Genomic DNA, 112030 nt, shown 5'->3' with positions numbered 1-112030 from the left:
ACGTCGTGGCGCGCTGGGCCGGGACGCGGCCCGCCTTGCGGATGAGGTCGATGATCTCGAGCCGGTTGGAGCGGTGCTTGGCGCCCGCCGAGGAGACCACGTTCTCCTCCAGCATGATCGAGCCGAGGTCGTCCGCGCCGTAGTGCAGGGAGAGCTGGCCGACCTCCTTGCCGGTGGTCAGCCACGAGCCCTGGATGTGCCGGACGTTGTCCAGGAAGAGCCGCGCGATGGCGATCATCCGCAGGTACTCGAAGAGAGTGGCCTGGGTGCGGCCCTTCAGGTGGTTGTTCTCGGGCTGGTAGGTGTACGGGATGAAGGCGCGGAAGCCGCCCGTGCGGTCCTGCACGTCACGGATCATGCGCAGGTGCTCGATGCGCTCGGCATTGGTCTCGCCCGTGCCCATGAGCATGGTGGACGTCGACTCCACGCCCAGCCCGTGCGCGATCTCCATGATCTCCAGCCAGCGCTCGCCGCTCTCCTTCAGCGGGGCGATGGCCTTGCGCGGCCGCTCGGGCAGGAGTTCGGCGCCGGCGCCCGCGAAGGAGTCCAGGCCCGCCTCGTGGATCCGGCTGATGGCCTCCTCCACCGGGACCCCGCTGATCCGGGCCATGTGCTCGACCTCGGAGGCGCCCAGCGAGTGGATCACGAGCTGGGGAAAGGCGTCCTTGATGGCCTTGAAGTGCTTCTCGTAGTACTCGACGCCGTAGTCCGGGTGGTGGCCGCCCTGGAACATGATCTGGGTGCCGCCCAGCTCCACGGTCTCCGCGCAGCGGCGCAGGATGTCGTCGAGGTCGCGGGTCCAGCCCTTGTCGGTGTCCTTGGGAGCCGCGTAGAAGGCGCAGAACCTGCACGCCGTGACGCACACGTTCGTGTAGTTGATGTTGCGCTCGATGATGTACGTGGCGATGTGCTCGATGCCCGCGTACTCGCGGCGGCGTACGGCGTCGGCGGCGGCGCCCAGCGCGTGCAGCGGGGCGTCGCGGTAGAGGACGAGCGCCTCTTCGGGGGTGATCCGCCCACCGGCGGCGGCACGGTCGAGGACGGACTGGAGGTCGGTCTTCTCGGACACCGGGGTCCCTTTCGTCAGGGCTTGTGGGCGGACCGGACCAGCCTACGCCAGCACCTTCGGCCGTCCGCTGTCAGGCCGCGTAGGCGCCGATCAGCAGTCCGGTGAAGGCGCCGGCGATGAGGAACGGCCCGAAGGGGACGGCCGTCTTGCGGCCCGCCCGCCGGGCGACGACGAGCGCTCCGCCGTAGAGCGCGCCGAACAGGAAGCCGGCGAAGGTGCCGAGCAGCAGGGTCGGCCAGCCGTACCAGCCGAGCACGGCGCCCATGCCGAGCGCGAGCTTCACGTCTCCGAAGCCCATGCCCGACGGGTTGATCAGGAACAGCGCCAGGTAGCCGCCGCCGAGCGCGAGCGTGCCGTACAGCGCGGTGAGCCAGTCACCGGCGTGTTCCGGCAACAGGGCGACGAGGGCGAGCAGACCGGGCCCGGCCGCCGCGAGCGGCAGGGTCAGCGGGTCGGGCAGCCGCCGCACCCGTACGTCCACGGCGGCCAGCAGCACCCACACGGGCGCGAGCAGCAGCCAGACACCCAGCTCGGGCCGGGTGCCGGTGGCGACGGCGAGGGCGGCGCAGACGAGGGCGGTGACGACGGCGAGGAGCGCGGCGGACGGCGCGTACGGTGCCTGCGCCGCTTCCTGCGCCCCTGCCCGCACGGCTCCTTGTCCCCGAACCGCCTCCTGGGCGCACCGCCCGCACCGCGTCCGCCCGAGCCAGCCGCGGATCGGGTGACCCCGCCCGCACCGCTCCCGCCAGGGCTCGACGGCCGGGACCGCGAAGCGGTAGGCGGCCCTGGGCAGCAGCGCCCCGGCCACCGCGCCCCACAGCGCGGCGGCGAGGACCAGCGCCTCCGTGCTCACCCCTGCGGCACTCATCCGCCCCTCCCCTTCCGGCGCGTGACCCCGTGCGCCTCAGTCGGCCTTCGACATCCGGGCCACCGGATCGCCCTCGGCCGCGCTCTGCGAGGTGTAACGAAGGTCGTCGCCGACCGGCGTCAACTCCACGGGATGCGGCGCCGGATCGCAGCCGGCGTGGTTGGACTTCGCGCCGGTCGAGGTCGCCACGATCCGGGACGGCGTCACCTGCTTCAGGGTCAGGATGTCGACGCAGACCCCGCCGAGCTGGTCGGTCTGCCGCAGCCGGCCCAGTTCCTTGCCGACGGCCGCCTCGTGCACGGTGAGCCGGAAGGTGCCCATGGGCAGGCTGCCGCCGAGTCCGCTGGCCTGGCCCTCCCAGGTGCCGAGGTAGCGGGCCGGGATCGCGCCCCGCGTTCCGCCGCTCGCGTCGGGCGCCCCGGTGGCCGAGTGGGAGCCCCGCGGTGCGCTGCCCGCCGTGTCGTGGTCGCCGCCGGCCCACGGCCGGAGCAGCGCCCCGAGCCCCACCGCCGCCGCGGCCGCCGCTGCGGCCACGGCCAGCGCGACGGTGCAGCTCACCCGGCGTCCGCGCCCCTTCCCGCCCGGTGTCGACGTCGCCGCCACGCTCACGGTGACCCTGCCGGGAGCCGGTCGCTCGTCCCGCGGCCCGGATCCGGTGGACGGCTCTGCGTCCCCGGAGCCCGGCCGCGCGACGGGAGTTCCCGGGGAGTCGTACGGAGTCCCGGACGGCGGAGCCGGGACAGCGGGCGGCGGGGGCGGGGTCATCGACGGGGCCGGCCCGAACACGCCCGCGACGGGGACCGGGCGGCCCCCGGACGGCGCCTGTCCGGGCTGCTCCGCCCGGTCCGTCCCCCGCGTGAGGTGCGCGGCGTCCGAAGTCCCGGCCACCGAGGGGCTGCTGAAGCCCACCGGGCCGGACGGGGCGGTCTCGGCCGTCTCCAGGTTGAGCAGGCTCACCGCGCTCCGGCTGACCTGTTCCACCAGCGCGCCGGGCAGCCAGCCGCCGGCGACCAGGCGGGCGGTGCCCTCGGGGGCGAGCCGGCGGGCCAGTTCCGCGGGGGCCGGGCGGGCCGTCGGGTCCTTCGCCAGACAGGCGGCCGCCGCCTCGCGCAACTCGCCGGTCAGACCGTCGAGTTCGGGTTCCTCGTGGACGACCTTGTACAGCAGGGCGGCCGAGGAGTCGCCCGGGAACGGGGGCTCACCGGTCGCCGCGTAGGCCAGCACCGCGCCGAGGGAGAAGACGTCGGCCGCTGCGGTGACGCCCTTGCCGAGGATCTGCTCGGGGGACATGTAGCCGGGCGAGCCGACGGAGACGCCGGTCGAGGTGAGGGACGCGGTGCCGTCCGTGGCGCGGGCGATGCCGAAGTCGATGAGCAGCGGGCCGTCCAGGGTGAGCAGCACGTTGGACGGCTTCACGTCCCGGTGCACCAGGCCCAGTTCGTGGACGGCGGTGAGCGCCTCGGCGAGGCCCGCGCCCAGGGCCCGTACGGTCCGCGCGGGCAGCGGACCGCCGTCCGTGACGGCCGCGGCGAGGGAGGGGCCCGCCGCGTAGGCGGTGGCGACCCAGGGCACGGCGGCCTCCGGGTCCGCGTCCAGGACGGGCGCGGTCCAGGCGCCGCCCACCCGGCGGGCGGCGTCGACCTCCCGCCGGAAGCGGGCCCGGAACTCCTCGTCCAGCGCGAAGTGCGGGTGCACGATCTTCACCGCGACCGTGCGGCCGCCCGCGCTGCGGCCCAGGTAGACCCGGCCCATGCCGCCGGAACCGAGTCGGCCGAGCAGCCGGTAGGGCCCGACGGCGGCCGGTTCGTCGGCTCCGAGCGGCTGCATGGTGTGCACCTTTCCCCCGTAACGCCTCTCCCCCGGGCGCCTCACTGCCCGCAGCGTAGTGCCGTGGCGATTACGGCTGAAGCAGATCCACCTTCACGTCCGCCTGGAATCCGGTCGTCGGGCCGACCCGGCGGGCGAACTCGGCGACCGCCTTCAGCTGCGGTCCGCCGAAGCTGAAGTCGAGGGTGGTGAAGTACTGCTCCAGGGTGGCCTCGTCGAAGGACTCCCAGCGGGCGGCCTGTTCGGCGACCTTGCCGACCTCCTCCAGCGAGAGGTTGCGGGAGGCGAGGAAGGCCTCGTGCACCTTGCGGGTGATGAACGGCTCGCGCTCGGCGTAGTCGCGGCGGGCCGCCCAGACCGCGAAGACGAACGGCAGCCCGGTCCACTCCTTCCACAGCGCGCCCAGGTCGTGCACCTCCAGGCCGAAGCGGGGGCCGTCGATCAGGTTGGCGCGCAGGGCGGCGTCGCCGATCAGGACGGCGGCGTCCGCCTCCTGCATCATCAGGCTGAGGTCGGGCGGGCAGGTGTAGTAGTCCGGCTGGACGCCGAAGCGTTCCGCCAGCAGCAGCTGGGCCAGCCTGACCGACGTGCGCGAGGTCGAACCGAGGGCGACCCGGGCGCCGTCCAGCCGGTCGAGCGGGACCTGCGAGACGATCACGCAGGACATCACCGGGCCGTCGCAGCCGACGGCGATGTCCGGGAAGGCCACGAGGTCGTCCGCGTTGCGCAGGAACTCCACGAGGGTGACCGGCCCGATGTCGAGGTCACCGCGCACGATCTGCTCGCTGAGCTTTTCCGGGGTGTCCTTCGTCAGCTCGAAATCGAGGAGCGTGCCGGTTCTCGCGAGCCCCCAGTAGAGGGGCAGGCAGTTCAGGAACTGGATGTGGCCGACGCGCGGCCGGGTGCGAGAATTGTCCACATCGCGAGACTAGACCCCTTGCGGTACCGTGCTGAGACCGGCCCCACTGTCAACCCACCCGAGTGGACGTTCAAACATTCGGGTGAAGTGATCTTGACCTCTATTGCTTCCGGCTGCCTGCGTGCTAGGCTCGCCGCAAGTTGCAGTTTGGTTTCCCTTGCAGTACAGAGCCTGCGGAGCATGTGACCGCGGGCTCTCGTCGTTTTCAGACGAATGCAGTTGTGCAGCACCGTTTCGCACGTGCAGGTTCTGGAGCAGGGCAACCCTTTTGAGCCCAAGGAGGGCTTATGGCTACCGGAACCGTTAAGTGGTTCAACGCCGAAAAGGGCTTTGGCTTCATCGCCCAGGAGGGCGGCGGCCCCGACGTCTTCGTTCACTACTCCGCGATCAACGCGCAGGGCTTCCGCTCGCTCGAGGAGAACCAGCAGGTCTCCTTCGACGTGACGCAGGGCCCGAAGGGTCCGCAGGCGGAGAACGTCACCCCCGTCTGATCACTACCTGATCGCAGAACCTGAGTGCAGTACCCAAGGAGCCCCACGCCGTACGGCGACGGGGCTCCTGCCTTTTCCCGGCCGGCGCTTTCCTGAATTCCCGGCGAATTCCCGGTGCGTCCGCCCCTCGTGTGCGCCTCGCCCCGGGATACGCCCCCGCCGGGCGGGCACCGAGGGGAACGGGTCGTTTGACCGGTATCGCGGGCCTGTCAGTGGTCCCGGCTACGTTCCCGGGCCATGACGGACGCCCAGGATTTCCTCACCGCCACCCGCGCCTTCTACGACACCATCGCCGCCGACCACGCCGGCCACTTCCAGGACTCGCTCGCCGACCGACCGCTGGACCGGGCCCTGCTCGCCGCCTACGCCGAGACGATCCCCGCCGGCGGCACGGTGGCCGACCTCGGCTGCGGCCCGGGCCTCGACACCGGATACCACCTCGCGCACGGTGCGCGAACCGGAGGAGCGCCCCTCGGTGAATCGGTGTCGCAGGCCCTCCCCCCCGCCCGGAAGTCCGCCCAGGTCACTACGCATGGTCGAGGGTGACTCGGGGGCCCCGTGAGCGGTTGAAACCGGGAGTACCGGGAGCGCGACCTGTGCCGGTAACCGGCGGGGACGGCATGGGGATCGGCTCACCCCAGCATCGGTTGCGGCGCCGGGGAGAGAGACCGGCGGCCGGATCCCGATCCGTATACCCAGGGGGAGTCACGACATGCGCACCATCGCACTGCGTACGAAGACGGTTCTGGCCACGCTCACCGGCGCCGGTGTCCTCGCACTCGGTACCGCCGCGGCCGTTCCGGCGACCGGTGTGCAGGACGCCCTGGTGCACGTCGCCGCCGGCTTCACGGGCCACCAGGCGGACGCCCCGGCCCTGGCCAACGGACACGGCCCCGGCTTCACCCAGGGCTGACCCCCACCGCGCCCCGCGGCGCACACCCCAACAGCGAACGGCACCGGCCGGGCCCCACCCCACCGGTGCCGTTTCACATGAACGGCCCCCGCGGTGGCCACTGCCCGGCCACCGGGCCTACCGGCCGGGTCCGGGTCGCCGGCCGGGTCCGGGTGGCCGACGGGCCGCGAGCCACCGGCGGGTGTCGAGGCCGGCCGGCCACCGCGGGGTCCATCGGTACCGCGGAGCCGATCGGCCGCCCCGTGACCACCGGCGAACCGCGGGGCCGGCCGGCCGCGGGGCCACCGACGGACCACGAGGCCGGACGATCAACCGCGGGGTTGGCCGCGCAGGGGCCGCCGGGCAGCCGCGGGGTCGGCCGGGGGCCGGGGCGGCGGTTCGGCGGCAGGCGCCCGGTCGGCCACCGGCCCGCTGTCCGGCCGTGCGGCCACGGCTACAGCCGACGGCCCTCCCGGGTCACGCCCATCGCGTCGTAGAGGTCCTCCGCCGCCTGCTGGTGGGTGCGGGCCGTCGGGTCGTCGCCCAGTTCGTGGGCGGCTTCCGCGAGGCCGAGCAGGGCGCGGGCCATCTCGATGCGGTAGCCGAGGCGGGACGCCAGCTCGTAGGCGTGGCGGTGCAGTTCCATCGCCCGCTCGGGCGCGCCGCGCCGCAGGTGAACCAGTGCGACAACGTTGACCACGGACGCCTGACGCAGCGCCGTGCCCTCGGCGGAGACCAGTTCCAGGGCCCGCTCGGCGTGTTCGGCGGCCGAGCGCACCTCGCCGAGCCGCTGGCAGACCTGCGCCCAGTGGGCCAGGACGACGGCCACGTTGGCGGGCTTGCGGGACTCGTCGCACAGTTCGAGGGCCTGGGCGAGACAGGCGCGGGCCCGCTCGTCCTCGTCGGTGCCCAGGTGGGCCAGGGCCAGCCAGGTGAGCGAGGCGATCTCGTTGCTGCGGTCGCCGAGGCTGCGGTTCAGCTCGGTGGCCCGGGCCGCGTACCGGGCGCCCTCGGCGTAGTGGCCCGACCAGGTCTCCACCGTGCTGAGGTTGTCCAGGGCCTGCGCCTCCATCCGGGCCGAGCCCAGCTCCTGGTGCAGGGCGATGCCCTGGACGAGGTAGGTGCGGGCCTCGTCGAAGTTGCCGAGCGCCCCGTGCAGCAGGCCAAGGACGTCGATGCACATCGCCTCGCCCCGCCGGTCGTCGGCGGAGGCCAGCTCCAGGGCCTCCTGGGCGGTGGTGATGCCGTCCTGGAAGTCGCCGAGCCACCAGTGGCCCACGGCCAGGTTGCCCAGGCTGATGCTGAGCAGCGCCGGGTCGTCGAGCTGCCGGCAGGCGCCGACGCCGATGCGGCCGACCACCCGGAACTCCTCGTAGTCACCGCGCAGATCGAGGTAGAAGAGCAGGTTGCGGGCGAGCAGCGCCGCATAGCGGTGCAGCCCCCGGGTGCCCGCCTGGGTGGCGACCGCGAGCAGTGCGTCGTACTCGCGGTCGAACCAGCGCAGCGCCCCCTCGTCACCGTCCAGCCGGGGCAGCTCGGGGCCGCCGGAGGCGGGCGGGTCGCCGTAGCGGCTGCGGCCGGGGAAGAGCGTCTCGCAGGCCACGTCGGTGGCGAGCGTGTAGTACGACACCAGCCGCTCGACCGAGGCCTCCTCGTCGTCCTCGGCCTCCCGCACACTCATCGCGTAGGTGCGCACCAGGTCGTGGAAGCCGTACAGCCCCGCCTCGTGCTGCTCCAGCAGATGCGCGTCGAGCAGCAGTTCGAGGGCGTCCTCCGCGTCATGGACGCCGGTGCCGAGCAGCGCGGCGGCGGAGTGGACGTCGATGGTGCTGCCCGGATGCAGCCCGAGCAGCCGGAACGCGACGCGCTGGTCCTCCTCCATCGCCTGGTACGACAGCCTGAGCGTGGCCTCGACGCTGCGTTCCCCGGCACTCAGCTCGCGCAGCCGCCGGGTCTCGTCGGCGAGCCGGTCGACCAGGTACCGGACGGTCCAGCGGGGCCGGTTGCGCAGCCGGGCGGTGGTGATGCGCAGGGCGAGGGGCAGACCGCCGCACAGGTCGGCCAGCAGGGCGACGGCGTCGGGTTCGGCGGCGGTGCGCTCGTCGCCGAGCATCCGGTTGAGCAGCGTGGTGCTGTCGTCGGCGGAGAGCTGCCCGAGGGAGAGCCACTCGGCGGCGTCGAGGTCGAGCATGCGCACCCGGCCGGTGAGGATCGCCAGGGAGTCCTCGGAGGCGGGCAGCAGTGGCCGGATCTGTGCGGCGTCGGCGGCGTTGTCCAGCAGGAGCAGCAGCTTCCGCTGTGCGGAAACGCTTCGCCAGAGGGCGGTGCGTCTCTCCAGGTCGTCGGGAATGCGGTCGTCCGGTACGCCGAGGGTGCGCAGCAGCGAGTGCAGCACGGTGCCCGGCTCCTGGGCCTTCTCGCCGGGGCTGAATCCGCGCAGGTCGATGAAGAGCTGGCCGTCGGGGTAGTCGGCGGCGAGCTGGTGGGCGGCGTGCACCGCGAGCGCGGTCTTGCCGCTGCCGCCCATGCCGTCCACACCGACGATCCGGGTGCGTTCGGCGGCCGAGGCCCGGCCCACCTTCAGCAGCCGGGCCAGCTCCTCGTCCCGGCCGGTGAAGTCCGGCAGGTCGTAGGGCAGGGTGCAGGGCGCCGGCTCGGACCCGGACGGCTGGGCGGGCGGGGCCGGTACGAGCAGGGCGGCGCGGTCGGCCACCGACTGGGGCACCCGGGGGGCCACTTCGGGGCTGTCGCGCAGGATGGCCTCGTACAGCCGGGTCAGTTCGGCGCCCGGGTCGATGCCCAGCTCCTCCACGAGGAGTTCGCGCATCCGGCCGAACTCCTCCAGCGCCTCAGCCTGCCGCCCTGCCCGGTACAGGGCGAGCATCAGCCGTCCGCGCAGGGTCTCCCGGAGCGGGTGCGCGGTGACCAGCTCGCGCAGCGGCCCGACGAGGTCGCCGGACTCGCCGAGTTCGAGCTGCAGCTCGAAGTACTGCTCGGCGACCGCCATGTGCCGTTCCTCGAGGGCGGCGGAGGCCGCGGAGATCACCGGGCCGCCCGCGCCCGCCATGACCGGGCCGCGCCACAGGTCCAGGCAGGCCCGCAGATGACCGACCGCCTCGGCGGGCCGTCCGGCGGCCACCGCCTGCCGCGCCTCGCGCGCGCGCCGGCCGAACTCGTGCAGGTCCAGTTGCTCCTCTTCGAGCACGGCCCGGTACCCGGCGCCGTCGGTGACGATCAGCGAGGAGCCACCGGGGATGCGGGTGCGGAGCGCGGCGACGGCCTTGCGGATCTGGTGGCCGGCGGTCTGCGGCGGCTCGTCCTCCCAGGCGGCGGTCACCAGCCGGGGCATGGGCACCATGCGTCCCGGCTCCAGTAACAGCGTGACCAGCACCCGTTCCTGGGTGGGGCTGCCGAGCCTCAGCCGCCGGTCGCCGTGCCACCCTTCCAGCGAACCGAGGATGTTGAAGCGCACGAGAGGCAGACCGGATGCCGCCGACTCCACGTAACCCGTCCCCCCACCCCGTTGTACTGCTCAGCCCCCGCATGTTCGGGACAATCCTAGGTTGTACCCCGAACCTGTCACGCCGGAAGACGACTTCACGTTACAAGGGTTATCCCTTGGTTTGCGCCAAAAGCCAGGCCATCTTCAGGCGAGCTGCGGGATAACGGTCCGCGTATCGCCGGCCAACGCCGGGTCGTGGCACAGGATGGCGCTCTCCACCTGGCGCAGGGCGGGCGACGGCTGGATGCCGAGTTCGTCGTCGAGGTGGCGGCGCATGCGGCGGAAGACGTCGAGGGCGTCGGCCTGCCGTCCCGAGCAGTACAGGGCGATCATGAGCTGTTCACAGAACCGCTCCCGCAGCGGGTGGTTGGTGTGCGCCTCGGTCAGCTCGGCGAGGACCGCCGCGTGCCGGCCGAGCCGCAGCTCGGCGTCGAAGCGCAGTTCCATGGCGCGCATCCGGTACTCGTCGTAGCGGGCGCCCGCCAGCTGGCACAGGGTGCCGCAGGCGAACCCGCCGAAGACCGGGCCGCGCCACAGCGCGAGCGCGTCGCCGAGCAGCCGGGCGGTGTACGCCGGGTCGCCCCCGCGGGACGACTCGGCGTGCCGTACGGCCCGGACGAACTCGGCGGCGTCCAGCTCGCCGTCCCCCACGACGAGCCGGTAGCCCGAGGGGTGGATGGTCACCCTGGAACCCCCCCGGCCGGGCTCCAGGCCGCGCAGCTTGCGGCGCAGCCGGCTGACGTGCGCCTGCAGGGCGTTGGCCTGGTTGTCGGGTACCGCGTCCCCCCACATCTCCTCGACCAGGCTCTCCCCGGAAACCGGCTGGCCCTCGCTGATCAGCAGGGTCTGCACCAGGGTGCGCTGCAGGTCGCCGGAGATCTCCGCGGGGCCGGACACGGTACGGATCTGCAGGGCCCCGAGGATCGAGAACTTCAGCATCCTGACTCCGCCTCCCGTTGATGTCGCTGGCGTCGTCGTCCTTCTTCCGGCGACGTATCAACAGTGCGCGGCGCGGCTACCGGATCGTTACCGGTCCGTTCCCGGCCGGGTGTCGTCACCGACGACCAGCGCCCGTAGTGAGGCCACCCGCCGGGCCGCCACATCGGGCGAGTCGGCGCCGACGACGAGGTGACCGGGGTGCGGCGCCGCGGGCGGTGAGACGTAGCGGACGTGCGGCAGGCCGCCCACCTCCGCCTCCGCCAGCCGCCACGGCGGGCTGATCAGCGCGGCGGCGGCGAAGCGGTTGGGCCGCACCGCGTCGACCAGCCGCCCGGCCAGCACCTCCACCGCCCCGGCCGCCAGGTCCAGCCCGCCGGCCGCCTTGACCAGTTCCGGCACCGGGTCGTCGCCGAGACCCGCCCGGCAGCCGGTGATCACCGGGCCGCGCGGGGTGAGGACGACGCTGGAGTGGGCCGGACCGAACTGGTATCCGGTCAGGTCCAGCAGCGCGGTGACCACCGCGCGTACCTCGGCGGCGGTGTCGGCCGTGAGGGGCGCGGGGTGGAGCAGGCCGTAGGGCGTGCGGGCGACGATCGCGGCGGCCTGGTGCATGCCGTGCACGCTCAGCGTCTCCACGGTCAGCCGCAGGTCGCCGGGGGCCACCTCGGTGCCGCCGGGCGAGAGCCGGTTGTCGCGGACGAGGCGCTGCACGGCGGCCGGGTCGGACAGCATGACGAGGGCACGGGCCGGGTTGACGCACAGCCCGGCCTCGGCGGCCTCGGCGAGGGGTGCGCGCAGCGCGGCCTCGTCCGTGGCGTCGGCCCGTATGGAGCGCACTTGGACTCCCGCGCGCGCGGCCTGGCGGACGAGGCGCTGGTCCGGGTTCAGCAGGAAGATCCGGCGTACGTCGTTGTGTTCTTTCATGCCTCTGCTCGGGGGGACGGAGTAGGCGGGGGTGGAAAGGCAGGCTACGAGCGGCCGATACCGATCCGGTCCCGGCCGGTTCCCGAGGTGGTGCGAGTGCCCGGAACGGGTACTTCTGAGGGGGGTTGACGAACCGTGGGCACCACAGGACCCGCCTTGTACGCTACCGGTTCCCGGGCACTTGCCGGGGGCGGTTTCCCGGCAAGGACAGAGCAGCCGGTTAGCGCCTCTGTCCGGCCGTTTCCCCGCTTCGCGCGCCGAACGCGTCAGCGTGCGTAGAGGCCCTCGACCTCCTGGGCGAAGTCCTGCATGATCCGTTCCCTGCGCAGCTTCATCGAGGGTGTCAGCTGACCCGCCTCCTCGGTGAAGTCCACGGGCAGCACGGCGAACCTGCGGATCGACTCGGGGCGGGACACCAGCTTGTTGGCCTCGTCCAGGGCCCGCTGCAGGACGGCTTCCAGCTCGGCGTCGCCGACCAGGAGTTCCGGCGGCACCGGATGCCTGCCGTTCATCTGGCGCCAGTGGGTGATGCCGTCGGGGTCGAGGGTGATGAGCGCGGCGACGTACGGCCGGCCGTCGCCGACGAGCATGACCTGGGAGATCAGCGGGTGCTGGCGCAGCCAGTTCTCCAGCGGCGCCGGGGCCACCGACTTGCCGCCGGCCGTGATCAGCAGTTCCTTCTTGCGGCCGGTGATGGTCAGGTAGCCCTCGTCGTCCAGCTCGCCTATGTCGCCGGTGGGCAGCCAGCCGTCCCGGGTGGCGGGAACGACTCCGCCGGCCTGCGGGTCCCAGTAGCCGCGCAGCACGTGGTCGCCGGCGAGCAGGATCTCCCCGTCCGCCGCTATCCGCACCCGGGTGCCGGGCAGCGGCCAGCCGACCGTGCCCAGCCGGGGCTTGAGCGGCGGGGTGACCGTGGAGGCGCCGGCGGTCTCGGTCAGGCCGTATCCCTCGAAGACCTCGATCCCGGCGCCGGCGTAGAACGCGGCCAGACGCCGGCCGAGCGGTGAGCCGCCGCAGATGACGAACTTGACCCGGCCGCCCATGGCGTTGCGGATGCGCCGGTAGACGAGCGGGTCGTAGAAGGAACGGGTCGTGCGCAGCGCCCGGTTGGGGCCGCTTCCGGTGCCGGTCTGCCGGGCCTCGAGCGCCTCGCCGTACCGCACGGCCACCGTGGTCGCCCGGTCGAAGGCGGCGGCCCGGCCGCCCTCCTCCGCCTTGGCCCGCGCGGAGTTGAAGATCTTCTCCAGCATGTACGGGATGGTCAGCAGGCAGGTCGGCCGGAAGGCGGCGAGGTCGGGCAGCAGGTCCTCGGCCTTCAGGCTCGGCGCGTGCCCGAGCCTGACCCGGGCGCGTACGCAGGCGATCGCCACCATCCGCCCGAAGACGTGGGACATCGGCAGGAACAGCAGGACCGACGCCTCCTCGGCCGAGCCGGTCCGGAAGACCGGGTGGAGGAGCTGGACGGCGTTGTCGACCTCGGCGAAGAAGTTGCCGTGCGAGAGGGCGCAGCCCTTGGGACGGCCGGTGGTGCCGGAGGTGTAGATGAGCGTGGCGAGGGTTTCGGGGCTCAGCATGCCCCGCCGTACGGCCACTTCGCCGTCCGGTACCTCGGCGCCCAGCTCCGCGAGCCGGTCCACGTGCCCCTGCTCCATCACCCACACGTGCCCGAGGTCCGGCAGCCGCTCCAGTTCGGGGCCCATCGCTGAGGCCTGGGCGCCGGTCTCGGTGACCAGGGCGACCGCGCCGGAGTCGTGCAGGATCCAGCGGGTCTGGAAGACGGAGGACGTGGGGTAGACCGGGACCGTGACCAGGCCGGCCGCCCAGGCGGCGAAGTCGAGCAGCGTCCACTCGTACCGGGTCCGGGCCATCACGGCGATCCGGTCGCCCGGTGTCAGCCCCGACGCGATCAGGCCCTTGGCCACCGCGAGCACCTGCGCGGCGAACTGCGCCGCCGTCACGTCCGTCCAGCGGCCGCCGTCCGTCCTGCGGCTGAGCACAACGGCGCCGGGGTCGGCCTCGGCGTTCTCGAACGGCAGTTCCGCGAGCGAGCCGTGCCGCACCGGCGGCGCGAACGGTGGGACGTACGCCTCCCGTACGACACCGTCCAGCCGCCGGGTCTCGGGTTCCACCAGGACCGGCAGGCCGTCGTAGTCGGTGGCCTGGACGGGGGCGCCGGAGGAGACCGGGGCGCTCGGGTACGGGGTGGACACGGGGCGGCTCCTCGGGCGTGCAGCGGAGAACTGCTTGCTGCCTGACGTACGTGCCTCGGGCGGCGAGGCGTTCACCGGTGGCTGTCCCGCAGTAAGGAGTTACCGGCGGTCAGGCTGGTGATCGTACGGGTCGGCTGTGGGGGGATTGTGCGAGTTCGGGAATGGTCCGGGAACGGGGGTGTGCATCCTCGGAGATCATGTGAGAGGCGTTCATGTTCCCTGGCTCACACTCGTCGTCCCACCCCATCGACCGGTGATTTCACGGGCGTTCCAGGATCGCGGTCACGCCCTGGCCGCCCGCCGCGCAGACCGAGATCAGGCCCCTGCCGGGACCGTCCCGCTCCGCGAGCAGCTTCGCCAGGGTCGCGACGATCCTCGCCCCGGTCGCCGCGAACGGATGCCCGGTGGCCAGCGACGACCCGGCCACGTTCAGCCGGGCCCGGTCCACCGCGGGCAGCCCCCGCTTCTCCCAGGCGGCGAGCGTGGCCAGCACCTGGGAGGCGAAGGCCTCGTGGACCTCGATCAGGTCGAAGTCGTCCAGGCCGAGACCGGTGCGCTCCAGCAGGCGCGGCACCGCGTACGCCGGGGCCATCAGCAGGCCGTCCTCGCCGCCCGCCACGTCACCGTGCGCGAAGTCGACGGCGGCCGTCTCGTGCGCGGTGAGGAAGGCGAGGGGCTGGAAGCCGCGCGCCTCGGCCCACTCCTCGCTCGCCAGCAGGACGAGCGCCGCGCCGTCGGTGAGCGGGGTCGAGTTGCCGGCGGTCATGGTGGGCCCGGGGTCGTTCAGGCCGAACACCGGCTTCAGAGCGGCGAGTTTCTCCGGGGTGGAGCCCGGACGCAGGTTCTGGTCGCGGTCCAGGCCGCGGAAGGGAACGACCAGGTCGTCGAAGAAGCCCCGGTCGTACGCCGCCGCCAGCCGCCGGTGACTGGTGGCGGCCAGTTCGTCCTGCGCCTCCCGGGTGATGCCGAAGGCGCGTGCGGTCACCGCCGCGTGTTCGCCCATCGAGAGCCCGGTGCGCGGCTCGGCGTTGCGCGGGATGTCGGGGACCAGGTGTCCCGGGCGGATCCCGGCGAGGGCTCTCAGCCGGGCGCCCGCGGTCCTCGCCCGGCGGGCCTCCAGCAGGATGCGGCGCAGCCGGTCGTTGACGCCGAGGGGCGCGTCGCTCGCGGTGTCGGCGCCGCCCGCGACCGCCGACTCGGTCTGGCCGAGGGCGATCTTGTTGGCGGCGGCGACGACGGCCTGGAGTCCGGTGCCGCAGGCCTGCTGGATGTCGTAGGCGGGGGTGCGCGGGTCCAGCCGGGAGCCGAGCACGGTCTCGCGGGCCAGGTTGAAGTCCCGGCTGTGCTTGAGGACGGCGCCGGCCACGAACTCGCCCACGCCGCCCGGCCGGTCGAGGCCGTACCGCTCGGCCAGCCCGTCGAGGGCCGCGGTGAGCATCCGCTGGTTGGAGGCGGTGGCGTAGGGCCCGTCGGAGCGGGCGAAGGGCAGGCGGGTGCCGCCGATCACCGCGACGCGTCGCGCCCGGGGCTGTTCGGACGGGGTTGCGAGGGGACTCATCTCGACCTGCTCCTCAGCCGTGACGTAGGCTTACCTCCGGTAACCTTACTCCAGAGTAAGCATTTCTGACCGAGTCCCACGGGAGTTGGACATGGCCGACCGCTACCTGAGCTTCACCGGCACGGCGCCGGGCCGCTTCCTCACCCGGCGCCTGGGTCTGCCCCAGCCGGCCGAGCTGCGCCGCTGGTCGGCCGAACACCCGTCACTGGACGGCCCGTTGCTGCATCTCACGGCCGGGGACTCCGACCTCGACCCGGCCCCCGTCCTCGCCCGCACCGGCCTCACCGCCGGTGACCGGGACCCGGCCGCCGTCGTCCTGGACGCCACCGGCGTACGGGACGTCGGGACGCTCGCCGAGGTGCACGCGGCCCTGCATCCCGTCGTACGGTCCGTCGCGCCGAGCGGCCGGGTCCTGGTCCTCGGCGCCCCGCTCGACCCCGCCGACCACCACCAGGCCGCCGCCCAGCAGGCGCTGGAGGGTCTCACCCGCTCGCTCGGCAAGGAGATCGGCCGGGGCAGGACCGTCAACCTGGTCCGGCTGACCGACGCGGCCGCCGCCGAGTCCACCCTGCGCTTCCTGCTCTCCCCCAAGTCGGCCTACGTCAGCGGCCAGGTGGTCGAGGTCGGCGCCGGGCCGGCCACCGCCCCGGCCGACTGGGCGATGCCGCTCGCCGGGCGGACCGCGCTGGTCACCGGCGCCGCGCGCGGGATCGGCGAGGCCGTCGCCGGGACGCTGGCCCGGGACGGCGCCCATGTCGTCGTGCTCGACGTGCCCGCCGCCGAGGCGGACGCCCGCCGGGTCGCCGAGCGGCTCGGCGGCACCGCCCTCACCCTCGACATCACCGCCGACGACGCGGGCGAGCGCATCGCGGACGCCCTCCCCGGCGGACTGGACGCCCTGATCCACAACGCGGGCATCACCCGGGACCGCCGGCTGGTCAACATGCCTGCGGACCGCTGGAGTTCGGTACTGGAGGTGAACCTGGCCGGCGTACTGCGCACCACCGACGCCCTGCTCGCCAAGGGCGCGCTGCGCTCCGACGGCCGGATCGTGGCCACCGCCTCCATCGCCGGGCTCGCGGGCAACGCCGGGCAGACCAACTACGGCGCGAGCAAGGCGGGTGTCGTGGGCCTCGTACGGTCCCTCGCGCCGCGCGCGCTCGCGGAGCACGGGGTGACCGTGAACGCGGTCGCGCCCGGGTTCGTCGAGACCCGGATGACGGCCGCGATCCCGCTGTTCATCCGGGAGGCCGGCCGCCGGATGAACTCCCTAGCGCAGGGGGGCCTGCCGGCCGACGTCGCCGAGACCATCGCCTGGCTCGCCCACCCGGCCTCCGGCGCGGTCAACGGCCAGGTCGTCCGCGTGTGCGGCCAGAGCCTGCTGGGAGCCTGAGATGACCGCCGTGACCCTGTCCGCCGCCCCCGCGCTGGCCCCGCTGCTCGCCCGCGGCGCGCTGCGCTCGCCCTTCAAACGCCCGTCCCCGGAGGCGGACTTCCCGCGCGACCGGCTGGTCCTGCCCGGCCTGCGCGTCGACCTGGCCCGGCTGGCCGCCTACGAACGGGTCTGCGGCTTCGCGCCCGGCGCCGACGACGCGGACGCGCTGCCCGTCACCTACCCGCACGTCCTCGGCTTCCCGCTGGCCATGCGCCTGATGAGCGGCCGGGACTTCCCGCTGCCGCTGCTCGGCCTGGTGCACACCTCGATCGGGATCGTCCGCCGCACCGGCCTGCCGGCCACCGGGGAGTACGAACTCGCCGTCCACATCGCCGGTCTCGCCCCGCACCGGCGCGGCACCGAGGCCACGGTGGTCACCGAGCTGCGGGCCGGCGGGGACGCCGTATGGGAGTCGCGGAGCACCTACCTCGCCCGGCACCGGGCCGGCGCCGGGGCCGGTGCGGCGCCGGGGCCCGACGAGGAGCGGCGGCCACCGCTTCCGGCGGCCGCCGAGTGGCGGCTCCCCGACGACCTCGGCCGCCGGTACGGCGCCGCCTCCGGGGACCGCAACCCCATCCATCTGCACCCGCTGACCGCGCGCCTCTTCGGCTTCCCGCGCGCCATCGCGCACGGCATGTGGACGGTGGCCCGCTGCCTGGCCGCCCACGGCACGCCCGAGGCGGCCCGGATCGAGGCCAGCTTCCGGGCGCCGGTGCCGCTGCCGGGAACGGTGACCTACGGCACGGACGGCACCGGCCGTTTCGAACTGCGCGGGGCCGGGGACCGCCCGCACCTGACCGGCGAGGTACGGGCGCTGACGCCACAACTGGAGCCGTAGGGCCCGCCGTCCGGGCTCAGTGCCTCAGTCCTCGAAGCGCGGCGGGCTCCAGGGCCGGCCCTGCATCAGGTCGCCCAGGCCCGCCCAGGCGAAGTTCATCAGGGTGGCCGCCGCCTGCCGTGCCGTGGTGCCCGGGGTGGCGTTGGCCCAGGCGGCGAGGGACTCGGCGGCGCCGACCAGGGCTTCGGCGAGCCCGGCGACCTCACGCTCGGCGAGGTCCGGATCACGGTGGGCCTCACGGGCCGCGACGGCGATCAGCCGGGTCACGAACGCGACGATCTCCTCGCGCATCGCGGTGACCTCGGCGGCGAACAGCTCGCCGTGGGTACGGGCCTGCAGGTGCAGCACGGCCCAGCCGTCGGGGTGCTCGGCGGTGTGCGCGAAGAACGCCCGGAGCCCGTCCCAGAGCCGGCGGTCGGCGGGCAGATCAGCGCGCACGCCGGTGCGGACCGCCTCCGACAGGGCCCGGGCCTCCCGGCGGATGCACGCCGTGAAGAGGTCTTCCTTGGAGTTCAGATAGAGGTACACCAGCGGCTTCGAGACGCCCGCCAGTTCGGCGATCTCGTCCATCGACGCGGCCATGTACCCGCGCCGGCCGAAGATCCGTACGGCGGCGTCGAGCATCTGCTGCTCCCGCACCGCACGCGGCATCCGCTTGGTCTTCACGGCACCCATGGGGAGAAGCCTAGTTGTGCCGCCGGGGCGGCCGGCGCGTATCGGCCGGCCGAGGGGGTCAGGAGGCCTGGCTCCGCGCCCGGGAGATGTCGTCCGCCCCGTCCTCCTGGTTGCGGTTGGAGTCCAGGTTGGCCTTCATCCGGTCCACCCGGTCCACGATCCGCACCGAGGCCCGCTCCCGCTCCCGGCGCAGCACCACCCAGCTGATCGGCGCCGACAGCACCAGCGCGAGCAGCAGCACCCACAGGAAGTTCGAGTTGCCGAAGCCGCGCGGGAAGATGCCGGAGTAGACGGCTCCCCAGACGACCACGAGGCAGCCGGCGAAGATGCCGAGGCGCATCAGCGTGTAGCGGAGCATCTCAATCCACTCTTCCGTGTCGTACGGTCCGAAATCCCATCGGGTGCATCGTCCAGTGAAGCACGCCCGACGGGCGATCTTCGCGGGGGGTCGCGGGGGCCACCGGCGCCTCAGGTCAGCGGGAGCAGCATGGTGATGTCGTCGCGGTGGTCGCCGGGGGCGACGCGGATGGCGCCGGGCACCCGGCCGACCTCCTTGTAGCCGCAGGAGGCGTAGAAGTGCTCCAGGCCGTGGCCGCCCCGGCAGCCGAGCCGGATCGCGTCGATGCCGCCGAAGCCGCGGACCGCGCCCTCGGCGGCCGCCATCAGCTCGCGGCCGTACCCCTTGCCCTGGTGTGCCGGGTGGACCATCACCGTGTAGAGCCAGACCCAGTGCGTCTGCAGCCGGTGCGTGTTGAAGGAGACGAAGGCGGTGGCGGCCACCTCGCCCGCCTCGTCGTGCCCGACGAGCAGCCGCATGCCGCCGCCGGCCAGCGCCGCGAGCTGCTTGACCAGTACCGGGCGTATGTCCTCCCGTGTCACCGGGGGCACGAACCCGACGGCCCCGCCCGCGTTGGTCACGTCCGTCCACAGCGTGAGGACGCCCTGGTGGAGGGCAGGGGTGATCGCCGGGTCGAGCGTGAAGGTAAGGGGCATGGGGCGAGTGTATCTATTACCCGAGTACGTGTGCGGCGATTCCCAGATCGGCCACCAGGCCCTCGTACGCCGCCTCGCGGTCCTCGTCCCGCGCCCGCAGCACCGACGACGGATGCACCGTCGGGACCAGCCGTTCCGACCGCCCGTGGATCTCCCGCTCCAGCACGGTGCCGCGCACCTCGCCCACCCGGAACGACGATCCGAGCAGCGCCTTGCCGGCCGTGGCGCCGAGCACCACGATCAGCTCGGGCCGTACGAGGGCCAGCTCGGCCGCGAGCCACGGCCAGCACGCCGTCGTCTCCCGCAGGCTGGGCGCCTTGTGGATCCGCCGCTTGCGCGGTTCGGCCCGGGTGAACTTGAAGTGCTTGACGGCGTTGGTGACGTAGGCGTCCGCCGGGTCGAGGCCGGCTTCCGCCAGCGCGCGGTCCAGCAGCCGGCCGGCGGGCCCGACGAACGGCCTGCCCTCCCGGTCCTCCTGGTCGCCCGGCTGCTCCCCGACGAGCATCACCCGGGCATCGGCACTGCCGGCCCCGAAGACGGTCCGGGTGGCGTCCCGGTGCAGGGGGCAGCCTCGGCAGTCGGCCGCGGCCCGGCGCAGCCCGTCGAGGCCGGCCCCCGCCGGGACGAAGGGGGCGGCGGTGTAGCGGTCCTCGGGGCCGCTGCCGCTCGGGCTCATGGCCCCCGGGTACCCCGGGGGCCGGAGGTGCTTCAGACCCGCATCGGCTGCGGGGACTCCCGGCGCAGGGGGTCGGGGCCGTCGTACTCGCGGATGATCTCGTAGCGGGTGTTGCGCTCCACCGGGCGGAAGCCGGCGTCCCGGATCAGGTCCAGCAGGTCCTCGCGGGTCAGCTTGTTCGGGGTGCCGTAGTTGTCGGCGTCGTGGGTGATCTTGTACTCGACCACCGAGCCGTCCATGTCGTCGGCGCCGTGCTGGAGGGCGAGTTGGGCGGTCTGCACCCCGTGCATCACCCAGAACACCTTCACGTGCGGGACGTTGTCGAACAGCAGCCGGGAGACGGCGAACGTCTTCAGCGCCTCGGCGCCGGTCGCCATCTGCGTGCGCGCCTGGAGCCGGTTGCGGACCTTGCCGTCCTTCATGTCCACGAAGTCGTGCTGGTAGCGCAGCGGGATGAAGACCTGGAACCCGGCGGTCTCGTCCTGCAGTTCACGCAGCCGCAGCACGTGGTCGACGCGGTGCCGGGGCTCCTCGATGTGGCCGTAGAGCATGGTGCACGGGGTCTTCAGGCCCTTCTCGTGCGCCAGCCGGTGGATGCGGGACCAGTCCTCCCAGTGGGTGCGGTGGTCCACGATGTGCTGCCGGACCTCCCAGTCGAAGATCTCGGCGCCGCCGCCGGTGAGGGACTCCAGGCCGGCGTCGATCAGCTCGTCGAGGATCTCGGAGGCGCTCAGCCCGGAGATGGTCTCGAAGTGGTGGATCTCCGTCGCCGTGAAGGCCTTCAGCGACACGTCCGGCAGGGCGGCCTTCAGCTCGCGCAGCGAACGCGGGTAGTACCGCCACGGCAGGTTCGGGTGCAGGCCGTTGACGATGTGCAGCTCGGTGAGGTTCTCCGACTCCATCGCCTTGGCGAGCTTGACGGCCTCCTCGATGCGCATCGTGTACGCGTCCTTCTCCCCCGGCTTGCGCTGGAAGGAGCAGTAGGCGCAGGAGGCCGTGCACACGTTGGTCATGTTGAGGTGCCGGTTGACGTTGAAGTGGACCACGTCACCGTTCTTGCGGGTGCGCACCTCGTGCGCGAGCCCGCCCAGCCAGGCCAGGTCGTCCGACTCGTACAGCGCGATGCCGTCCTCGCGGGACAGGCGGACGCCCGCCCTCACCTTCTCCTCCAGCTCGCGCTTGAGCCCGACGTCCATGCCAACACCTTTCTCCGACAGCCCGACCAACGGTATCCCTAGACCTCTTCGGGCAGCTCCCCGACCCGGTTCTCCCACTTCGTGGACAGCACGACCGTGGTACGGGTCCGGGAGACGCCCTTGGTGCCGCTCAGCCGCCGGATCGTCTTCTCCAGGCCGTCCACGTCCGTGGAGCGCACCTTGAGCATGAACGAGTCGTCGCCGGCGATGAACCAGCAGTCCTCGATCTCCGTCAGGTCCCGCAGCCGCTGGGCCACGTCCTCGTGGTCGGCGGCGTCGGACAGCGAGATGCCGATCAGCGCGATCACGCCGAGGCCGAGGGAGGCCGAGTCCACGGTGGCGCGGTACCCGGTGATGACACCGGCCGCCTCCAGCCGGTTGATGCGGTCGGTGACGCTGGGTCCCGACAGGCCGACGAGGCGCCCCAGCTCCGCGTAGGAGGCCCGGCCGTTCTCCCTCAGGGCCTGGATGAGCTGCCTGTCCACCGCGTCCATGCGATCGAAGCCTTCCGCTGAAGATTTCCCGAAGTGATGAGAGGTACTGCGACTTGCTCCGCTACCGGCCCGCTGCGCCGCCGCCCAGTTCGCCCTTCCAGCGCCGGTACAGGCCGTGCCCGACGCCCGCCGCGTCCAGCACCCGCCCGGCGACGAAGTCCACCAGATCCTGGATGTGGGTGGCGCCCGCGTAGAAGGCGGGCGAGGCCGGCACCACGCTCGCGCCGGCGTCGTCCAGCGCGACCATGTGCCGCAGGGTCTGGCCGTTCAGCGGGGTCTCCCGTACGGCCACGACGAGCGGCCTGCGCTCCTTCAGTGTGACGCTCGCCGCGCGCTGCAGCAGGTCCTTGGAGAGGCCGAGGGCGACACCGGCGACACAGGCCGTGGACGCCGGGACGATCAGCATCCCCCGCGCGGGGTACGACCCCGAGGACGGTCCCGCCGCGAGGTCCCCCGCGCCCCAGTACCGCACCCCGCTGACGTCCACCTCGAACGTCCCGGGCTTGCCGTCGGCTCCCCTGGCCAGCCATTCCCGCAGGTCCTCCTGCCAGTGCGCGTCCCGGAACGAGATCCCCGTCTCGTCCAGCAGCGTCAGCCGCGAGGCCCGGCTGACCACCAGGTCGACCGCCTCGCCGGCGGCGAGCAGCGCCCGCAGCACGGCTGCCGCATACGGCGTACCGGAAGCACCGGACACCCCCACGATCCAAGGCGCGCGCTGCGTTTCTCCTGCGTTCACACCTTGAGCGTACCGGCGGACCGAACCGCGTTCAGGACGGGTCGGCCCGACCGCGGCGACGCCCCCCGCTCAGACCGTCAGACCCCGCACCAGCAGGTCCAGCAGCGCGCACACGAACAGAGCGATCCCGATGAAACCGTTGACGCTGAAGAACGCCCTGTTCACGCGGGACAGGTCGTGCGGGCGGACGATGGTGTGCTCGTAACCGAAGGCTCCCGCGACGACGACCAGGCCCAGCCAGAAGAACGCGCCGGCGTGGGTGGCGAGGGCGTACCAGACGAACAGGGCCGTGGTGACGGTGTGGCAGATACGGGCGCCCCAGATGGCGGCCGGGATGCCGAAACGGGCCGGGACCGACCTGACGCCGATCCGGCGGTCGGTCTCGACGTCCTGGCAGGCGTAGATCAGGTCGAAGCCGCCGATCCAGATGCCGACGGCGAGGCCGAGGATCACCGCGTTCCAGGACCACTCGCCGGTGATCGCCAGCCAGCCGCCGACCGGGCCCATCGCCTGGGCCAGGCCCAGGATGGCCTGCGGGAAGTTCGTGAACCGCTTGCCGTAGGGGTAGACCACCATCGGGATCACCGCGATGGGGGCCAGGGCCAGGCACAGCGGGTTCAGCAGGGCCGCGGCGCCCAGGAAGACCACGAGCGCGACCAGCGCGCCGGTCCAGGCGTGCCGCACCGACATCGCGCCGGTGACCAGCTCGCGCTGGGCCGTGCGCGGGTTGCGGGCGTCGATCTCGCGGTCGATGATCCGGTTGACCGCCATCGCGAAGGTGCGCAGGCCCACCATGCAGACCGTGACGAGCAGGAGCCGGACCCAGTGGACGTTCCGGTCGAGCTGGAACATCGCGGTGAGGGCCGCGATGTAGGCGAAGGGGAGCGCGAAGACCGAGTGCTCGATCATCACCAGGCGCAGGAACGCCTTGGTACGTCCCGGCCGCGGTAGTGCCGCGGAGGCGCTGCTCACAGGCCGTACTCCTTCCAGCGGCGGTCCACCAGGGCCGCCGTATCCGGGTCCGACAGGACCATCTCCGGCCATCCGCCGTCCCTCGTGTAACCCTCCTCGGGCCATTTCCTCGTCGCGTCGATGCCCGCCTTGCCGCCCCAGAACTGCTGGTAGGAGGCGTGGTCCAGGTGGTCGACGGGGCCCTCCACGACGGTGAGGTCGCGGGCGTAGTCCGTGTTGCCGAGGGCGCGCCAGGCGACCTCGTGCAGGTCGTGCACGTCGCAGTCGGCGTCCACGACCACGATCAGTTTGGTCAGGGACATCATGTGTGCCCCCCAGACCGCGTGCATCACCTTCTGCGCGTGCTTGGGGTACTTCTTGTCGATCGAGACGATCGCGCAGTTGTGGAAGCCGCCGGCCTCGGGCAGGTGGTAGTCCACGATGTCCGGGACGATGATCTTCAGCAGCGGCAGGAAGAAGCGTTCCGTGGCGCGGCCGAGGGGGCCGTCCTCGGTGGGCGGCCTGCCGACCACGATCGACTGCAGCAGTGGCCGCTTGCGCATCGTCACGCAGTCGATGGTCAGCGCCGGGAACGGCTCCTGCGGGGTGTAGAAGCCGGTGTGGTCGCCGAAGGGGCCCTCCGGGAGCATCTCGCCGGGCTCCAGCCAGCCCTCCAGCACGACCTCGGCATTGGCGGGGACCTGGAGCGGGACCGTCTTGCAGTCGACCATCTCGATCCGCTTGCCCGCGACGAACCCGGCGAACAGGTACTCGTCGATGTCGCCGGGCAGCGGCGCCGTCGAGGCGTAGGTCACGGCGGGCGGGCAGCCGAAGGCGATGGCGACGGGCAGCCGTTCGCCGCGCCGGGCCGCCACCTGGTAGTGGTTCCGGCTGTCCTTGTGGATCTGCCAGTGCATGCCGATGGTGCGCTTGTCGTGCCGCTGCAGGCGGTACAGGCCGAGGTTGCGGATGCCGCTCTCGGGGTCCTTGGTGTGGGTCAGGCCCAGGTTGAAGAAGGACCCGCCGTCCTCGGGCCAGGTGAACAGCGCCGGGAGCCGGTCGAGGTCCACCTCGTCGCCGTGCAGCACGACCTCCTGCACCGGCGCGTGGTCGGGCTTCACCTTCTTCGGCGGCACGTGCGCCATGGCGCCGAGCTTCCCGAACGCCTCGCGCACGCCCACGAACCCGTGCGGCAGCTCGGGCCGCAGCAGCCCGCCGATCTTCTCGGAGATCTCCCCGTACGACTTCAGGCCGAGCGCCTTCAGCAGCCGCCGGTCGGTGCCGAAGACGTTCATCGCGAGGGGCATCGCGGAGCCCTTCACGTTCTCGAACAGCAGCGCGGGGCCGCCCGCCTTCTGGACCCGGTCGACGATCTCCCCGACCTCCAGGTACGGGTCGACCTCGGCCTTGATGCGCTTGAGGTCTCCCTCGCGCTCCAGCGCCCTGAGCAGGGAGCGAAGATCGTCGTAAGCCATGCCTCTCAGTATCCGTCACCCGATAACCTGGGCTCGTCACCGGGGCCGTCCCACACCTTCGGGAGATCGCACGACATGCTCAGGTATCTGCCCGTCCTGCTGGTGCTGGCGCTGTGGATCTACGCCTTCGTCGACTGCCTCAACACCCCCGAGGAAGAGGTGCGCCACCTGCCGAAGGGCGTGTGGCTGCTCATCGTCCTGGTCTTCGGCTGGGTGCTGGTGGGCCCGGTCGCCTGGCTGATCACCGGCAGGGTCCGGCAGCCGGCCGCCGCGAACAGCGGCACGCCCGCCGAGCGGCACCCGGGCTCGGGCTGGGTCGCGCCCGACGACAACCCCGAGTTCCTGAAGTCCCTCGAGCGGGACGACCCCGGGAACGACTGATCCCGTGGAACTGAGGCTGCTCGTCACCTTCGAGAAGGTCGCCACCGTCCTGAGCTTCACGCGGGCCGCGGCCGAGCTGTCGTACGCGCAGTCCAGTGTGACCAGTCAGATCCGGGCCCTGGAGTCCTCGCTGGGTACCGAGCTCTTCGACCGGCTCGGCGGCCGGATCCGGCTCACCGAGGCGGGCGAGCGGCTGCTGCCCTACGCCCGGCGCATCGCCGAACTGGCGGAGGAGGCACGGGCCGCGGTCACCGGCGCCGGGGAGCCGGCCGGCACCCTCACCGTCGGCACCATGGAGTCCCTGACCTCCTACCGGCTGCCCCCGCTGCTGGAGTTCTTCCACCACCGCCACCCCGCGGTTCGGCTCGCGCTGCGCACCACCATCGGCGACGAGACCCGGCAGGCGCTGCGTCAGGGCACCTACGACGTCGGGTTCCTGATGGAGGCGGAGACCGAACACCCGGGCCTTCAGAGCACGGTGCTGGCGGTGGAGCCGCTGGCGCTGGTGGCGGCACCGGGGCACGAACTGGCCGGGAAGCCCGTCGCGACCGCCGACCTCACCGGCCGACCGCTGCTGGCCACCGAGCCGGGCTGCGCCTACCGGGACCTGTTCGAGCGGGAGCTGGCGGCGCTGGGGCCGGTGGAGTTCATGGAGTTCGGCACCATCGAGGCCACCAAGCGCGCGGCGGCGGCCGGCCTCGGGACGGCGCTGCTGCCCGAGGTGACGGTCGCCGCCGAACTCGCGGCGGGCACGCTTGTGCGGCTGGCCTGGGAGCCGCCGTTCACGCTTCGCACGCAGCTGGCGTGGCGGTCCGGGAAGCGGCTTCCGGCGCATGCCCGGCTGTTCGTGGAGCAGGCGCGGAGGCTGGTTTCCGAGCAAGGGTGACCTTGAGGCTCGCGGTGACGATGAGCGGGACGCCGAGGGCCTGCACCAGTCCGATGTGGTGGCCGTACACCGCCCAGTCCATGACCATCGCGACGGCCGGGTAGACGAAGGCGAGTACGGCGATCTTGGCCGTGGGCAGCTTGGCGTAGGCGGCGTACATGAGGACGTACATCACACCGGTGTGCAGCAGTCCGAGGCCGGCCAGCCAGCCCCAGTCCCAGCCGGTGCCCCGCATGGCGCCGAAGTCGGCGAAGGGCAGCAGCAGGGGGATGCCGACCAGGACCTGGACGAGGGCGATCAGGTGCGGGCGCACGCCGGTGATCCGCTTGGTGACCAGGGTGGACAGCCCGTACAGCAGGGCGGCGAGCAGGGCCTGGCCGATACCGGTGAGGTACGCGCCGCCGCCGGTGAAGTCGGCGGGGGTCACCCCGGAGACGAGGACGAGTCCGGCGAAGGCGGCGCCGATCCAGCCGACCCGGGCGGCGGTGAGCCGCTCGCGGAACAGCAGGGCGCCGAGCAGCACCACGTAGAAGGGCTGCGTGTGGTAGACCACGGTGGCCACCGAGATGGACGTGTTCTCGTACGACTGGAACAGCAGCACCCAGTTGAAGACGATGAACACGCCGCCGAGGACCGCGAGGCCGAGGGTGCGCGGGGTGAAGCCGTGGCCGCGCAGCCATCCGCGGGCCAGCACGTAGCCGCCGAGGGCCAGGGCGCCGAACAGGACGCGGAAGAAGACGACGTCGAAGGGCGGGGCACCGGACTCGACGACGAAGACGCCGAGGGTGCCGGACAGCATCATCGCGGTGGTCAGCTGGGCCGTGCCCGTGTGCTCTGAGGTCATGGCGCCGACGCTACGGACGGCCGCCGGGACCGGTCCACGAGCCGCTGGGGCGTCCTGCCGATGGGGCCATCGGCACCGCCGATGCGCGCAGGCCGCCGGGGGTGCGGCGGTCAGTCGCCGCGGAGCACCAGGCCGAGCAGTCCGGGGAAGCGGGCGTCGAACTCCGTCCGCCGCAGCCGGTTCACCCGCTTCGGGCCCTCGTCTCGCTGCTCCACCAGACCGGCGCCGCGCAGCACCGTGAAGTGGTGGCTCAGGGCCGCCTTGCCGACCGGTACGTCGAAACTGCCGCAACTGCGGGACCAGTCGGCGGAGCCGGCCAGTTCCCGGACGAGCGTGAGGCGCACCGGGTCGGCCAGCGCGGCGAGCGCGGTGAGCACGGGCACCTCGTCGGGGTGGGTGTGCTCCGGGGCGGCCCGGTGACTGCTCGTGGCCATGCCGTCCTCCTCGCCGCGGTGCCGGCCCGCGCTGATCCCGCTTGCCGAGTGTTCGATGAAAACCATACACTCACGAGTGTTCGCTTTTCATTGAACACTGAGCCGAACGGGGAGTCCGGCATGCGTGCGATCGAGTTCCAGCGGTACGGCGGTCCCGAGGTGCTGACGGCGGTGACGGCCGAGGCGCCCGAGCCGGGGCCCGGGCAGGTGAGCGTCGACGTGGCCTGGGCGGGCGTCAACTTCGCCGATCTGAAGGCGCGTTCGGAGGGCTATCGGGTACCGCGGCTGCCGTGCGTCCCCGGCCTCGAGGTCTCGGGCCGGATCCGGGCGCTCGGCGCGGGTGCCACGGGTCTGGCCGTCGGCCAGGAGGTGGCGGCCCTGACCGAGCACGGGGCGTACGCGGAGGTGGCGGTGGCCGAGGCGGCGACCGTCTTCCCGCTCCCGGCCGGCGTGGACCTGCGCACGGCGGCGGCCCTCCCTACGGTCGTGCCGACGGCCTACGCCCTGCTGCACTCCGTGGGCCGGCTCCAGCCCGGCGAGACGGTGCTCGTCCAGGGCGCGGCCGGCGGAGTCGGCACGGCGGTGGGGCAGTTGGCGCGGGCGGCGGGCGCCGGCGCGGTGTACGGGGTGGTGTCCTCGGCGGCGAAGGCGGCCCACGCCCGGGCGCACGGCTACGACGAGGTGTTCACCGGCGACTTCCGGCAGCGGGTGCGGGAGGCGACCGGCGGCCGGGGCGCCGACCTGGTGCTGGACCCGGTCGGCGGTGACACCCTGCGCGAGGGCCTGGCCTCCCTGGCCGTCTTCGGCCGGCTGGTCTCCTTCGGCAACGCGAGTTCGGCCGAGCCGTGGTCCGTCGGCCGGCCCGAGCTGTACCCGCTCGGCGTCTCCGTCTCCGGGTTCTCGATCCTGAGCCTCGCGAGCACGGCCCCGGCCGAACTGCGCAGCCTGACCGAAGCGGCCTTCGCGAAGGTGGCCGACGGCACGGTGTCCCTGCCGGTGACGGCCGAATTCGCACTGGAGGACGCGGCGGACGCGCACCGCCTGATGGGCACCCGCACGAGCACGGGCAAGCTGCTGCTGCGCGTGGGGGCGTAACCGGGCGCAGACGCGGCCGGGCGCCGGTCCGGGCGCCCGGCGGTGTCAGGTGTACTGCCCCGGAAGCGGCTCCGACGCCTCCTGATCGGGCGGCGGGGACGGGGAACCCAGATTCTCGATCAACCGTTCGAACCTGGTGCGCCAGGCCGTCTCCGACTCGCCCTCGCCCTGGAACTCGTGGGTGAAGCGCAGCACGCACCCGCCCTGCCGTTCACGCTCCAGATGGAACCGCATCCGGCCGTCCGCCACGGCGTACTCGGCGACCCGGTCCACGTCCCAGGCGGTGACCCGGCCGGCGCCCAGGTCCCGGAAGGCGACCTGGCCGTCGAGTCTGGGCTCGAGAACGTCGACGGCGGTGAACCAGCCCGCGAGTCCCGCGGGCGTGGCCACCGCCGTCCAGACCTCTTCCATGGTTCTCGGGAGCCGCACCAGGAAGTGGAGTATGTGCGTGTTCCCGTGCGTCTGGCTGATGCCCTCTTCGATGGAACCGCTCATGGCACCAGTGTCACCGACCGGGCGGTCACACGCCCGCGTACGAGTGCTTGCCGGTGACGAAGATGTTGACGCCGTAATAGTTGAACAGCCAGCAGCCGAACGCGATCAGCGCCAGGTAGGCGGCCTTGCGGCCCTTCCAGCCGGCCGTGGCCCGCGCGTGCAGGTAGCAGGCGTAGGCGATCCAGGTGATGAAGGACCAGGTCTCCTTGGGGTCCCAGTTCCAGTAGCGGCCCCAGGCGTCGCCCGCCCAGATCGCGCCCGCGATGATCGTGAACGTCCACAACGGGAAGACGGCCGCGTTGACGCGGTAGGCGAACTTGTCCAGCGAGGCCGAGGCGGGCAGCCGCTCCAGCACCGAGCGCGCGAAGCCGCCGGGCTTGCCGCCGGACTCCAGCTTGTTCTCGTAGGAGTCCTTGAACAGGTAGAGGATCGTGGCGACCGCGCCGACGTAGAACACCGCGCCGCAGAAGATCGCGGTGGAGACGTGGATGTACAGCCAGTACGAGTGCAGTGCCGGTACGAGCTGGTCGCTGGCGGTGTAGAGCACGGTCACGGCCAGACCGAGGTCGAGCAGGACCGTGGTGACCAGGAACAGGCCGAGCCAGCGCACGTTCTTCCGCAGCGCCAGCAGCGCGAGGTACACGCCGACGGCGACCGTGGAGAAGGTGATGTTGAACTCGTACATGTTGCCCCACGGCGCCCGCTCAACGGAGGCCGCGCGCGCGACGACGCCGGCGAGCTCCACGAGGAAGGCGAGCACGGTGAGCGAGATGGCGATCCGGCCGTACATGTCGCCCTGCTCGTCACCGCCGTGCGCGCCGGGGCCGTCCGGCACGTCCCGTGCGCCGGACGCGGAGCGCACGACGACCTTCGGCCGCTCCAGTACGGCGGTCCCGCCGGCGCTCTTGACCGTGACGGCGGGCGCGCCCGCCCGGCTCTCGGCGCCGGCGGTCAGCGCGGCGGCCGTACGGCCGACCTTGCTGCGGCTGCCGAACAGCCACTCGGCGATGTACGCGAAGAAGGCCAGCGTGTAGACGGCCATGGACGAGTAGATCAGCGTGTTGCTGATGCTCGCCAGGTGTTCGTTGGTCGCGGCGGCGAGCTCGGTTGCGGCGGCGAGAGTCACTTCTCGGCCCCTTCGGCAGGTCCAGCGGGGGATGGGGTGGAGTCGTCGTCGGGGTCGGGTGCCCCCGGCGCCTGGTCGTAGAGGGTCGCGGCGAGGTCACCCAGCTCCTCGGGCACCTTGGCCGATTCGCTGCGGCCGAGCCCGGCCATCTCGACCACGGTGACACCGTCGGCGCCGCGCACCGCGCGCACCCAGACGCGGCGGCGCTGGATGAACAGGGAGGCGGCCAGGCCGAAGATCGCGCCGAGCGCGCCGACGAGCGCCCAGCCCCCGCCCGGCTCCTGGACGATCTCGAAGCCGGCCCATTCCTTGATGTCCTTCTCGAGCGTGATCGAGCCGGCGCCGTCCGGGAGCTTCAGGGTCTGCCCCGGCTTGAGGTTCCCCCTGAGCTGCTGCCCCTTGGTGTCCTTGAAGCCCTTCATGTGGGTCTTGTCGAGCTGGTACACGCTCTGCGGGATGCCCGAGTCGACGCCGAGGTCGCCGTGGTACGGCTCCAGGTTCAGCACGGGGTTCAGCAGCGCCGGGAACTGGGAGAGCACCGAAGAGCCGCCGCCGTAGGTCGGCAGGAAGAAGGCCCGGACGCCGAGCTGGTCCTTGCCCCCCTTGGCGTCGCGGTAACCGTCCATCACCTTGATCACGCCCTGTGAGGTGACGTTGCCGTCGAGCGGCAGCAGCGGCACGGCGTCCTGGTAGACGACCTTGCCCTTGCCGTCGCGGACGGTGATGACGGGCGCGTAGCCGTGGCTGACGAGGTAGACCTTGGCGTCGCCGATCTTCAGCGGCTCGTTGACCTTGATGTCGGTCGTCCGGTCCTTGCCGTCCGCGCCCTCGCTGTAGGTGACCTTCGCCTGGTAGGTGCGCGGGGTGCCGCGGTTGGGGCCGGTCAGCTCGTAGGTGCCCGTGAAGTCCTTCAGGTCGAAGCTGAACGGCGACAGGTCGTCGGTGGTGAACATGCTGCCGGACTTGAAGTCGTCGTACATCGGCAGGGCGTTGGAGAAGCCGTCGCCCTCGACCATCAGCTTGGTGCCGTCCGACTTGTACATCTGGCCGGAGGCGAAGGCGACCAGCAGCACGATCAGCGCGATGTGGAAGACCAGGTTGCCCACCTCGCGCGTATAGCCCTTCTCGGCGGCGACGGCGTCACCGGCGGCGTGGGCCCGGAAGCGGCGGCCGCGCATGAGCGCGAGCGCGGCCTCGCGGACCTGCTCGGGCTCGGCCTCGGTGCGCCAGGTGGTGTAGGCGGGCAGCCGGTCCAGACGCCTGGGCGCGCCCGGCGGACGGCCGCGGAGCTGGCCGACGAACTGCCAGGTGCGCGGGACGATGCAGCCGATGAGGGAGACGAACAGCAGGATGTAGATCGCGGAGAACCACACCGAGCTGTAGACGTGGAAGAGGCCGAGCCTGTCGTAGACCGGCGCGAGTGTGGTGTGGGCCGCGCGGAAGTCGTCGACCTTGGTGGCGTCGGCGCCGGTCTGCGGGATCAGCGAACCGGGGATCGCGCCGAGCGAGAGCAGCAGGAGCAGCAGCAGCGCCACCCGCATGGAGGTGAGCTGCCGCCAGAACCAGCGGGCCCAGCCGATGACGCCGAGGCCCGGCAGGCTCACGGCCTCTTCCTGCGGGGCGGTGGACAGCCGGGAGCCGGCGGCTCCCAGCTCGTCCTGCTCGCGGCCCTTGTCGGTTTCGGTTGCGCTCATCGATCAGATCCCCACAGTGAAGCCGTCGGACCAGCTCTGCATCTCGTTCACCAGGTGGTCCCAGGCCCCGGTCAGCAGCAGCACACCGGTCACGATCATCATCGTGCCGCCGGCGCGCATCACCCAGACATAGTGGCGCTTGACCCAGCCGAAGGCACCGAGCGCCTTGCGGAAGGCGACCGCGGTGAGGACGAAGGGAACACCGAGGCCCAGGCAGTAGGCGATCATCAGCACCGCCCCGCGTCCGGCGCTCGACTCGTGCCAGGAGAGGAAGTTCACCGCGGCGAGGGTCGGCCCGATGCAGGGCGTCCAGCCGACACCGAACAGGGCGCCCAGCAGGGGCGCGCCGACCAGGCCCGCGGTCGGCCGCCGGTGGAAGCGGAACTCGCGCTGGGTGAACCAGGGCATCAGCCCCATGAAGAAGACGCCCAGCAGGATCATGAGCACGCCGAGCACGCGGGACAGGGTGCCCTTGTTGTCCTGGAGGGTCCAGCCGAAGTAGCCGAACAGCGCCCCGCTGGAGATGAACACGGCGCTGAAGCCGAGGACGAACAGCGAGGCACCGGCGACCATGCGGCCCCGTCTGGCCTCGGCGAGGTCGGTGCCGGCGATCCCGGTGACGTAGGAGAGGTAGCCGGGGACGAGCGGCAGCACGCAGGGCGAGAAGAAGGACACGAGGCCGCCGAGCAGGGCGATCGGCAGGGCGACCAGCAGGGCGCCGTTCAGCACGGTGTCGTTCGGGCCCGTTCCGGCGGCCGCCAGCAGGAGAGTCGCGCTCACGTCACTTCTCCGCGAGGACGGGCTTGAGCATCTTCAGCAGCGCCGTGTCGTCGAGCGCCTCCAGCGCTCGCGCGGCGACCCTGCCGTCCTTGTCGATGACGAGCGTGGAGGGGATCAGCTGCGGGTTGAGCGTGCCCTTCTTGAAGCGGAGCATCAGCTTGCCCGTCGGGTCGTACAGGCTCGGGTAGCCGATCCCGTGCTCCTCCTCGAAGGCGAGCGCGGGGGTGGTGCTGGTGTCCCGGGTGTTGATGCCGACGAACTGCACGCCCTTGCCCTCGTACGCCTTGGAGACCTTGGCGAAGTACTGGGCCTCCTCCCGGCACGGCCCGCACCAGGAGCCCCAGACGTTGACGACCACGACCTTGCCCTTGTAGTCGGCGATGTCGAGGCTCTTGCCGTCGATGGTCCTGCCGGACAGGTCGGGCGCGGCGGCGCGCTCGCCCTTGGCGGCGGTGTCGATGCCGTTGTTGCCGGTGACGAAGTTGGTGTTGCCGCCTCCGCCGGAGGTGCCGCCGTTGCCGCACGCGGACAGGGTCAGGGCCGTGACGGCGGCCATGGCGCTGAGCAGGACGGCGCGGCTACGGGTACTCATGTGAAAAGTTTCGCATGCCTGTTCCGACGATCTCGCGCACCCCCCTGGCGGGCGGAAAACCGCATTTCAGGAGCTATTTACACGGGACATTCCGGGCAGATCCTCACGTGGTGCTCACGCGGCGTTCCCCGCGGCCGACTTGGCGTCCCGCAGGAACTCCTTCCAGCCCCCGGCCGGCCGCTGCCCCACCTCCAGGGTGCGCAGCCGGGCGAGCACCTCGGGCTTCTGCGCGTCCATCCAGTCCACGAACTGCCGGAACGAGACCAGCCGCACGTCCCCGCCCTTCTCCTTCTCGCGCGCCATGTGCTTGAAGGCCTGCTCGACGGCGTCCATGTAGATGCCGCCGTTCCACTGCTCGAAGTGGTTGCCGATGAAGAAGGGCGCCCGGTTCGTCTCGTAGGCCCGCTGGAATCCCTGGATGTAGGCCTGGGCGGACTGGGTCCGCCAGGCCGGGTGGTGGTAGGCGGGCGCGTTGGTCGAGTTGACGGACTGGTTGGCCAGCATGTTGTAGTCCATGGACAGGACCTCGAAGGAACGTCCGGGGAAAGGTATCTGCTGGAGCGGCAGGTCCCAGATCCCCATCCGCTTCAGCGGCCACACCTGGCGGCCGCCCGGCGAGGAGGCGTCGTAGCGCCAGCCCAGCTCGCGGGCGGTGGGCAGCAGGTTGTTCTGGCCGAGCAGACAGGGGGTGCGGCCGCCGACCAGTTCCTTGTCGTAGTCGAACGGCAGCGACGGCAGGTCGGTCCAGCCGGTGTTGGTCCGCCACTCCTTCACGAAGGCCTTGGCCTGCCGTATCTCGCTGCGCCACTGCTGCGGGGTCCAGTTGCCGACCGAGCCGGAACCGGCGCAGAAGTGCCCGTTGAAGTGGGTGCCGATCTCGTGCCCCTCCAGCCAGGCCCGGCGCACGTTGGCCAGGGTCGACCTGACGTGGGGGTCGCTGAGGTAGCCGATGTCGGAGGCGCCGCGCGGGTTGTTCGGGGGCTCGTACAGCCGCTTCTTCGACTCGGGCAGCAGATACAGCCCCGAGAGGAAGAAGGTCATGCTCGCGCCGTGCTCCTCGGCCAGGTCGAGGAAGCGTGGGAAGAGGCCGTTGCCGACCTCGCCGGCGCCGTCCCAGGAGAAGATCACGAACTGCGGAGGGGTCTGGCCCGGCTCCAGCGGCTCGGGCTTCGCGGGCTGGTGCGGCTGCCGGCCGGTGAACGAGGTGGAGCCGTCCCCGATGGGCCGGGCCGGACGCGCCGTGCCCCCGTCCTTGCCCGCCCCGCCCTTACCGCCGTCCGCGTGGCCGGAACCGGACGGGCGCCCGCTCTCGTCCGAGGACTTGAGGGTCCCGCAGCCGGCGAGCGAGGCGGCGGCGGCCGCCCCCGCGCCGAGGCCCAGCGCTCCCCTGCGGGAGAGCATCCGGTCGGTCCGGGAGAAGGTGCGCATGGATATCCCCGATTCATCGCGCCTGCTGGTGGTCACCCACTCAGAGGGCGTGACGATCGGGGAGGTTCCGATACTTCTTTATGCTTTACGTAACAGGCCAGGCAAAAGGGTGGATCAGGCTCCGAAGGCCTTGCCCTGAGCCGTTCCCTTGCCCTTCTGGGGCTTGGCGCCGGCCCGGAGATGGACCGGGACCAGGTCGATGGCGGGCTCGGAGTAGCCGACGGAGACGATCCCGTCGCCCTGGAAGGTGAAGGTCGTCAGTGAGGCGAGCGTGCACTGCCGCTTGCGCGGGTCGTGCCACAGCCGCCGCCTCTCGACGTACGACCGCAGCGTCCAGATCGGGAGCTGGTGGCTGACCAGCACCGCCTCGTGCCCGCGCGCCCGGTCCCTGGCCGCGTACAGCGCGCCCATCATGCGCACGACCTGGTCGATGTACGGCTCGCCCCAGGACGGCCGGAACGGGTTGAAGAGGTGCTTCCAGTTGTCGGGCTTGCGCAGCGCGCCGTCCCCGACCCCGAAGGTCTTGCCCTGGAAGACGTTGCCGGCCTCGATGAGTCGTGCGTCGGTGGCCAGGTCGAGACCGTGCGCCTTGGCGATCGGGGTGGCGGTCTCCTGCGCGCGCTCCAGCGGGGAGGCGCAGACGTGGGTGACGTCCCGGGTGGAGAGGTGCTCGGCGACCCGGTCGGCCATCTTCCGGCCCAGCTCGGACAGGTGGTAGCCGGGCAGCCGCCCGTAGAGGATGCCGTCCGGGTTCTCGACCTCGCCGTGCCGCATGACGTGGACGACGGTGATGTCCTTCTCGCTGCCGTTGCTGCTCATGCTGCCGTGGCCTCCGCGGCCGCTCGGGCCGCCGCCGGGAGGGCGTCGGCGATCTTCTGGATGGCCCGCTCGTCGTGGGCCGTGGACACGAACCAGGACTCGAAGGACGACGGCGGCAGGTAGACGCCGTTCGACAGCAGCGAGTGGAAGAAGGCGGTGAAGCGGAACGATTCCTGCCGCTTGGCGTCCTCGTAGTCCCGCACCTGCCGGTCGGTGAAGAACACGGAGAACATGTTGGAGGCGGTCTGCAGCCGGTGCGCGACGCCCTCCTTGCTCAGCGCCTCGGTGACGAGGTTCTGGATCTGCGTGGAGACCGCGTCGACCGTCTCGTACGCCGCGTCGTCGAGCAGCCGGAGCTGGGCGAGCCCGGCGGCGGTGGCGACGGGGTTACCGGAGAGGGTGCCGGCCTGGTAGACGGGCCCGGCGGGCGCGAGGTGGGCCATGACGTCGGCCCGGCCGCCGAACGCGGCGGCGGGGAAGCCGCCGCCCATGACCTTTCCGAAGGTCATCAGGTCGGGCTTGACCCCGTCGACGCCGTACCACCCGGCGCGGCTGGTCCGGAAGCCCGTCATCACCTCGTCGGAGATGTAGAGGGCGCCGTTCTTCCGGCAGGCGTCCTTGAGTCCCTGGTTGAAGCCGGGGGCCGGCGGGACGACGCCCATGTTGCCCGGCGAGGCCTCGGTGATGACACAGGCGATCTCGCCCGGGTGGCGGTGGAAGGCCTCCTGCACGGCCTCCAGGTCGTTGTACGGCAGCACGATCGTGTCGCCGGCCTGGGCGCCGGTGACACCGGGCGTGTCGGGCAGCGCGAAGGTGGCGACACCGGACCCGGCGGCGGCCAGCAGGGAGTCCACGTGGCCGTGGTAGCAGCCGGCGAACTTGATGACCTTGGCGCGCTGGGTGAAGCCCCGGGCGAGCCGGATCGCCGACATGGTCGCCTCGGTGCCGCTGCTGACCAGCCGCACCTCCTCCACGGGCTCCACCCGCGCGACGATCTCCTCGGCGAGGGCGACCTCGCCCTCGCCCGGGGTGCCGAACGACGTGCCGCGGGCGACGGCCTCCTGCACGGCGGCGATCACCTCGGGGTGCGAGTGGCCGAGGATCATCGGCCCCCAGGAGCACACCAGGTCGACGTACTCCCGCCCGTCGGCGTCGGTCAGGTACGGCCCCTTGCCGGAGACCATGAACCGGGGCGTGCCGCCCACGGCGCGGAAGGCGCGCACCGGGGAGTTCACGCCGCCCGGCGTGACGGCCGACGCACGGTCGAAGAGCGCCTGCGACGCGGGCGCTTCGTAGGGATAGGGCAGTTCGCTCATGGCACTCATGACGTGCGGCTTCTCCGGCCTCTCGGACTCCGGTTCGGGTGGTGACCACCTCAGGGTAGGCCGCGACCCGGGCATCGAGCGGCCGACCTCCGGGTCACGGCCGCGCCATCTGCGAGACTGAGAGCTGATACACACAGCTCATACGGCACGTAGTGATCAGTGACCGGGTTGATCCCGCGGACTGGTGTTTCACCGCACGTTTCGGCGGGCGGCCGTGGGGGAGGTCACTGACACGATGATCGGGTTGCGCGGCGGGGGCCACGCGTCCTAGAAAAGCAGTCGGGTGGAGATATGCATCGCGGTGGCGGACTGGGCGAGGGGACTGACGACCTGGGTCCTCGGCGCGCCCGGCGGGGAAGGCACCGGCGCGAGGTGGAGGAGACGACCGAGGCACGTCAGGCCGACGCACGTCAGACACAGGATGTTCCGGGTGAGTCCGAGCGGAACGACCGGCGGATCGACCGGTCGCGGGCGGGAAGCAGAAATGGTGGTCGGGTGGGGGTGACGTACAAATACTTCGGCGCGCCGGACGGCGCGACGGCGGCCCGCGTCCCCATCTCGATGCGTCCCGAGGAACTCGGCGGCGACGAGCTGGGCATGAACGGCATGTTCACCAAGATCAAGCCGGAGACGATGGCCGCCATGGTGCTGACCGGCATCGAGGGCGTCCCCCTGCACAAGGTGCCGCCGCTGGAGCTGGTCGTCCTGCACCCCGACTACGCCGTCGTCAAGCTCCCCATGACGGTCGTCGACCCGCTCCGCGGCATCGGCGAGGAGGCGGTGGGCGCGGCGGCGTTCATCTGGTCGACGGTCCCGGACCGCGGCGGCCCCCGGGACGCGTTCAACGTGTACCAGCTGCTGCACGAATGGCAGGACTTCTCGCACCGGTTGCACGAGGCGGGGCACCAGCCGTACTGCCTGGTCTGGCCCTGAGCCGGCGTCTCACTGTTCCTGGTTCTCTCCTTGGCGGGGTCTTCCGACCCCGCCTTCGTCGTTCCTGGCCCGGGGGAACGATCCGCGCCGCACGGTCGTCTACAGTACCGTAGACAGTCTACGGAATTGTAGACGGCTGGGGTGCCGTGCGCCCGGAGAGGACTCATGCCGATGACCACACCCGTGGTTCTGTCGTCGCAGCTCGCGGTGAATCCGCTCGACGCGCAGTCGCTGCTGGCCGCTTTCGGCGTACTGGGGGTCGGCGTGGTGATGTTCGCCGAGACCGGCCTGCTGATCGGCTTCTTCCTGCCGGGCGACTCCCTGCTGTTCACGGCCGGCCTGCTGTGCACCGGCTCCGGGCGGCACGGCGTACACCTGTCGCTGGGGCCGCTGCTGGCCGCCGCGGCGTTCGGCGCGCTGGCAGGCGCCCAGTGCGGCTACCTGATCGGGCGCCGGGCGGGAGGTGCCCTGCTGGCGCGCAGCCGCTCGGCGCGGCTGCGTGAGGGCGCGGAGCGGGCGGAGGAGCTGCTCGGGCGCTACGGGCACGCCAAGGCCATCTTCCTGGCGAGATTCGTGCCGGTGGTGCGGACCGTGCTCAACCCGCTGGCGGGCGCGCTGGAGGTGCCCGCCCGGACGTTCGCCGTGTGGCAGGTGGCCGGCGGCCTGGTGTGGAGCCTCGGCCTGACCCTGGCGGGCTACGCGCTGGGCTCCTCGATCCCGAACGTTGACCGCTATCTGCTCCCGCTGGTCGCGCTGATCGTCGTGGTGTCGCTGATCCCGCTCGCCGCCGAGCTGTACCGCGGCCGCGGGCGTGCCGGGGAGAAGGAGGTCCGCGGATGATCCTGGCATTCGGCGGGGCGTCGATCGACGGCTCCGCCTACCGGGACGTGACGGATCTCGCGCGGCACTCGCCGGGCTGGCTGGACACCGCGGTGACGGTGTGGTCGGACTACGGGCTCGCGGTGTTCGCCCTGCTCATGCTCCTCGCCTGGTGGCGGGCCCGGCGGTCCGGGGCGGCCGCGGCGGTCACCGCGCTGGCCGTTCCGGTGGTCGTGGTCCTGGCGTACGGCGTCAACGCCGCGCTGAAGTCGGCCGTGCACGAGGACCGGCCGTGCCGGAGCCTGCCGGTGAGAACCCTGGAGGCGTGTCCGCCGCACGGTGACTGGTCCTTCCCCAGCAATCACGCGGCGATCGCGGCGGCCGCCGCGATGGCGCTGCTGTTCGTCTCCCGGCGGCCGGGCGCCGTCGCCTGCGGGGCGGCGGTCGCCATGGCGGTCTCCCGGGTCTGGATCGGCGTGCACTATCCGCACGACGTCGTGACCGGGCTGGTGGTCGGCGGGCTCGTCGCGCTCGCCGCGATGCCCCTGGTCCGGCGCCGGTCCGAGGCGCTGGCCCGGCTGATGGCCTCGGCGGCTCCGCTCCGTCCCCTGCTGTCGGTCTCGTGAACCGCGAGGACACCGCCGAACTGGCCGGCAGCGCCGGCCTCGGCGCGTGGGTGGCGTTCGCCGTGCTGACCATGGTCGTCGTCGGCCGGGGCGGTTCACCGCTGTGGCTGGACGACGGCTTCCTCACCTGGGCGGTGGGCCACCGCCCCGAGGTGGCCGTGGCGGTGGCACGGGGCGTGACCAGCACCGGTACGGGTGTCGTTCCCTACGTCCTCGCGGCCGTGGCCGGCGCCGTGGCGGGACGCACCGCGCGGCAGCGGCTGCTCGCGGCCGCCCTCTGCCTGGGCTGCCTCGGACTGGGGCAGACTCTGCGGTACGGCGTGATGGAGCTGGTCCACCGGCCCCGCCCGCCGTACGGGGACTGGGCGACGCACGCGAGCGGCTGGGCGTTCCCGTCCGGGCACAGCACCACGGCCGCTCTCACCGCCGGAATACTGATCGTCGCGCTGACCCTGCGGGCCCCGCGCGGGGGCACGGCACTGCGGATCGCCGTCGGCTGCTGGGGCCTGCTCGTGGGACTGACCCGCTGCTTTCTCGGCGTGCACTGGCTCACCGACGTCATGGGCGGCTGGCTGTTCGCCGCCGGCTGGCTGGGGGCGTGCCTGTGCGCGGCCGCCCACCTGCTGCCCGCCTCCTTCCTCACCCGCCCGACCGACCCGGCCGCGAGGCCCACGGAGGACCATGCGCCCCAGGATCCTGGTGGTCGAGGACGATCACGCCCTGCGTGACGTCCTGCGCCGCGGCCTGTACGAGGAGGACTTCGACCCGGTCCCGGCCGCCGACGGCGCGACCGCCCTTCGGCTGGCCACCACCGGTATCGCGGCGGCCGTCCTGGACGTCGGCCTGCCGGACGCGGACGGACGGGACGTGTGCCAGGCGATGCGGGCCAACGGCTGCCTCGCGCCCGTGATCTTCCTGACCGCCCGTCACCGGCTCACCGATCGCCTGGCGGGTTTCTCCGCGGGAGGCGACGACTACCTGCCCAAGCCCTTCCACCTCGCCGAACTCGCCGCCCGGCTGAGAGCGGTTCTCAAAAGGGTCCCCGCGCGGGAGCCGGCCCCGGCCGGTGACCTGGTCCTCGACGCGGTGAATCACCTGGTGATCGTGCGCGGTACCCGTATCGCCCTGTCCCCCACCGAGTTCCGGCTGCTGGCCACGCTCGTCGCGGCGGACGGCGCCCTCGTACGCCGCCGTGACCTGGTGCGGACCGGCTGGCCCGAGGGCGCGCAGGTCAGCGACAACACCCTGGACCAGTACGTGAGCCGGCTGCGCCGCAAACTGCGGGAGGCCGGCAGCGGCCGGACGATCGGCACGGCACGCGGCATCGGGCACCGCCTGTCATGAACCGTGCCTCGCGTGTCCTGCGGCGCCTCGCCTCGCGCACTCTCCGCGGCCGCCTCTCACTGGTGGCGCTGACCACCGCCGCCCTGCTGATGACGATCCTGACCGTGCTGTTCAACGCCGTGATGGACCGGCACCTGCGGCACCAGGCGGACGACGAACTGCGCAACCGGGCGGCGGCCGTCGCCACCACCGTCGACACCAGCGGACGCCGGGTACGCGTCCTGGAAACCGTCAACGACCGCCTTCTCGACACGAACGTGTGGATCTACGCCGGCACCCGTCTGCTGGAGAAGCCGCCGTCCGCCACCGCGGGCAGCCCGCCGGCCCGGGCCGCCGGCCGGCTGGCCGCCCGGGGCGGGGACGGTTGCGCGACCGTCCGGGACCACGGCCGCCGGCCCGTCCGGCTGTGCTCCCGGTCCGTCCCCGGCCGTCGCGCCGGCGCCACCGTCGTCACCGCCCTGGACCTGACCCCGTACCGCAGTTCGGCCGACACCCTGCTGGTGGGGTCGCTCCTGCTGGACGTGGTGATGCTGGGCTGCACGTACGTGCTCACCCGCCTGTCCGTCGGCCGGGCCCTGCGCCCGGTGCGGACGATGACCGACCAGGCCGCGCAGTGGAGCGCGGTGGGCTCGGACGAACGCTTCGGCACGGCGGACCACCCGGCCGAACTCGCCCGCCTGGGTGCCTCCCTGGACGCGCTCCTGGACCGCATACGTACCGTCCTGCGCCACGAACGGCAGCTCACCGGAGAGCTGTCCCACGAACTGCGCACACCGCTCACCCGCATCGTCATGGAACTCGACTGGTGGCGGGCGCGCCCCCGCACGGAGGCAGAGACCAGCGCCGCCCAGGAGACGATCGCCGAGGCCGCCCGGTCCATGCGCACGATCTGCGACACGCTCCTGGACGACGCCCGCGAGAACGCGCTGACCCCCGCGACGGCCCCCGGAACGACCGACGTCGTGCCCGTACTGGACGGCCTGCTCCGGCGCCTCGGCACACCGGGCCGGGTGAGACCGGCGCTGGAGACGCGTACGCCGGTGCTGGAGGCGGGAGTCGCCCCCGCCCTGCTCGAACGCATCCTCAGCCCGCTGCTCAGCAACGCCGCCCGCTACGCCCGCTCGCGGGTGACCGTGTCCGCGTGGGGCGTCCCCGGTGGCGTGCGGATCGACGTCGTCGACGACGGTCCCGGTGTGCCGGAGACGTTCGGGGACGAGCTGTTCCAGCCCGGCCGGCGCGCCGACCCCGGCGACGGGCACGACGGCGCGGGCCTGGGGCTGCCGCTCGCGCGGCGCCTGGCCCGCGCCGTCGGCGGTGAGGTGTCCCACGACCCCGGGCACCGGCCCGGGGCCAGGTTCACGGTCAGCCTGCCCGCCGGGTGACCGGCTCCCGCTCTTCTCCCGCCGACCGGGCGGCGGAGCGGCGTTCACGCGTATGGGCGTACGCCATCAGCGCGAACAGCATGGCGAGGAGAACGGCGGAGGAGCCCGCCGTGCCCAGGTCGAGGCCGCCCTTGGCGACCGGCTTGGTGAGGAAGTCGCCCGCGGTGGCGCCCAGCGGGCGGGTGAGGACGAAGGCGATCCAGAACAGCAGGACGTTCGGCACCGCGGGCACCTTCATCAGCGCCAGGAGCACGCCGAGCAGCCCGGTCACGAGCAGTGCGCCACCGGCGTAGCCGAGGCCGGAGCTGTCCGAGAGGAAGTCGCCCATGGAGGTGCCGAGGGTGTTCGACACGAGGATCGCCGACCAGAACAGGGCCTCGCCCCGGAAGGTGACGATGTCGCGGATCCGGAACGTCATCCCGCTCAGCTTCCAGACGGCGAAGATCGCCAGCAGGATCGAGATCAGGATGGCGGCCCCGGCGGGGTAGCCCAGACCGAGACCCTGGGGGCCCCGGCCGAGTTCGGTCGCGCCGGCCGAGAGGTACTTGGCGCTGGCGTCGCGGTTCATGAAGTCGGACATCGTGGTGCCGGCCATGCTGGTCGACAGGATCACGGCCCAGTAGAAGAACGGGTTGTAGCGGCTGGACTTGAGCTGGACCACCAGCGTCACCACGAAGACCAGGAACAGCGCGATCGTCGTGAGGAAGTAGCCCAGCTTCAGGGTCTGTGCGAAGAGGTCGCCCGCCGTCTCGCCCAGGGTCGTCGCGGCGATCTTCATGATCCAGAACGCCAGGGTGACCTCGGGCAGCTTCTTCATCACCGACCTGGTCGTGTTCGGCGCGCTCGCCGCGCCGAGGTCGGTGAGGACCTCCGGTTGCTCCAATTCAGCTCTCCTGTCCGGTCGAAACGACAGGGCGCTCGCCCCGGGAAACGGGACGAGCGCCCTGTGAGATCGAGCCGGCCGCCGGCGGCGGCCGTCGTCCCCGACCGTGGCACGGAGGACCTGAACGCATCCTGAACGCCTGCCGCGCGGCAGCTCAGGCCACGTGCCGGGTGGCGTGACCCGGCTCGGTGACGTCCTTGCGCGTCACGCCCAGATACACGACCAGGCCGAGGATCACCGCCAGGAACAGCACGCTGGTGATCACCGTGCCCAGACCGAGGCCGCCGTCCCCGGCGGGCTGGGCGAGGTAGTCGCCGACCGAGGCGCCGAGGGGGCGGGTGAGTATGTAGGCGATCCAGAAGCTCCACACCGCGTCCAGCCCCAGCGCGAAGCGGGCGACGGCGACGGCGGCGATGGCCGCGGCGAACAGGGCGGCGGACAGCCAGTAGCCGAGATCCATGCGTTCGGAGACCAGGTCGCCGGCCGCGGTCCCCAGGGCGAACGTGAACAGCACCGCGAGCCAGTAGAAGGACTCGCGGCCGGTGGTGTCGACGCTGTGGATGGACAGCGTCCCCTCACGCCGGTACCAGACGACGAACACGACGGCGAGGACGACGGCGAACACGGCCGTGCTCGTCTCCAGCGGCACGCCCATGTTGTCGGTGAGGTTGTCGCTGATCAGGGTGCCGACGACGCTGATCAGGGCCACGGCGAGCCAGTACACGCCGGCCCGGTACGCCGCCGTGCGCAACTGCGCCACCAGGACCACGGCGAGCAGTGCGCTCATCAGCACCGACACACCGGTCAGGCCCAGGCCGGCCTTCTCGTTCAGCAGATCGGCCGCGGTCTCCCCGACCGTCGTGCACAGCACCTTGATGATCCAGAAGTAGGCGGTGACCTCGGGCACCTTGTTCCGGCGCGGCCGGTGCCGCCCGGGAGCGGCGGGCCCGCCGGGCCGGGAGAGCGCGGATGTCTCGGACGTTTCGTGGGTCATGGCCACCGACCGTGCCACCGGACGCCTGAACGCATCCTGACCGCGCACCGCGCCTCCCCCCCCGTCGCTCCACGCGCCACACCGCCGGGTCGTAGTACCGCGGTACCACCCGTCGCACGGGCTTCGGTCCCCGGTACCACGGAATCCGGACATGTCGGTCCTAGCGTTGCGGAGGAGGCGTCGGGCCGGCCTGACGCCCCGGCCTCCGAACGAGGGAGAACGCGAATGATCGACGCAGAGCAGCTCACCAAGAGGTACGGGGAGAAGACGGCCGTCGACGGGCTGGGCTTCACCGTGCGACCGGGGACGGTCACCGGCTTCCTGGGGCCCAACGGCGCGGGCAAGTCCACGACGATGCGCATGGTCGTCGGGCTCGACGCGCCGACGAGCGGGTCCGTCACGGTGAACGGACGGCGCTACGCCCGCCACCGGGCACCGCTGCAGGAGGTCGGGGCGCTGCTGGAGGCGAAGTCGGTCCATCCGGGGCGCTCGGCCCGCGGCCATCTCAGGGCCCTCGCGCTCACCCATGGCATTCCGCGCCGCCGGGTCGACGAGGTCGTCGAACTGGCCGGTCTCGGCAGCGTCGCGAAGAAGCGGGCCGGCGCCTTCTCCCTCGGCATGGGACAGCGGCTGGGCATCGCCGCCGCGCTGCTGGGCGACCCGCAGACGGTGATGCTGGACGAGCCCGTCAACGGGCTGGACCCCGAGGGTGTGCGCTGGATCCGGAACCTGCTCACCTCCCTCGCGGCCGAGGGGCGCACCGTCTTCGTCTCCTCGCACCTGATGAGCGAGGTGTCGCTGGTGGCGGACCACCTGATCATCGTCGGCCGCGGCCGGCTGCTGGCCGACACGACCGTGCGGGACCTGGTCCGCGCGGCGGGCGGCGACAGCGTGCAGGTCGCGACGGGCGACCCCACCCGGCTGCGGGACGTGCTGGCCGGCCCCGGCGTGGAGATCACCGGCCGCATCGGCTCCGAGGAACTTCAGGTGACCGGGGTGTCCGCGCGCGAGATCGGGCTGAAGGCGGCCGAGCACGGGATCCCCCTGTTCGAACTGACCTCGAAGGCGGTGTCGCTGGAGGAGGCGTTCATGGAACTGACCCGGGACGCCGTGGAGTACCACGGCGCCACGACCGGCACCGAGACGTCCGGGAGCCCGGCATGAGCACCCTCACGGCGACACCCGGGACACCCGAGACCCCCGGGACACCCGGGTCCCGGGGGACGGCACCGGCCGCCCAGGGCCGGCCCGCCTACCGGGTGACCGGCCGGCGCGTGCTGTCCTCCGAGTGGGCCAAGCTCTGGTCCCTGCGCTCCACCTGGATCACCCTCGGCCTGGGCCTGCTGTTCCTCGTCGCCTTCGGCGTCATCGCCGCGAGCCACTACAGGTCGGGGCTCGGCTCGGGCCGGCCCGCGGAACGCGACTTCGCCGACGCGACGGCCGTCAGCCTGTCGCTGTTCGGCACGAACTTCGCCCAGTTGGCCCTCGGCGTGCTCGGCGTGCTGGTCACGGCGGGCGAGTACTCCACCGGGATGATCCGCTCGACCATGGCCGCGGTGCCGCGCAGGCTGCCCGTGCTGTGGTCCAAGGCGGCGGTGTACGGACTGGTCGCACTGGTGGTCGCGACCGTGGGCGCGTTCGCCGCCTTCCTCGTCGACGGCCGGATCGTCTCCGGCACGCCGGCCGCCGTGAGCCTCGGCCACGCCGGTGTCGTACGCAGTCTGCTGGGCGCCGGGCTCTACCTCGGCCTGGTCGGCGTGATCGGCACCGCCCTGGGCGCGCTGCTGCGGTCGGTGGCGGGCGGCATCTCGGTGCTCGTGGCCGCCTTCCTGCTCGTCCCCGGACTGGTCTCCCTGCTGCCCAGCTCGTGGCAGGGCGACATCAACCCCTGTCTGCCGAGCCACGCCGGCCAGTCGCTGTTCGCCCTGACCCACGACTCGACCACCCTGTCGCCGGGCGCCGGACTGCTGGTCTTCCTCGGCTGGACGGTCCTGGCGCTGGCCGGAGCGGCGTACCGGCTGTTGCGCAGCGACGTGTGAGCGGCGGCCGGCCGCATCATGGGCCGATGACCTCCGTGACCGCCGAGGACCTCAGCGGGATGGGGCCGCTGGTCGCCCGGCTCGGCCGGGCCGGCCAGCGGCTCCGGCACGCCGACCGGGCCCGTCCGTGGGTGCTGGACGCCGCCGTGGTGTGCCTGGTGCTCTCGCTGTTCTGCCTGCCGGACCTGCTGCACGCGATCGGCGGGGACGGCGACGGACCGCGCCGGTTCCGCCTTGCTTTCACCCGGCTGCCCGTGGCGGGCATGGCCGCTCTGCAGGCCGGGCTCGTGCTGCCGCTGCTGTGGCGACGCCGGGCACCCGCCGTCGCCTTCGGCGCCGTCACGGCCGTGTTCGTCCTCCAGTGGTCGCTCGGCGCCGCGCTCCGTGCGGACGTCGCGCTGTTCGTCGCCCTGTACAGCCTGGCCCTGCACGGGCGGCTGCGGCAGCTGCCCTGGGCGTGTGCGGTCCTGGCGGGTGCGCTGGGCCTGGTCGCGGCGCGGGTCTCGGCGGCGGTGCCGGTCTCGGACGCGCTCTTCTTCCTGCTCAGCACGGCCACCGCGGCCCTCGCGCTGGGCCTGATGATCCGCATCCGGCGGGCCCAGCTGGCCGGGCTGCGGGACCGCGCGACCCGGCTGGAGACCGAACGCGACCAGCGCGGCAGGCTGGCCGTCGCGGCCGAACGGGCGCGGGTGGCCCGAGAGATGCACGACATCGTCGGCCACAACCTGTCCGTCATCATCACACTCGCCGACGCGGGTGCCTACGCCACCGCCGCCGCCCCGGAGCGGGGGGAGGAGGCCCTGCGCCTCATCGGTGACACCGGCCGCCAGGCCCTGAGCGAACTGCGCCGGGTGCTCGGCGTGCTGCGCGAGGGGGACGGCCCGCGGGCCGGGCCCGAGCTGAGCCCGCAGCCGGGTCTCGCGGACATCGACGCGCTGTGCCAGGGGGTACGCGCCGCGGGCCTGGAGGTCGTCTACCGTACGGCCGGTGACGTCGACGCCCTGGACAGCGGGGTGCAGCTCACGGTCTACCGCATCGTGCAGGAGGCCCTGACGAACACCCTGAAGCACGCCGGGGCCGGTGCCCGCGCGCATCTGGCGATCGCCGTGGAGGACGCGCGGCTGACGATCGCCGTCCAGGACTCCGGCCCGCCCGCCGCGGCCGGCCGTCCCGGCGCGGCGAACGAGGAGGGACACGGACTGGTGGGCATGCGGGAACGGGCGGCTCTCTACGGCGGACACGTCAGCGCGGGTCCGCTGGGCACGGGCTGGGCGGTGCGCGCCGCCCTCGACCTCGCTCCCCAGGGTGGTGCCGCCGGGTGACCACCGTGCTCGTCGTGGACGACCAGCCGCTCCAGCGGTACGGCTTCCGGATGCTGCTGGACTCCGTGCCCGGGACGGAGGTGGTCGGCGAGGCCGCGCACGGGACCGAGGCCGTGCGCAAGGCCGCCGAACTGCGCCCGGACGTGGTCCTGATGGACGTACGCATGCCGGGCATGGACGGCATCGAGGCCACGCGCCGTATCGTCGCCACGGGCGGCCGGTCCCGGGTCCTCGTCCTGACCACCTTCGATCTCGACGAGTACGTCCACGCGGCCCTGCGCGCCGGGGCCAGCGGCTTCCTGCTCAAGGACGCCCGTCCCGAGGAACTCCTCGCGGGCATCCGTGCCGTGGCCGCCGGCGACGCGGTGATCGCGCCCGCGCTGACCCGCCGCCTGCTGCACGAGTTCGCCCGTCTCGTGCCACCCGGCGGCGACGGCTCCGACGGGGATCCGCGCCTCGGTGCCCTCACCGACCGCGAGCGCGAGATCCTCGTCGCCATCGGCCAGGGCTGGACCAACAGTGAGATCGCGGCGCGTTTCGTGCTGTCGGAGTCCACGGTGAAGACGCACGTCGGCCGTGTCCTGTCCAAGATCGGCGCCCGGGACCGCATCCAGGCGGTGATCTTCGCCTACGACCACGGCCTGGCCCGGCCTCAGGCCGGCTAGCGCCCGTCCGGCGGGGCGGCCGCGCCCAGCGCGGCAAGACCGTCGAGATCGTCGGTCTGAACGAGCCCGGTTCCCGGATCCACGAGACGCTCAGCGGGGAACTCGCCGGCAGCCACTGGCCGGCACCGGCCGGACGGAGGACCTCACCGGCTCACCCGTCCGGGGTACCCGCCGCCGCGCCCGCGTGTGTCCGCGACCGGCGGCGGCTGAGTGTGCGCACCGTGGGACCCACGGAACTGGGATCACGGTGAGGACAGATGATCGTATCGGTGGTGTCGATGCCCGGAGGGGCCACCACGCGTACGGGCCTGGCGGAGGCACGTGAGCTCCTGGCCGCCTCCGCCTTCCTGCTGGTCGACGTCCAGCTCACGGACGAGCCGGCGGCCGAGGGCGCCGGGGTCGTCGGCGGGCTCGGCCTGGAGTCCGAGTGCCCGCCCTGGTTCGGCAGGGCGGACGAGCCGGTGCGGGCCCAGTTCCTCGGCGACCGGGCCGGCCTCGTCGTACCCGTCGTCCAGGGCGGCCGGGTCGTCCACGTCCATGTCATGGCCACCGAACGGCACCTGGTCACCCTGCACCGGGGACCGGCCCGGACGGTGGAGACCCTTCTCGCGCGGCTCGGCGAGGAGAACCCGCCCGACACCGTGGCCGTGCTGTTCCTGCTGCTCGAGGAGGCCCTGGACACGTTCCGCCGGGCCGCGGTGGCGGACCTGCTGGTGGTGGAGGACCTCGAGGACGAGATGTTCGACCGGCGGCGCCCGGACCAGGTCTACCGGCTGGCACGGCTGCGGCGGCGCGCCGCGCTCCTGCACCACTTCCTGCTGCCCTACCTCCAGACGACGGACGAGGTGATCATGCGCAGGATGCTCAGCCGCGACTTCCCCGAGGAGCGCCGGCATCTCGCCCGGGAGTTCCAGCACACCGGCCGGCTGGTGCTCACCGACATCGAGTCCCTGCAGGAGGCCACCCGGCGCGCCTTCGCCAGCTACTCCTCGCTGGTGTCGGGCGAGCAGAACGGGGTGATCAACCGGCTCGCCATCGTGTCCACGATCTTCCTGCCGCTGACGTTCCTGACCGGCTACTTCGGGATGAACTTCAGCTACCTCACGGACGAGATGGAGAGCCGGGCCGTGTTCTGGCTGCTCGCCGTGGCCCTGCAGGTGGCGGTGCTGGGCGGAGCGCTGTACGTGCTGCACCGCACCCACATCTGGCGCAGGCTGCGGGACGACGAGGGGATGCGGGACCGATGAACGCGGTGTGCCGGGTACGCCCGGGCGCCGGCCGGGGTCACTCGGGGGCGAAGGAGAAGCTGCGCCACGGCCCGGTGGACCTGACCACCACGTCCGAGCCCTGCATGTTCAGGTAGATGCTCTCCTTGCCCTTCGGCGTGGTGCAGTCGGGCGTCTTGTACAGCAGGATGCTGTTCTGCGTGAAGTTGTCGACACGGGTGACGTCCGCCCTGAAACGGTGGCACCCCTCGATCGACGGGTTCGTGAAGGACTGCACCGGTCTGACGCCGTTGTGCGCCGTGATCGTGCCGGCCGCCTGATCCTGGCAGGCTGCCAGCCCCACTCCGGACAACGCGACGCAGGCGAGCGCGGCCAGCGGACGTGAAACACGCATCGGTCCTCCAGTGTGTACGGAGAGCGTGTACGGAGAGCCGGCTGGAATGTGGTCCCGCCCCACCACCACTATCCGCCAGAGCGGGCGGGCCCGCCCGGCGAGTGCGGCGGTGCCGGACGTGGGGCCGCTCGGGGGCGCGCACGCGGCACTTCGACCGGTGCCGGGCGATAGTGGTGAGGTACGGGCAGTTCCGCACCACGCCCCGGAGGAGGCCCCGTTGGCCGGACCGGACGGCGGTTCGCGGGTGGTGGTCGTGATGGGCGTGTCCGCGTCCGGCAAGTCCACCGTCGGAGCGCGGCTCGCGCGACGGCTCGGCGTGCCGTTCCTGGAGGGCGACGACCTCCACCCCGCCGCGAACCGGGCCAAGATGGCGTCGGGGCACCCCCTCGACGACGCCGACCGGCGGCCCTGGCTGGCGGCGCTCACGGAGTGGATCCGCGTGACCGCCTCGAGCGGGCACGGCGGTGTCGCCTCCTGTTCCGCGCTCAAGCGCGCCTACCGCGACCAGTTCCGGCGTACCGGAGCGGACCTGTGGTTCGTGTACCTGGCGCTCGACCGCGAGGTGGCCGCGCAGCGCATCGCGCGCCGCAAGGGGCACTTCATGCCGCCGGCACTGCTCGACAGCCAGTACGCCACCCTCGATCCGCTGCACGCCGACGAGCCGGGCGTCACCATCGACGCCTCCGGCGGCGCGGCCCAGGTCGTGCGGGCCGCGCTGCGTTCGGTGTGCGGTGCCGACCGCTAGCGGACGCCTCCCAGGAGGGTTCGGATGGACCTGATCCACTTCCGCATGGTGATGCCGCCGTCGCTCACCGAGCCGGTCGTCGGCCTGCTCGCCGCGCACGACCGCGTCCTCAACCTCGTGGTGGTGAGGGCTGCGCGGGTTCCGGACGGTGACGCGGTCGAGTGCGACGTGGTGAAGGGCGCCGCCAACGGCGTGCTGGCGGACCTGCGCCGGCTGGGCGTGGACCGCGCGGGGTCGATCGCCGTCGACGACGTCGACATGATGTTCTCGCACCACGCCGACCGGCTGGAGGCCGAGCAGCCGGGCGCACTCGTCCAGGCGCCGCTGTGGGCGTCGGTGGAGGCCCACATCCGGGCGGGCGGGACCTATCCCCCGTCCTTCTACCTGTTCCTGGTCATCGCCGGGATCATCGGCTCGGTCGGCATCATGACGAACTCGCAGATCCTGATCGTGGCGGCCATGGTGGTCGGCCCCGAGTACAACGCGATCACCAGCATCGCCCTCGGGCTCGACCGCCGTAACCGCCACCGGGTCCGGGACGGAACGCGGGCCCTGACGGCCGGGTTTCTGCTGGCCGTCGTCGTCACGCTGGGGTTCGCCGCGCTGGCGCGGGCGTTCGGCCTGCAGTCGGCCGCCTTCGAGCTCGGGCTGCGGCCCGTCTCCCACCTCATCGACACACCGGACTTCTTCTCCGTCGCCGTGGCCGTGCTCGCGGGCGTCGTCGGCATCGTCTCGCTCACCGAGGCACGCGGCAGCGCCCTGCTCGGTGTGTTCATCTCCGTGACCACGATCCCCGCGGCCTCGGACATCGCCGTCTCGCTGGCCTTCGCCGACTGGGGCCAGGCCCGGGGCTCGCTGCTGCAGTTGCTGGTCAACGTGGTCGTCCTGGTGATCGTCGGCGTCCTCACCCTGCGCCTGCAGCGCCGGGTGTGGCGCCGCGCGGCCCGCCGGGCCGCCGCCGACCGGAGCGCGGGTGCGGGTGGCCCGTCCTAGGCTGATCGAGGGGGGCCGTTCGGGTGAATCGCTTTGCCGGAAGGGGTGCCCCGATGGACGACTATCCCCTGATCGAGAATCACGGCCTGCTCGGCGACCTGCAGACGGCGGCCCTGGTGACCACGGACGGCACGGTCGACTGGCTCTGCCTCCCCCGGTTCGACTCGCCCAGCGTCTTCGGCGCCCTGCTCGACAAGCACAAGGGCGGCCACTGCACGGTGCGGCCGGCGCACGCGATGTACGCGACCAAGCAGCTCTACCTGCCCGACACGGCGGTCCTGGTGACCCGGTTCATGACCGAGGCCGGCGCGGGCGAGGTGGTGGACTTCATGCCGGTGACCGGGAGGGCGGCCACGGACTGCCACCGGCTGGTCCGCCTGGTGCGCTGTGTGCGCGGTGCCATGACGTTCGACGTCGAGATCGCTCCGCGGTTCGACTACGGCCGGACGGCCCACCGGCTGCACATCACCGAGCACGGCGCCCTGTTCGCGGCGGAGGACGGCGCGGTGCTCACCGTGCATCCCATCCGGGAACCGGAGGACGAGCGGCTGGTGGACGTCCTGACGGACCGTGGGAACGACCTGCACTTCACACTGTCCCTGGAGGCGGGCCAGCAGCGCGGTCTGATGCTGGAGTCGGCCGCCGACGGGCCGCCGCGGCAGATCCGGCTCGCGCAGTACCAGGAGCTGTTCGAGGAGACCATCAGGTTCTGGCGCTCCTGGCTGGGCCAGTCGCGGTACTCGGGGCGCTGGCGGGAGACGGTGGAGCGGTCGGCGATCACGCTGAAGCTCATGACGTACGCACCGAGCGGTGCCCTGGTGGCCGCCCCGACGGCGGCGCTCCCCGAGCAACTGGGCGGCGAACGCAACTGGGACTACCGGTTCACCTGGATCCGGGACGCCTCCTTCTCCGTGTACGCCCTGCTGGGGCTGGGGTTCACCGAGGAGGCGAGGGCGTTCATCAACTGGCTGGGCGACCGGGTACGCGAACGGGCCGGCAGCGAGGGGGACTCGGGCCCGCTCAACATCATGTACCGGGTCGACGGGTCCTCCGACCTGAAGGAGGAGTTGCTCGAGCACTGGGAGGGCTACGCCCGTTCCGCCCCGGTGCGGATCGGCAACGGCGCCGCGACCCAGCTCCAGCTCGACATCTACGGCGAGGCCCTGGACAGCATCCACTTCGCGCACCGGCACGGGATCAGGCTGGGGCACCAGGGCTGGCTCTCGCTGCTGACCAACCTGGAGTGGCTGGTCGACCACTGGGACCAGGCGGGAGAGGGCCTGTGGGAGACCCGCGGCGGCCGCCAGAACTTCACCTACGGCCGTGTCATGTCCTGGGTGGCGTTCGACCGCGCCCTGCGGCTCGCCGAGTCGCACGGCCGGCCGGGTCCGACCGCACGCTGGCGCAGCGAACGCGACGCGATCTACGAGCAGGTCATGAGCCGGGGATGGAGCGGGAAACGCCGGGCCTTCGTGCAGCATTACGGCAGCGACGTGCTGGACTCCTCGCTGCTGCGCATGTCGACGGTCGGGTTCATCACCCCCGAGGATCCGCTGTGGACGTCGGCGCTCGACGCGATGGAGCAGGAACTGGTCAGCGACAGCCTGGTCTACCGCTACAACCCCGAGGCCTCGCCGGACGGCCTGCGCGGTTCGGAGGGCACGTTCTCGCTGTGCACCTTCATGTACGTCGACGCGCTGGCGCGGGCCGGACGCACCAACCGGGCCCGGCTGGTGTTCGAGAAGATGATGGGCTACGCCAACCATCTGGGCCTGTACTCGGAGGAGATCGACCCGACGGGCCGTCAACTCGGCAACTTCCCGCAGGCGTTCACCCATCTCGCCCTCATCGACGCGGCGCTGACCCTGAACGACGCCCTGACGTCCCGGTAGCCGGGCGCGGGATCAGCCCGGCGGTGGCGCGGGGCCGAGGAGCACGAGGGTGTCGTCCGGTGCGGCGCCGGCGAGCGGTACGGCTCCGGTGACGGGTTCCAGCTCCCCGCCCGGCCGTACGACGAACAGGGTGTCGTACCCGGGCGGGCGGGGCGCGGACGCCGGCTGGACGTGGAAGTGGGCGCCCCGCTCGTGGCGGTCCGCGACGGCGTGCCGGACCAGCCGCCCGCCGAACAGGGTGTGACCCGCCGTGTAGGGAGCGACCACGCCCTCGCTGCCGGGCGGCGGACCGACCCGGTAGACCGGGCCCTCGACGCTGTCCTCCATGACGACCGAGGCGAGCGCGTTGAAGTCGTCGTCGGCCGTGAGCAGGAAGACCGAGGTGACGCCCTCCAGCCGGGCCCGCGGATCGGTGGCCGTGGCCATCAGCTCCCCGGTGACCAGTTCGATCCCCGCCGCCTCGATCCGCTCGCGCTCCCGCGTGCCGCCCGCCCACATCAGCACGTCGGCACCGGCGGCGCGCAGCGTCCGGGCGAGATCGACGACCCACGGATCGCCGCCCACCAGCAGCGGTCGCGCGCGGGCGGTCCGGCTGACACCGAGCCTGCGGGCGACGGGCTTCGCGGTGAGCGCGTAGACCAGGACGGTTCCCACGATCACCAGGAAGGTGACGGGGAGGATCTTCCCCGCGCCGCGCAGTCCCGCGGCGGTGAGCGAGGCGGAGAAGGTGGTGGCGGTGGACGCGGCCACGATGCCGCGCGGGGCCATCCAGCCGGTGAAGGCGCGTTCGCCCGCGCGGAGTTCCGTCCGGACCGTGGACAGCAGGGCCACCAGCGGCCTGACCACGAGCACGAGCAGGGCGATGAGCGCGAGCGTGGGCAGCAGCACCGGGACGACGGACCTCGGCGTCACGGTGGCCGAGATGGAGATGAACAGCAGGCCGATGATGAGCTGCACGAGGGTCTCGAAGAACGGCCGGCGGGCGGGCATGTCGAGGCCGGGCAGGTTCGCGACGGTCAGCCCGGTGACGATCGCGGCGATGAGCCCGGTGTCGTCGTAGGCCATGTCGCAGCCCGCGGCCACCGCGACGACCGTGGCGAGCTGGGCCAGCGTGCCCAGCGTCTCGCCCAGTCGCAGCCGCCGGAGGGTGAACCAGAGCAGTGCGGCGCCGACCGCCCCGCCCACGAGGCCGAGGGTGATTCCGGCGAAGAACTCGCCGAAGCGGAAGTGCCCGCTGCGCAGTCCGCCGGAGACGATGGAGTGGAAGACGACCGCGCCGAGGATGCCGCCGACGGGGTCGATCAGCGAGCCTTCCCACATCAGGACGCGGCGCACCCCGTCCGACGGCCGGACGTGCTCCAGCAGGGGCCCGACGACGGTCGGCCCGGACACCACGAGGATGACCCCGATCATGCTGGCCACGGCCACCGGCACCCCGAACAGGGCCGGCGCCGTGCCCAGGACGGTCCCCCAGGTGAGCACCACCCCGAGCACCATCAGCCGGACGACGACGGAGCGGGTCGCGCCCTTGAGATGGCGCAGGTCGAGGCTCAGCCCGGCGTCGTACAGGATGATCGCCACGGACAGGGAGACGAGCGGGGAGAACGCCGGGCCCAGGAGCAGGTCGGGGTGGATGTCGTCGGTCAGGGCCCCGGCGGCGAAGCCGACGGGCAGCAGCAGGATCAGGGCCGGGATCCGCAGCCGGCTCGCGAGGATCTGGCATCCGACGGCCAGGGCCACGGTCAGTCCGAGGCCCAGCAGGATGTCGTCCTCGCTCACCCGGCTCCCGTCCCCGGGTGCGGGCCGGCCACCGGGTCAGCCCTCGCCACCGGTGCCGGTACCGGTGCCGGAGGCGCGCAGGTCCGCGTCGGTGAGACCCTCCAGCTCGCCGTGGGTGTCCAGCCAGTACAGCAGGGCGACCGCGGGGACGACGAGCACGAGGGCGACGAGGGTGACGAGGCCCAGCCAGCGCAGTGTGGTGTGCGCGCCCGCGCCCTCGGCGACGGTCAGCGAGGTCGGTACGAGATAGGGGCGCTGCGCCATGCCCCAGGCGAGGATGGCCGAGGCGACCGTGCCGACCGCCGTCACCCGCGACCAGGCCCCGGACGGACGCGTCAGCAGCCATCCGGTGGCCGCGGTGCCCACGGCCGCGACGACGACGAAGAACAGGCCGACGCCGTGCGTGAGCCCGTGCCACACGTGCGGGGCGTCCCCGTGGGTGACGACCAGGGTGATCACGGCGAGCACCGCGAGGGCGGCCAGGGCGCCCAGTGCCCGCCGCCGGAAGTAGGCGTCCAGGTCCGGCGCGGCGAAGCGCCGGGCGTCCGCGGCGAGGAAGACGGCGCCGAGCGACGCCGTGGCCGCGATGGCGAGCAGCCCGAACAGCAGTGAGGTGGGGTTGGCCCAGGCGTCCGTCGACGCGGTCGTCGTCGAGGTCACCCGGCCCGAGGCGACTCCCCCGACGGCGGCGCCCAGGAAGAACGGCGTCAGGAGCGAGGCGACGGCGAACATGGCCCCGTACAGGCGCCGCCCGGCCAGCCTGCGGACCGGCTTGCGCAGGGCGAAGCCGGCCCCGCGCAGCACGGTGCCGACGGCGGCCAGCGCCAGCGGCAGCCACATCGTGACGAACACCTGCTGGAAGAGGACGGGGAACCCCGTCCACATGATGACCAGCACGAAGATCAGCCAGACGTTGTTGACCTCCCAGACGGGGGCCATCGCGTGGTCGATCAGCCGGCGCGGGCGCTCACCGCGCTCGGCCCCGCCCGCCGTCAGGTCCCAGAAGCCGGCGCCGTAGTCGGTGCCGCCGCCGCAGGCGTAGGCCGCCACGGCGAGCAGCAGGACGACGGCCATGACCCCGGCGATCACAGGAACCTCCCGGCGGAACGCGGCCCGTACGGTGTGTCGGTCTCCGGTGTCTCCGGCGCCGGCCCGCCCGTGGCGTCCGCCCCGCGCCAGCGGGAGCGCATCTTCAGCAGGACCGCCAGGAACGATCCGAAGACGAACACGTACACCACGATCACCAGGGCGAACATGAGCCACAGGCCGCCGGCGCGGGTCGACGTCACCGCCTCGGCGACGCGCATGTTCTGGTACACGATCCATGGCTGGCGACCCACCTCGGTGGTGATCCAGCCGCACTCGACCGCGGCCACGGAGGCCACGCCCGCGCACGCGGCGACGCGGTAGAACCACGGGGAGGCCGGCAGCCGGCGGCGGCGCAGCCACACGACGGCGTACCAGAGGGCGAGCAGGATCAGCAGCGACCCGATGAACACCATGGTGTCGAAGGCGAAGTGGGCGATGGTGGCCTCGCGGGCCGTCGGCCGGTCACTGGCCGGCACCGACGTGAGGCCGGTGACCTTCGTGTCCGGCCGGAAGCCGGCGAGGATCGAGTCGAGCTGGGGGATCCTGATACCGCCGGAGATGCTCCCGTCGGGGTGCAGCCGGCCGTAGAGGTACTCCGGCTGATGCGTGTCGGTGTTCCAGACGATCTCCATGGCGGCGAACTTCACCGGCTGCTTGTGGAAGACCTGCCGGGCGATGGAGTCGCCGAGCACGAACTGCACCGGCGTGAAGACCGCGGCGAGCGTGAAGGGGACGGTGAAGCCGAGCCGGTGGTAGCGGTCCCGGCGGCCGCGGAGCCATCCGGTCGCGTAGACACCGGCCACGACGTAGCCGGCCGTCACGAACATCGCGACGACGAAGTGCCAGTACTGCGGGCCGAACATGGGCGTGAAGATCGCCTTCCAGATGCTCACGTCCACGGGGTTGCCGGCTGCGTCGAGGGTGAAGCCGCGCGGGGTGTTCATCCAGGAGTTCGCGGCCAAGATGCCGAAGGCGCCGAGCAGGGCGGCGAAGGGCAGCGGCAGACCGAGCAGGAAGTGGGTGCGGGAGGGCAGCCTGCGCCAGCCGTACAGGTAGACCGCGATGAGCACGGCCTCCAGGAAGAAGGCCCAGGCCTCCACGCCGAACCCGATGCCGAAGACATCGCCCCACCGGCCCAGCATGCCCGGCCAGAGCAGCCCGAACTCGAAGGACAGCACGGTGCCGGTGACGACCCCGATGGCGAACTGCACCGCCATGACGGCCGACCAGCGCCGGGCCAGCAGCAGCGCGGTCGCGTCGTTCCGGCGCAGCCCGTAGCCGTGCATGATGAGCGTGATCAGCGGGAGTGCGACGCCCAGCGGCACCAGGATGATGTGGGAGGCCAGGGTGAAGGCCATCATCGAGCGGGCCGGGAGGGTCTGCGGGGGCACGTCCGCCAGGGACAGGACCGTGTGCATGGGCGCCTTTCCGGGAGCCGACGCGGGCGGGTCGGGTCAGCCGCCGGTGGCGAAGCCGGGGAACAGGGTCATGCCGCCGTCGACGTACAGCGTGGTCCCGACGACGTAGTCCATGAGGTCGGAGGAGAGGCCCACGACGGCGTTGGCGATGTCCTCGGGGTCGCCGACCCGGCCGTAGGGGATCAGCCGCAGGAGGTCCCGTTCCGCCTCGGGGGTCTCCCAGGCGCCGCGGTTGATGGGGGTCTTGATGGCCCCGGGGGCGACCGCGTTCACCCGGATCTTCTTCGGGGCGAGTTCCTGCGCGAGGGTCGCCATCATCATCTGCACGCCGCCCTTGGAGGAGGCGTAGTTCACGTGCCCGGACCACGGGATGAGCTGGTGCACCGAACTCATGCAGATGATCTTCCCGGCCGCCCGGGAGACCTCGGGGACCACTCCGCGGCGCAGGAACTCCCTGGTCGCCTCGCGGGCGCAGAGGAACTGCCCGGTGAGGTTGACGTCGAGGACCTTCTGCCACTGGGCGAGGGTCATGTCGGTGAGGGTGGCGTCCCGTTGCAGTCCCGCGTTGGCGACCAGGATGTCGATCGTGCCGAACTCCTGGACCATCCGGTCCACCATGGCGACGACCTGGTCCTCCTTGGAGACATCCGCCTCGTAGGCGGCGGCCTTGACCCCGAAGGCGGTGATCTCCTCGACCACCTGCTCGGCCTCCTCGCGGCCGGCCACGTAGTTCACCACGACGTCGGCCCCGGCCCGGCCCATGGCGACGGCCGTCGCCCTGCCGATCCCGGAGTTCGCGCCGGTGACCAGCGCCTTCTGACCCTTCAGCAGATGTGCGGGGATCACGCCCCGCGGTGCGCCCTCGGTGGAACTCACGATGCCCTGCTCCTTGCCTGCGTGCCCTGACCGCGGCCGGGCCGTGGGCCCGGAGGTTCTCCGTCAGCCAAGCACCGGGGCGCACGACCGGCATGCCGGGGCGGACCGCGTTGCGCTGCGCGGCTGAGGTTCTTAGCCCGGTCGGACGCCCGCCCGGGCGGTGGGTCAGCCCAGCCGCTCCAGCAGGTGGTCGCCCACCCGGAGGGCGTTCGCCATGGCCGTCAGGGACGGGTTGACCGCGCCGATGCTCGGGAAGAAGCTCGTGTCGACGACGTACAGGTTGTCCAGGTCGTGGGCCCTGCAGTTCAGGTCCAGCGCCGAGGACGCCGGGTCGGTGCCGAAGCGCACCGTGCCGGCCTGGTGGGCGGTGGCCCCGATCGGCATGCCCTTGTGCAGGTAGATGCTGCGGGACAGCAGCTTGTGCTCGTGCATGCCGAGCCGGCCCAGCATGTGCTGCAGCTTGTGCCGCAGGTGCTTCAGGCCGGCGACGTTGTTGGACTCGTCGAGCGTGAGCCGGATCTGGCCGTCGCTCTCCAGGGTGACCCGGTTGTCCGGCTGCGGCAGGTCCTCGCCGCACAGCCAGAAGTCGACGGCGTGATGGGCCAGCACCTCGAAGGGCATGTCCGGCGACACCGCCCCGGCCCAGCGCGGGGCCTGGCCGTGGATCTGCTCGGCGTCGGACTTGCCGAGCATCTGGATCCCGCCCAGCGGGAACTCGAAGTCGTCCGCGCCCAGGTACCAGTCGTGCAGCGCGAGGGTCTTCTGGAACCGGGTGTCGTTGGGTTCCTTGGAGATGGCCATCAGCGCCAGGTTGTTGTGGCGCATGTAGTACCGGCCGACCACGTCCGAGCTGTTCGCCAGGCCGCGCGGATGCCGGTCGTTCGCCGAGGCGAGCAGCAGGGCGGCGGAGTTGACGGCCCCGCAGGCCACGACCACCAGGTCGGCCGAGAACCGGGCCTGCTCGCCGCCGGGCAGCGCGGCGACGACGGTGGTGACGCTGCGTCCGGTGGGGTCCGTCTCCAGCCTGGTCACCCGGGCGTTGGTCACCATCTCGACGTTGGGGTGGGTGAGAGCCGGCTCCACGCAGATCACCTGGGCGTCGGACTTGCCGCGCACCAGGCAGGGGAAGCCGTCCACCCGGTCGCAGCGGATGCAGGCGCTGCCGTGCGTGGCGCGGCCGTACTCGTCCTGGGTGAGGTCGACCCCGATCGGCAGGTGGAAGGGGTGCAGTCCCTGCTTCTCCAGGTCGTGGCTCAACTGCTCGATGCGCGGCTCGTGTTCGACCGGCGGATGGGCGTACTGGGCGCTGCTCGGCCCTTCGAAGGGGTCCTCGCCGTGCCGGCCGTGCACCAGGTAGAGGTGCTCGGCCTGGGTGTAGTACGGCTCCAGGTCGTCGTAGCCGAGGGGCCAGGCGGGCGAGAGGCCGTCGTGGTGGCGCAGTGCGCCGAAGTCCTGGGGGCGCAGCCGGAAGAGGGCGGCGCCGTAGAACTTGGTGTTGCCGCCGACGTAGTAGTTCACCTCGGGCGGGAACTCGTCGCCGTGCCGGTCGAGCCAGAACTCCGGGGCCCGGTACTTGGCCTTGACGAACACGGCCGTGGAGTCCCAGTTGTCGCGCTCGCGCCGCAGGTAGCCACCGCGTTCGAGGATGAGCACGCGTTTGCCGGAGGGGGCGAGACGGTGGGCGATCGTGCCGCCGCCGGCACCGGTGCCGATGACGATGACGTCGTAGGAGTTGTGGGTGTCCACGGCAACCACCGTCCTTGTCCGTTCGGTCCGCGGCCGTTGCGGGCTTCACCTCTTCGAACGTACGCGCCATACGGTGGCGAGGCACCCGGAGCGGACACGCACCGGGCGGCCGGTCAGAGCACGGCGATCGGGTTCACCGGTGAGCCGGTCGCCGCGGGGAGCCGGAGCGGGGCGACCACGCACAGGAAGTGCGGGCGGCCGGTCTCCTCGCACGCCGTGGCCAGTTCCTCGAGGTCGAGATAGTCGAGCAGATGCAGTCCCATGGCGTTGACGGCGAGGACGTGCACGGGGAAGAGGACCCCGGTCACCGCGCCGGGTGCCGCGTCGCTGTTGCCGTCCGAGCCCAGGACGGACACCTGCCGCTCGGCCACGAAGTTCATGGCGTCCGGGTGCAGGCCGGCCCTGGCCCGGGTCACGTCCCAGGGGCCGAGACGGCGGCGGCGCAGCCGGTGGCCCACCCGGACCAGCAGCAGGTCGCCCGGCCCGGCCCGTGCCGCCTGGGCGGTCTCGGCCGCGGCGAGGTCCTCGGCGGTCACCCGCTCGCCCGGTTCGAGCCACGGCACGCCGCGCAGGCGGGGGATGTCCAGCAGGACACCGCGGCCTACCAGGCCGTCGCGCGCCAGGTCGAGGGTGAGCGCTCCGGCGCCGTCCGGGGTGACGGTGCTCGCCGGGACACCGCCGTACAGCTCTCCGTCGAAGATCACGTGGCACAGCGCGTCGAGGTGGCTGTCGACGTCACCGTGCACGTTCATGGCGAACCGGTCGCGGGCGAAGTGCAGCCCGGGTTCGTCCCGCTCCTGCCGGTCCGGCGCGGTCATCCGGTGGGTCGCGGGCTCCGGGCTGTCCGCGGCGGTCGCGGTCTCGACGGGCGCGGCCAGCGACACGGTACGCCCGGACCGCACCCCGGCGGCGGCCGCCACCACCCGCTCGGGGGTGAGCCGGTCCAGTGCGCCCTGCCCCCGCAGCGCCGCCTCCCGGGCCCGCTCCCGCAGCCGGCGGTACAGGCCCCGGAAGGCCGCTTCGGTCAGCGTGCCCGGTACCGCCCGGGGCGCGGGGGCGGGGTGCTCGTGCGACGTCATCGCGAACTCCTCTTCGGCGGCCCGGCAGCGCGCTCGGCGTCGTCGTCCCAGGTGGCGGCGGGCCGGGCGTCCGGTGGGCCGGCCGGCCTGCCGACCGGCGGCACGGGGCGGCCGGGCGGCAGCAGCTCGGCCGTCACGAAGGCGACCACGGCGGCGAGGATCACCACGGGGATCATCGCGGCGCTGCCGAGCACCAGGACGACCAGGAGCACGCTGCTGACCGGCAGCCGCAGCGCGGCCGCCGACGCGGCCGCCATGCCCGCCGCCATCCCGGGTACGACGCCGAGGCCGGGCAGCGGGGCGAGCAGCACGCCCAGGGCGGCGCCGAGGAACAGTGACGGGAAGATGGGTCCGCCGCGCAGGCTGCCGAGGCACAGCGCGTAGGCCGTGCCCTTGCACAGCAGTACGGCGACCAGGGCGCCGACGCCCCAGGCGTGCGGGTCGGCGGCCAGCCGGGCCAGGGTGGCCTGGCCGGAGGAGGCCACGTCGGCCGGTGACTGGTCGACGGCCAGCGCGTACACCGCGGCACACGCTCCGGCGGCGAGGGCGCACAGTGCGGTGTGGACGACCGGCCGGCCCGCGACGAAGACCGCGGCCCGGCGTCCGGCGGACAGTGTCAGGTGGACGGCGGCGGCGACGGCGACGGCCATCAGCACCGACCAGAGCACGTCCCCGGCGTCGAGCCGGGGAAAGGGGACGCCCACCTTCACCGAGAGGGTGCCGGTGGCGAGGCCGGTCCAGTGGCCGAAGCCGGTGAACACCAGCGACCCGATCCCGCTGGACAGCAGCGCCGGCAGCATGACCGCGAAGAGCTGCGGGCCGCCCACCCCGGCCACCTCGATCAGGATGACGGCGGCGACCAGCGGGTTGCCGAAGATCGTGGACAGGGCGGCGGCGGCGCCGGCCGCGCCGAGGAGTGCCGTGCCCTGCGGTGTGTCCGCGGTCCGGGCGAGGTTCCTGAAGTACAGCGCCAGGCAGCCGCCGAGCGCGATCAGCGGGGCCTCGGGGCCGAGGGTGGCGCCGAGCGGCAGGCTCGCCAGCGCCGCGAGGATCACCCCGGGCAGGGCGGCCGGGGCCATCCCCGCCGTGTGCAGGCCCCCGGCGGGGATGTGTCCGCCGGCGCCCGGCAGACGCGTGACGACGAGGCCCACGGCGAGACCGGCGACCGTGAGCAGCGGCAGCGGCCACCACCACGGGGGGACGCTCCAGCCGAACTCGGCCGGCAGTGCGGCCCACAGCAGGTGTTCGAGTTCGTGGAGCCCGGCGAGGAAGAAGAAGGCGGCCAGCGAGACCGGGACGCCGATGAGCGCCGACAGCAGGAGCGCGTGCTGGTAGGGGCGGGAGCGCAGCAACTCGCGCAGCCGGTCGGCCTCTTCCGGCTGGGTGCCGGCGGCGCGGGCGGTGGACGGGTCCGGCGGCGTCACGACACCGTTCCTCCCGTATCGGCCGGGAATGTCGCGCTCACGGGACCGTGCCCGGTGGCGCCCCCTCCCTCCAGCCATTGCAGCACCCGGCCGCGGGCCCCGCACTCCCGGAGCCGCCGGGGCCCGGGGTCCTCGCGGTTCCCGTTCGGGATGCAGTTCGCGGTGACGGCCCCTTCACTGGGAGGAAAGCCCGTTTCGGGGACTCTCTGGAGGCGGACCATGGCTGGCAGATGGACACGGGGAGCGGCGGGCGCGATCCTCGCCGGGATCGTCGCGGTCGCGGCGGCGGGCTGCTCCGACGACAACTCCGGGAACGCCTCGGACGCCGCCAGCAAGGCGGCCTCGGCGGCCTCCTCCGCCGCCTCCTCCCTCGCCTCGAAGGGGGGCGACGCGCTGGCCTCGGCCTCGGCGGAGGCCCGGCAGAAGCTCAACGGCGTCAAGAACGGGGTGCAGGCCAAGGGCGACGTCACGCTCGGCACCCCGGCCGTCGGAAGCGACGGCAAGGCCACCGTCAAGGTGAGCGCCAAGAACACGGCGTCCGCGGCCAAGTCCTTCGCCGTCCAGGTCAACTTCACCGACAAGAACGGCGATCTGCTGGACGTGACCGTGGTGACGGTCAAGGACGTGGCGGCCGGCTCCACCGGCGACGCCACCGCCCGGAGCCACCGCAAGCTGACCGGCGAGGTGCACGCCGTGGTCAACGCGGCGCTGCGGTACTGACGTCGGGCCCGCACGAGCGGCCGGGCTCAGTCCAGTCCCAGGCGGTCCGCCAGGCCCGCCCGCTCGAACGCGGCGACGACCTCCTCGCGGCCCTCGGTGAAGTGGACCCAGCTGTCGCAGTGGGCCGGGACACCCGCCGGGCGCCGAGGAGGCGGGCCGCGGTCGCGGTTCCGGCGCCGTCGGGGACGAGGAGGGCGTCGCCGAGGACGGGCAGCCGGGGGGCGCCGGCGAACAGCACCGCGGTGTCGACGGGGGCGTACCGGTCGGCGATCGCCTGGACCGGCTCCAGTGAGGCGTTGTCGCCGCTGACGTAGACGGTGGGCAGGCCGGCGGCGGTCAGCACGAAGCCGGTGACATAGCCGACATGCGCGGTGCGACAGCGGCCGCGCCCCCGGCCATATCGTGGATGCCCGAACACCAACGGCCACACATCCGCTCATCGGGGGACACCATGCGGGACACACACACGGAGCCGGCCCCGGCCGCGCCGCTCGCCGTACGCGGACTCGCCCCGACGCTGACCGTGCTGGTCGTCAGCCTCGTCGTCGCCGCCGTCGGCGTCTACGAGCTGTGCGGTTTCGGCCTGCACAGCCTCGACCGGCGTCCGCACCTGTTCAGCGACGGCCTCGCCACCGGCGGGGTGATCGTCGCCGCGGTGGCGGCCGGGGCCGCGGTGGGCAACCTCGCCTGGACGCTGGCGGCGGCCCGGCGCGGCGCGGACGACTCCGGATGAGAACCTGTGCACCGGATGTGCGCACCTTTGCACGCGCGTTACCCTACGAACTGTAGGGTCGGCGTCGCCCCGTCCCCTCCCCCAAGGTGCCCGTCACCATGCCCGCACGACAGCCGAGCCCGGCCTCCCCACCGGCTCCCGCCCAGCGCGCCCCCCGTCCCAGTGCCCCCGCCTTGCCGGCCCGTGACGGTCGGCTGAGCGAGCGGGCGGCGGCGTCCACCGTCTGGTATCTGCGGCTGCAGGCCGCGCTCAACATCCTCGCGGTGCTCTCCCTGCCCTTCCGCGAGGAGGTGCACGAGCACAACGTCGGCTCCTTCTTCACGCCCTACCTGGCCACCGCCGGCCTGGTCTCGGCGTTCCTCGCCCTCTTCCTCGCCGTGGTGATGCGCCGCCGCAAACGAGCCGCCTGGGTCTTCAACCTCCTACTCGCCGGCCCGCTCTTCGGCCTCTACGTCCTCGCGCTCACCCGCGCCCCGTACCGCGAACACGTCTTCAACTGGCTCTCCGCCGCCCTCACCGGCCTGTTCGTGGCCGCCCTGCTGCTCGGCCGGCGCGAGTTCGACGCCATCGGCGACCGCTCCAACCCGCGCCTCGCCCTCGCCGTCGGCACCGGCGGCGCCCTGGTCAGCGCCACCCTGGGCACGCTGCTGGTGCGGGAGACCAACCGGATCCCCGGCGCCACCCTCAAGGACGAGATCTCCTACACCCTGCTGCGCGGCATCAGCGTCGGCCCGCTCGCCGACCGCGTCGACACCGTGGACGCGCCCCGCTGGGCGGACATGACCGTCAACCTGCTGATGGCCGCGACCTTCCTCCTCGTCCTCTACGCCTGCTTCCGCGCCCCGCGCGGCGCGTGCCTGCTCGGCGCGGAGGACGAGCGGCGGCTGCGCGAGCTGCTCGGCAGGCACGGCGAGCGCGACTCCCTCGGCTACTTCGCGCTGCGCCGGGACAAGGCCGCCATCTTCTCGCCGAGCGGCAAGGCGGCCGTCACCTACCGCGTCGTCGGCGGGGTCAGTCTGGCCTCCGGCGACCCCATCGGCGACCCCGAGGCCTGGCCCGGCGCTATCGACGCCTGGCTCGCCGAGGCCCGCCGTCACGCCTGGACCCCGGCCGTCATGGGCGCGAGCGAGGACGCCGGCACCGTCTACTCCCGGCACGGCATGGACGCCCTCGAACTGGGTGACGAGGCGATCGTCGAGCTGGCCGACTTCACCCTGGAGGGCCGCGCCATGCGGGCGGTCCGCCAGGCCCACAAACGGGTCCGCCGGGCCGGTTACACCGTCCGCGTCCGCCGTCACGAGGACATCCCCGACGACGAGATGGCCCTCCTCGTCGACCGCGCCGACCACTGGCGCGACGGCGCCACCGAGCGCGGCTTCTCCATGGCCCTGGGCCGCCTCGGCGACCCCGGCGACGGCCGCTGCGTGATGCTGGAGTGCCGTGACGCGGACGGTGTCCCCCGGGCCCTGCTCAGCTTCGTCCCCTGGGGCGAGCACGGCCTGTCGCTGGACCTGATGCGCCGGGACCGCGCCTGCGAGAACGGCCTGATGGAGTTCATGGTGGTGGAACTCCTGCTGCGCGCCGAGGAGTCGGACATCCAGCGGGTGTCCCTGAACTTCGCCATGTTCCGCTCGGTCTTCGAACGCGGCTCCCGCCTCGGCGCCGGCCCGGTGCTGCGCCTGTGGCGCTCGGTCCTCACCTTCTTCTCGCGCTGGTGGCAGATCGAGTCCCTCTACCGCGCCAACGCCAAGTACCGCCCGCTGTGGGAACCCCGCTTCCTGCTGTTCGCCAAGAGCAGCGACATCCCCCGCATCGGCCTGGCCAGCGCCCGCGCGGAGGGCTTCCTCACCCTGCCGGTGCTGAGGGGCCGGTCGTAGCGCCGGGCCCGTCACCCGGCCACCACACGCCCATCCACTGCTCGGCGCCCCACTCCTCGAACCGCCGCACCTCGGTGAACCCCAGCTTCACCGCGAGGCGCATCGAGCGGTCGTTGGCGGTCTGGGTGCAGAGCACCACCGGCTCGCCGGGAAGCGCGGCGGCGAACCAGCCGAGCACCGCCGCGCACGCCTCGGCGGCGTAGCCGCGGCCCCATGCCCGCGGCAGGAACAGGTAGCCGAGTTCCACCTCCCCGGCATCCGGGCGGACACGACTCCGGTGCTCCGCGTCAGGTCGGTTGAGCTCGATGGTGCCGATCAGCGCTCCGTCGAGCTCGACCACGAAACGGCCGGGGCGCCTCTCGGGCGTCTCGGGCAACTGGCGCTCGACCTCGTCACGCGGTCGCGGGCCACCGATGTAGACGCCCACCTCCGGCGAGGTGAAGAGCTCGATAACCGCCGCCCGGTCCCGCGCCTCGGGCTCGCGGAGCACGAGCCGCTCGGTCCTGATCGGAGCGGGTGGCCAGGCCGCGGAGCTGAGTTCAGGCATGACGGGCAACGTATCGCACGCCCGCGGGAGCCGTCCGGCGGCCGCACTCACCACCCCGGAACCAACTGCCGTGCTTCCTCGCCCGTTTCACGCGGGGACACGCACGCGCGAGCGCTGTGCGCGACCCGTACGCCGCCGGGGCCGTACCGCGGGGCGGCGCCGCCGGGGAGCGCCCTCACGCACCCGCGTCCCCCACGATCCCGCCCCCGACCGTGAACCCGATGACCGCCCCGCCGCCCTCCCGCCGGTAGGCGAACGGCGCCCCACCGTGGGCCATGGCGACCTCGCGGACGATGGACAGGCCCAGGCCCGAGCCCGGCAGGGACCGCGCGTCGGCGGCCCGGTAGAAGCGGTCGAAGATACGGATGAGGTCGCCCTCGGCGATACCGGGCCCCCGGTCGAGCACCTCGACCCGGACCGTTCCCGGGCGCGCCGGACCGGTGACGGCGATCTCGATCGGCTCCTGGCCGCCCCGGTCGAACTTGGCCGCGTTCTCGACCAGGTTGGACAGCGCCCGCTGGAGCATCCCGGGCCGCCCGTCGGTACGCGTGTCACCGCTGGCGCGCAGCACGATCTCCCGGCCGGTACGGCGCTTGGCCAGCCCCAGCACGTCCTCGGCGATGTCGGCCAGGTCCACCTGCTGCGGCGGCTCGCTGTCGGACTGCCCGGCCGCGAGGTCGACCAGCTCGTTGACCAGGTCGGTCAGTTCCCGGGCCTCCTGGCTGAGGTCGGCGACGAGTTCCTCCCGGCTGTCGGGCGGCAGTTCGTCGATCCTGCGCAGCAGCGAGATGTTCGTACGCAGTGAGGTGAGCGGCGTCCGCAGCTCGTGCCCCGCGTCCTGGACCAGCCGCCGCTGGTCCTCCTCGGACTGGGCGAGGCGGCCCAGCATGCGGTCGAAGGCGCGGCCGAGCCGGCCCACCTCGTCCAGCCCGGCGACGGGCACCTCGATGCCCAGCCGGCGGGTGCGGGCCACGTCCTCGGCGGCGGAGGTGAGGACGACCAGGCGCCGGGTGATCCGGCGGGCCAGCCACCAGCCGAACAGGCCCGCGGCGACCACGACCGCCGACATCAGGATCAGCGTGCGCTGCTGGAGCGCCCGCAGCAGGTCCTCGGTGTCACTGAACTCCTGGGCGACCTGCACCGCGCCCTTGCCGTCGCCGAGCGAGACGGTGGCGATGCGGAACAGGTCCTCGCCGACCCGGACGTCCTTGTGCTCCACCACCCGGCCGGCCGTGCGCGCCCCGGACACGGCCCGGTCCCGGGCGGTGACCGGCAGCACCGGGCTGCCGTGGTCGACGATCTCCCCCCGCGCGCCCAGTACCTGCACATCGGTCCGGGCCGGCCGGACCAGATCGTGGCCGGGCCGGGAGGAGGAGAAGTCCTCCGGGACCATCTCGTGCTGCCGCACCTCGTCCCGCACGTCGGACACGACCTGTGTGAACACGGACTGCTGGTCGACCCGGACCAGGCGTGCGGCGGAGCTGTAGGACAGGATGCCGACGAGGATGGTCACGGCGGCGGTGACGGCCGCGAAGGACACCGCGAAGGTGGTGCGCAGGGAGACCAGCCTGGGCCGGGGCCCGGCCCCGGGCCGCCTGCCGCGGCCCACTAGTCCTCCCGCAGCACGTAACCCACGCCCCGCACGGTGTGGATCAGCTGCGGGGCGCCGGGCTCGTCCAGCTTGCGGCGCAGATAGCCGACGTAGACGGCCAGGTTCTTGGAGCCGGGGCCGAAGTCGTAGCCCCAGATCCGGTCGTAGATGGTGGAGTGGTCGAGCACGATCCCGGCGTTGCGGACCAGCAGCTCCAGCAGCTCGAACTCGGTGCGGGTCAGCTCCAGCTCGCGGCCGCCCCGCCAGGCACGGCGGGCCTGCAGGTCCATCCGGATGTTCGCGGCGCCCACCTGCCGGTCGGAGGCCTGCGCCTCCCGGCCGCCGTCGGCGGCGGGCGTCGCGCCGGCCCCACCCGCCGGCACCGGGCTGGTGCGGCGCAGCAGCGCCCGCAGCCGGGCGAAGACCTCCTCCACGTCGAACGGCTTGACCACGTAGTCGTCGGCGCCGGCGTCCAGGCCGGCGATCCGGTCGGCGGTCTCCACCAGGGCGGTGAGCATGAGGATCGGGGTGCTGTCGCCCTCGGCCCGCAGCACCCGGCAGACCTGGAGCCCGTCGATGCCCGGCATCATCACGTCCAGCACCAGGACGTCCGGCGGGGTCCGGTGCGCCTGGGCCAGCGCCTCGACCCCGTCGGCGACGGCCGTCACCTCGTAGCCCTCGAGCGTCAGGGCACGCTCGAGGGCATGACGGATGGCACGGTCGTCTTCGGCGAGCAGCACAGTCTGGGGCACGTCCCCAGTCTGCCAAGGCCTCCGGCGGTTCGGCCGGGCCGGGCGGGCCGACGATCACCCTTTTTACCGCGCTCTCACCGTCACAGCGGCGGGCCGCGTCAGGCGCCGACGGCGCCGAGCCGCGCGAGCTGCTCCTCGAACGGCACGACCGGCGGCCCGTCCACGGGGTCCGCCCCGGCCGCGGACAGCCCCGCCATGAGGCCGGCCAGCTCGCCCGCGGCCCGCTCGATCCGCTCGGCCAGCCCCTCGGCCCCCCAGTCCTCCGAGGCCGCGTAGACGCCGGTGGGCACCACCACGGCCCGCAGGTAGGCGAACAGCGGCCGCAGCGCGTGTTCCAGCACCAGGGAGTGCCGGCCGGTGCCCCCGGTGGCGGCGATCAGCACCGGCTTGCCGGTCAGCGCGTCCTTGTCCAGCACGTCGAAGAAGGACTTGAACAGTCCGCTGTACGAGGCACTGAACACCGGCGTGACGACGATCAGCCCGTCCGCTCCCGCCACCGCGTCCTGCGCGGCGGCCAGGGCCTTCCCGGCGAACCCGTTGGTGAAGTTGTGCGCGATCTCGACCGCGAGGTCCCGCACCTCGACGACCCGCACGTCCACCGGCCCGCGCCGGTCCACCGCGGCCGCCAGCCGGTCGGCCAGCAGCCGGGTGGACGAGGGGACGGCCAGTCCCGCCGAGACGACGACGAGCTTCAGGCGGTCGCTCATACCGTGGCCGCCTCCTTCGCGGCGAGCTGGGTCTGATGGGTCGGCGCCTCCGGCACGTCCGCCGGGCGCCCCTTCGCGAACTCCTCGCGCAGCACCGGCACGACCTCCTCGCCCAGCATGTCGAGCTGCTCCAGGACCGTCTTCAGCGGCAGCCCCGCGTGGTCCATCAGGAAGAGCTGGCGCTGATAGTCGCCGGCGTACTCGCGGAAGGACAGCGTCTTCTCGATCACCTGCTGCGGCGAGCCCACCGTCAGCGGGGTCTGCTCGGTGAAGTCCTCCAGCGACGGACCGTGCCCGTACACCGGCGCGTTGTCGAAGTACGGCCGGAACTCCCGTACCGCGTCCTGCGAGTTGCGGCGCATGAACACCTGGCCGCCGAGTCCGACGATCGCCTGCTCGGGGGTGCCGTGCCCGTAGTGGGCGTACCGCTTGCGGTACAGCTCGACCATCCGCTTGGTGTGGTCCGCGGGCCAGAAGATGTTGTTGTGGAAGAAGCCGTCGCCGTAGTACGCGGCCTGCTCGGCGATCTCCGGCGAGCGGATCGAGCCGTGCCAGACGAACGGCGGCACGCCGTCCAGGGGCCGCGGCGTGGAGGTGAACCCCTGCAGCGGGGTGCGGAACCTGCCCTCCCAGTCGACGACGTCCTCGCGCCACAGCCGGTGCAGCAGGGCGTAGTTCTCGATGGCGAGGTCGATGCCCTGCCGGATGTCCTTCCCGAACCACGGGTACACCGGCCCGGTGTTGCCGCGCCCCATCATCAGGTCCACGCGCCCGTCGGCCAGGTGCTGCAGCATCGCGAAGTCCTCCGCGATCTTCACCGGGTCGTTGGTGGTGATCAGGGTGGTGGAGGTGGAGAGGACGAGCCGCTCGGTCTTCGCGGCTATGTGGCCGAGCATCGTCGTCGGGGACGAGGGGACGAACGGCGGGTTGTGGTGCTCGCCGGTGGCGAAGACGTCGAGCCCGACCTCCTCGGCCTTGAGCGCGATGGCCACCATGGCCTTGATCCGCTCGCGCTCGGTCGGCGTCCGCCCCGTGGTGGGGTCCTGCGTGACGTCGCCGACGGTGAAGATCCCGAACTGCATGGCCGGCCTCCAGGTTGTTGACTGTTCAACTATAGCCCTGGAACGGTCCCCGGCCCGCCGCTATTCCCCCGGCCTCCGCCGCCGCCCGCCCGGCTCAGCCACGCCCCTCGCGCAGCCGGGCGACCTGCTCCCGGCCGAAGTCCACCGTGCGCTCCATGTGCCGCACGATCACCGCCAGCTCGGTGTCGTCCAGCTCGTCGAAGAGGGAGAACCAGTCACCGGCCAGCGAGTCCCACAGCCGCCCGAACTCCGCGATCCGCTCCGGCACCGTCACCACCAGCACCCGCCGCCGGTCCACCTCGTCCCGCCGCCGCACCACGTACCCCGCCCGCTCCAAGCGGTCCACCAGCCGGGTCGCCGACCCGGTGGTCAGCCCCGTCAGCTCCGCGACCCGGCCCGTGGTGACCGGCGCCTCCTCCAGCGTGAGCAGATTCAGGCACTGCAGATCGGTGGGGTGCAGCCCGATCCGGTCGGCCACGGCCTGGTTGAACAGGGCGTAGGAGGCCATGTACCGCCGGGACACCACGGACAGCTCCGCCAGCAGCCCGGACCGCCCGGTCCCCTTCCCGGCCATGCCGCACTCCCCTTCGTCCGCGTGGTGCAGTGATCGTACGACCACGGACCCGGACGCCCGGAGGACGAACGCCTCCAGGTGCCGGAAGGCGCACGCGACCCCGGGGTCAGAAGGCGCACGCGACCCCGGGGTCAGAAGGCGCACGCCTTCCCGGTGTCAGAAGGCGTATGCGTCCCCGGTGCCGAGGACCAGCACCTTCAGCCGGTCGTTCGTCCGGTCCCGGTCGACGGCGCCGCCGAGCCAGGCGGTGTCCACCTCCAGCGTCACCTCGGCCGGGTGCCCCTTCAGCCGCACCGCCACCGTGAGCCGCTCCCCCGTCGCGTCCGCCGCCAGCGCGCCGATCCCGCACACCACCGACCGCTCGTCCGTGCGGGCGCACCCCTGCGGCAGCCGCTGAACCTCGGCCAGCGGCACCGACCAGCGCAGCAGCACACTCGCGTCCGGCGTCGCGGCCGGCCCGTCGTTGCGCGGGGCGAGGGAGACCTCCACCCGGTCCCCGGTCATGACGGCGCTCCCGTGCAGCGCCAGATCGGCCTCGGGCTCCGGCATCGCCCCGGCCGGCCCGGCCCCGCTTCCGGCCACCACCAGGGCACCGCACGCACCCAGCACCCACGACCTCATCCGCATGCCGACCCACCTCGCGCTCACCGTCCGTGTCCGCCGTACGGATGTATGCCACGGAAACGGTCCGGCAGGCGCCCTCCAACAGGTGACACCACACCCGCGTGCGAAGCTGCCGTCATGCCGGTCCTCCGCTCCGCCGCCCTCTTCGTCGTCGCCGCACTCTTCGAGATCGGCGGCGCCTGGCTGGTCTGGCAGGGGGTGCGCGAACACCGCGGCTGGCTCTGGATCACCGGCGGGGTCCTCGCCCTCGGCGCCTACGGGTTCGTCGCCACCTTCCAGCCGGACGCCCACTTCGGCCGCGTCCTCGCCGCCTACGGCGGGATCTTCGTGGCCGGCTCGATCCTGTGGGGCGTGGTCGCCGACGGCTACCGCCCCGACCGCTGGGACATCGCCGGCGCGCTGATCTGCCTGGCCGGGATGGCGGTCATCATGTGGGCGCCCCGGAACGGCGCCTGAGGGCTCACTTACGCTGGACGGAACCGACCCGACGCAGTCCCAGGAGCAGCCCATGGCCACCGCAGCCCCGTCCGCCGCCTCCCGCATCGCCGTCGTCACCGGTGCGAGCAGCGGTATCGGCGCCGCCACGGCCCGGCAGCTCGCCCGGGCCGGCTACCGCGTCGTCCTCACCGCCCGCCGCAAGGACCGCATCGAGGCACTGGCCGAGGAGCTGAACACGGCCGGACACTCGGCTGCCGCCTACCAGCTCGACGTCACCGACCGCGCGGCCGTCGACGAGTTCGCGTCGGCCTTCCGGACGATCGGCGTCCTGGTCAACAACGCCGGCGGTGCCCTCGGCGCCGACCCGGTGGCCAGCGGCGACCCGGCCGACTGGCGCACCATGTACGAGACGAACGTCATCGGCACCCTCAACATCACCCAGGCACTGCTGCCCCGGCTGGAGGCGAGCGGCGACGGAGTGGTGGTCGTGGTGTCCTCCACCGCCGGCCACGGCACGTACGAGGGCGGCGCGGGCTACGTCGCCGCCAAGCACGGCGCCCACGTCCTCGCCGAGACGCTGCGCCTGGAGATCGTCGGCAAGCCGGTCCGCGTCGTGGAGATCGCGCCCGGCATGGTGAAGACCGAGGAGTTCGCCCTGACCCGCTTCGGCGGCGACACCGACCGGGCGGCGAAGGTCTACGAGGGCGTGGCCGAACCCCTCACCGCCGACGACGTGGCGGAGACCATCACCTGGGCGGTCACCCGCCCCAGCCACGTCAACGTCGACCTCCTCGTGCTGCGCCCGCGCGCCCAGGCGTCCAACACCAAGGTCCACAGGGAGTCGTGATGCCCGACGAGGACTCGCTCGAGAAGCGCCGGCTGGCCGAGGAGACGAGGAACGAACGCCAGGTCTGGTACTTCCTCGCCTACTTCCTCTTCGGCATCCACTTCGTGGCGTTCGTCATGATCTACGCCGTGCGCCACGCGAAGTAGCCCGCGCCCGCCTCCCTCCCCGCACCGGTTCCGCCATTCGGACGCGGCCGGCTGGCCCACAGCCGTGCCCCGCGATGTCGTGGTGCCGGACGGCCGCCGGCGTCCGGAGTCCGTCGCATGAGCGGCACGGGACGCCCGGCCGTGAAGGGAGACGGCATGGACATGGCCGGGGTCATACCGGGACGCAGGTGCTGGACCGCGGTCGTCGCGGTGATGGTGGCCTGTTCGACGGTCCTGACCGGAACGGACCGCGTGGCGGCGGGCGGACCGCCGGCACCCACCACGCCCGTCCCACGCCTGGACTGGCAACCCTGCGTCCCCGGCGGCCGGTTCGACTGCGCGAACGCGACGGTGCCGCTCGACTACGACGACCCCGGCGGCCGCACCGTCGAACTGGCCGTCGTACGGCACCGGGCCACCGGCCCCGGACGACGCGTCGGCACCCTCTTCTTCAACCCCGGCGGGCCCGGCGGCCCCGGCACCGTTCAGATGCCGCAGATCTACAAGTTCTTCCCGCGCGAGGTGCGGGAGCGGTTCGACATCGTGAGCTGGGACCCGCGCGGCGTGGGCAGCAGCACCGCCGTCGACTGCTTCGCCACCCGGCAGGAGGCCACCGCGTGGACGGAGGGCAAACCGGCCGGCGTCCCGGTGGGCGCGAAGGAGCGGGCGGACACGATCGCCGCGTACCGCGACCTGGCCCGGCGCTGCGAGCGGCGCGAACCCGAACTGCTGCGCCATGTGTCCACTGCGGACTCCGCCCGGGACCTCGACCTGCTCCGCCAGGCGGTGGGCGAGCCGCGGCTGACCTACCTCGGCATCTCCTACGGCACGTTCCTGGGCTCCACCTACGCCAACCTCTTCCCCGGCAAGATCCGCGCCATGGCCCTCGACAGCAACGTGGACGCGCGGGCGTACGCGGACGGCGCCCTCGGCGACGCCCCGGAAACGACGTTCCTGCGGCTGGGTTCGGACCGCAGCGCGGCCGAGGTGCTGGAGCGGTTCCTCACCCTGTGCGGGAGCACCACCACCGCCCGCTGCGCCTTCTCCGCGGGCGGCGCGCGGGCCACCCGGGAGAAGTTCGACGCGCTGATGCGGCGGCTGCGGACGCACCCCGTGGGCGACTGGACCTACGGCCGCACCGCCGCGCAGGTGGTGAGCGACCTCTACGTCGTCGATCCCGGCTGGGCCGATGCCGCCGGCACCCTGCAGCACCTCTGGCAGGGCCGGGCCCCGGAGCAGGCACAGCGCCCGGCCGCGCCGCCGGTCCCGCACCCGGATCCGTACCTGGGCGACGAGCAGGCCGCCGCGGTGCTCTGCGGCGAGAGCCCCAACCCGCGCGAGCCCGGCACCTACCACGCCCTGGAGGAGCGGGCGGCGGCCCGGGCGGGCGACGCCGGACGCGCCTGGGCCTGGGCCGCCGCGGGCTGCGTCGCCTGGCCGGCCGTCGCGGCCGACCGCTACAGCGGCCCCTGGAACCGCCCGACGGCCAACCCGCTGCTGCTGGTCGGCACCCGCTACGACCCCGCCACCCCCTACGCGGGCGCACGCGCCATGGCCGGGGAACTGGCCGACGCCCGGCTGCTCACCCTCGACGGCTACGGCCACACCGCGCTGACCAACCCCAGCGCCTGCGTCGCCAGGTACGAGAGCCGCTACCTGATCGACGGCACACTCCCCCCGCCCGGCACGACCTGCCACCAGGACACGGCCCCGTTCCCCGCCCCCACCCCGGTCGGCGCCGTCGCCACCGGCGGCGGAGCACTGGCCCGGACGCGTTCCTGAGCGGGCGTCAGCCCTTCACGCAGACGACCTGCTTCAGCTTGGCCACGACCTCGACGAGGTCCCGCTGCTGGTCGATGACCTGGTCGATCGACTTGTAGGCCCCCGGGATCTCGTCCACCACACCGGAGTCCTTGCGGCACTCCACACCCCGGGTCTGGTCCTCCAGGTCCTTGGTGGAGAACCGGCGCTTGGCCGCGTTTCGGCTCATCCGCCGGCCCGCGCCGTGCGAGGCGGAGTTGAAGGACCGGTCGTTGCCGAGGCCCTTCACGATGTAGGAACCGGTGCCCATCGAGCCCGGGATGATCCCGTACTCACCGGAGCCGGCCCGGATCGCGCCCTTGCGGGTGACCAGCAGGTCCATGCCCTCGTACCGCTCCTCCGCCACGTAGTTGTGGTGGCAGGAGATCTCCGGCTCGAAGACCGGCTTCGCCTTCTTGAACTCCTTGCGGATCACGTCCTTCAGGAGCGCCATCATCAGCGTGCGGTTGTACTTCGCGTACTCCTGCGCCCAGAACAGGTCGTTGCGGTAGGCCGCCATCTGCGGGGTGTCCGAGACGAAGACGGCGAGGTCGCGGTCGACCAGGCCCTGGTTGTGCGGGAGCCGCTGGGCCACGCCGATGTGGTGCTCGGCGAGTTCCTTGCCGATGTTGCGGGAGCCGGAGTGCAGCATCAGCCAGACGGCGCCGTCGGTGTCGGTACAGACTTCCACAAAGTGGTTGCCGCCGCCGAGCGTTCCCATCTGCTTGACCGCTCGCTCCTGACGGAACCGCACCGCCTCCGCGACCCCTCCGAACCGCCCCCAGAACTCGCTCCAGCCCGACGTGGCCAGCCCGTGGAACTCACCCGGCTCCACGGGGTCGTCATGCATCCCCCGCCCCACCGGAATCGCCTGCTCGATCTTCGACCGCAGCCGGGACAGGTCGCCCGGCAGGTCGTTCGCGGTCAGGGAGGTCCGTACCGCCGACATGCCGCAGCCGATGTCCACGCCCACCGCGGCCGGGCACACGGCGCCCCGCATCGCGATGACCGAGCCGACGGTCGCGCCCTTGCCGTAGTGGACGTCCGGCATCACGGCCAGGCCCTTGATCCACGGCAGGGTGGCGACGTTCTGGAGCTGGCGCAGGGCCACGTCCTCCACCGTCGCCGGGTCGGTCCACATCCGGATCGGCACCTTCGCGCCCGGCATCTCCACGTACGACATGGGTTCCTCATTCCCCCGGAAACAACAACAAAAGACTTAAGAACAGCAAAACGCAAAAGCGGCGACAAGGTCTATGAAAAAGGACAGGGGACCGTCGTTCACGGCAGTGCGTGCGGTACACATTGTCTCCAGGGAGCGCCCCGCGGCGGCAAGCGAATAACCAGCGGGGACCCTGGACCACGCAGCGAGCAGAGACCGTTCGAGAGGAGCCCGACCGTGCAGCGGAAGGCGTATGTGACCGGCACCGCCGCCCTCCTCGTGGCGCTGCTGGCCGGCTGCACGAGCGGTTCCGGGGACGACGGCCCCACCGACAACGCCAACCCCGGCAACGCCGGTACGGCCACGCCCGCCGCCCAGCCCGGCAAGTACCGCAGCCTCCCCGAGCCCTGCGGTGCGATCGACCACGACGCCCTCGACACCCTGCTGCCGGGCATCGGGCAGATCGCCGACCAGGACCAGCGGGAGAAGGCCTACCAGGGCGAGGCGACGCTCACCTACAACACCGACCGCAAGGTGGGCTGCCGTTGGAAGGCGTCGTCCGGTGCCGCCACCGACCGGCTCGCGGTCGACTTCGAGCGCGTGGTGTCCTACGACAACGCGGTGAGCGACGACGACCAGGCGCAGAAGCTGTTCCTTGAACAGCAGACGGCCGCCGACCTGCCCGAGCCGAGCGCCCCCGCCTCCGCCACCCCCACGACGCCCGGCCCCACGGCGAGCACGGGCGACGACGCCTCCCCGTCCGCCTCGGAGTCCCCCTCCGGGTCCGCCGCGGACTCCTCCTCCGGCGCCGCCGGCGCCCCGCCGGCCGAGCTGCAGCCCCGGGTGCTGCCCGATCTCGGTGACGAGGCGTATCTGGACGACCAGCTCAACACCTCCGGTTCGACGGCCGAACAGCGGACGGTGACTGTGGTGTTCCGCACGTCCAACGTCGTCGTCACCATCGAGTACGAGGAGCAGCCGATGGCGACGGGAACGGTCCCGGACAGCAAGGAACTGCAGGACAGGGCCCGGAAGCTGGCCTCCCAACTGGCTGACGCGCTCGGCGGATGACGGCCCCGGCGGCCTTGCGCGGCACCGCCCGCAAAGCGCGTGAAGGGAAACCGCACAGCTCCTTCACCGCGTACCGTGGGGCCCCGCAGGAACCCGCACGAACACCGAGTGTCACGAGTGAAGGAACCATGCAGCGAGCAGCTCAGCGAAACGACCGTGCCCATGACCAGCGAGCCAAGCGTCTGCGCCGCGCCCTTGTCTGCGCAGCGGCCGTTCCCGCGGTGCTGATCACCGCCGCCTGCTCCTCGGACTCGGACGGCTCCACGGACAAGGGCGGCGAGAGCGCGGCGCCGACCGCCGGCAGTGGTTCGGCGAAGCCTACGGCGAGCGCGTCCCCGAGCGTGCGGCCCGCCGCGTACCACAAGCTCCCCGCGCCGTGCTCGGTGCTGTCGAAGAAGACCCTGACCGATCTGGTGCCGAAGGGCGCCAAGGCGGGCAAGGAAGGCAGCAGCGACGACACCGCGTCCCGTTCCTCCTGCTCCTGGAACAGCCTGGACAACAACGGGGTCAAGGGCTCGCAGTTCCGCTGGCTGAACGTCTCCATGCTGCGCTTCGAGTCGGATGCCGGCCGGGGCTCCGGCGACAAGCAGGCGCACGCCTACCTCACTCAGCAGGTCGAGGACGCCAAGAGCGTCTCCGGCGCGAAGAACACCAGGACGGAGCCGGTCGCCGGGACGGGTGCCGAGGCGACGCTGGTGCGCTCCGACCTGAAGAAGAAGGAGGGCACCTTCAAGCAGCAGACGGTGGTCGCCCGGATCGAGAACGTCGTCGTCACGCTCGACTACAACGGCGCCGGCCTCGCGGGCGAGAAGACCCCGAGCGCGGACGACCTGGCGAAGGACGCGCAGAAGGCCGTCAAGGAGGCCGTCGGGGCCGTCTCGACGGCCAACGGCGGAGGTTCCGGTTCCGGCGCGGCCTCGGGCGGGGCCGCGTCCCCGTCCGCGTCCGCCTCGAAGTCCCCCTCGAAGCAGGCGTCCAAGTCGCCCTCGTCCGGCGCTTCTCCGTCCAAGTCGGCCGCGAAGAAGGGCTGACCCGGGTCACGTGCGCCGCACACGTGTGCCACTCTGTTGCGCGCAAGAACACGCAATGGGAGGGGATGACGAGTGGCCGCGCCAATGCAGCTGACTCGGATGCACCGCATACTCATCGGCGTGGTCGTGTCCGGCGCGCTGATCATCGCCGGCATCGGCTTCGCCGGTTCCTACGCGGCCGTCCGTGAACTGGCCTTGAAGAAGGGCTTCGGGAACTTCTCCTACGTGTTCCCGATCGGCATCGACGCGGGCATCTGCGTCCTGCTCGCCCTGGACCTGCTGCTGACCTGGATCCGCATCCCCTTCCCGCTGCTGCGTCAGACGGCGTGGCTGCTGACGGCGGCGACGATCGCCTTCAACGGCGCCGCCGCCTGGCCGGATCCGCTGGGCACGGGCATGCACGCGGTGATCCCGATCCTGTTCGTGGTCGCGGTCGAGGCGGCCCGGCACGCCATCGGCCGGATCGCGGACATCACGGCGGACAAGCACATGGAGGGCGTCCGCATCACCCGCTGGCTGCTCTCCCCGCTGCCCACGTTCCTGCTCTGGCGCCGCATGAAGCTGTGGGAGCTGCGCTCCTACGACCAGGTGATCAAGCTGGAGCAGGAGCGCCTGGTCTACCAGGCCCGGCTGCGTTCCCGGTTCGGCCGCGCCTGGCGCCGCAAGGCCCCGGTCGAGTCGCTGATGCCGCTGCGCCTGGCCCGCTACGGCGTCCCGCTCGCGGAGACGGCCCCGGCGGGCCTGGCGGCGGCGGGCATCGAACCGCTGCTCATACCGCCGGCTCCGCAGCCCCAGTTGACCGCTCCCGACGCCGCCGCGGCGGCGGGCGGCCGTGCCGCCGTGCCGGCGCCCGTCCCGCGGCAGGCGGGACCTGCCGGGCAGCAGCACCCCGAGCCCCCCGTGGACGAGGAGAGCCCCTGGTTCCACACTCCGCGCGAGGTGGACTACCACGGCGGCTACGACCCCGCGTACAACCCCGTCCCGGACCCCCAGTACGTCCCGGAGGAGGAGTACGAGGGCTGGTACGACGAGCAGCCGGTGGAGCAGTTCCAGCAGCCCTCCCCCGAGGAGACCGGCAGCTTCCCGATCCCGGTGGGCCCCAACCGCACCCGCGAGCTCGGCGAGGGCGGTGGCCCGCCGGAGCCGGACGAGAACGCGTACTACCAGGTCTTCCGCCAGTCGATCGACGGCAGCTACCCCACGCCCCGCGTGCTCGGTGACAACATCGAGGCGACGTACGGCAACACGCTGAGCCCCAGCACCCTGAAGGAGCTCGCGGAACGCTTCCAGCAGCGCCACACGGCGGAGATGGAGGAGGACCACATCGCCTGACGGCGGCGCGCGAAGACGCAGAAGAGGGGCCCTCGTGACGAGGGCCCCTCTTCGTGTCCGCTTCCCCTACTCCCCGAGCAGGGCCCGCACCCGCTCCTGGCCCACGGCGAGCAGCAGCGTGGGCAGTCGCGGCCCGGTGTCCCGGCCGACCAGCAGGTGGTACAGCAGGGCGAAGAACGTCCGCTGGGCGGTCTTGATCTCCGGCGGCAGCTCCTTGGGCGTGGCGTCGGCCGCGAATCCGGCCTGCACCTTGGGCACGCCGTAGACGAGGTGGGTCAGCCCGTCCAGCGACCAGTGCTCGGCGAGCCCGTCGAGCAGCAGCCGCACCGACTGCTGGGAGGCCTCGTCGAGGGACTTCAGAAGCTCGGCGTCGGGCTCGGCGCGGACGATGGTGCGCTGGTCGGCGGGGACGTGGGTGTTGATCCACGCCTCGGCCTTGTCGTACCGGGGCCGCACCTCGTCGAGCGAGCCCAGCGGCTGCTCGGGGTCCAGCTCGCTGAGGATGCGCAGCGCCTGGTCCTCGTGCCCGGCGGTGATGTCGGCGACGGACGCGAGCGTGCGGTACGGCAGCGGACGCGCGGTCCGCGGCAGCTCGGCGGCGGCCGTGCCCACGGCCCGCGTGTACGCGGCGACGTCACCGGGGAGCGCGGAACCGTCGGCGACCTTGCCCGCGAGCTTGTCCCACTCGTCGTAGAGCCGCTGGATCTCCTGGTCGAAGGCGATCTTGAAGGACTGGTTCGGCCGGCGCCGGGCGTACAGCCAGCGCAGGATCTGCGGTTCCATGATCCGCAGGGCGTCGGCCGGGGTGGGCACGCCACCGCGCGAGGACGACATCTTCGCCATGCCGGAGATGCCGACGAAGGCGTACATCGGGCCGATGGGCTGCTTGCCGCCGAAGATCCCGACGATCTGCCCGCCCACCTGGAAGCTGGACCCCGGGGACGAGTGGTCGACGCCGCTCGGCTCGAAGACGACGCCCTCGTACGCCCAGCGCATCGGCCAGTCGACCTTCCAGACCAGCTTGCCGCGGTTGAACTCGCTCAGCCGGACCGTCTCGGTGAAGCCGCAGGCGGTGCAGGTGTACGCCAGCTCGGTGCTGTCGTCGTCGTAGGAGGTGACGGTCGTCAGGTCCTTCTCGCAGTTGCCGCAGTACGGCTTGTACGGGAAGTAGCCGGCGGTGCCGGAGCTGCCGTCGTCCTCGGCGGCGGCGCCCGAGCCCTCCTCGGCCTCCAGTTCGGCCTCGTCCACCGTCTTCTGCTGCTGCTTCTTGGCGGGGGCCTTCTTCGTCCGGTACTGGTCGAGGATGGCGTCGATGTCACCGCGGTGCTTCATGGCGTGCAGGATCTGCTCGCGGTAGACACCGGAGGTGTACTGCTCCGTCTGGCTGATCCCGTCGAACTCCACACCCAGCTCGGCCAGCGAGGCGATCATCGCGGCCTTGAAGTGCTCCGCCCAGTTCGGGTACGCCGACCCCTTCGGCGCCGGCACCGAGGTCAGCGGCTTGCCGATGTGCTCGGCCCAGGACTCGTCGACGCCCGCGATCCCGGCCGGGACCTTGCGGTACCGGTCGTAGTCGTCCCAGGAGATCAGGTGCCGGACCCGGCGGCCGCGGCGGCGGATCTCGTCGGCGACCAGGTGCGGGGTCATGACCTCGCGCAGGTTGCCGAGGTGGATCGGACCGGACGGGGAAAGACCGGACGCGACGACCACCGGTTTGCCGGGGGCCCGTCGCTCCGACTCCTCGATGACGTCGTCCGCGAAACGGGAGACCCAGTCGGCGGTCTCGGTGCTCTGAGCCACGATCGGCACGTCCTTCTTTCTGAACGCTTCTTGAACGGGGTGACCGTCCCATTCTCCCAGACCGCCTCGCGACCGGGAAAACCCCTTTGCCCCCCATGGGATACTGGCCGGGTCTATCCATCCCCACGAGGAGAACGGCACCCCTTCCTATGGCCTCGGTCACGTCCCTCAGCGATTCCGTCCAGCAGCGCCTCGCGTCCGCCCTCTCGGCCACCCTGCCGGAGGCCGCCGACGCGGACCCGCTGCTGCGACGAAGCGACCGGGCGGACTTCCAGGCCAACGGGATCCTGGCGCTCGCCAAGAAGGCCAAGGCCAACCCGCGGGAGCTGGCGGCCCAGGTCGTCGCCGGGGTCGAGTCGGGTGACGTGATCAAGGACATCGAGGTCTCCGGACCCGGCTTCCTGAACATCACGGTCTCCGACCGGGCGATCATCTCGAACCTGGCCGCGCGGTACGCGGACGACACCGGCCGCCTCGGCGTGCCGCAGGCCGCGAACCCGGGCACGACGGTGATCGACTACGCCCAGCCGAACGTGGCGAAGGAGATGCACGTCGGTCACCTGCGTTCCGCGGTGATCGGCGACGCGGTCGTCCAGCTCCTGGAGTTCGCGGGCGAGAACGTGGTCCGGCGCCACCACATCGGCGACTGGGGCACCCAGTTCGGCATGCTCATCCAGTACCTGGAGGAGCACCCGCACGAGCTGGACCACAAGGACGCCCAGGTGACCGGCGAGGAGGCGATGTCGAACCTCGACCGCCTCTACAAGGCCGCGCGCAGGCTGTTCGACTCCGACGAGGAGTTCAAGACGCGGGCCCGGCGGCGGGTGGTCGACCTCCAGGCGGGCGACCCGAAGACCCTCGCCATGTGGCAGAAGTTCGTGGACGAGTCGAAGATCTACTTCTTCTCCGTCTTCGAGAAGCTGGACATGGAGATCCGCGACGCCGACATCGTCGGCGAGTCCGGTTACAACGACATGCTCGCCGAGACCTGCCGGCTCCTGGAGGAGTCGGGCGTCGCGGTCCGCTCGGAGGGCGCGCTGTGCGTCTTCTTCGACGACATCAGGGGCCCGGACGGCAACCCGGTCCCGCTGATCGTGCAGAAGTCGGACGGCGGCTACGGCTACGCGGCGACCGACCTCTCCGCGATCCGCGACCGCGTGTTCAACCTGAAGGCGGACACGCTGCTGTACGTCGTCGACGCCCGCCAGGCGCTGCACTTCCGGATGGTCTTCGAGACCGCCCGCCGGGCCGGCTGGCTCAACGAGGACGTCAAGGCGCAGCAGCTCGCGTTCGGCACGGTCCTCGGCAAGGACGGCAAGCCGTTCAAGACGCGTGAGGGCGAGACGGTCCGCCTGGTCGACTTGCTGGACGAGGCGATCGAGCGTGCGTCGGCCGTGGTCCGCGAGAAGGCGCAGGACCTCTCCGAGCGGGAGATCGCCGAGCGCGGCACCCAGGTGGGCATCGGCGCGGTGAAGTACGCGGACCTGTCGACGTCGGCGATCCGGGACTACAAGTTCGACCTGGACCAGATGGTCTCGCTGAACGGCGACACCAGCGTGTACCTGCAGTACGCGTACGCCCGTATCCAGTCCATCCTGCGCAAGGCCGGCGAGGTCCGCCCGGCCGCGCACCCCGGGCTGGAACTGGCGGAGGCCGAGCGCGCGCTGAGCCTGCACGTGGACGGGTTCGCGGAGACGGTGCGGGAGGCGGCCACGGAGTACGCCCCGCACAAGCTGGCCGCGTACCTGTACCAGCTCGCGTCGCACTACACGTCGTTCTACGACAAGTGCCCGGTGCTGAAGGCCGAGACGCCGCAACTGGTGGAGAACCGCCTCTTCCTGTGCGACGTGACGGCCCGCACCCTGCACCAGGGCATGGCCCTGCTGGGTATCAGGACGCCCAAGAAGCTCTGACCGGCACCCCGTAGAGTCTGTGGAGACCCGTCTCCACCGCACAGATCTCCACAGACTCGAGGGAGCCCGATGTCCGAGCGAGTCCCCGGTCCGGCCACGGCCCACTTCGGCGAGGACGGCATGCGCCGGTTCACGGTGCCCGCCTCGTACGGCATCCAGCTCCCCGACGCGGCGGCCGCGGCCCTCGCCACCACCGGGGTTCCGCTGCACGTGGCGCCGTACTTCACCGCGGCGGACAGCACCGACGGACCGACCCTGGGCATGACCGCCGGGCACCGGGGGCTCCGCGCGCCCGCCGGACAGGAGAACTGGCTGCGCGTCGGCACCGATCCGCTGGCCCACCTGTGCGTGCGGCCGGACGGCGCGGTGCAGGCGGTGTTCCTGGAGATCGGGGAGGACGACATGTTCGTCAGCTCCGGCGTGGAGGCCTTCAACGCCTCGCTGGTGGCGCTGGACCGGCGCCTGCCGGTGATCGCCGCGTCGACCGGTCTGCCGGTGGCCGCCGCCGCGTTCCGTGAACTCAACGCCGAACTCAGGCAGATCGACGCGGCCGCCTTCGAGGACCGCGAGAGCTGGTGGCCGAGGGTGCTGGACGATGTGCGGCACACGCTCAACTTCCCGTTCTCGTCGGCCTTCGAGTACGTCGACGCGTCCGGTGCCAAGCAGATCGTCACGGACGCGACCGGACCGGGCCGTGCGCACCCCGAGGAGCTGCTCTGGCAGCGCCTGCGCGCCGAGGGGATCGCGCCGGAGCAGGTGCGGCGCGTCTACTGCGAACTGGAACCCTGCGTGATGCCGGGCCACTACTGCGCCATGTGGCTCCAGGCGACCTTCCCGCACGCGGAGTTCACCCACAGCTTCGACTACGGTTCCACCGCCGAGTCGCGGGAGGCGGGGCTCAAGGAGCTGATCACGTACGCCGCCGAGCGGTCGGACCGCGGCTGACGGCGCGGCGGACGGGGGAGGGCTCGTGACCGAGGAGAAGTGGGGACGCCCGGCGGCGGGACGCGAACCGGCCGCCGCCGCGCTGCTGGCCTGGCTGGCGGACCCGGACGCACCGCGGCTGTGCCTGGTCACCGGCGGCGCGGGCTGCGGCAAGTCGACCCTGCTGGCCTGGCTGGTGGGGCACGGCACCCGGCCGGGCGGGCGCCCGGAACGCCGGGTGCACGGCTTCGTCCCGCTGGCCGGGGAGAGCGCGCTCACGGCCACCTGGACCCTGGCCGGGCAACTGCTGCTGGCCGCGCGCACACCGGGCGAACTGGTCGACGCGCTGGCCGCCGACGGCCGCCGTACCGTGCTGGTCCTGCCGGACCTGCACGCGGCCGACGACCCGGCGACGGTCACGGAACTCGTCCTGGAGCTGCTGAAACTGGACCACGTCCGCCTGGTCGTGGAGGCGCGCGACGGAAGCGAGCCCGCACGCGGCCTGCCGGCCACGCGTCCGGCGGTGCTGAACCTGGACGAGCCGCGGTGGACCGATCCGGAGCGGTACGCGGTGTGGGCGGCGCGGCGGCCCGCGGCCCGGCCCGCCGGGCACGAGGCGGGACCGCAGTCCCCGCCCGTCGACCTGGACGACCCCGCCGCGGTCTGCGCCGCCGACCCCTGGCAGGTGTCCCGCCGGTACGAGCGCTCCGGGCACGGGCACGGCGGACTGCGTGCGGCCTGGATGCGCGCGGGGGCCTCGCTGACGCACGAGGGGACGAGCCCCGCCATGCGCGCCCTGGTCCTCCTGTCGGCCCTTGGCGACGACGCCGACCCGAGGCTTCCGGGCGGCCTCGCCCAACTGTCCGGGGGCACCGGCTGGCAGGTCGTCTGGCGCCGGGTGCGCGGCGACGTCCGGCCGCCGTGGCCGGGCCCGGCCCGCGCCCTCGCGGCCGGTCCCGGGGAACTCGCCGGGAAGACCCTCGTCGCCGACCACCAGGGCACGGTCCGCCTGCTGAACGAGGCGGACGCCGCACCGGCCGGCCGCCTGCCGGAACCCGTGCGGCAGCCGCGCGCCCTGGCCGCGATGCCCGACGGAACGGCCCTCGTCCTGGACGCGCTGGGTGCCGTACGCGGCCTGCGGGCGCCCTCCGCGCCGGGCCCGTCCGGCCTCACGGCCCTGCTGGACGACGGCCCGACGCCGGTGGAACGACTGCTCACGGCGGTGGCGGCTCAACTGCCGGGCCCGTCGACGGCCTTGTCGTGCGCCGGGGGGCTGCTCGCCGTGGCGGACGGCAGCGGCGAAGTGCACGCGCTCGTACAGCCGGACGGTGAGGCGGAGCCGCGGTCGCACACCGCGGCACCGCACCGGGGCGCGGTGACCGCCCTGGCGGCCCTGCGCCTGCCGGCCTCGGAGACCGATGCCCCGGGCGCCCCGGGCGTCCCCCTGATCTACAGCGGCGGCGCGGACGGCACGGTGCGCGTCTGGGGCCCGGGCGCGGACCCCCTCCCCTCCCCCGTCCGGTCGCGCTCGTGCCCCGTGACGGCCCTGGCGGCCGGGGTGACGGACTCCGGGCCGGTGCTGGCCATCGGCTGGGCGGACGGCCTGGTGGAACACCACCACCTGGACGACGGCACGGTCCGCGCCTTCCGTCCCGGACCCCCCGTCCATGCGCTCGCCGTGACGCCCACGGGTCTTGTGCACATCGGCACGGACGAATCCCTGGTGACCCTCCGCCCTGTCCGAGACGGGGTGGCGGGCCGCCCCGTCACAGTCGTGCCATAGAACGCGCCGCCGCCTTGCGCCCCAACACCCGTCACTAGTTAGTCTCTTCGTACTCATACGACGAGATGAGGGGGCGTCACGGGGGATGGGTTACACGATTCCGGGTTGGCTCGACGAGGTCCTGGACTTCATCGGCATCAACTTCCCGAACGTCGACGAGGACGACTACCGCGAGATGGCCGACGCCATGCGGGACTTCGCCGACAAGTTCGAGGGGCACGGGGCGGACGCCCACAAGACGGTGGAACGCATCATCTCCTCGTCGCAGGGCTGGGCCGTCGAGTCGATGCAGAAGCACTGGGCGCAGGTGAAGGCCGGCCACCTGGACAAAATTCCTGAACTGGCACGGCTGTTCGCCGACGCCTGTGATGTCGTCGCGGACATCATCTTCGGGATGAAGACCAAGGCCGAGGCCGAACTCGCCATCATGGCGGGCTCCCTGGGCATCTCCCTGGGTCTGGCGGTGGTCACCGGCGGTCTGTCCGCGGTCATCGGCGCGGCGGAGACGGCGGCCATGCGCCAGCTCATCAAGCGCATCATCGACGAGGCGGCCGACCGGATCGTCGACGAGCTGATCGCCCGGGTCACCGCGCCGGTCAACGCCAAGCTGGAGGCGATGATCGAGGACGCGGTCCTGAACATGGTCGACGACGCCTTCTCCCTGCCGCCGGCCCCCAGCGCCCCCGGCACCCCGGGCAGCGGCGGCAACGAGGGCGGTCACGGCCCCGGCCACGGCCACGGCGGCATGCAGCTCGCGTCCGCGGGCGGCCCGGGCGGCATGGAACTCGCGTCGGCCGGCGGCGGTTCGGGTTCGGGCTCGGACCTCTTCATCGACCACGACGAGTTCGAGTTCGGTGCCGGCAAGCTCTCCGCCCACGGCAGCGACCTCCACCTGGTCAGCTCCTCCCCCCTCGGCCGCGCCAAGGGCGCCTTCAACCGCACCAAGGGCCGCGACCCCTTCACCCAGGTCTTCGACTCCATGCTCCACGGCGCCCTGAAGGGCTCCGAGAAAGCTCTCGGCAAGGTCGCCAAACACCTCACCGAGACCGTCCCGGACCGTGTGAAGGCGACCTCCCGCATCCACAAGGGCAACGACCTGGACATCGGGGACCGGGTCAAGGCGATCGAGACCCACAAGGGACGGGACGAGCACGGCAACCCCAGGATGTACGTCCTGAACGCCGACGGTTCCGTGGACCGGCTGATGCCGGACGGCACCATACCGGCGAAGGGCACCGCCGGGCACGACGCCGAGGACCGGATGAACCTCGCGAACATCGCCCCGAACGGCACGGTGTGGCGGCCCAGCACGAAGTCCGAGCGGGAGAGGTGGCAGACCCCCTCCGGCCACGAGGGCAAGGTGACGTCGCGGAAGATCGATCCCGCCACGAGCGACCTGGCGCAGGCGACTCAACTGGCCCGCAAGGCGCACGACTACTACAAGGGCAGGAACTACGCGGCAGGCCGGTACATCGACCCGCAGAGCGGCCGGGAGATGATCCTCGTCGCACGGAGCGGCAACGGATTCCACTCGGAGCGCGCTCTGGGGCACCCCCTGCTGCACACCGGGAACGCAGGCGGACTCAGGGAGGCGTTCACCGAGAGAGCGCCCTGCCAGAAGAGTCCCCGCTGCGAGCGCTGGCTCGACGCGTTCTTCCCCGGCACGGATGTCACGCACACCGCCGACTACGACCAGAGCGACCCGTCGACGCAGGACAAGCAGCACCGCACCTACCGGCAGAACCTGGAGCGGCTCCTCGGCAAGAAGTGAGTCACGGTAGCGTGCCGGACATGAAGTACGCAGTGAGTGGCGAAGAGCTCATCCGGCTGTTCGGCCTGGACGGCGTCAACTACTTCCCGCTGGTGACGGACGGCGGACTGCACCCGCCCACGGCGGAGTTCCTCGCCTTCGTGGGCCTGCCCACCGACAACACGTTCGTTTCACGCGCCGAGCCGGAGAACGCCTCCCCCGCCCCGACGGAACTCGGTCCCCTCTTCGACGAGCGGGGCAGCGCATGCCCTCCGGAACGGCGCGGCTGGGTCGTGCTCGGTTATCTCGTCACGGGTCTGGTGGTCCTCGACCCGGTGTCGGGAAGCGTCCATTCCTACCCCGAGGGCGAAGAGGAAGGGCGGTTGCTCCACCGCGACGTCGAATCGCTCGTCTTCACGCTGTGCGCCTTCCGCAGGCTGGTCGACGCCTACGCCGAGGACGAGGACGAGGTGGAGGAGCACGCCCACGAGTTCCGCCAGGCCGTCACCGCCGTGGACCCCACCCCGCTGGGCGATGAGGACACCGAGTGGAACCGCCTCCTCGACGAGGTCCTGGACGGCATGTGGTGAAACGGCATGCGGTGAAGGCGGCGGCGCCCACGGATCCGGCCGGAGCGCGCGGTGCGGCGGAGAGGCTGCCGGTCGAGTAGATGCCTGAGCATGCCTACGACGAGGTGCTGGCCGCGCTGGCCTCGGCACCGGACGAGGAGTCGCGCCGCCGCCTCGGCCGCGCGTTCTCGTCGTTCGGTGCGGTCGACCGCTACGTCGAAGCCCTGAAGCATCCCTCCGCCCCGGTACGCGAGTTCGCCGCCCGGGGCATCGAGTCCGCGTGCTCGGTGGCCTACGGCAGGAAGCCGGATCCGGCCGTGGACCACGACCGGGTGATCGACGCCCTGATTCCGCTGCTCGCCGATCCGGACGGCGGAGTGGCTGAGTGGGTGCGGTGGGTGCTGAGCACGCTGGGCCCGGCAGTGGTGGATCCGCTGCGGCGCGTGCGCGCCCGGGGGCCGCGACGGCTTCGGCCGGCCGCGCTGTCCGTGCTCGCGGCCGTCGACGGCGAGGAGGCCCTGTCGGCGGTGGACCGTGCCGCAGTGGAGCGGCTGATCCGCATCAAACTGCTCGACGACCGGGCCCAGCCCCTGGACACCTGCTTCACGTCCTGGATCGCCGTCCCCGGCGGCGACCAGCGAGCGATCACCGAGGTGCTCGGTCTCTTCGAGGTCAGGCCCGCCACTTTCGCGCTGGGCCGCAGCGTCGGTGTCCACGACAGCCACGACGGCGCCGAGTACGGCAGGGTCTACGTCACCCCGCGAGTGGACGGGTGGACGCTGGTGCTCGGCCCCTGGTGCAACCCCGTCGACCCGCAGCGCGCGGACGACGTGCTGCGGATCGTCGAGGAACTGAGCCGCCGCCACGGCCGGGCCCAGGCCTACTGCTTCGGTGAGCAGGGCGGCGGTTCGGGCTGGCTCGTCGCCGAGAACGGCAACGCCGTGCGCCGCCTCAGCGCCACCGGGAGGAACGACGACGCGCGGTTCGCGCTGGGCGGCCTGCTGCCGGAGGAGCGCGACGCGGCGGCGGAGGAAGGCGTCGCGGTGCCGGGCGATGCCCGCGCCGGCGAGGAGGACGGCGAGGAGTGGGCGGACCTCGCCCCCTACCTCGCACCGGACCTGGCCCAGCGGCTGGGGGTGAGCCCCTTCGACCTGGGCCCGCACACCGAGGTGCGCGGGGCGGGATTCGTGGCCCTCACCCCGCACGCGCGGGAGCACGGGAGGCCGGCCACGGGGGCCTACGCCATCTAGGGAGCGGCGAACTCGCACCACACGAGCTTCCCGGGGGCCCGCGTTCCGACGCCCCACTTGTCGGCGAGGGCGGAGACCAGCAGCAGCCCCCGCCCGCCCTCCTGCCCGTCTCCCCCGGCCTCCTCCACGATGCGCGGCACACCGGCCCCGCTGTCGTGCGCCTCGGCCCGTACGACCGCCCCGTCGTAGCGCAGCCGCAGCAGGAAGCCCCGCCCCGGCGGCACCCCGTGCACCAGCGCGTTCGTCGCCAGCTCGCTCACGCAGAGCGTCACGTCTTCGGCCCGCCGCCATTCGGTGAGCCCCCAGTAGGTCAGCGACCACTCGGTGAACCGTCTGGCAGCGGGCACCGAGCGGCGACTCCGGCCGAAGAACTGGTCACGCTGGTAGGCAACTTCGGTCTGTGCGTTCACAAGGCGAAGATCGCGCGGAGTGACTAGTGTCGTTCAGTGGGTAATCCCGTACAACGTGTTTGTACGGGTTCGTACGGGGTCGTGTACGCCCATGCCTGGGGAGTTCAGCGGTATGACGCCTACACGGAGGAACCACTCGGCCATGCGGATGCTGGGCCGTCAACTCGCCACCGCACGCCGGGCGGCGGGCCTGAGCCAGTCCGGCCTGAGCGCCGCGCTGAACATCAACGAGGAGACGATCGCGTCGATCGAACAGGGCCGGCGCACCCTGAAGCCCGACATCGCCGAGATCTTCGACGACTTCCTCGGCACCAAGGGGACGCTGGCCGCGGGCGTGGCCAACCTGCCCGAGGTCGACCAGTTCCCACTGTGGGCCGAGGAGTACATGGACCAGGAGCGGGTGGCCATCGCGTTGTCGTGGTACGACGCGCTGGTGGTTCCGGGGCTGCTCCAGAGCGAGCCCTATGCACGAGCGGTGCTGCTGAACCGCGTCCCGGCGTACGACGAGGAGCAGTTGGAGACGACGCTCAGGCTGCGCATCAACCGGCAGGAAATCCTGCGCCGCAAGTGCCCGCCGACACTGAGCTTCGTGATCTGGGAGCCCGCACTGCGCTTGCGGATCGGCTCGGAGGAGGTACGCGGCGAGCAGCTCAGGTTCCTGCGTGAGATGGCTGAACTGCCTTGCGTGGCGCTTCAGATCCTGTCGGTGGAGAGCCCCTTCCATGCGGGGCTCAACGGGCCGTTCACGCTCCTTGAGACGCCTGATCACCAGCACGTGGCATACACCGAGTCGCAACGCGGCAGCCAGTGGGTCTCCGACCCGGAAGAGGTGTCCATCCTCGCGCGCAAGTATGCGATGCTGCGAACACAGGCCCTGACCACCCAGGATTCGGTGGGTCTGCTCGACCACATGCTAGGAGAGCAATGAGCGCCGTAGCACTTCAGTGGTTCAAGTCGACGTACAGCGGTGACGAAGGCGGACAATGTCTCGAAGCCGCCTACTCCTGGTTCAAGTCGTCCTACAGCAGCCGCGAGGGTGGCCAGTGCCTCGAAGTGGCTGCCTCCCCCCTGGCGATCCACATCCGCGACTCCAAGCAGCGGCCCGTCGCCGACGGCCCCATGCTGCGCCTCTCCCCCGCGACGTGGGCCGCCTTCACCTCGTCTCTCAAGTGACCCTGCTGGTCAGCGGCGTTGTCAGTGGCTGCTCCTAGAGTCACTGACATGGCGACTCTTCCCAACCCGCTGCCCTCTCTGGCGACCGATCCCAGCGGACGTTCCCTCGGACTTCGGCTCCCGCCCGGCAGGCTGGTCGACGCGACGGCCGACGGCCCCTGGCACGAGCCGCTGCTGTGGCACGCGGAGAAGCAGGCCGCGCCCGGCACCTGGGCCGCGCTGGGCGCGCCTGCCTCGCGGGCGGGTCTGCTGCCGGTCCTCGTGGAGCTGGGCGGCACCCAGGGCGGACCGGACGACTGGGAGCTGATGCCCGGTGACATGTCCTACCCCGGTGACCACGACCCGGAGGAGGTCCTCGCGGAGTACTGGGGCGACGAAGGGGCCGAGGACGACCCCGACGCCGAGCCGGAGGCCGGGTTCGACGAGGAACTGGCCGCGCTGCTGGAGCCGTTCGGGGCCGCGTGGCCGGGCCTCGCCCCGGCCGGCGTGCTCAGCGCCGACCCGGGCACGAGGGCCGCGCAGGTGGCCGATTCCCTGGCCGAGGGGACGTGGCTCAAGGACACCCGCCTGGCCCTCGTCCCGGCCCGGCGCTCCGCCGACATCCCGGCCGCCATCGGCTGGGCGGGGCCCCTCAACCACGAGAACGACGTGGCGCGCCTGTGCGCGGTCCTGCGCTCCTGGGAGGACCGCTTCGGCATACGCGTCGTAGCCCTCGGCTTCGACGTCCTGGTGCTGTCGGTGGCCGCACCGCCGAGCACCCTGGCCGACGCCGAGGCCCTGGCGGCGGAGCACTTCGCCTTCTGCCCGGACAACATCACCCAGGGCGGTCCGGGTGGCCTGCGCGCCTACGCCAAGAACCTCGTCGACGAGCCGAGCTGGACCTTCTGGTGGGACTGACCCCCGGCGGCGTCCCCCGGTGAGCTCTGCCGCACATGCCTGAGGCCGCCCGGACAACGCTGGCCGGGCGGCCTCAGGACGGCGTGTGCCGAAGGCGCGGCACGGGTGCCGCGGGCGGGGCGTCAGACGAGCGCCGGGGCTTCCTTCGGGTTCGGGCCGTACTTGTTGGCGCCGGCCTCGCTGTCGAGGCAGGTGAAGACCAGCAGGGTGATGGGGCCGGCGAGCGGGACGATGCCGAAGAGGATCCACCAGCCGGAGCGGCCCGTGTCGTGCAGGCGGCGCACCGTGACACCCCAGGCCGGCAGCAGGAGCGCGAGGACGACGATACCGGCGACGGCGAGCAGGGCCAGCGTCTTGGTCGCGGCGCCGATGCCGCCCAGCACGATGTAGATCAGGTACGCGAACAGCGTGAACAGCCAGAACTCCTTGCGGCGCGCGCGCCCGCTGAAGACGGCGTACTTCTTGAGTGCGGCGAGGAACCAGCTCATGACATCCCCCCAGGGATCGACGTTCAGCCCATCCCGGAAATGGATCAGGCCAGGCGCAGAGATTAAGGGGTTGGCAGGAGCGCGTCATACACGGCGGATATGTGCGACCGGACGGGCTTCAAACATCGTTTTCAGGACAGAAACACCCATGATCACGGAGTGTCCGCAGGACCATCACCGGACGTTCGCGGAACCGAGCCCGTTCCGTTGCCGAAACGACAGCACACCGCAGCCGGGCCGCCGCCGTTTCGGTACCGGAACGATCTCCGACCGTGTCCCTCAGCGCAGCTTTCGCGCCACTTCGGTCGCCCAGTAGGTGAGGATGGTCCGCGCCCCGGCCCGCTTGATGCCGGTCAGGGTCTCCAGGATGGCGCGGTCCCGGTCGATCCAGCCCTTCTCCGCGGCGGCCTCGATCATCGAGTACTCGCCGGAGATCTGGTAGGCAGCGACGGGCACGTCCACGGCGTCGGCGACCCGGGCGACGATGTCGAGGTACGGTCCGGCCGGCTTGACCATGACCATGTCGGCGCCCTCGGCGAGGTCCAACTCCAGCTCCCGCAGGGACTCCCGCCAGTTGGCGGGGTCCTGCTGGTACGTCTTGCGGTCGCCCTGGAGCGAGGACGCGACGGCCTCGCGGAAGGGGCCGTAGAAGGCGGAGGAGTACTTGGCGGTGTAGGCGAGGATCGCGACGTCCTCCCGGCCGATCTGGTCGAGCGCGTCCCGGACGACGCCGATCTGGCCGTCCATCATCCCGCTGGGCCCGACGACGTGGGCGCCCGCGTCGGCCTGCACCTGGGCCATCTCGGCGTACCGCTCGAGCGTGGCGTCGTTGTCGACCCGCCCCTCGGCGTCGAGCACCCCGCAGTGGCCGTGATCGGTGAACTCGTCAAGGCACAGGTCGGACATGACGAGCAGGTCGTCGCCCACCTCGGACCGCACATCGCGCAGCGCGACCTGGAGGATGCCGTCCGGGTCGGTGCCGACCGTGCCCTGGGCGTCCTTCTTGCCGTCCTCCGGCACGCCGAACAGCATGATCCCGGAGATCCCGGCCTCCACCGCCTCCACCGCGGCCTTCCGCAGGCTGTCGCGGGTGTGCTGGACGACTCCGGGCATGGCCGAGATCGGCACCGGCTCGCCGACACCCTCGCGGATGAAGGCCGGCAGGATGAAGTCGGCGGGGTGCAGTCGCGTCTCGGCGACCATGCGTCGCATGACGGGCGAGGTCCGCAGCCGCCGGGGACGCGTACCGGGAAAAGATCCGTACTTCGTCATGCCGTCTACGCTACGCCCGCCCCGGAGCCACCTTTGCCGACGGGCCGTCGGCGCCGGGCCCGGGGCCGGGCCCCGGAGATGCTCAGTCGAGACAGAACTCGTTGCCCTCGACGTCCTGCATCACGATGCACGACTCGTTGTCTTCGTCGGCGAGCAGCACACGCACGCAGACCGCGCCGAGCGCGACCAGTCGTGCGCACTCGGCCTTGAGCGTGGCGAGGCGCTCCTCACCGACGAGCCCGGTGCCGGCCCGCACGTCGAGATGCACCCGGTTCTTGGCGACCTTGCCCTCGGGAACGCGCTGGAAGTACAGCCGCGGGCCCGCACCCGAGGGATCGGCGCACGCGAACCACGAGCCCCGCTCCTCGGGCGGCAGCGAACGGCCGTAGTCGTCCCAGCTGGCGAAACCTTCCGGCGGCGGCGGTACGACGTACCCCAGCACCTCGCACCAGAAGCGGGCGACGCGCTCGGGTTCCGCGCAGTCGAAGGTGACCTGGATCTGCCTGATCGATGACATCGGCGCACCCTAACAGCCGCTCGTCACTCAACTCATCAGGATTTCGCGCCTGTTGACGGCGAGGGGGTGGCTCGTGGATCACGGCGTCGGGTGGGTTCCCCGTCCCGCCTCGGGGAAGGTCACAGAACGGGGAACCCACCAGTGATTCCCCCGTTCGGCCGCTGCCGGATGCGGCGGACGCCGAAGGCGGCGGATTTCCTCGTGCCGCCGCTCAGCGCAGGCGGGCGCCGGCTCCGCCGAGCCAGGTGTGCCAGGCGCGCATACGAGCCATGGCGCCGCCGTTCAGTATCTGGTCGAACGCGCCTCCGGACACGTCCGACGGAGGCCGGAAGCCGCTGACGGCCGCGTGCTGCCCGGAAGTCGGCGCGGGCGAGAGGTCACTCCCCGTCCGACCAGCGCGTAACGCTTCCCCTCGACATTGATCACCAGAGTGCCGAGCCGGGTCAGCCGCCCGTCGGCCTTCCGGGGATCGCCCCGGAAGACGACCTGCCCGTCCCCGTCCTGGGCACACAGCTCATCCGGCACCAGACTCAGCACCACGGGCACGCACCGCGCCCCGTTCCACAGACTCCGCCGCCAGTAGACGATCCCCGCGTACCCAGCGTGCTCACTCATGCGCCCGATCATGGCATGCACACGAAGCGCCGGTCAGGGTGCCGCACACAGCGACGGGACGCGCCCGCAGGGCACGTCCCGTCACCTCACCGCTTCACCGCGCTCACGTCGTAGAGCGACGCCTCCGCGCGCCCGGACGGCGCTCGCTCGGCCGGGTCACCGGGTCGCCGGACTCCAGGGCGGCCGCCCGGCGCTTCATGCCGAAGTCGGCCAGGGCCTCGGCCAGTTTGTGGACCGAGGGCTCGGGGGCCATCACATCGACGCGCAGACCGTGTTCCTCGGCCGTCTTCGCCGTCGCCGGACCGATGCAGGCGATCACCGTGACGTTGTGCGGCTTGCCGGCGATACCCACGAGGTTCCGGACCGTCGAGGACGACGTGAACAGCACCGCGTCGAAGCCACCGCCCTTGATGGCCTCGCGGGTCTCCGCCGGGGGCGGCGAGGCCCGCACGGTCCGGTAGGCCGTGACGTCGTCGACCTCCCAGCCCAGCTCGATCAGACCGGCCACCAGGGTCTCGGTGGCGATGTCGGCCCGGGGGAGGAAGACACGGTCGATCGGGTCGAAGACCGGGTCGTACGGAGGCCAGTCCTCCAGGAGGCCGGCCGCCGACTGCTCACCGCTCGGCACCAGGTCGGGCTTCACGCCGAAGGCGATCAGCGCCTTCGCCGTCTGCTCGCCCACCGCGGCGACCTTGATGCCCGCGAAGGCACGGGCGTCGAGGCCGTACTCCTCGAACTTCTCGCGCACCGCCTTGACCGCGTTGACGGACGTGAAGGCGATCCACTCGTACCGGCCGGTGACCAGGCCCTTGACCGCGCGTTCCATCTGCTGTGGGGTGCGCGGGGGCTCCACCGCGATCGTCGGGACCTCGTGCGGCACCGCGCCGTAGGACCGAAGCTGGTCGGAGAGCGAAGCCGCCTGCTCCTTCGTACGCGGCACGAGCACCTTCCAGCCGAACAGCGGCTTGGACTCGAACCACGACAACTGGTCGCGCTGGGCGGCCGCGCTTCGCTCGCCGACCACTGCTATCACCGGCCGGCCGCCGTCCGGGGACGGCAGGACCTTCGCCTGCTTCAGCGTCTGCGCGATCGTGCCGAGCGTCGCCGTCCAGGTGCGCTGGCGGGTCGTCGTACCGGCGACGGTGACGGTCAGTGGGGTGTCCGGCTTGCGGCCCGCGGACACCAGTTCGCCGGCCGCGGCGGCCACCGAGTCCAGCGTCGTGGAGACCACCACCGTGCCGTCGGAGGCCCCCACCTCCGTCCAGCAGCGGTCGGAGGCGGTACGGGCGTCCACGAACCGGACGTCCGCGCCGTGCGGGTCGCGCAGCGGCACACCGGCGTACGCGGGCACGCCGACGGCGGCCGCCACGCCCGGTACGACCTCGAAAGGCACACCGGCGGCGGCGCAGGCGAGCATTTCCTCGGCCGCGTACGTATCAAGTCCCGGGTCCCCGGACACCGCACGGACGACCCGCCTGCCGCCCCGCGTGGCCTCCATGACAAGATGAGCGGCATCCCGGGCAGGAGTCGGGACCGCAGCGGTTGTTGACGCGCCGTCAACGACCGTGAGCTGCGGCGCGCCCGTGCCCGGCGGTGACACCGAGGAGTCCGTGTCCATCGGCACGACGGACACGCCCTGCCGGGCGTGCGTCCGGATCACATCGAGCACCTCGTGCTCGGCGATCAGGACATCCGCGTTCGACAGCGCCTCCACGGCGCGCAGAGTCAGCAGCCCCGGATCCCCGGGTCCGGCACCCAGGAAGGTGACGTGCCCGTGTTCAAGGCCGGTGGGAAGGGTGGTGGGGCTCAATGTGCTCGCTCCCCCATCAGACCGGCCGCGCCCTGGTCTAGCATCTCGGTCGCGAGTTCGCGGCCGAGTGCCATCGCCTGGTCGTGCGTTCGGGGCACGGGACCGGTGGTGGACAGCTGCACCGTGCGGGTGCCGTCGGTCGTGCCGACGACGCCGCGCAGGCGCATTTCCTTGACAATCTGCCCGTCGGCCACGAGGTCGGCCAACGCACCCACGGGTGCGCTGCAACCGGCCTCCAGGGCGGCGAGCAGTGACCGTTCGGCGGTCACGGCGGCCCGGGTGAACGGGTCGTCGAGCTCGCCGAGCGCGGCGACGAGGTCCGCGGCGTCCGCGGTGCACTCGATCGCCAGGGCCCCCTGGCCGGGGGCGGGCAGAACCGTGTCGACCGACAGGAAGTCGGTCACCTCGTCGATCCGGCCGATGCGGTTCAGTCCGGCGGCGGCGAGGACGACCGCGTCCAGCTCACCGCTGCGCACGAAACCGATCCGGGTGTCGACGTTGCCGCGTATCGGGACCGTCTCTATGTCCAGTCCGTGGGCGCGGGCGTACGCGTTGAGCTGCGCCATGCGGCGCGGCGCCCCGGTGCCGATGCGGGCACCGGGCGGCAGGTCCGTGAACTTCAGCGCGTCCCGGGCGACGATCACGTCGCGCGGATCCTCGCGCACCGGTACGGCGGCCAGTACCAGTTCCTCGGGCTGCGTGGTCGGCAGGTCCTTGAGCGAATGAACCGCGAAGTCCACCTCGCCGCCGACCAGCGCGTCGCGCAGCGCCGTGACGAACACGCCGGTACCGCCGATCTGCGTGAGGTGCTCGCGGGAGACGTCGCCGTGCGTGGTGATCTCGACCAGCTCGACGGGGCGCCCGGTCACCCGGCGGACGGCGTCCGCCACCTGCCCGGACTGGGCCATGGCGAGCTTGCTCCGCCTCGTCCCCAGTCTCAAAGCCTTCTGTGTCATGCCGGTCGGTCCTTCTTGTCCGTGCTGTCCCCGGCCCGGGAGACGGCGGCAACCGTCTCGGGGTCGAGGTCGAAGAGGGTGCGCAGCGCGTCCGCGTACCCGGCGCCGCCGGGCTCGGCCGCGAGCTGCTTCACCCGTACGGTCGGCGCGTGCAGCAGCTTGTCGACGACCCGGTGCACGGCCTGCCGGATCTCGCCGCGCTGGCGTTCGTCCAGGTCGGGCAGGCGGCCGTCGAGCCGCGCGATCTCACCGGCGACGACGTCGGCGGCCATGGTGCGCAGTGCGACCACGGTCGGCGTGATGTGCGCCGCCCGCTGTGCCGCGCCGAAGGCCGCGACCTCGTCGGAGACGATACGCCGCACCTGGTCCACATCGGCCGCCATCGGCGCGTCGGCGGAGGCCTCGGCGAGGGACTCGATGTCCACCAGGCGCACCCCGGCCAGCCGGTGCACGGCCGCGTCGATGTCGCGGGGCATGGCGAGGTCGAGGAGGAACAGGGCCGGCGCCGGGCGCGGGATCACGGCGACCGGTTCGGGCTTGCGGAGCTCGGGGATGCGGCCGACGGTGGCGGCGGTCGCGGCGAGCGCGGTGATCAGCTCGGCGTCGGCCTCCGTGCTGCGCCGGGCGCTGTCCCGGCGGTCCATGGTGCCGCCCGCGACCCAGGCCCCGTGCTGCTCGAGGGTGGCCGCGTCCAGGCCGGCCACGGCGGCCTCGCCGTGTACGGAGAAGCCGGTCGAGCCCTGCACGGCGGCCAGGTCCAGCGGGCAGTTCTCCTCGGCGGCGGCACCGGCCGTACCGGTGGCGGTGGCCGCCGGCGCGCTCTTCACGGCCGTACGGGCGCCGGCGTCGGCCTCCGGGTCACCGGCGCCCTCGATCCGGCCCTCGACCGCCTGCGCGACCGAGTCCGCCGTCAGTACCAGGCCCGTCGCCCCGGTGCAGGAGACGACGACGTCGGCACGTGTCAGCTCGCCCGGCACGGCGTCCATCCGCACCGCGCGCGCGGACACCGCGGTGTCGTCGCCCTCGGTGAGTATCCGGGCGAGGCGCTCGGCGCGCTCGAAGGTGCGGTTGGCGACGACGATCTCGCCGACCCCGGCGCGGGCGAGCGTCGCGGCGGCCAGCGAGGACATCGACCCGGCGCCGATGACCAGCGCCCGGCGTCCCGCGGCCCATTCCTCGACGGCACCGCCGGCGGCGAGCTGCTCCAGGCCGAAGGTGACCAGCGACTGGCCGGCCCGGTCGATGCCGGTCTCGGAGTGGGCGCGCTTGCCGACCCGCAGGGCCTGCTGGAACAGGTCGTTCAGCAGCTTGCCGGCGGTGTGCAGCTCCTGGGCGCGGGCCAGGGAGTCCTTGATCTGGCCGAGGATCTGCCCCTCGCCGACGACCATCGAGTCCAGGCCGCAGGCCACCGAGAACAGGTGGTGGACGGCCCGGTCCTCGTAGTGCACGTAGAGGTACGGCGTCAGTTCCTCGAGGCCGACACCGCTGTGCTGGGCGAGCAGCGTGGACAGCTCGGCCACACCGGCGTGGAACTTGTCCACGTCGGCGTACAGCTCGATGCGGTTGCAGGTGGCGAGCACCGCGGCCTCGGTGGCCGGTTCGACGGCGACCGTGTCCTGGACCAGCTTGACCTGGGCGTCCGCGCTCAGCGCGGCCCGCTCCAGCACGCTGACCGGGGCACTGCGGTGGCTCAGCCCGACGACGAGGAGACTCATGCCGGCATCACGGCGGGCACGTCCCCGTCGGGTCCCTGGTCGCCGGAGGCGTCTCGGGTGGTGGCCGCGGGCATCGCGCCGTCACCGGCGGCGGTCTCCTCGCCGGCCTTGCGCTGCTCGTGGAAGGCGAGGATCTGCAGCTCGATGGAGAGGTCGACCTTGCGCACGTCGACCCCGTCCGGGACCGTCAGCACGGTCGGCGCGAAGTTCAGGATCGAGGTGACACCGGCGGCCACGAGCCGGTCGCAGACCTGCTGGGCGGCACCGGCGGGGGTCGCGATCACGCCGATCGAGACGCCGTTGTCCTTGATGATCTTCTCGAGCTCGTCGGTGTGCTGCACCGGGATGCCGGCGACCGGCTTGCCGGCCATCGCCGGATCGGCGTCGATCAGCGCGGCCACCCGGAAACCGCGGGAGGCGAACCCGCCGTAGTTGGCGAGGGCGGCGCCGAGGTTACCGATACCGACGATCACAACCGGCCAGTCCTGGGTCAGGCCGAGTTCACGGGAGATCTGGTAGACGAGATACTCCACGTCGTAGCCGACACCGCGCGTTCCGTAGGAGCCCAGGTACGAGAAGTCCTTGCGCAGCTTCGCGGAGTTGACCCCCGCCGCCGCGGCCAGCTCCTCGGAGGAGACCGTGGGGACCGAGCGCTCCGACAGTGCGGTCAGCGCGCGGAGGTACAGCGGAAGGCGGGCGACGGTGGCCTCGGGAATCCCTCGGCTGCGGGTCGCCGGTCGGTGAGTTCGGCCAGTTGCCACGGTGCTCCTGCGGGTAGAGCGGGGCTGTGGGCGGTCATGCGTCCCCAGACCGCCCCGTCCACAGCAGGCTATGCCTTTGTGAACGCGTGCACAAAGATGGTGTCCGATTTGCCCGGCCAACGTGACCGGGGTCACGCATGTCATTCGTGGGGGCAAAACGTCGACACTCCTCGTGAATCCCGCCCCCGAGACAAAAACTCCAACGATCCTAAGCGACCTCCGCTTGCCTGTTGTACCGGTCGGTCAGTTTCCGGATCGGCCGCCGGTCAGCTCCTTGCGCAGCCGCACCTCGTCCACCCGCCAGAAGGTGTGCTGGCTGCCGTCGACGAGGACCACCGGGATCTGCTCCCAGTACTGATCGTGCAGCTGCCGGTCCTGGGTGATGTCCTTCTGCTCCCAGGGGACACCGAGTTCTCCGCAGACCTTCTCGATCACGGCCTGCGCGTCGTCGCACAGATGACAGCCGGGCTTGCGGATGAGCGTGACCGACCGTTCCGCGGGATCGGCCTTACGCCGGAAGAGGGGACTCATGCCGGCCATTCTCCCGCCTCTTCGACGGCGGCGTCATGGAGAGTTCACACCCTTCGTACCTCGTGGCTCCGGAACCACCGAACGGAATGGCTATGCTCACGCCATGGCCGCTCTCGGATGGCTCACTCCCCGTAGGCGCTCCGCCACGGCGCGGAGCGTGTTGGCAGGCGAGGCCTCGGCGGAGGCCGCCCGCAAGTCCTCGCGGGAACTTCCGCAGGCCGCCGAGCGGGAACCGGAGTTCCCGGTACTCGGCGACGACAAGGCTGCCGCCTTCTTCGACCTCGACAACACCGTGATGCAGGGCGCCGCGCTGTTCCACTTCGGGCGCGGCCTGTACAAGCGGAAGTTCTTCGAGACCCGCGACCTGGCCAGGTTCGCCTGGCAGCAGGCGTGGTTCCGGCTGGCCGGCGTCGAGGACCCCGAGCACATGCAGGAGGCCCGCGACTCGGCGCTCTCCATCGTCAAGGGCCACCGGGTCGCCGAGCTGGAGACCATCGGCGAGGAGATCTACGACGAGTACATGGCCGACCGCATCTGGCCGGGCACCCGGGCCCTGGCCCAGGCGCACCTGGACGCGGGCCAGAAGGTGTGGCTGGTCACCGCGGCCCCCGTGGAGATCGCCCAGGTCATCGCCCGTCGGCTCGGCCTGACCGGCGCGCTGGGCACCGTCGCGGAGTCGGTCGGCGGCGTCTACACCGGCGCGCTGGTGGGTGAACCCCTGCACGGGCCGGCCAAGGCGGAGGCGGTACGGGCGCTGGCGGCGGCCGAGGGCCTGGACCTGAACCGCTGCGCCGCCTACAGCGACAGCCACAACGACATCCCGATGCTGTCGCTCGTGGGGCACCCGTACGCCATCAACCCGGACGCCAAGCTGCGCAGGCACGCCCGCGAGCAGGACTGGCGGCTGCGGGACTACCGCACCGGCCGCAAGGCCGCGAAGGTCGGCATCCCGGCGGCGGCGGGCGTCGGCGCGGTCGCCGGCGGCACCGCTGCGGCCATCGCCCTGAGCCGGCGCCGGCGATAGCGCCGGACCCGGCGCCCGCGGTCGCCGGCCGTGACCGGAGCGGCCGCGGACAGCCCCGCGCCGGCGGCGACACGCCTGGGTGGTGGGGAGAACCCCGGATTATGCCGCCCGACCCCCAACACGCCCCGCACTTCGCCGAAACACGCCCTTTTCCGATCAACAACCGATCACGTTGCGACGCTTGATAGACCGTCAATCGGTAACAGAAGCGACGCAATCGATGATTTGAGCAACTCGGTGTAGCAGTGCCTGTACGAAGCGTTATTCTCCTCAGACGCAATCCGGTACCCCTCCGTCGCTACGACGGGTGAACGGTCCCGCACTGCACGTGATGAAAGCTCTGCCTCTGGGAGTCCCGTGTACCCACACGTCGGGGTTGACGCCTCGGGCCTGGCTACGCTGCGCGCGACGGTCGCGGCGGTCAAAGAGACGCTGCGCGGCGTCGTCCCCACCGCGTACGCCGTCCCCGCCTTCGCCACCGCCGCCCCCCTGGGCCCGTGCTACGCACTGGCCGAGGGCAGCGCCGCGGTCGGCAGACGCGGCCGCGCCACCGGCGCGACCACCGCCCGCCGTCCCGCCGCGGACAGCGACAGCGCCCGGATGATGGACCTCGTGGAGCGCGCCCAGGCCGGCGAGGCCGAGGCCTTCGGCCGCCTCTACGACCAGTACAGCGACACGGTGTACCGGTACATCTACTACCGGGTGGGCGGCAAGGCGACCGCCGAGGACCTGACGAGTGAGACCTTTCTGCGGGCGCTCCGCAGGATCGGCACCTTCACCTGGCAGGGCCGCGACTTCGGCGCCTGGCTGGTGACGATCGCCCGGAACCTGGTGGCGGACCACTTCAAGTCCAGCCGCTTCCGGCTCGAGGTCACCACCGGCGAGATGCTCGACGCCAACGAGGTCGAGCGCTCCCCGGAGGACTCCGTCCTGGAGTCCCTCTCCAACGCCGCTCTGCTGGACGCCGTGCGCCGGCTCAACCCCCAGCAGCAGGAGTGCGTGACCCTGCGCTTCCTGCAGGGCCTGTCGGTCGCCGAGACCGCCCGGGTGATGGGCAAGAACGAGGGCGCCATCAAGACCCTCCAGTACCGCGCCGTACGGACGCTCGCCCGGCTCCTGCCGGACGACGCCCGCTGACACCGGACACGCTCAGCAACCATCAACTCACTCCGAGTTGCGGCCTGTTGACTTTCCGACCCGATCATCCGCCGTCCGTAACCCAAGTGCCGGACCGCTCGTTGTGCGGGATACAGGCTCCCTGTGGTCACGTCCTGGCCGACCCATCGCTCGATCGAGTGGAAAGGTCGTGGGCGTGCAACCCTCAGGACCCCCTGGGGAGTCGACCGTGATGACGAGAGGAGGTGCCGCCAGTGATCGCGAACGTATCGGCGCACCGGCGGGCGAACGCCTTCGCCCAGGCCCTGGAGGAGCAGTCCGACCGGGACACGGCGGCCGAGCAGTCGTCGGCGGGATCGCCGCCGACCACCGAGGAACAGTCCGAGCGGGGCGAGCTCCTGGCCCTGGCGGCGGACCTCGGCGCACTGCCCGGGCCGCAGCTCGACCCCGAGGTCAAGGTCGTCCAGCGCGCCCAGCTGGTGGCCGCGATGGAGGCCATGCTCCAGGAGGGCGGGGCGGCGGACACAGCCGTACCCGAGCAGCGCTCCCGCGGGCGCGGTGCACACCGGGCGAGCCCGCTGGGCAAGCTCCGGCCGCGTTCCAAACTGACCAAGGGGCTCGCGGCCGGCGGGCTGAGCGTCGGCGTGGCCGCCGGGGCCTTCGGCGGAGTCGCCGCCGCGAGTTCCGACGCACTGCCCGGTGACTCGCTGTACGGCCTCAAGCGCGGCATCGAGGACTTCAGGCTCAACTACCTGAGCGACGGCGAGGACCAGCGCGGCCAGACGTACCTCGACCAGGCCTCCACCCGGCTGAGCGAGGCCCGCCGGCTGATGGAGCGCACCCGCGGCGGCCAACAGCTCGACCACGAGTCCATCGGCGAGATCCGCCGCACCCTGTCCGGGATGCGGCACGACGTCACCGAGGGCCACCGCCTGCTGCACGAGGCCTACGAGCGGGATCCCGGCTCCCTCGGGCCCATCCAGGCGCTCTCCAGCTTCTCCCAGTCCCACCGGGAGGCCTGGAGCGCGCTGAGCGACAAGCTGCCCATGCAGCTCGGCGACGTCAAACAGCAGGTGTCGTCGGTGTTCGACGCCATAGACCAAGAGGTCGCCCCGCTGCAGTCCCTGCTGCCGCAGCCGCCCGCGTCGACGAGCGACGGCAAGCGACAGGGCTCCGGCGAGGCGTCCACCGGCTCCTCCGGCAGCCACCGCCCGACGGCGCCCAGCACCGGCGGCACGCCTTCGGCCGGGCGGCACACCGGCTCCGGCAGCCCGACCGGCTCGGCCACCCGCGAGAGCAGTGACGGCCTGCTCGGAGGCAGTACGGGCGGCCTGCTCGACCCGCCGAGGATCGGCGGTGACGGTGGTTCCCCGACCACCAGCAAGTCCCCGACGAGCGCACCGGACGTCACCCTCCCGCCGCTCCTCCCGGGCCTGCTGCCCGGCCTGGGCATCGACAGCCAGGACGCGGACTAGCGCGGTACGACAGCGACGGGGGCGCCCCTTTCCGAGCAGGGGCGCCCCCGTCGCCGTACCACCGAACCGACAGAAGACCAGCCGTCAGAAGAACACCGACCGCCGCTGCACCAACAGCTTGTACAGCGTGTGCTGGATCTGTTCGCGGACCTGGTCGGTCAGGTTGAACATCAGCATCGGGTCGTCGGCCGCCTCCGGCGGATAGCCGTCCGTGGGGATCGGCTCACCGAACTGGATGGTCCACTTGGTGGGCAGTGGGATCGCCCCGAGCGGCCCGAGCCACGGAAACGTCGGCGTCAGCGGGAAGTACGGGAAGCCCAGCAGCCGTGCCAGGGTCTTGGCGTTGCCGAGCATCGGGTAGATCTCCTCGGCGCCCACGACCGAGCACGGGATGATCGGCACCCCTTGCCGCAGGGCCGTGGAGACGAACCCGCCGCGGCCGAACCGCTGGAGTTTGTAGCGCTCGCTGAACGGCTTGCCGATGCCCTTGAAACCCTCCGGCATGACGCCGACCAGTTCGCCCTGCGCGAGGAGCCGTTCGGCGTCCTCCGCGCAGGCGAGGGTGTGGCCCAGCTTGCGGGCGAGTTCGTTGACCACCGGCAGCACGAACACCAGGTCGGCCGCGAGGAGCCGCAGATGCCGGTCGGCCGGGTGGCGGTCGTGCACGGCGACCTGCATCATGAGGCCGTCCAGCGGCAGCGTCCCGGAGTGGTTGGCGACGATCAGCGCCCCGCCCTCGGCCGGGATGTTCTCGATGCCCTTCACCTCGACCCGGAAGTACTTCTCGTACACCGGCCGCAGCAGCGACATCAGGACCTGGTCGGTCAGCTCCTCGTCGTAGCCGAAGTCGTCGACCTCGTAGTCCCCGGTGAGCCGGCGGCGCAGGAACGACAGGCCGCTCGCGATGCGCCGCTCGAGACCGCCGTCGTCGTGCGGCTCGGCGGGCGGCCCCTCCTGCCCGGTCATCGGCTCATCATCCTGCACAGCCGCCCTGGTGGGCAGGGGCTGGACCTCGCGAACCGGCCCGGCCTCCCCGGCCGCCCCGCGCCGGTTGCCCGCGCCGCGGCGCCGCGACGGCCGCTGGGCGGCGCTCCCGCGGGACCGGTCGTCGTCGAACGGAATGACCTTGGCGTCCGCCATCGTTGCTGCGCTCCTCAGTTGGCGCTCTGCGTCGGGAGGTGCCCGCCGCTCTTCGCGGCGAGCGCGGCGACCCGGTCCACGGCCCCTGCGAGGGCCTCCGGCGGCAGCAGGCCGGGTCCCTGGCCGCTCGCGAAGTCCGCGAACGTCTCCGCCGTCGTGTATTTGGGCCGGAAGCCCAGCGTCTCGCGCATCTGGTCCGTGGCCACCACCCGGCCGTGGGTGAGCAGCCGGATCTGTTCCGGTGAGAAGTCCGTCATCCCCAGCGTACGCACCAGCGAACCGGCCCAGGTGACGGCGGGCAGCAGCAGCGGGACGGTGGGCCGCCCGAGTCGCCGCGAGCACTGCGAGAGCAGCAGCACGCCGTCCCCGGCGATGTTGAAGGTGCCGCTGTTCAGCGTGCCCCGGCGCGGCTCGTGCGAGGCCAGCCGCAGCACCTCGATGACATCGTCCTCGTGCACGAACTGCAGCCGCGGGTCGTAGCCGAACACGGTGGGCAGCACCGGCAGCGCGAAGTACTCGGCGAGCGGGGTGTCGGCGGCCGGCCCGAGGATGTTGGCGAACCGCAGCACGCACACCGCGACGTCCGGCCGCCGCCGCGCGAACCCCCGGACGTATCCCTCGACCTCCACCGTGTCCTTCGCGAACCCGCCGCTGGGCAGCGACTTGGCCGGGGTCGTCTCGGTGAACACGGCGGGATCGCGCGGCGCGGACCCGTAGACGTTGGTGCTGGACTTCACCACCAGCCGCCGCACGGTCGGCGACTTCTGGCACGCGCCGAGCAACTGCATGGTGCCGATGACGTTGGTCTCCTTGACGGTGGCCCGGCTGCCGCCGCCCAGCGCGGTGCCGGTCACGTCCAGATGGACGACCGTGTCGGCGCCCGTCTCGGCGAGCACCCGGGCGATGCCGGGCTGCCGGATGTCGGCCTGGATGAAGTCGGCTCCGCCCAGATGGTGCGCCGGCGGCACCGCGTCCACGGCGATCACCCGGTCCACGTCCGGGTCCCGCAGGATCCGCCGTACGAACCGGCCGCCGAGCTGCCGGGCCACTCCGGTGACGAGCACGACCTTCCCCAAGATCAGCGCCTTCCTTCCCGACCTCGTACGGGACCTGGTCCCTGCCGCGTTCCCCGTGTCGGCAAACTTAGCGGGTGGATGTTGCGCTGTGATGACCACCCGATGCGTGAAGTGACGGAATTTCCCCAGTCGGAATATGCCGACGCCGCCGAGGCGCCGATCGCGCCGGGTCCGGACACGACTGTGGCCCCCCGCCTTCTACAGGTGGGGGGCCACAGAACACGCTCTCGCGGCGCCGCTTACTTCTTGTTGCGGCGCTGAACGCGCGTGCGCTTGAGCAGCTTGCGGTGCTTCTTCTTGGCCATCCGCTTGCGCCGCTTCTTGATAACAGAGCCCACGACTACCCTCGCTCACTTCTCATCACTCGGTTGTTTGGGCGCCATGGGCCCACACGACCTACGAGGGGTCAGCCTACCCGGTCGAGCGCCGAGCCTGTAATCGAGGGGTTGCTCGGGGTCTCCCCGAGCGCCGTCAGGCCGTCTCCACCCCCACATAACTCTCGCGGAGGTACTCGTGTACCGCTTGCTCGGGGACGCGGAAGGACCGCCCCACCCGGATCGCGGGCAGATGACCGCTGTGCACCAGCCGGTACACGGTCATCTTCGACACTCGCATCACCGAGGCGACCTCCGCCACGGTAAGGAACTGAACCTCGTTCAGAGGCCTCTCGCCAGCTGCAGCCATGACACACCTGAACCTTCCGCACTCGACGGCCACCGGCTTCCCCTTCCGGTGACTCTTCGTCGTTGCGTGCTCACTCCCCAATGTAGGGGCGGGTGATGCGAGTGGGGAAGAGGTGCACCCATCGGCGGCCTACTGTGACAGACACGCTCGATTGAGTACGTAGCGGGCCAGCGGCAGATAGTGACCAGACGGCACGCCGTCGTCAACCGGAACGACGACGGACACGACCCCCTCCGCCTCCCCCACGAACAGCGCCGGATCGTCGGTGTCGGCCAGACCGATCGCCTCGAACCCCAGCTGACCAGCGCCGCAGACCCACCCGTGGTCCCCGATCACCAGCTCCGGCAACGGCCCGCCGGCCTCGGCCGCGGCGGCCAGGACGGCCCGAACCGGGAGCGGCGAGTGGCAGTGCGCACCCGGCTCACGCCCGGGGCGCCCGTCGCCCGGTTCCCGCACCAGGGCAACCCCGCGGACGTAGTCGACGTGGTGCGTGCGTAGACCGAACCGGGTCAATATGTCGACACAGCGACCCTGCGCGGGGCTGAGCACCTCACACCCCGCCGCCGACAGCGCGTCCGCCAAGCCGCCGTAGAACCCGAGCAGCCGATGCGGATGCCCGGTGCCGAAGAGCACCGGCGCGCCCCGCCGGGCCACGCTCCGGATCCGCTCCGCGAACGCGTCCAGCGCGGCCAGCGTCCGTTCCGGATCGATCACATCCGGGCCGGAGGTGTACCGGGGATCGGCCGAAACCCCGCACCTCTCCGCCATCAGGGCGAGCAACTCCCGCTGCCCCCACGGCGACTCGGGGTCGATTCCGATCAGCACCCGCGGATCCCTGGCCGCGAACAGCCGGTACCGGCGGAGACTGGCCTCACGGGAGGTCCCGATCTCACCGGCCAGCCGAGCGGCCAGCAGATGCGCACGAAGGCCATCGGCGGTCAACACGGGAGCGATGGTGACGCACTCGGGGGCGGCGCGGTGGCGGAACGGGGGAACACCGCACGGTTGGCCCAGTGGGTGCCCCCGTCGCTCAGGGCAGCAGCCCGCGCAGCGGGAACGCCGAACGGCGGGTGGCGAGGACGGCCTGGTCCAGCCGGTCGGCGGGGTCGTACCCCGACTCCCACGAGGCGAACGACACCGGCCACCGCCCGTCGGTCATCCGCTGCGGCGCCAGCTGCCGGGTCCGCGCGAACACCTCCTGCCGCCACGCCTCGGGGATCATCGCCGCCGGGTCGACCTCACGCCCGGCCGCGATCCCCACCAGATGCGTCCAGGACCGCGGCACCACCTCGACCACCGCGTAGCCGCCGCCCCCCAGCGCGACCCACTTCCCGTCCGCGTACTCGTGCGCCAGCTCGTGGCACGCCACCTGCACCGCCCGCTGCGCGTCCAGCGACACCGCCAGGTGCGCCAGCGGATCCTCGAAGTGCGTGTCGGCCCCGTGCTGCGACACCAGTACCTGCGGCCGGAACTCGGCGAGCAGCTCGGGCACCACGGCGTGGAACGCCCGCACCCATCCCGCGTCCCCGGTCCCGGCCGGCAGGGCCACGTTCACGGCGGTCCCCTCGCCCGCGCCAGCGCCGGTCTCCTGCGGCCACCCGGTCTGCGGGAACAACGTACGGGGATGCTCGTGCAGCGAGATCGTCAGCACCCGCGGGTCCTCCCAGAACGCCGCCTGCACCCCGTCCCCGTGGTGCACGTCGACGTCCACGTAGGCGACCCGCTCGGCGCCCAGCTCCAGCAGCCGCGCGATGGCCAGCGCCGCGTCGTTGTAGATGCAGAACCCCGAGGCGCCGCCCGGCATCGCGTGGTGCAGCCCGCCGGCGAAGTTCACCGCGTGCAGCGCGTCCCCGCGCCACACCGCCTCCGCCGCCCCCACCGACTGGCCCGCGATCAGCGCGGACACCTCGTGCATCCCGGCGAACGCGGGATCGTCCTCCGTGCCGAGCCCGTACGCCCCGCGGGCCGAGGACGGATCGGCGGACGCGGCCTTCACGGCGTCGATGTAGTCCGGGCGGTGGACCAGCCGCAGCGTCGACTCCCCGGCCGGTTTGGCCGCGACGACCGGCAGCTCCCGGTCGAGCCCGAAGGCACCCACCAGCTTCCGGGTCAGCTCCAGCCGGACCGGATCCATCGGATGGTCCGGGCCGAAGTCATAGCCCGTTACTGCCTCGTCCCACATCAGCTGTGCGCGGCCGCTCATGCCCGCCACCGTATCGGTCCGGTTGAGCCGCGAACGACCTGGCGTACACGAGCGTCACCAGCACCAACACCATCGGCACCAGCATGGCCCCGCGGTAGCTCCAGGCGTCCCCGAGCGCACCCACCAGCGGCGAACCGACGAGGAAGCCGACGTAGTTGAAGATGTTGAGCCGCGCGATCGCCGCGTCCGAGGCCCCCGGGAACAGCCGGCCGGCCGCCGCGAAGGTCTGCGGGACCAGGACACACAGTCCCAGCCCCAGCAGGGTGAATCCGAGCATCCCCAGCCACGCGTCCGGTGCCACGGACACCACCGCGAATCCGGCGGCCGCCACCAGCGCCCCGAACCGCACCACCGCGGCCGCGCCGAACCGCCGCACCCCGAGGTCCCCGAGGGACCGACCGACCAGCGTGGTCACCATGTACACGTTGTACGGCACGGTCGCCAGCTGCTCCGAGCTGCCCAACACGTCCTTCAGGTACTTCGCGCTCCAGTTGGAGACGGTCGAGTCCCCGATGTAGGCGAACGTCATCACCAGGCACAGCGGCAGCAGCAGCTTGAAGACGAGGCCCCCGCCCTGCCCGGCCGCCTGGTCCGCCGCGGGCTCCGCGACCCCGTCGACGTACCACCGGCTGCCCACCAGCGCCGCCGGCAGCAGCACGGCGACCACCGGCAGGTACGACACCCACAGCGCGAGATGCCAGTGCGCCCCGGCCCAGGCCAGCGAGGCGCCGACGATCCCGCCCAGGCTGTAGACCGCGTGGAAGCTCAGCATGATGCTGCGCCCGTACGTCCGCTGCAGACTCACCCCGAGCATGTTCATCGAGGCGTCCAGCGCGCCCACGGCGAGCCCGAACACCGCGAGCGCCACGGCGAGTCCGGCCAGCCGGTCACCGGCTCCGACGCCGATCAGGGCCAGCAGCACCACCGGCTGCGACCAGCGCAGCAGCCGGCTGGGCCGGATCCGCCTCACCAGATGCTCGGTCGTCACGCTGCCGGCTCCGGCGAGGATCGGGACGGCGGCCAGGAAGACCGGCAGCAGCGCGTCGGAGATTCCGTAGCGGTCCTGGATGGCCGGGATGCGCGTCACCAGCAGAGCGAACGCGACGCCCTGTGCGAAGAAGCTGAACGCCAGCGAGGCCCTGCCGCGCCGCAGCACATCAGTCATGGCGGCGAGCGTAGGGCCCCTGGCTACCTGGGGGTAGATCCAGCCAAAGGTGAATTTCCTTCAGCTTCACTGTCCGGTGGATCAGGCGGCGACGGTCATTTCGGGCCGCCGGCCGGCCATGTCCGCCTCCGCCTCGGCCTCCGCCTTCGCCTCGGCGGCGAGCAGCCGTGCCATCGGTTCGGCCGCGAGGCCACCGCCGACCACGAACGCCACCGTGAGCACCACGGCGATGATGACCGTGCCCAGCCAGACCATGGTGTCGACCGGGACGGTGTAGGCGCCGACGACCCGTGCGACGCACTCGAGCAGCAGGGCCGTGCCCCACACCAGCGAGAAGGTCCGCTCCCTGCGCCGGAAGGCGACCGAGCCGGCCGCCGCGCCGGAGGCGAGCCGCTGCCAGGCGGCCTCGCGGCCGGCGTCACCCTTGATGAGGAAGGGCTTCATCCCGGCGGTCATCGCCGGCTTGCCGAGCGCCACCGAGACGAGGATCCCGATCGCCAGGGTGCTGCTGACCGCGCCGTCCTTGGCGAGCATCAGCCGCGGGTCGCCGGACACGAAACCGGCCACCAGGCTCACGACGTTCACCACCAGGGTGAGGAGGGCGAGAGCGTTGGTCGTGCGCTCCTTGACCACTCCCCACACCGTCCGCACCGCCGGCACCACACTGCTCCAGGCGAGCGCCCCGAAGGTGCTCATCCCGAAGGCCTCCTTGAGGAGGTAGTACGCGCCGATCGGCAACGCGACGTCCACCAGCAGCGGCTTGAAGGTCCGCAGCCGGCTCGGGCTCTGCTCGCGGCTCTGGTTCTCGGTCCGGTCCTGGTTCCCCGTGGTCTTCGTCATGCTCCAAGCTTCGCCGCCGGCCGGGGTCCGGCGGTAGGAACGATCATCCGGAGGTCCGCATGACAAATGTCAGCCACCGGCAGGTGCCGCCGGTCATACCAGCAGGTCAGCCAACTCGCCCATGGTGGAGAAGAGTTGACCGGCGCCGGTGAGCCGCGCCGCCGGGGTCATCGCGGTGAACCCGTACACGTCCATCCCGGCCGCCACGGCCGCCTGCACGCCCAGCGGGGAGTCCTCTATGACCAGGCAGCGCCCGGGTGCGGCGCCCATCCGCTCGGCCGCGTACAGGAAGAGGTCGGGCGCCGGCTTGCCCCGCCCGACGTCCTGGGAGCTGAAGATCCTGTCCTCCGTGAACCAGCGGTCGAGCCCGGTCGTCCGGTGCCCCACCCTGATCCGCTCGTGGCTCCCGGACGACGCGACGCAGTACGGCACCCCGTCCGCGGCCAGCTTCTCCAGCACTCCGCCGACGCCGGCGACGGGGCGCAACTCCCGCTCGAACGCGGCGAACACACGGGCGTGGAAGACATCGTCGAAGTCGTCCGGGAGCCGTTGCCCCGTCCGCTCCAGGACCAGGTCGTGGATCCGGTGCATCGCGGATCCCATGTAGTCCCGGATGGAGTCCTCGTACGTCGTCGGGTGCCCCAGTTCCGTCAGATGAGCGGCCAGGATCCGGTTGGAGATCGGCTCACTGTCGACGAGCACGCCGTCGTTGTCGAAGATGACGAGGTCGTAGCGCATACCCAGACCCTAAAGGACCCGGAACGCAGAAAACCCCCGCATCTTTCGATGCGGGGGTTTTCCCAAGAATTGTTCGGCGGCGTCCTACTCTCCCACAGGGTCCCCCCTGCAGTACCATCGGCGCTGTGAGGCTTAGCTTCCGGGTTCGGAATGTAACCGGGCGTTT

109 protein-coding genes, 1 rRNA gene and 1 pseudogene (1 of these 111 cut by a window edge) are annotated in these 112030 nt (G+C 72.2%); 44 read left to right on the top strand and 67 right to left on the bottom strand.

The window, feature by feature from the left end; translation table 11 throughout:
• The 4 genes from mqnC to AB0924_RS20805 all read right to left on the bottom strand — a co-directional run.
• On the bottom strand, positions 1–1069 hold the 5' portion of the coding sequence (mqnC, locus tag AB0924_RS20820; RefSeq protein WP_358928319.1) for a cyclic dehypoxanthinyl futalosine synthase. Its footprint begins 131 nt before the window's first position; 1069 of the gene's 1200 nt are visible here — the first part of the coding sequence; it begins with the start codon at positions 1067–1069; its stop codon lies beyond the left edge, outside the window.
• A 70-nt stretch (positions 1070–1139) separates the two neighbouring features.
• Positions 1140–1937: an A24 family peptidase gene (locus AB0924_RS20815; protein ID WP_366912129.1), complete on the bottom strand. Its 798-nt coding sequence runs from the start codon at positions 1935–1937 to the stop codon at positions 1140–1142.
• A gap of 36 nt (positions 1938–1973) precedes the next feature.
• On the bottom strand, positions 1974–3764 hold the full coding sequence (locus tag AB0924_RS20810; protein WP_366912128.1) for a serine/threonine-protein kinase: 1791 nt from the start codon (positions 3762–3764) through the stop codon (positions 1974–1976).
• A gap of 70 nt (positions 3765–3834) precedes the next feature.
• Complete coding sequence (locus AB0924_RS20805; RefSeq protein WP_358928325.1) at positions 3835–4683, bottom strand: menaquinone biosynthesis protein; 849 nt, start codon at positions 4681–4683, stop codon at positions 3835–3837.
• A 287-nt stretch (positions 4684–4970) separates the two neighbouring features.
• Here AB0924_RS20805 and AB0924_RS20800 point away from each other — a divergent pair, with 287 nt between their 5' ends.
• The 3 genes from AB0924_RS20800 (at position 4971) to AB0924_RS20790 (ending at position 6087) form a co-directional block, all read left to right on the top strand.
• The gene (locus AB0924_RS20800; protein WP_003974443.1) at positions 4971–5174 is read left to right on the top strand and encodes a cold-shock protein; all 204 of its coding nucleotides are present in this window, start codon (positions 4971–4973) and stop codon (positions 5172–5174) included.
• A gap of 237 nt (positions 5175–5411) precedes the next feature.
• The gene (locus AB0924_RS20795; RefSeq protein WP_366912127.1) at positions 5412–5720 is read left to right on the top strand and encodes a hypothetical protein; all 309 of its coding nucleotides are present in this window, start codon (positions 5412–5414) and stop codon (positions 5718–5720) included.
• A gap of 166 nt (positions 5721–5886) precedes the next feature.
• Positions 5887–6087 (top strand): hypothetical protein, encoded by a 201-nt coding sequence (locus tag AB0924_RS20790; RefSeq protein ID WP_358928330.1) that lies wholly within the window; start codon positions 5887–5889, stop codon positions 6085–6087.
• Positions 6088–6520: 433 nt separating this feature from the next.
• Here the strand turns inward: AB0924_RS20790 and AB0924_RS20785 are convergent, their stop codons facing one another.
• From AB0924_RS20785 to AB0924_RS20765, 5 genes are all read right to left on the bottom strand, one after another.
• Positions 6521–9568, bottom strand: a complete 3048-nt coding sequence (locus AB0924_RS20785) for a BTAD domain-containing putative transcriptional regulator (protein ID WP_358928332.1) — start codon at positions 9566–9568, stop codon at positions 6521–6523.
• A gap of 144 nt (positions 9569–9712) precedes the next feature.
• Positions 9713–10507 carry an AfsR/SARP family transcriptional regulator gene (locus AB0924_RS20780; RefSeq protein WP_366912126.1) on the bottom strand — a complete coding sequence of 265 codons (795 nt, stop codon included), beginning with the start codon at positions 10505–10507 and terminating at the stop codon, positions 9713–9715.
• 87 nt (positions 10508–10594) lie between these two features.
• Positions 10595–11431 carry a hypothetical protein gene (locus AB0924_RS20775; RefSeq protein WP_358928336.1) on the bottom strand — a complete coding sequence of 279 codons (837 nt, stop codon included), beginning with the start codon at positions 11429–11431 and terminating at the stop codon, positions 10595–10597.
• A 266-nt stretch (positions 11432–11697) separates the two neighbouring features.
• Positions 11698–13641 carry an AMP-dependent synthetase/ligase gene (locus AB0924_RS20770; RefSeq protein WP_358928338.1) on the bottom strand — a complete coding sequence of 648 codons (1944 nt, stop codon included), beginning with the start codon at positions 13639–13641 and terminating at the stop codon, positions 11698–11700.
• A 259-nt stretch (positions 13642–13900) separates the two neighbouring features.
• Complete coding sequence (locus tag AB0924_RS20765; RefSeq protein ID WP_366912125.1) at positions 13901–15199, bottom strand: acetyl-CoA C-acetyltransferase; 1299 nt, start codon at positions 15197–15199, stop codon at positions 13901–13903.
• A gap of 91 nt (positions 15200–15290) precedes the next feature.
• Here AB0924_RS20765 and AB0924_RS20760 point away from each other — a divergent pair, with 91 nt between their 5' ends.
• Together AB0924_RS20760 and AB0924_RS20755 are read left to right on the top strand one after the other, a co-directional pair.
• Complete coding sequence (locus AB0924_RS20760) at positions 15291–16592, top strand: 3-oxoacyl-ACP reductase (protein WP_358928342.1); 1302 nt, start codon at positions 15291–15293, stop codon at positions 16590–16592.
• A 1-nt stretch (position 16593) separates the two neighbouring features.
• Positions 16594–17472 carry a MaoC/PaaZ C-terminal domain-containing protein gene (locus AB0924_RS20755; protein WP_366912124.1) on the top strand — a complete coding sequence of 293 codons (879 nt, stop codon included), beginning with the start codon at positions 16594–16596 and terminating at the stop codon, positions 17470–17472.
• A 24-nt stretch (positions 17473–17496) separates the two neighbouring features.
• On the opposite strand, the gene AB0924_RS20750 is transcribed toward AB0924_RS20755, so the two are convergent.
• The 9 genes from AB0924_RS20750 to AB0924_RS20710 form a co-directional block, all read right to left on the bottom strand.
• A complete protein-coding gene (locus AB0924_RS20750; RefSeq protein ID WP_358928347.1) occupies positions 17497–18147 on the bottom strand; it encodes a TetR/AcrR family transcriptional regulator in 651 nt (216 codons plus the stop codon).
• Between the two features lie 58 nt (positions 18148–18205).
• Positions 18206–18505 carry a DUF4229 domain-containing protein gene (locus tag AB0924_RS20745; protein WP_358928349.1) on the bottom strand — a complete coding sequence of 100 codons (300 nt, stop codon included), beginning with the start codon at positions 18503–18505 and terminating at the stop codon, positions 18206–18208.
• A gap of 110 nt (positions 18506–18615) precedes the next feature.
• Positions 18616–19140, bottom strand: a complete 525-nt coding sequence (locus tag AB0924_RS20740) for a GNAT family N-acetyltransferase (RefSeq protein ID WP_366912123.1) — start codon at positions 19138–19140, stop codon at positions 18616–18618.
• A gap of 16 nt (positions 19141–19156) precedes the next feature.
• A complete protein-coding gene (locus tag AB0924_RS20735; RefSeq protein WP_366912122.1) occupies positions 19157–19816 on the bottom strand; it encodes a UdgX family uracil-DNA binding protein in 660 nt (219 codons plus the stop codon).
• A 32-nt stretch (positions 19817–19848) separates the two neighbouring features.
• On the bottom strand, positions 19849–21012 hold the full coding sequence (mqnE, locus tag AB0924_RS20730; RefSeq protein ID WP_358928356.1) for an aminofutalosine synthase MqnE: 1164 nt from the start codon (positions 21010–21012) through the stop codon (positions 19849–19851).
• A gap of 38 nt (positions 21013–21050) precedes the next feature.
• A complete protein-coding gene (locus AB0924_RS20725) occupies positions 21051–21506 on the bottom strand; it encodes an Lrp/AsnC family transcriptional regulator (RefSeq protein ID WP_358928358.1) in 456 nt (151 codons plus the stop codon).
• A gap of 61 nt (positions 21507–21567) precedes the next feature.
• Positions 21568–22242: a UbiX family flavin prenyltransferase gene (locus AB0924_RS20720; RefSeq protein WP_358928360.1), complete on the bottom strand. Its 675-nt coding sequence runs from the start codon at positions 22240–22242 to the stop codon at positions 21568–21570.
• 69 nt (positions 22243–22311) lie between these two features.
• On the bottom strand, positions 22312–23214 hold the full coding sequence (gene mqnP, locus AB0924_RS20715; protein ID WP_358928362.1) for a menaquinone biosynthesis prenyltransferase MqnP: 903 nt from the start codon (positions 23212–23214) through the stop codon (positions 22312–22314).
• Positions 23211–24668, bottom strand: a complete 1458-nt coding sequence (locus tag AB0924_RS20710; protein WP_358928364.1) for a menaquinone biosynthesis decarboxylase — start codon at positions 24666–24668, stop codon at positions 23211–23213. Before AB0924_RS20710 ends, mqnP begins: the two co-directional genes overlap by 4 nt.
• 75 nt (positions 24669–24743) lie before the next feature.
• Between AB0924_RS20710 and AB0924_RS20705 the strand changes: the two genes are divergently transcribed.
• Positions 24744–25049: a PLD nuclease N-terminal domain-containing protein gene (locus AB0924_RS20705; protein ID WP_358928366.1), complete on the top strand. Its 306-nt coding sequence runs from the start codon at positions 24744–24746 to the stop codon at positions 25047–25049.
• Positions 25050–25053: 4 nt separating this feature from the next.
• Positions 25054–25935 (top strand): LysR family transcriptional regulator, encoded by an 882-nt coding sequence (locus AB0924_RS20700; protein ID WP_358928368.1) that lies wholly within the window; start codon positions 25054–25056, stop codon positions 25933–25935.
• Here the strand turns inward: AB0924_RS20700 and AB0924_RS20695 are convergent.
• Together AB0924_RS20695 and AB0924_RS20690 are read right to left on the bottom strand one after the other, a co-directional pair.
• Complete coding sequence (locus AB0924_RS20695) at positions 25832–26779, bottom strand: DMT family transporter (RefSeq protein WP_358928370.1); 948 nt, start codon at positions 26777–26779, stop codon at positions 25832–25834. The two genes, AB0924_RS20700 and AB0924_RS20695, sit on opposite strands and share 104 nt — an antisense overlap.
• 110 nt (positions 26780–26889) lie before the next feature.
• Positions 26890–27213 (bottom strand): transcriptional regulator, encoded by a 324-nt coding sequence (locus AB0924_RS20690; protein ID WP_358928372.1) that lies wholly within the window; start codon positions 27211–27213, stop codon positions 26890–26892.
• 120 nt (positions 27214–27333) lie between these two features.
• Between AB0924_RS20690 and AB0924_RS20685 the strand changes: the two genes are divergently transcribed.
• A complete protein-coding gene (locus AB0924_RS20685; RefSeq protein WP_366912121.1) occupies positions 27334–28308 on the top strand; it encodes a zinc-binding dehydrogenase in 975 nt (324 codons plus the stop codon).
• 45 nt (positions 28309–28353) lie between these two features.
• Here AB0924_RS20685 and AB0924_RS20680 read toward each other — a convergent pair whose 3' ends face one another.
• The 8 genes from AB0924_RS20680 to hemL all read right to left on the bottom strand — a co-directional run bounded on the left by AB0924_RS20680 (position 28354) and on the right by hemL (position 36558).
• Positions 28354–28803, bottom strand: a complete 450-nt coding sequence (locus tag AB0924_RS20680) for a hypothetical protein (protein ID WP_358928376.1) — start codon at positions 28801–28803, stop codon at positions 28354–28356.
• Positions 28804–28828: 25 nt separating this feature from the next.
• Positions 28829–29929: a c-type cytochrome biogenesis protein CcsB gene (gene ccsB / locus AB0924_RS20675; RefSeq protein ID WP_358928378.1), complete on the bottom strand. Its 1101-nt coding sequence runs from the start codon at positions 29927–29929 to the stop codon at positions 28829–28831.
• Positions 29926–31623 carry a cytochrome c biogenesis protein ResB gene (locus tag AB0924_RS20670; protein WP_366912120.1) on the bottom strand — a complete coding sequence of 566 codons (1698 nt, stop codon included), beginning with the start codon at positions 31621–31623 and terminating at the stop codon, positions 29926–29928. The genes ccsB and AB0924_RS20670 overlap by 4 nt, the downstream gene beginning before the upstream one ends.
• Before the next feature lie 3 nt (positions 31624–31626).
• The gene (locus AB0924_RS20665) at positions 31627–32388 is read right to left on the bottom strand and encodes a cytochrome c biogenesis protein CcdA (RefSeq protein WP_358928573.1); all 762 of its coding nucleotides are present in this window, start codon (positions 32386–32388) and stop codon (positions 31627–31629) included.
• A gap of 16 nt (positions 32389–32404) precedes the next feature.
• On the bottom strand, positions 32405–32995 hold the full coding sequence (locus tag AB0924_RS20660) for a TlpA disulfide reductase family protein (protein WP_358928382.1): 591 nt from the start codon (positions 32993–32995) through the stop codon (positions 32405–32407).
• Between the two features lie 114 nt (positions 32996–33109).
• Positions 33110–34423 carry a hypothetical protein gene (locus AB0924_RS20655; RefSeq protein WP_358928384.1) on the bottom strand — a complete coding sequence of 438 codons (1314 nt, stop codon included), beginning with the start codon at positions 34421–34423 and terminating at the stop codon, positions 33110–33112.
• 114 nt (positions 34424–34537) lie between these two features.
• The gene (locus AB0924_RS20650; RefSeq protein ID WP_358928386.1) at positions 34538–35242 is read right to left on the bottom strand and encodes a histidine phosphatase family protein; all 705 of its coding nucleotides are present in this window, start codon (positions 35240–35242) and stop codon (positions 34538–34540) included.
• On the bottom strand, positions 35239–36558 hold the full coding sequence (gene hemL / locus AB0924_RS20645) for a glutamate-1-semialdehyde 2,1-aminomutase (protein ID WP_358928575.1): 1320 nt from the start codon (positions 36556–36558) through the stop codon (positions 35239–35241). The genes AB0924_RS20650 and hemL overlap by 4 nt, the downstream gene beginning before the upstream one ends.
• Before the next feature lie 300 nt (positions 36559–36858).
• On the opposite strand from hemL, the gene AB0924_RS20640 reads away from it, so the two are divergent.
• The 6 genes from AB0924_RS20640 (at position 36859) to AB0924_RS20615 (ending at position 41671) form a co-directional block, all read left to right on the top strand.
• On the top strand, positions 36859–37500 hold the full coding sequence (locus AB0924_RS20640) for a hypothetical protein (protein WP_358928388.1): 642 nt from the start codon (positions 36859–36861) through the stop codon (positions 37498–37500).
• A 171-nt stretch (positions 37501–37671) separates the two neighbouring features.
• Positions 37672–38340 carry a DedA family protein gene (locus AB0924_RS20635; RefSeq protein WP_358928423.1) on the top strand — a complete coding sequence of 223 codons (669 nt, stop codon included), beginning with the start codon at positions 37672–37674 and terminating at the stop codon, positions 38338–38340.
• A complete protein-coding gene (locus tag AB0924_RS20630; RefSeq protein WP_358928426.1) occupies positions 38337–38945 on the top strand; it encodes a phosphatase PAP2 family protein in 609 nt (202 codons plus the stop codon). Before AB0924_RS20635 ends, AB0924_RS20630 begins: the two co-directional genes overlap by 4 nt.
• The gene (locus AB0924_RS20625; RefSeq protein WP_358928428.1) at positions 38942–39673 is read left to right on the top strand and encodes a phosphatase PAP2 family protein; all 732 of its coding nucleotides are present in this window, start codon (positions 38942–38944) and stop codon (positions 39671–39673) included. The genes AB0924_RS20630 and AB0924_RS20625 overlap by 4 nt, the downstream gene beginning before the upstream one ends.
• Complete coding sequence (locus AB0924_RS20620) at positions 39627–40289, top strand: response regulator transcription factor (protein WP_366912118.1); 663 nt, start codon at positions 39627–39629, stop codon at positions 40287–40289. Before AB0924_RS20625 ends, AB0924_RS20620 begins: the two co-directional genes overlap by 47 nt.
• Positions 40286–41671: a HAMP domain-containing sensor histidine kinase gene (locus AB0924_RS20615; RefSeq protein ID WP_366912117.1), complete on the top strand. Its 1386-nt coding sequence runs from the start codon at positions 40286–40288 to the stop codon at positions 41669–41671. Before AB0924_RS20620 ends, AB0924_RS20615 begins: the two co-directional genes overlap by 4 nt.
• Here the strand turns inward: AB0924_RS20615 and AB0924_RS20610 are convergent.
• Both AB0924_RS20610 and AB0924_RS20605 read right to left on the bottom strand, forming a co-directional pair.
• The gene (locus AB0924_RS20610; RefSeq protein WP_366912116.1) at positions 41652–42554 is read right to left on the bottom strand and encodes a hypothetical protein; all 903 of its coding nucleotides are present in this window, start codon (positions 42552–42554) and stop codon (positions 41652–41654) included. The two genes, AB0924_RS20615 and AB0924_RS20610, sit on opposite strands and share 20 nt — an antisense overlap.
• Positions 42555–42708: 154 nt before the next feature.
• Positions 42709–43548, bottom strand: a complete 840-nt coding sequence (locus AB0924_RS20605) for a hypothetical protein (protein WP_366912115.1) — start codon at positions 43546–43548, stop codon at positions 42709–42711.
• Between the two features lie 225 nt (positions 43549–43773).
• Here AB0924_RS20605 and AB0924_RS20600 point away from each other — a divergent pair, with 225 nt between their 5' ends.
• From AB0924_RS20600 to AB0924_RS20580, 5 genes are all read left to right on the top strand, one after another.
• Positions 43774–44712, top strand: coding sequence for an ATP-binding cassette domain-containing protein (locus tag AB0924_RS20600; RefSeq protein ID WP_366912114.1), 939 nt, complete (start codon positions 43774–43776; stop codon positions 44710–44712).
• On the top strand, positions 44709–45587 hold the full coding sequence (locus AB0924_RS20595) for an ABC transporter permease (RefSeq protein WP_366912113.1): 879 nt from the start codon (positions 44709–44711) through the stop codon (positions 45585–45587). Before AB0924_RS20600 ends, AB0924_RS20595 begins: the two co-directional genes overlap by 4 nt.
• A gap of 26 nt (positions 45588–45613) precedes the next feature.
• Entirely contained in the window at positions 45614–46909 is a 1296-nt protein-coding gene (locus AB0924_RS20590; RefSeq protein WP_366912111.1) for a histidine kinase, read from the top strand.
• Positions 46906–47574 (top strand): response regulator transcription factor, encoded by a 669-nt coding sequence (locus AB0924_RS20585; protein WP_359557532.1) that lies wholly within the window; start codon positions 46906–46908, stop codon positions 47572–47574. The genes AB0924_RS20590 and AB0924_RS20585 overlap by 4 nt, the downstream gene beginning before the upstream one ends.
• Before the next feature lie 257 nt (positions 47575–47831).
• Positions 47832–48821 (top strand): CorA family divalent cation transporter, encoded by a 990-nt coding sequence (locus AB0924_RS20580; protein WP_358928446.1) that lies wholly within the window; start codon positions 47832–47834, stop codon positions 48819–48821.
• A 37-nt stretch (positions 48822–48858) separates the two neighbouring features.
• On the opposite strand, the gene AB0924_RS20575 is transcribed toward AB0924_RS20580, so the two are convergent.
• Positions 48859–49194 carry a hypothetical protein gene (locus AB0924_RS20575; RefSeq protein ID WP_358928448.1) on the bottom strand — a complete coding sequence of 112 codons (336 nt, stop codon included), beginning with the start codon at positions 49192–49194 and terminating at the stop codon, positions 48859–48861.
• A 256-nt stretch (positions 49195–49450) separates the two neighbouring features.
• Here AB0924_RS20575 and AB0924_RS20570 point away from each other — a divergent pair, with 256 nt between their 5' ends.
• The 3 genes from AB0924_RS20570 to AB0924_RS20560 are packed head-to-tail and all read left to right on the top strand — an operon-like array spanning position 49451 to position 52824.
• Complete coding sequence (locus AB0924_RS20570; RefSeq protein WP_358928582.1) at positions 49451–49939, top strand: gluconokinase; 489 nt, start codon at positions 49451–49453, stop codon at positions 49937–49939.
• Between the two features lie 24 nt (positions 49940–49963).
• Entirely contained in the window at positions 49964–50932 is a 969-nt protein-coding gene (locus AB0924_RS20565) for a DUF389 domain-containing protein (protein ID WP_358928450.1), read from the top strand.
• A 53-nt stretch (positions 50933–50985) separates the two neighbouring features.
• Positions 50986–52824, top strand: coding sequence for a glycoside hydrolase family 15 protein (locus tag AB0924_RS20560; protein ID WP_358928452.1), 1839 nt, complete (start codon positions 50986–50988; stop codon positions 52822–52824).
• A gap of 12 nt (positions 52825–52836) precedes the next feature.
• Here AB0924_RS20560 and AB0924_RS20555 read toward each other — a convergent pair whose 3' ends face one another.
• The 7 genes from AB0924_RS20555 to AB0924_RS20525 all read right to left on the bottom strand — a co-directional run bounded on the left by AB0924_RS20555 (position 52837) and on the right by AB0924_RS20525 (position 62235).
• Positions 52837–54603 carry a cation:proton antiporter gene (locus tag AB0924_RS20555; protein ID WP_358928455.1) on the bottom strand — a complete coding sequence of 589 codons (1767 nt, stop codon included), beginning with the start codon at positions 54601–54603 and terminating at the stop codon, positions 52837–52839.
• A 36-nt stretch (positions 54604–54639) separates the two neighbouring features.
• A complete protein-coding gene (locus AB0924_RS20550) occupies positions 54640–55692 on the bottom strand; it encodes a cytochrome d ubiquinol oxidase subunit II (protein ID WP_358928457.1) in 1053 nt (350 codons plus the stop codon).
• Entirely contained in the window at positions 55689–57110 is a 1422-nt protein-coding gene (locus AB0924_RS20545; protein WP_358928459.1) for a cytochrome ubiquinol oxidase subunit I, read from the bottom strand. Before AB0924_RS20545 ends, AB0924_RS20550 begins: the two co-directional genes overlap by 4 nt.
• 36 nt (positions 57111–57146) lie before the next feature.
• Complete coding sequence (locus AB0924_RS20540) at positions 57147–57986, bottom strand: SDR family oxidoreductase (RefSeq protein ID WP_358928461.1); 840 nt, start codon at positions 57984–57986, stop codon at positions 57147–57149.
• Positions 57987–58151: 165 nt separating this feature from the next.
• Positions 58152–59732, bottom strand: a complete 1581-nt coding sequence (locus tag AB0924_RS20535; protein ID WP_366912110.1) for a GMC family oxidoreductase — start codon at positions 59730–59732, stop codon at positions 58152–58154.
• A gap of 113 nt (positions 59733–59845) precedes the next feature.
• Positions 59846–60811, bottom strand: a complete 966-nt coding sequence (locus AB0924_RS20530) for a cyclase family protein (protein WP_358928465.1) — start codon at positions 60809–60811, stop codon at positions 59846–59848.
• Positions 60808–62235 (bottom strand): chloride channel protein, encoded by a 1428-nt coding sequence (locus tag AB0924_RS20525; protein ID WP_366912109.1) that lies wholly within the window; start codon positions 62233–62235, stop codon positions 60808–60810. The genes AB0924_RS20530 and AB0924_RS20525 overlap by 4 nt, the downstream gene beginning before the upstream one ends.
• A gap of 219 nt (positions 62236–62454) precedes the next feature.
• Here AB0924_RS20525 and AB0924_RS20520 point away from each other — a divergent pair, with 219 nt between their 5' ends.
• A complete protein-coding gene (locus tag AB0924_RS20520; RefSeq protein WP_358928469.1) occupies positions 62455–62955 on the top strand; it encodes a hypothetical protein in 501 nt (166 codons plus the stop codon).
• Positions 62956–62981: 26 nt separating this feature from the next.
• Here AB0924_RS20520 and AB0924_RS20515 read toward each other — a convergent pair.
• Positions 62982–63316 (bottom strand): annotated as a pseudogene (locus tag AB0924_RS20515) (MBL fold metallo-hydrolase); the annotation flags it as partial.
• Positions 63317–63406: 90 nt separating this feature from the next.
• Between AB0924_RS20515 and AB0924_RS20510 the strand changes: the two are divergent.
• Together AB0924_RS20510 and AB0924_RS20505 are read left to right on the top strand one after the other, a co-directional pair.
• Positions 63407–63688: a hypothetical protein gene (locus AB0924_RS20510; protein WP_358928471.1), complete on the top strand. Its 282-nt coding sequence runs from the start codon at positions 63407–63409 to the stop codon at positions 63686–63688.
• A 98-nt stretch (positions 63689–63786) separates the two neighbouring features.
• A complete protein-coding gene (locus AB0924_RS20505) occupies positions 63787–65565 on the top strand; it encodes a phosphatidylglycerol lysyltransferase domain-containing protein (RefSeq protein ID WP_358928473.1) in 1779 nt (592 codons plus the stop codon).
• Here AB0924_RS20505 and AB0924_RS20500 read toward each other — a convergent pair.
• From AB0924_RS20500 to AB0924_RS20470, 7 genes are all read right to left on the bottom strand, one after another.
• Positions 65534–66112, bottom strand: coding sequence for a GNAT family N-acetyltransferase (locus AB0924_RS20500; protein ID WP_366912108.1), 579 nt, complete (start codon positions 66110–66112; stop codon positions 65534–65536). The genes AB0924_RS20505 and AB0924_RS20500 overlap by 32 nt on opposite strands.
• 175 nt (positions 66113–66287) lie before the next feature.
• A complete protein-coding gene (locus AB0924_RS20495; RefSeq protein ID WP_358928477.1) occupies positions 66288–67721 on the bottom strand; it encodes a HAMP domain-containing sensor histidine kinase in 1434 nt (477 codons plus the stop codon).
• Positions 67721–68455, bottom strand: coding sequence for a response regulator transcription factor (locus AB0924_RS20490; protein WP_358928479.1), 735 nt, complete (start codon positions 68453–68455; stop codon positions 67721–67723). The genes AB0924_RS20495 and AB0924_RS20490 overlap by 1 nt, the downstream gene beginning before the upstream one ends.
• A gap of 98 nt (positions 68456–68553) precedes the next feature.
• Positions 68554–69162: a CE1759 family FMN reductase gene (locus AB0924_RS20485; protein ID WP_366912107.1), complete on the bottom strand. Its 609-nt coding sequence runs from the start codon at positions 69160–69162 to the stop codon at positions 68554–68556.
• Positions 69159–70244, bottom strand: coding sequence for an LLM class flavin-dependent oxidoreductase (locus AB0924_RS20480; RefSeq protein ID WP_366912106.1), 1086 nt, complete (start codon positions 70242–70244; stop codon positions 69159–69161). The genes AB0924_RS20485 and AB0924_RS20480 overlap by 4 nt, the downstream gene beginning before the upstream one ends.
• A 94-nt stretch (positions 70245–70338) precedes the next feature.
• Positions 70339–70818 (bottom strand): MarR family winged helix-turn-helix transcriptional regulator, encoded by a 480-nt coding sequence (locus tag AB0924_RS20475; protein WP_358928485.1) that lies wholly within the window; start codon positions 70816–70818, stop codon positions 70339–70341.
• A gap of 156 nt (positions 70819–70974) precedes the next feature.
• On the bottom strand, positions 70975–71445 hold the full coding sequence (locus tag AB0924_RS20470) for a hypothetical protein (protein WP_358928487.1): 471 nt from the start codon (positions 71443–71445) through the stop codon (positions 70975–70977).
• Between the two features lie 114 nt (positions 71446–71559).
• Between AB0924_RS20470 and AB0924_RS20465 the strand changes: the two genes are divergently transcribed.
• From AB0924_RS20465 to AB0924_RS20450, 4 genes are all read left to right on the top strand, one after another.
• On the top strand, positions 71560–71898 hold the full coding sequence (locus tag AB0924_RS20465; RefSeq protein WP_358928489.1) for a YnfA family protein: 339 nt from the start codon (positions 71560–71562) through the stop codon (positions 71896–71898).
• A 52-nt stretch (positions 71899–71950) separates the two neighbouring features.
• Positions 71951–72727 (top strand): SDR family NAD(P)-dependent oxidoreductase, encoded by a 777-nt coding sequence (locus tag AB0924_RS20460; RefSeq protein ID WP_358928491.1) that lies wholly within the window; start codon positions 71951–71953, stop codon positions 72725–72727.
• Complete coding sequence (locus AB0924_RS20455; RefSeq protein WP_358928494.1) at positions 72727–72873, top strand: hypothetical protein; 147 nt, start codon at positions 72727–72729, stop codon at positions 72871–72873. The genes AB0924_RS20460 and AB0924_RS20455 overlap by 1 nt, the downstream gene beginning before the upstream one ends.
• Positions 72874–72990: 117 nt before the next feature.
• Positions 72991–74655: an alpha/beta fold hydrolase gene (locus tag AB0924_RS20450; RefSeq protein ID WP_366912104.1), complete on the top strand. Its 1665-nt coding sequence runs from the start codon at positions 72991–72993 to the stop codon at positions 74653–74655.
• A gap of 7 nt (positions 74656–74662) precedes the next feature.
• Here the strand turns inward: AB0924_RS20450 and AB0924_RS20445 are convergent, their stop codons facing one another.
• Positions 74663–75856: an RtcB family protein gene (locus tag AB0924_RS20445; protein ID WP_366912103.1), complete on the bottom strand. Its 1194-nt coding sequence runs from the start codon at positions 75854–75856 to the stop codon at positions 74663–74665.
• A 216-nt stretch (positions 75857–76072) separates the two neighbouring features.
• Between AB0924_RS20445 and AB0924_RS20440 the strand changes: the two genes are divergently transcribed.
• The 3 genes from AB0924_RS20440 (at position 76073) to AB0924_RS20430 (ending at position 79269) form a co-directional block, all read left to right on the top strand.
• Positions 76073–76906, top strand: a complete 834-nt coding sequence (locus AB0924_RS20440) for a DUF3558 domain-containing protein (RefSeq protein ID WP_366912102.1) — start codon at positions 76073–76075, stop codon at positions 76904–76906.
• A gap of 128 nt (positions 76907–77034) precedes the next feature.
• Positions 77035–77937, top strand: a complete 903-nt coding sequence (locus tag AB0924_RS20435; RefSeq protein ID WP_366912101.1) for a DUF3558 family protein — start codon at positions 77035–77037, stop codon at positions 77935–77937.
• 99 nt (positions 77938–78036) lie between these two features.
• Positions 78037–79269: a DUF2637 domain-containing protein gene (locus tag AB0924_RS20430; RefSeq protein ID WP_358928504.1), complete on the top strand. Its 1233-nt coding sequence runs from the start codon at positions 78037–78039 to the stop codon at positions 79267–79269.
• 66 nt (positions 79270–79335) lie between these two features.
• Here the strand turns inward: AB0924_RS20430 and lysS are convergent, their stop codons facing one another.
• Positions 79336–81078: a lysine--tRNA ligase gene (gene lysS / locus AB0924_RS20425; protein WP_366912100.1), complete on the bottom strand. Its 1743-nt coding sequence runs from the start codon at positions 81076–81078 to the stop codon at positions 79336–79338.
• 140 nt (positions 81079–81218) lie between these two features.
• Here lysS and argS point away from each other — a divergent pair, with 140 nt between their 5' ends.
• From argS to AB0924_RS20395, 6 genes are all read left to right on the top strand, one after another.
• Complete coding sequence (gene argS, locus AB0924_RS20420) at positions 81219–82982, top strand: arginine--tRNA ligase (protein WP_366912099.1); 1764 nt, start codon at positions 81219–81221, stop codon at positions 82980–82982.
• A 69-nt stretch (positions 82983–83051) separates the two neighbouring features.
• Complete coding sequence (locus tag AB0924_RS20415) at positions 83052–83927, top strand: nucleic acid/nucleotide deaminase domain-containing protein (RefSeq protein ID WP_358928510.1); 876 nt, start codon at positions 83052–83054, stop codon at positions 83925–83927.
• 25 nt (positions 83928–83952) lie between these two features.
• Positions 83953–85689 carry a hypothetical protein gene (locus AB0924_RS20410; protein ID WP_366912098.1) on the top strand — a complete coding sequence of 579 codons (1737 nt, stop codon included), beginning with the start codon at positions 83953–83955 and terminating at the stop codon, positions 85687–85689.
• A gap of 85 nt (positions 85690–85774) precedes the next feature.
• Positions 85775–87460, top strand: a complete 1686-nt coding sequence (locus AB0924_RS20405; RefSeq protein ID WP_358928514.1) for a nucleic acid/nucleotide deaminase domain-containing protein — start codon at positions 85775–85777, stop codon at positions 87458–87460.
• A gap of 20 nt (positions 87461–87480) precedes the next feature.
• A complete protein-coding gene (locus AB0924_RS20400; protein ID WP_366912097.1) occupies positions 87481–88029 on the top strand; it encodes an SUKH-4 family immunity protein in 549 nt (182 codons plus the stop codon).
• An 80-nt stretch (positions 88030–88109) separates the two neighbouring features.
• A complete protein-coding gene (locus tag AB0924_RS20395) occupies positions 88110–89258 on the top strand; it encodes a hypothetical protein (protein WP_366912096.1) in 1149 nt (382 codons plus the stop codon).
• Here AB0924_RS20395 and AB0924_RS20390 read toward each other — a convergent pair.
• On the bottom strand, positions 89255–89668 hold the full coding sequence (locus tag AB0924_RS20390; protein ID WP_366912095.1) for an ATP-binding protein: 414 nt from the start codon (positions 89666–89668) through the stop codon (positions 89255–89257). The genes AB0924_RS20395 and AB0924_RS20390 overlap by 4 nt on opposite strands.
• Positions 89669–89810: 142 nt before the next feature.
• Between AB0924_RS20390 and AB0924_RS20385 the strand changes: the two genes are divergently transcribed.
• From AB0924_RS20385 to AB0924_RS20375, 3 genes are read left to right on the top strand one after another with little or no spacing between them, the layout of a single operon-like run.
• A complete protein-coding gene (locus AB0924_RS20385) occupies positions 89811–90596 on the top strand; it encodes a helix-turn-helix transcriptional regulator (protein WP_366912094.1) in 786 nt (261 codons plus the stop codon).
• Positions 90593–90841, top strand: coding sequence for a DUF397 domain-containing protein (locus tag AB0924_RS20380; protein WP_366912093.1), 249 nt, complete (start codon positions 90593–90595; stop codon positions 90839–90841). The genes AB0924_RS20385 and AB0924_RS20380 overlap by 4 nt, the downstream gene beginning before the upstream one ends.
• A 48-nt stretch (positions 90842–90889) precedes the next feature.
• Positions 90890–91738 (top strand): DUF4253 domain-containing protein, encoded by an 849-nt coding sequence (locus AB0924_RS20375; protein WP_366912092.1) that lies wholly within the window; start codon positions 90890–90892, stop codon positions 91736–91738.
• A gap of 122 nt (positions 91739–91860) precedes the next feature.
• Here the strand turns inward: AB0924_RS20375 and AB0924_RS20370 are convergent, their stop codons facing one another.
• The 8 genes from AB0924_RS20370 to AB0924_RS20335 form a co-directional block, all read right to left on the bottom strand.
• Positions 91861–92226, bottom strand: a complete 366-nt coding sequence (locus tag AB0924_RS20370; protein ID WP_366912091.1) for a DUF805 domain-containing protein — start codon at positions 92224–92226, stop codon at positions 91861–91863.
• 279 nt (positions 92227–92505) lie between these two features.
• Entirely contained in the window at positions 92506–93498 is a 993-nt protein-coding gene (gene hemB / locus AB0924_RS20365; protein WP_366912090.1) for a porphobilinogen synthase, read from the bottom strand.
• Between the two features lie 82 nt (positions 93499–93580).
• Positions 93581–94015 (bottom strand): VOC family protein, encoded by a 435-nt coding sequence (locus AB0924_RS20360; protein WP_366912089.1) that lies wholly within the window; start codon positions 94013–94015, stop codon positions 93581–93583.
• 718 nt (positions 94016–94733) lie between these two features.
• Positions 94734–96440 carry a bifunctional uroporphyrinogen-III C-methyltransferase/uroporphyrinogen-III synthase gene (locus tag AB0924_RS20355; RefSeq protein ID WP_366912088.1) on the bottom strand — a complete coding sequence of 569 codons (1707 nt, stop codon included), beginning with the start codon at positions 96438–96440 and terminating at the stop codon, positions 94734–94736.
• Complete coding sequence (gene hemC / locus AB0924_RS20350; RefSeq protein ID WP_358928538.1) at positions 96437–97396, bottom strand: hydroxymethylbilane synthase; 960 nt, start codon at positions 97394–97396, stop codon at positions 96437–96439. Before hemC ends, AB0924_RS20355 begins: the two co-directional genes overlap by 4 nt.
• Complete coding sequence (locus tag AB0924_RS20345) at positions 97393–99111, bottom strand: glutamyl-tRNA reductase (protein WP_358928540.1); 1719 nt, start codon at positions 99109–99111, stop codon at positions 97393–97395. The genes hemC and AB0924_RS20345 overlap by 4 nt, the downstream gene beginning before the upstream one ends.
• Positions 99108–99872, bottom strand: coding sequence for a redox-sensing transcriptional repressor Rex (locus tag AB0924_RS20340; protein WP_358928542.1), 765 nt, complete (start codon positions 99870–99872; stop codon positions 99108–99110). Before AB0924_RS20340 ends, AB0924_RS20345 begins: the two co-directional genes overlap by 4 nt.
• A gap of 243 nt (positions 99873–100115) precedes the next feature.
• Positions 100116–100412, bottom strand: coding sequence for a glutaredoxin family protein (locus AB0924_RS20335; protein ID WP_358928544.1), 297 nt, complete (start codon positions 100410–100412; stop codon positions 100116–100118).
• A 94-nt stretch (positions 100413–100506) separates the two neighbouring features.
• Between AB0924_RS20335 and AB0924_RS20330 the strand changes: the two genes are divergently transcribed.
• The 3 genes from AB0924_RS20330 (at position 100507) to AB0924_RS20320 (ending at position 104018) form a co-directional block, all read left to right on the top strand.
• Complete coding sequence (locus AB0924_RS20330) at positions 100507–101427, top strand: HAD-IB family hydrolase (RefSeq protein WP_358928546.1); 921 nt, start codon at positions 100507–100509, stop codon at positions 101425–101427.
• A gap of 357 nt (positions 101428–101784) precedes the next feature.
• Positions 101785–102564 (top strand): ECF subfamily RNA polymerase sigma factor, BldN family, encoded by a 780-nt coding sequence (locus tag AB0924_RS20325; protein ID WP_358928548.1) that lies wholly within the window; start codon positions 101785–101787, stop codon positions 102562–102564.
• Between the two features lie 233 nt (positions 102565–102797).
• A complete protein-coding gene (locus AB0924_RS20320; RefSeq protein ID WP_358928550.1) occupies positions 102798–104018 on the top strand; it encodes a DUF5667 domain-containing protein in 1221 nt (406 codons plus the stop codon).
• An 84-nt stretch (positions 104019–104102) separates the two neighbouring features.
• Here AB0924_RS20320 and AB0924_RS20315 read toward each other — a convergent pair whose 3' ends face one another.
• The 10 genes from AB0924_RS20315 to rrf form a co-directional block, all read right to left on the bottom strand.
• On the bottom strand, positions 104103–105158 hold the full coding sequence (locus tag AB0924_RS20315; RefSeq protein WP_358928552.1) for a lysophospholipid acyltransferase family protein: 1056 nt from the start codon (positions 105156–105158) through the stop codon (positions 104103–104105).
• Between the two features lie 14 nt (positions 105159–105172).
• Entirely contained in the window at positions 105173–106234 is a 1062-nt protein-coding gene (locus AB0924_RS20310; protein ID WP_358928554.1) for an NAD-dependent epimerase/dehydratase family protein, read from the bottom strand.
• Between the two features lie 239 nt (positions 106235–106473).
• Complete coding sequence (locus AB0924_RS20305) at positions 106474–106572, bottom strand: AURKAIP1/COX24 domain-containing protein (RefSeq protein WP_003948845.1); 99 nt, start codon at positions 106570–106572, stop codon at positions 106474–106476.
• A 133-nt stretch (positions 106573–106705) separates the two neighbouring features.
• Positions 106706–106918 carry a helix-turn-helix domain-containing protein gene (locus AB0924_RS20300; protein ID WP_004984898.1) on the bottom strand — a complete coding sequence of 71 codons (213 nt, stop codon included), beginning with the start codon at positions 106916–106918 and terminating at the stop codon, positions 106706–106708.
• Positions 106919–107047: 129 nt separating this feature from the next.
• A complete protein-coding gene (locus tag AB0924_RS20295) occupies positions 107048–107863 on the bottom strand; it encodes a phosphatase (protein ID WP_358928556.1) in 816 nt (271 codons plus the stop codon).
• 85 nt (positions 107864–107948) lie between these two features.
• Positions 107949–109121 (bottom strand): acetoin utilization protein AcuC, encoded by a 1173-nt coding sequence (locus AB0924_RS20290; protein ID WP_358928558.1) that lies wholly within the window; start codon positions 109119–109121, stop codon positions 107949–107951.
• The gene (locus AB0924_RS20285) at positions 109072–110286 is read right to left on the bottom strand and encodes an MFS transporter (protein WP_366912086.1); all 1215 of its coding nucleotides are present in this window, start codon (positions 110284–110286) and stop codon (positions 109072–109074) included. The genes AB0924_RS20290 and AB0924_RS20285 overlap by 50 nt, the downstream gene beginning before the upstream one ends.
• 81 nt (positions 110287–110367) lie before the next feature.
• Positions 110368–111126, bottom strand: a complete 759-nt coding sequence (locus AB0924_RS20280; protein ID WP_366912085.1) for a VC0807 family protein — start codon at positions 111124–111126, stop codon at positions 110368–110370.
• Between the two features lie 93 nt (positions 111127–111219).
• Entirely contained in the window at positions 111220–111864 is a 645-nt protein-coding gene (locus tag AB0924_RS20275; RefSeq protein ID WP_358928564.1) for an HAD family hydrolase, read from the bottom strand.
• 71 nt (positions 111865–111935) lie between these two features.
• Positions 111936–112030: ribosomal RNA gene (gene rrf, locus AB0924_RS20270) — 5S ribosomal RNA — on the bottom strand; the annotation flags it as partial.

It is taken from the genome of Streptomyces sp. NPDC047869, assembly GCF_040704065.1.
Lineage (GTDB): Bacteria > Actinomycetota > Actinomycetes > Streptomycetales > Streptomycetaceae > Streptomyces.
This window is presented reverse-complemented; position numbering and strand designations above follow the sequence as displayed.

Excerpts from the sequence above, each read along its gene's own strand:
- AB0924_RS20815 (WP_366912129.1), bottom strand. The coding sequence starts at position 1,937 with ATGAGTGCCGCAGGGGTGAGCACGGAGGCGCTGGTCCTCGCCGCCGCG.
- AB0924_RS20810 (WP_366912128.1), bottom strand. The coding sequence starts at position 3,764 with ATGCAGCCGCTCGGAGCCGACGAACCGGCCGCCGTCGGGCCCTACCGG.
- AB0924_RS20800 (WP_003974443.1), top strand. The coding sequence starts at position 4,971 with ATGGCTACCGGAACCGTTAAGTGGTTCAACGCCGAAAAGGGCTTTGGC.
- AB0924_RS20795 (WP_366912127.1), top strand. The coding sequence starts at position 5,412 with ATGACGGACGCCCAGGATTTCCTCACCGCCACCCGCGCCTTCTACGAC.
- AB0924_RS20790 (WP_358928330.1), top strand. The coding sequence starts at position 5,887 with ATGCGCACCATCGCACTGCGTACGAAGACGGTTCTGGCCACGCTCACC.
- AB0924_RS20780 (WP_366912126.1), bottom strand. The coding sequence starts at position 10,507 with ATGCTGAAGTTCTCGATCCTCGGGGCCCTGCAGATCCGTACCGTGTCC.
- AB0924_RS20775 (WP_358928336.1), bottom strand. The coding sequence starts at position 11,431 with ATGAAAGAACACAACGACGTACGCCGGATCTTCCTGCTGAACCCGGAC.
- AB0924_RS20765 (WP_366912125.1), bottom strand. The coding sequence starts at position 15,199 with ATGAGTCCCCTCGCAACCCCGTCCGAACAGCCCCGGGCGCGACGCGTC.
- AB0924_RS20760 (WP_358928342.1), top strand. The coding sequence starts at position 15,291 with ATGGCCGACCGCTACCTGAGCTTCACCGGCACGGCGCCGGGCCGCTTC.
- AB0924_RS20755 (WP_366912124.1), top strand. The coding sequence starts at position 16,594 with ATGACCGCCGTGACCCTGTCCGCCGCCCCCGCGCTGGCCCCGCTGCTC.
- AB0924_RS20750 (WP_358928347.1), bottom strand. The coding sequence starts at position 18,147 with ATGGGTGCCGTGAAGACCAAGCGGATGCCGCGTGCGGTGCGGGAGCAG.
- AB0924_RS20745 (WP_358928349.1), bottom strand. The coding sequence starts at position 18,505 with ATGCTCCGCTACACGCTGATGCGCCTCGGCATCTTCGCCGGCTGCCTC.
- AB0924_RS20740 (WP_366912123.1), bottom strand. The coding sequence starts at position 19,140 with ATGCCCCTTACCTTCACGCTCGACCCGGCGATCACCCCTGCCCTCCAC.
- AB0924_RS20735 (WP_366912122.1), bottom strand. The coding sequence starts at position 19,816 with ATGAGCCCGAGCGGCAGCGGCCCCGAGGACCGCTACACCGCCGCCCCC.
- mqnE (WP_358928356.1), bottom strand. The coding sequence starts at position 21,012 with ATGGACGTCGGGCTCAAGCGCGAGCTGGAGGAGAAGGTGAGGGCGGGC.
- AB0924_RS20725 (WP_358928358.1), bottom strand. The coding sequence starts at position 21,506 with ATGGACGCGGTGGACAGGCAGCTCATCCAGGCCCTGAGGGAGAACGGC.
- AB0924_RS20710 (WP_358928364.1), bottom strand. The coding sequence starts at position 24,668 with ATGGCTTACGACGATCTTCGCTCCCTGCTCAGGGCGCTGGAGCGCGAG.
- AB0924_RS20705 (WP_358928366.1), top strand. The coding sequence starts at position 24,744 with ATGCTCAGGTATCTGCCCGTCCTGCTGGTGCTGGCGCTGTGGATCTAC.
- AB0924_RS20695 (WP_358928370.1), bottom strand. The coding sequence starts at position 26,779 with ATGACCTCAGAGCACACGGGCACGGCCCAGCTGACCACCGCGATGATG.
- AB0924_RS20690 (WP_358928372.1), bottom strand. The coding sequence starts at position 27,213 with ATGGCCACGAGCAGTCACCGGGCCGCCCCGGAGCACACCCACCCCGAC.
- AB0924_RS20685 (WP_366912121.1), top strand. The coding sequence starts at position 27,334 with ATGCGTGCGATCGAGTTCCAGCGGTACGGCGGTCCCGAGGTGCTGACG.
- AB0924_RS20680 (WP_358928376.1), bottom strand. The coding sequence starts at position 28,803 with ATGAGCGGTTCCATCGAAGAGGGCATCAGCCAGACGCACGGGAACACG.
- AB0924_RS20670 (WP_366912120.1), bottom strand. The coding sequence starts at position 31,623 with ATGAGCGCAACCGAAACCGACAAGGGCCGCGAGCAGGACGAGCTGGGA.
- AB0924_RS20660 (WP_358928382.1), bottom strand. The coding sequence starts at position 32,995 with ATGAGTACCCGTAGCCGCGCCGTCCTGCTCAGCGCCATGGCCGCCGTC.
- AB0924_RS20655 (WP_358928384.1), bottom strand. The coding sequence starts at position 34,423 with ATGCGCACCTTCTCCCGGACCGACCGGATGCTCTCCCGCAGGGGAGCG.
- AB0924_RS20650 (WP_358928386.1), bottom strand. The coding sequence starts at position 35,242 with ATGAGCAGCAACGGCAGCGAGAAGGACATCACCGTCGTCCACGTCATG.
- hemL (WP_358928575.1), bottom strand. The coding sequence starts at position 36,558 with ATGAGCGAACTGCCCTATCCCTACGAAGCGCCCGCGTCGCAGGCGCTC.
- AB0924_RS20640 (WP_358928388.1), top strand. The coding sequence starts at position 36,859 with ATGCATCGCGGTGGCGGACTGGGCGAGGGGACTGACGACCTGGGTCCT.
- AB0924_RS20635 (WP_358928423.1), top strand. The coding sequence starts at position 37,672 with ATGACCACACCCGTGGTTCTGTCGTCGCAGCTCGCGGTGAATCCGCTC.
- AB0924_RS20630 (WP_358928426.1), top strand. The coding sequence starts at position 38,337 with ATGATCCTGGCATTCGGCGGGGCGTCGATCGACGGCTCCGCCTACCGG.
- AB0924_RS20620 (WP_366912118.1), top strand. The coding sequence starts at position 39,627 with ATGCGCCCCAGGATCCTGGTGGTCGAGGACGATCACGCCCTGCGTGAC.
- AB0924_RS20615 (WP_366912117.1), top strand. The coding sequence starts at position 40,286 with ATGAACCGTGCCTCGCGTGTCCTGCGGCGCCTCGCCTCGCGCACTCTC.
- AB0924_RS20605 (WP_366912115.1), bottom strand. The coding sequence starts at position 43,548 with ATGACCCACGAAACGTCCGAGACATCCGCGCTCTCCCGGCCCGGCGGG.
- AB0924_RS20600 (WP_366912114.1), top strand. The coding sequence starts at position 43,774 with ATGATCGACGCAGAGCAGCTCACCAAGAGGTACGGGGAGAAGACGGCC.
- AB0924_RS20595 (WP_366912113.1), top strand. The coding sequence starts at position 44,709 with ATGAGCACCCTCACGGCGACACCCGGGACACCCGAGACCCCCGGGACA.
- AB0924_RS20590 (WP_366912111.1), top strand. The coding sequence starts at position 45,614 with ATGACCTCCGTGACCGCCGAGGACCTCAGCGGGATGGGGCCGCTGGTC.
- AB0924_RS20580 (WP_358928446.1), top strand. The coding sequence starts at position 47,832 with ATGATCGTATCGGTGGTGTCGATGCCCGGAGGGGCCACCACGCGTACG.
- AB0924_RS20575 (WP_358928448.1), bottom strand. The coding sequence starts at position 49,194 with ATGCGTGTTTCACGTCCGCTGGCCGCGCTCGCCTGCGTCGCGTTGTCC.
- AB0924_RS20570 (WP_358928582.1), top strand. The coding sequence starts at position 49,451 with ATGGGCGTGTCCGCGTCCGGCAAGTCCACCGTCGGAGCGCGGCTCGCG.
- AB0924_RS20565 (WP_358928450.1), top strand. The coding sequence starts at position 49,964 with ATGGACCTGATCCACTTCCGCATGGTGATGCCGCCGTCGCTCACCGAG.
- AB0924_RS20560 (WP_358928452.1), top strand. The coding sequence starts at position 50,986 with ATGGACGACTATCCCCTGATCGAGAATCACGGCCTGCTCGGCGACCTG.
- AB0924_RS20545 (WP_358928459.1), bottom strand. The coding sequence starts at position 57,110 with ATGCACACGGTCCTGTCCCTGGCGGACGTGCCCCCGCAGACCCTCCCG.
- AB0924_RS20530 (WP_358928465.1), bottom strand. The coding sequence starts at position 60,811 with ATGACGTCGCACGAGCACCCCGCCCCCGCGCCCCGGGCGGTACCGGGC.
- AB0924_RS20520 (WP_358928469.1), top strand. The coding sequence starts at position 62,455 with ATGGCTGGCAGATGGACACGGGGAGCGGCGGGCGCGATCCTCGCCGGG.
- AB0924_RS20510 (WP_358928471.1), top strand. The coding sequence starts at position 63,407 with ATGCGGGACACACACACGGAGCCGGCCCCGGCCGCGCCGCTCGCCGTA.
- AB0924_RS20505 (WP_358928473.1), top strand. The coding sequence starts at position 63,787 with ATGCCCGCACGACAGCCGAGCCCGGCCTCCCCACCGGCTCCCGCCCAG.
- AB0924_RS20500 (WP_366912108.1), bottom strand. The coding sequence starts at position 66,112 with ATGCCTGAACTCAGCTCCGCGGCCTGGCCACCCGCTCCGATCAGGACC.
- AB0924_RS20485 (WP_366912107.1), bottom strand. The coding sequence starts at position 69,162 with ATGAGCGACCGCCTGAAGCTCGTCGTCGTCTCGGCGGGACTGGCCGTC.
- AB0924_RS20480 (WP_366912106.1), bottom strand. The coding sequence starts at position 70,244 with ATGCAGTTCGGGATCTTCACCGTCGGCGACGTCACGCAGGACCCCACC.
- AB0924_RS20475 (WP_358928485.1), bottom strand. The coding sequence starts at position 70,818 with ATGGCCGGGAAGGGGACCGGGCGGTCCGGGCTGCTGGCGGAGCTGTCC.
- AB0924_RS20470 (WP_358928487.1), bottom strand. The coding sequence starts at position 71,445 with ATGCGGATGAGGTCGTGGGTGCTGGGTGCGTGCGGTGCCCTGGTGGTG.
- AB0924_RS20465 (WP_358928489.1), top strand. The coding sequence starts at position 71,560 with ATGCCGGTCCTCCGCTCCGCCGCCCTCTTCGTCGTCGCCGCACTCTTC.
- AB0924_RS20460 (WP_358928491.1), top strand. The coding sequence starts at position 71,951 with ATGGCCACCGCAGCCCCGTCCGCCGCCTCCCGCATCGCCGTCGTCACC.
- AB0924_RS20455 (WP_358928494.1), top strand. The coding sequence starts at position 72,727 with ATGCCCGACGAGGACTCGCTCGAGAAGCGCCGGCTGGCCGAGGAGACG.
- AB0924_RS20450 (WP_366912104.1), top strand. The coding sequence starts at position 72,991 with ATGAGCGGCACGGGACGCCCGGCCGTGAAGGGAGACGGCATGGACATG.
- AB0924_RS20445 (WP_366912103.1), bottom strand. The coding sequence starts at position 75,856 with ATGTCGTACGTGGAGATGCCGGGCGCGAAGGTGCCGATCCGGATGTGG.
- AB0924_RS20435 (WP_366912101.1), top strand. The coding sequence starts at position 77,035 with ATGCAGCGAGCAGCTCAGCGAAACGACCGTGCCCATGACCAGCGAGCC.
- AB0924_RS20430 (WP_358928504.1), top strand. The coding sequence starts at position 78,037 with ATGCACCGCATACTCATCGGCGTGGTCGTGTCCGGCGCGCTGATCATC.
- argS (WP_366912099.1), top strand. The coding sequence starts at position 81,219 with ATGGCCTCGGTCACGTCCCTCAGCGATTCCGTCCAGCAGCGCCTCGCG.
- AB0924_RS20415 (WP_358928510.1), top strand. The coding sequence starts at position 83,052 with ATGTCCGAGCGAGTCCCCGGTCCGGCCACGGCCCACTTCGGCGAGGAC.
- AB0924_RS20405 (WP_358928514.1), top strand. The coding sequence starts at position 85,775 with ATGGGTTACACGATTCCGGGTTGGCTCGACGAGGTCCTGGACTTCATC.
- AB0924_RS20400 (WP_366912097.1), top strand. The coding sequence starts at position 87,481 with ATGAAGTACGCAGTGAGTGGCGAAGAGCTCATCCGGCTGTTCGGCCTG.
- AB0924_RS20395 (WP_366912096.1), top strand. The coding sequence starts at position 88,110 with ATGCCTGAGCATGCCTACGACGAGGTGCTGGCCGCGCTGGCCTCGGCA.
- AB0924_RS20385 (WP_366912094.1), top strand. The coding sequence starts at position 89,811 with ATGCGGATGCTGGGCCGTCAACTCGCCACCGCACGCCGGGCGGCGGGC.
- AB0924_RS20380 (WP_366912093.1), top strand. The coding sequence starts at position 90,593 with ATGAGCGCCGTAGCACTTCAGTGGTTCAAGTCGACGTACAGCGGTGAC.
- AB0924_RS20375 (WP_366912092.1), top strand. The coding sequence starts at position 90,890 with ATGGCGACTCTTCCCAACCCGCTGCCCTCTCTGGCGACCGATCCCAGC.
- AB0924_RS20370 (WP_366912091.1), bottom strand. The coding sequence starts at position 92,226 with ATGAGCTGGTTCCTCGCCGCACTCAAGAAGTACGCCGTCTTCAGCGGG.
- hemB (WP_366912090.1), bottom strand. The coding sequence starts at position 93,498 with ATGACGAAGTACGGATCTTTTCCCGGTACGCGTCCCCGGCGGCTGCGG.
- AB0924_RS20360 (WP_366912089.1), bottom strand. The coding sequence starts at position 94,015 with ATGTCATCGATCAGGCAGATCCAGGTCACCTTCGACTGCGCGGAACCC.
- hemC (WP_358928538.1), bottom strand. The coding sequence starts at position 97,396 with ATGACACAGAAGGCTTTGAGACTGGGGACGAGGCGGAGCAAGCTCGCC.
- AB0924_RS20345 (WP_358928540.1), bottom strand. The coding sequence starts at position 99,111 with ATGAGTCTCCTCGTCGTCGGGCTGAGCCACCGCAGTGCCCCGGTCAGC.
- AB0924_RS20335 (WP_358928544.1), bottom strand. The coding sequence starts at position 100,412 with ATGGCCGGCATGAGTCCCCTCTTCCGGCGTAAGGCCGATCCCGCGGAA.
- AB0924_RS20330 (WP_358928546.1), top strand. The coding sequence starts at position 100,507 with ATGGCCGCTCTCGGATGGCTCACTCCCCGTAGGCGCTCCGCCACGGCG.
- AB0924_RS20315 (WP_358928552.1), bottom strand. The coding sequence starts at position 105,158 with ATGGCGGACGCCAAGGTCATTCCGTTCGACGACGACCGGTCCCGCGGG.
- AB0924_RS20300 (WP_004984898.1), bottom strand. The coding sequence starts at position 106,918 with ATGGCTGCAGCTGGCGAGAGGCCTCTGAACGAGGTTCAGTTCCTTACC.
- AB0924_RS20290 (WP_358928558.1), bottom strand. The coding sequence starts at position 109,121 with ATGAGCGGCCGCGCACAGCTGATGTGGGACGAGGCAGTAACGGGCTAT.
- AB0924_RS20285 (WP_366912086.1), bottom strand. The coding sequence starts at position 110,286 with ATGACTGATGTGCTGCGGCGCGGCAGGGCCTCGCTGGCGTTCAGCTTC.
- AB0924_RS20280 (WP_366912085.1), bottom strand. The coding sequence starts at position 111,126 with ATGACGAAGACCACGGGGAACCAGGACCGGACCGAGAACCAGAGCCGC.
- AB0924_RS20275 (WP_358928564.1), bottom strand. The coding sequence starts at position 111,864 with ATGCGCTACGACCTCGTCATCTTCGACAACGACGGCGTGCTCGTCGAC.